Genomic DNA, 113,582 nt, shown 5'->3' with positions numbered 1-113,582 from the left:
GCATCAGCACCAGTTCCTCGGCCATAGAGGGATGCAGTGCTACGGTATCGTCGAACTGGGCCTTGGTGAGCCTCGCCTTCACCGCGATCGCGGCGGCCTGCAGGATTTCAGGCGCGTCGGGGCCGATCATGTGGATGCCGACCACCACGTCGGTCTCAGGATGGACGACCAGCTTGTAGAGCGCGCGCTCGTGGCGGTCGGCGAGCACATTCTTCATCGCCCGGAAGTCGGAGGTGTAGACCTTGACCTCACCGAGCTTGTTGCGCGCCTCGGCCTCGGTCATGCCCACGCCCGCCATCGGCGGATGGCTGAATACGGCGGACGGGATGCAGCCATAATCGACCCGGCGGGGATTATTGCCGAACACAGTGTCGGCAAAGGCCTGGCCCTCGCGGATCGCGACCGGCGTCAGCTGCACCCGGTTGGTGACGTCGCCCACCGCATAGATGCTGGCGCAGCTCGAGCGGTTGTCGTCGTCCACCTTGATCGCGCCCTTGGCGTCGAGTGCGACGTCGGCCGTCTCCAGCCCGAGATTTTCGGTATGCGGGCGTCGGCCGGTGGCGAATAGCAGCATGTCGGCCGGGATCGGCTCATGGCCGGTCATGTGCACCAGCAGCGAGCCGTCCGGTTGCTTGTCGACCTTCTCGAAGGCGACGTGGAATTTGAACTCGATCCCCTTGGTCATCGAGATCTGGAGCAGCCGGTCGCGGATCTGCTCGTCATAGCCGCGCAGGATCACGTCGGTGCGGTTGACCAGCGTCACATGCGCACCAAACTGGTGGAAGATGCCGGCAAATTCATTGGCGATATAGCCCGCCCCTGCGATCACCACGCGCTTGGGGAAGGTATCGAGATGGAACACTTCATTCGAGGTGATGCCATGCTCGGCCCCCGGAAAATGGGGTACGATCGGCCAAGCGCCGGTTGCGATCAGGATTTTGCCGGCGGTGATCGTCTGGCCCGAGCCGAGCAGCACCTCATGCGGCCCGGCGACGGTCGCCCGCTCGCGGATGATCTCGACCTTATTGTTGCCGAGCGTCTCGGTGTAGAGACCTTCGAGCCGCGAGACCTCGGCGAGCACATTGTCGCGCAGCGCCGACCAGTCAAATTCGCAATCGGGCACCTTCCAGCCAAAGCGCCGTGCATCCTGCAGATCCTCGGCGAAATGCGAGCCATAGACGAGCAGCTTCTTGGGCACGCAGCCCCGGATCACGCAGGTGCCGCCCACCCGATGCTCCTCGGCGACCGCCACCCGCGCGCCATAGGCTGCCGAAACCCGCGCCGCGCGCACTCCGCCCGAGCCCGCCCCAATGACGAACAGATCATAGTCGTAGGTCAACATCCAATAATCCCAACCAAGTAAGTGTTGTTTTTCTACAGCTAGAGGGCGCGCGCATCGAGTCGTCCGCCTCCATCCCCGAGCAGACCGCCGACTCCCATGCCGGCGATCACATCGCTATCCACGCCGAACCCAGCGAAGAGCCGCTCCAATATCAGATCAACTCCATTACGCAGGGGGCTACGTGCACAACCCGGCAACCCAATGACAGCCCGCCTGCGCAACCAACCGAGGCACAGGAGATTGCCGGGATCGACCGGCATTCCCACCCGCTCCACGCGCCCGCCCGCTTGTCGAATGGCCGCGGGGACCACATCTTCGCGGTCGGCCGTCGCCGATGCCGCCATGATCAGCACAAGATCCGCCTCCGAAGAGTCCGCGAGCAAATTGGTTAGAGCCGCTTCATCATGATCGCAGATCCACACATGATTCAAATGTCCGCCAAGCCTCTCGACTCGCTGCCTTATAACGGTTTCGGTCTTGGCGAGAAGCTTGAGGCTTACGCTGCCTAGACTGGTTTGCACGAGATTGACCGAGAGGGGCCCGAATGCAGCTATACGGACCTTGCAACCATCCGCGACTTGCCCCGCTGAGACAAGTTCGGCTCGGGGCACCGCATAGGGAATTATCTTGACGGTGCCTACCACGTCGCCCGCGCGCACCGGCGTCATCGGCGCGACGGCGGCGAATGTGATCGCCTCCGTTGCCCGATTGAGCTTGCCTATGCCGTCGGGTGCATAAACGAGAAGGCCGTTCGTCTCGGCGATCAGATCAGCCCGCCCATGGACGGGAGGTTCGGCGCGGACATGATCTCCGGCCAGCCTCTGCGCAATCGCCATCGCGACATCATTTTCACCAATATCGTCCGTATCGAGCCGAGCAACGGTGAGCGCTTCCAATCCCGCATGCCGGACCGCCGCCAGATCATCGCAATCGAGCACGCGCCCTTTTGGCAAGCGGCGTCCCGGAATCGAGAGGCTATGGGCCAGGATCGCACCCTCGGCCTCTTCCAGCGATACCCGTCCAAACCTCACTTCGAGCTCCGCAAGACTGTCGTCATCTCGGCCAGGATGGAAACGGCGATCTCGGCTGGTCCCGCCGCACCGATTGGGAGCCCTGCCGGCCCATGGATGCGGGCGAGCTCCTTATCCGTGAAGCCGGCGGCGCCGAGCCGCTCGAGCCGGGCAGCATGTGTTTTTCGTGATCCCAATGCGCCGATATAGAAGGCCGGCGAGTTCAGAGCGCGCGCCAGCGCCGGATCATCAAGCTTTGGATCATGCGTCAAACTGACTACCGCGGAGCCGCCGTCCGGGCGCCAACGATCAAGCGCTTCGTCGGGCCAATTCTCGTCTACAGGTTGATCAAATCGGGCAGCCGCCGCGAACATGCCGCGCGGATCGATAACGGTTGTCTCATAGCCCGCAAGGCGCGCCATCGGGACGAGCAGCTGGGCGATATGAACCGCCCCCACGATCGCGAGACGACGGCGCGGAGGATAGAGATTGAAGAACCATTCCTTCAGAGGGGCCGCATTCTCGCGGGTCGCACCGCTTGTCAGATCCGTCGCCAGACCCAGCGGCAAACCCTGCGCCCGTGCATCAACGATACGCTCGATCAGCGCAGGCGGAAAATGTGCCCCATCGACGGTCTGTAACAGGATGGAGATTCGGCCGCCGCAAGCAAGTCCCACCTCCCAGGCCTGCGCGTCAGCCACGCCATAATCCAGGCGACGAAAGCCGCCCCCTGCCGCAATCAATTCGAGAGCCTGAACGATGACGTCGCCTTCGACACAACCGCCGCTGACGGAGCCTTCGAAAATTCCGTCGTCGCGGATCACCAGATGGGATCCCGCCCGCCGAGGCGCCGACCCCCAGGTCTCGATCACTGTGGCAAGCGCGACATGACGGCCCGCCGCAAGCCATAGCGCCGCGGCATCTATCACGACATCCAGGTCATCCGCTGCCTCAGCCATGATCCCATTCTGATCCAAAAAATGCTGAACTTAAAGGATTACGGCCGGAGCGTCCGAAAAATCGGATGCTCCGGCCGTATCCATTCAATGCACCACCGGCTTCATGCCGGCAGAGGAGGGGAGATCCCAGGCCAATCTCGACAGACCAACCCAAGATCCTCCGATCAGCTTTAGAAACGGAAGCTGGTCTTTACTCCGTAGGTGCGTGGCATGGCCGCATACCGAACCGCCGTATCGTACAGGAACGCTACGTTGTTCCAGTAATATTCGTTGGTCAGATTCTTCACCCAGAACTGGACCTGCCATGCATTGTCCGCATCCTGAAGTGCAATGCGAGCATCAACGGTGGTAAACGGCTTGATGTAGGTTACCGCCTTCGTCACCGCATCATGACCGATCGCAGCCTGCGTGCTGCTGTTATAGGTCAGGCTGGCACCCAAATTCACTGCCAGGCTGGCGCCAAGCGGAACGGTATAGTCGGCGTTTGCACTCGCATTCCATTTCGGAGCGAATGGCACCCGGTCGCCGGCAAAGTCAGTAAATACCCCGTCGGAATTCAGACCGGAGTATTTTTTGATCTTCGCGTCGACATAGGTCACCGCGCCACTGAGGTTGAGGCCATCGACCGGCCGCCATACGATGGCCAGCTCACCGCCCTTGACGGTGGACTTAGGCACGTTGTCGAGTGCGAACACGGTGCCGAAAGGCGGCTGATCGAAGAAGCCCCTCAGCTGCTTGTTGCGGTAGTCATAGTAGAAGCCAGCACCGGTGAGCAGCACCGAGCGGTCGAACAGCTCCTGCTTGAAACCCGCTTCGTAGGTAATGACCGATTCCTGAACGACCGGACGATATTGACTGACAGTCGCCGCCCCAATCGTTGGGAAGCTGCCTGCCTTATAGCCCTTGGTCACGTTCGCGTAAAATAGCGAACCAGCCACCGGCTTGAAGTCGACGCCAACCTTCCAGGACAGATTATCCTCATTGAGGTTGGTATCGCCGAGGATGCTCTCAAAGGCATCCGGCCGTTGCCCATTCTCTACACCGATAAGTGGATTGCCGTTGGCATCCGTCAGCGGGTCGATCGCACTGGTGCAGTCACCCGGCTGCAGGGGGGTCGATGCTCCCAGGCCCACCAGGGATCTGGCGAACGTGTGGAGAATGTCGAACAGCCTGCGCTGGGCGTCGTCGCCATGTATCGGGTCGAAATTATTATCAAAGGTACAGCCGACGAAATGGCGCTTGCTGTTCGTATAGCGAAGGCCACCCTTCACCGTGATGGTGTCTGTCACATCGAAATCGACGTTTCCAAAGAACGCATAATTTTCGATCGTCTGCCGGCTGAAATCCGATCCTCTGGAAAATGGCACCGGCAGCAAAGTGCTCGTCCCGTCTATCTGAGAGAAATTCGAGACGATGCTATCTCCATAGGAAGCCTTGCTTAGCTCATAGACTTTGCTGTGCTGATAATTAGCACCGACGGTGACCCGCATGCGCGATGCGGCGTCGTTCGACAGGCGCAATTCCTGGTTGAAGTCACGAATATATCCGTCGTTGGCGACATAATCATAGTCTTGCACCGCAGTGCCGTCATCCGCCGCCCGGCTATTACGCTTATAGTCCGAATAAGAAGTGATCGAGGTCAGGGTCAGATTATCGGTCACGTCATAGTCGGTACGCAGCGCGGCATTATACATTCTGTCGTCACGGAAAGGTTCAGCATCCGCGGACCAATGCCGGCTGAAATCCGATCCTCTGGAAAATGGCACCGGCAGCAAAGTGCTCGTCCCGTCTATCTGAGAGAAATTCGAGACGATGCTATCTCCATAGGAAGCCTTGCTTAGCTCATAGACTTTGCTGTGCTGATAATTAGCACCGACGGTGACCCGCATGCGCGATGCGGCGTCGTTCGACAGGCGCAATTCCTGGTTGAAGTCACGAATATATCCGTCGTTGGCGACATAATCATAGTCTTGCACCGCAGTGCCGTCATCCGCCGCCCGGCTATTACGCTTATAGTCCGAATAAGAAGTGATCGAGGTCAGGGTCAGATTATCGGTCACGTCATAGTCGGTACGCAGCGCGGCATTATACATTCTGTCGTCACGGAAAGGTTCAGCATCCGCGGACCAATCGGCGGCGCGCGCCTTGCGCGGCGCATATGGCGTCACCAATGTACCCGTTTCGAAATTATAAAGCTGAGGGCTCAAAAATTGCTCCTGCCCCGCCGTGGCAGGACGCAGGAAGATGTACTGCCCGATCTGCGGCTCGCTGCCGTCATGCCAACCACTCAGGCTGGCCATGAAACTGAGTCTATCGGTGGGCTTCCAGTCTAGAGTGATACGGCCAGCGAATTCCCGCCGCTTCCCGAACTCGTCACCTGGACGAGAGAAGTAATTTTTCTGCCACGATCCCGCATAAGTGCTGCGGCCAGCGAGCCGTATATTGAGCGTATCGGTCACAGGTCCACTGATGAAAGCTTCGCCTTCAACCGTGCTAAATCGTCCATAGCCAAGGCTGAACCCGCTCGTCAGAGTGTCGGTCGGCTTGTTGGCGATGTAGTTGATCGCGCCGCCGGTGGAATTCTGGCCGAACAGAATGCCCTGCGGACCTTTCAGTACCTCAACACGCTCCATGTCCAAACCGACCCCGATGCCGGGCAGCGCGGAGAAGCTGAGAGGCGCCTGGTCGACATAAACGCTAACCGCAGGCGATGCCGCCAGAGCGGTATCGAAATAGCCGACGCCACGCAGCGTGAACACCGGGGTGCCGAATGCCGACCGCGCATAGGTCAGACCCGGGACGGCCTTGGTCAAATCCTGGACGCTGCTGATACCCTGCTTGACGAGCTGATCGCCACTGACCGCCGCAATCGTGAGGCCGACCTTGTTGATCGATTCAGCGCGCTTGCTGGCGGTGACGATGATCTCGCCGGCACCCAGACTTTCACTCTGCGGCGCTTCGGCGGCTGCGGATTGGGCAGCAGGCTGCTCCGCCGGAGCCTCGCTCTGGGCGAATGCGGGCGAACAGAAGCAAAGAAGCGCGACGCCCGATGCGTATAAGTTAATGCCGTGCCGTTTCGTTGTGCTTTCTGGTCTGACAATCATAACCATCCCTCCCTAGATATGACCGAAGTATCGTTTCGCGTTCTTAAACATTTTTTCTTCGGTCGCGTTGAAAAACTATCCGTGTCTCCTGCCCACTTCACTCCGGTGTCAGGACAATTATTTCGTTTCTATTCGGCAGACTGCCGCTCCAACAGCAGCATCATCACCTTCAGAAACCAATATTTCAATGAGAGTTCCATCGCACGGGGCTTCCACCTCGGACGTCACCTTTTCGGTTTCCACCTCATAAAGGATGTCACCGAGAGCAAAGTCTGCGCCCAGCTGTACGTGCCAGCGAGCGATCGTGCCTTCTTCCATGTTCATGCCAAACATCGGCAACTTAAGCGACATCTTCATGCAACGTCTCCATCGCGTACAGCCGCGCGGATCGCAGCCTCAACCATAGCCTCATCAGGGATCACCGCATTTTCGAGATGGGGCGCGAACGGGATCGCCACATCCTGCACGGTGTCCCGGCGCACGGGACCACGCAACGAAGCAAAACCCTGTTCGGCGACGATAGCGGCAATTTCACTTGCGGCGCTGCATGTAGCACGCGCCTCATCGAGGATTACTAGGCGCCCGGTCTTGCGAACCGAGGCCAGGATCAGCTCCTTATCGAGCGGGAAGAGCGTCATCGGATCGACAACTTCGACCTCGATCCCCTCTTCGGACAATGTCGCCGCTGCGCGCATTGCATGACGCACCATCACACCGATCGCGACCACCGTGACATCGCGACCCTCGCGCTTCACCGATCCCTTGCCGAGCGGCACGACATGATCGCCATCGGGCACTTCTCCTTGCTCGCCGCCGCGGCGGGTGGGCAGCAGGAAGAGGACCGGATTATCCTCACGGATGCTGGCCTTCATCAAACCCTTGGCGTCGGCTGGCGTGCTGGGGATCACGACCTTGATGCCGCCAAGGTTCATAACGCCTGGATAGGGTGCATCGGAATGCTGGGCGCCAGATGAGCGGCCGGCACCTGTAGATGCCAGGTAAACGAGCGGCAGCTTGAGCTGGCCCGCCGTCATATAGCGAAGCTTGGCGGCCTGGTTCGCGATGGAGTCAAAGCCGGTATAAAGGAAGTTGCCATACATCATGTGGCAGATCGGGCGATAGCCGGCCGCTGCCATCCCAACCGCCATACCGGTCATGACAACCTCGGAGATTGGCGTGTTGATCACCCGCTTGCCCCCGAACTTGTCGAAGAGGCCGCGTGTATCGCCGAACAAGCCGATCCTGACATCCTCGCCATAGAGGATCACACGATCGTCGCGCTCCATTTCTTCATGAAGCGCTTCGTTGACAGCATGGATGAGGCGCCGCTTAGCCATTGGCGAACATATCCTCAAAAGCACGGGAGACAGGGGGAAGAGGATCATTCAAAGCATCGGTGATGGCGCTTTCGGTAACGCCCTCGACCCTGGCCCGGATAGCGGCCACGTCCTTTTCCAGATCCTCGGAGACGAGAAATTCTTCCAGCCGGCTAATCGGATCGCGCTGCTTCCAGCTCTCGACTTCTTCCTGGGTGCGATAAGGCGCTGCAAGGAAGCTTTCTTCGGATTCGACATGAGTCCGCCAGCGATAGGTACGAGCCTCGATGAGCGTGGCCCCTTCGCCTGAGCGCGCCCGCGCAACCGCCTCGCCAACGACCCGCCATACGGCGTGGACGTCATTGCCGTCGACCAGCGCGCCGGGCATGCCAAACGGTTCGGCGCGGCGCCAGATATCGCCAGCGTTCACCGTCTCATAAGGGGAGAATTGAGAAAATCCGTTATTCTCGCAGACCAGCAACAGTGGAAGCTTCCACAGGGCGGCGATGTTCAGCGCCTCGGAAATGACGCCCTGGCTGGACGCACCGTCACCGAAAAACACCACGGCAACCCGGCCCTCGCCGTCAAGCTGCGCGCCGAGTGCCGCACCGACCGCGAGCCCTACGCCACCGCCGACAATGCCGTTGGCGCCCAATATGCCCTTCGAGACGTCGGCAACATGCATCGAGCCGCCCTTGCCGTGGCAAATGCCGGTCTCTTTGCCCATGAGCTCCGCCGCCATAGCGCGCGGATCTCCGCCCTTCGCCAGGAAGTGACCGTGCCCGCGATGAGTGCTGGCAACCCAGTCGCTGTCGTCAAGATGTGCGCAGACGCCGGTGGCCACCGCTTCCTGGCCAATATAAAGATGCACATTGCCAGGAAGTTCGCCGGCTTTCCCGAGGTCACCAAGCCGCTCCTCCATCCTGCGGATAAGCAGCATGCGCTCAAAAAGCTGTAATGACCGTTGAAGGTCCGGACCATTCATAAGGACGCCTCCGTGGGCTGAGCCTGCGCAACCAGGCGATCACGCAGGATATTCTTCTGGACTTTGCCCGAAGCCGTGCGCGGAAACGCGTCGACCATCTCCACGCGCTCCGGCCATTTCTGTCGCGCTAGCCCTTGCTCCCCGAGGAAGCTGCCAATGTCGGCGACGGAAACGGGCGCATCCGCAATCACATAGGCGCAGACCCCTTCACCCAGCCTTTCATGCGGCATCGCCACCACTGCGACGTCGGTGATTGCAGGATAGCGATGCAGCGCATCTTCGATTTCCTGAGGGCTGATATTCTCGCCCCCGCGCACGATAACATCCTTTTTACGGCCGCTCACCGCCAGGAAATCGCCAAATTCGATCCGTCCGAGATCACCCGTGCGGAAGAAGCCGTCCTGATCGAACGCATCGTCCGTCAGCGCTTGATCGGTATAGCCCAGCATCACCTCCGGGCCGCGAACAAGGATCTCTCCTTCCGCCCCCTCGCCCAGCAACGCTCCCGTCGCTTCGTCGATGATCCGCACTTCATTGTTGACGATGCGCCCGTCCGTGGTCGCGCCAAGCTCAAGCTCTTCGACGCCCCGGACACCCAGCGTGACCGTTGGCGCCTCGCTGCTTCCGAAGGCGCGCGATATGGCGCACCCCGGGATCGCCTGCGCCGCCCGGCGCACAAGTTCCGGCGCAACCGGCGCCCCGCCGCAGATAAACAAACGCATCGTGGGGAGCAGAGCCCCGGCCGACACGACCGTATCCGTAAGTTCCCTGAGGAAGGGAGTTGCGCCAACGCTCATCGTTACGCCGTGCCGCTTGATCAGCTCGACCGCCTCAGAGGCGTCCCATCGCTCCATCAACACCGCGGCACAGCCGGTGACGAAACCCATTTCGAGCGCGTAAAGATAGCCGGTTATATGCGTAACCGGCGAGGGCATCAGCACCACATCGCTCGCACCAAGGCCCCAATAGTCCCGAGCGGCAAGGAGCTCGGCCATTAAGCTATTGTGGCTGTGCAGAACGCCCTTGGGATGGCTTGTCGTGCCCGATGTATAGAGCAGCAGCTTGACGGCATTGGGATCGGGATGGCCGCTTGCCACGTCAGGCGCGTTTGAAGCGAGAAGCTCCTCATAACCAAGACAGCCCTCCGCCTCACCCCGGACGGTAACGATGGTGGCAAGATCGGGAAGGCCCGCCTGAAGCGCGCGCGCCATATTGACATAATCGAAGCCACGGAAGCTCGTCGGCACGAACAGAATCTTAGCACGGCCGTCGCGCAGGATGTAGCCGACCTCCGCCTCGCGATAGATTGGGATGATGGGATTGCAGACAAAGCCGCCGATACAACAAGCCAGGTTGATTACCGCGGTTTCGAGCCAGTTGGGAAGCTGGAAGCTTACCACATCGCCCGGAACTAGGCCACGCGTGGCAAGTACCGCAGCAATCTTTCTTGCCTTGGTAACAAGATTACCCAGATAAAGCGAGCGATCGCCCTCAATAAATGCGAGCATGTCAGGCTTTTCGATCACCAGACGCGCAGCGATATCGGCGATCGACTCATTCCGCCATGCGCCTGAAGCTGTGTAGTTGTCGATCATCGCGTCGTTCAGACGGGTGATCCAACCGCTCACGTCCTTTCGCACGTCTATCCCCTCACTCGCGAAACACACCGACCACGAGCTTTCCCGATTCGTCTTCCGTACATGGGAAACTAGCCTGCCAACCCGCTCACGCAGGCCCCTGGCAGCATCCGATCCATCCGTTCAGCATTTCCGGCCGGATGGCCCCAACTTGCACGGCGCTTATCGTCTCTGCGTCTGTTTGAAACTTTAGGTTACCGTTTGGGCATTTGTCAATAGCCCTATGCGCCACAAACATCGCCAAAAAGAAGCTACGTAACGACCAATTCCCAACTCCTGCCCGCCGGCCACAATGCTGCAAGCGCACATGCAACAACTCACAGAGTAAGGACCTCTTCCAGCGGCGGCGCGTATTCAGCGCGCACCGCCGTCAGCTGGAGCGAAGCATCCGCCTATGCACTTGACCAGCCGGTCATTTTTTAGCATTCACGACCATTGGCATCGGCGCCAAGGCGCTTGGTTATGAAAGAAGGGAATGAGGTGACGACCCCGCGTAAGAAAACGCAGACCGACACTCCGCGGTTGCCGCGCGCCGAACGCGAGCGGCTTATCGTGGAAGGCGCCGTGCAATTCTTCGCGGAAGTAGGGTTTGGTGGTGACACACGCGAGCTAGCGAAGCGGCTGAACATCACGCACCCTTTGTTATTTCGCTATTTTGCCAGCAAGAACGCACTGATTGAACGCGTGTATCAGGAAGTATTCATCGGCCGGTGGAATCCATACTGGGAAATTGTAATCAGCAACCGCAATGTTCCGTTGCGAGAGCGGCTGGTAAATGTATACCAGGCGCTCGCCCAGACAGTGCTTAATTATGACTGGGTCCGCCTATTCATGTTCGCAGGTCTTAAGGGATCCGACATAAACGGTCGCTGGTATTCTTTCATGCAAGAACATCTCGTCAGGCCGGTTTGCGCCGAATTTCGTCACGATCTTGGCCTGCCTACGATTGAAGAGATGCCTCTCACACAGAACGAATCCGAACTCGTGCTTGGCGTCAATTCGCGCATCTTTTATCTCGGCGTCCGGAAATTCATATATGGGGTCGACACGCCTGAAAACGTCGATGCCTGGGTAGAGATGGAAATTATTCTGTTTCTGGATGGGGTCGTCAACATTTATCCCGGGCTGGTGGCTCCTCCCCAGCGCCGCGTCCGCAAGCCACGACTGGCCAGGGCCACCAAAAAAAGGCCTTCTCCCCTTGATGTAGCGTCGATAGGCTGAACCCGGCAAAACTTCCTGCTTTCAAATAAGTTAACGGCACGGCCTCGGCCCCATTGGGCCGAGGCCCATGCATATCGGGTGCCAAGCTCTGGAGGCGCAGAGAAGCTATCTTGACACGTTACCAGTTGGTCACTTAGTTAGGGCAATGATAGCGATGAGGATGGGCGCCACGGCGCGACCGTCCGGCCGCGGCTCTAATTAAGCGAGGGAGGGCAAGGGTAATGGTGCAGAGGCTCGACGTAGAGTTCCAGTCCGAAGGTGATACTGTTCGGGGTTGGCTCTACACACCCGACGAAGGCGGGCGTCGGCCCACTGTCGTGCTCGCTGGCGGCTGGTGCTATGTGCGTGAGGTCACGATGCCGACCTATGCGCAGAAGTTCGCTGAAAATGGCTTTAACGCGCTCATCATCGACTATCGCAACCTCGGGGTCAGTGGCGGCGACAATCGCCAGCATCTGGATCCCTGGGCGCAGATCCGGGATTATCAGAACGCCATCAGCTTCCTCGAGCGCCACCCTGCGGTCGACCCCGACAAGATCGGGGCCTGGGGCATTTCCTATTCCGGCGGCCATGTCATCATCCTTGCAGCGATCGACGAGCGGGTGAAAACGGTCATCAGCCATGTTCCCGTTATCGACGGATATGAGAATATGCGTCGTATCCATGGCGTAAACGGCTGGCGCCAACTTCTGAAGCTGATCGCCGATGATCGCGCGCTACGTTATGAAAAGCCCGGTGAGCAACTCTATTTGCCGCACGCCACCATTGATTACGTCAATGACATTCCTTGCTGGCCGGTGCCGGAAGCGGAAATTGTCTTTAACGAGATCAAGAAAAATGACGCGCCGCTCTATCAGAACAAGAGCACTGTCGAATCGGTCGAATTGCTCCTAAATTACAATGTGAACAGCTTTGTTGGTCGCGTCATCAACACACCTGTCATGATGGTGGTTGCCGAAGGGGACGATATTACCCTATGGGATCTTGAAATCGATACGTTCAATGCCATTCCTTGCCCCCGCAAGGAACTTGTGGTGTTGCCGCACACGACCCACATAACGCTCTATTCCGACAAGGCGAGAGGCATGATGGCCGCCGAGGCGGGACTGAGGTGGCTCAACGAGACGCTCCGCTAAGGCGAACGCTTTTCACGGCCGCCTGCGGGGTAGCCAAAGAGATATCCTCTGCGGAAAACAGGACCGGTGATCATGTCCGAAGTATATCCTCTCCAGGACCGTATCGCATTGGTGACCGGCGCATCGAGCGGTCTTGGGCGCCATTTCGGACTGCTGCTCGCGGCGAACGGCGCACATGTCGCCCTCGCGGCGCGCAGCATCGACCGGGTCGCGGACACGGCAAAGGCGATTACCGACCAAGGCGGCAAAGCACTTGCCGTAGCGCTCGATGTTACCGATCGGGCCAGCGTTGATGCGGCCGTCGCACGGATCGAGGACGAGCTCGGCCCGATCCAGATCCTTGTCAACAATGCCGGCGTCGCGGCGACCGCGCCTTTTCTCGATATGACGGAACAAGATTGGGCACAGGTTCTCGATACCAACCTGACCGGCGTCTGGCGCGTCGGCCAGGCCGTTGCCCGCCGCATGGCCCCTCTTGGGCGAGGCAGCATTATCAACATAAGCTCAATGGCTCTGTTGCAAAGATTGGCGGCAGTCAGAGGTAGGCTGTCGCTCTGCGCCGATCAGGCGGCTGCTGCGAAATGGTGGTTGAGCATGCCCATGGCCTCCGTCAGCGCCGAGGGCCCAATGCCAAAAGCTCTCTCCACAAGGCGCACCTCGCCCCTGATGCCGGGCTGCAGGCACCAGGGGCGAGCCTGTCCTTTGCGCAGGGCTCGCATGACTTCGAATCCCTTGATCGTGGCATAGGCCGTGGGGATCGATTTGAAACCGCGCACCGGCTTGATCAGTATCTTGAGCTTTCCGTGATCGGCCTCGATCACGTTATTGAGATACTTCACCTGCCGGTGGGCCGTCTCCCGGTCCAGCTTTCCTTCGCGCTTCAATTCGGTGATCGCTGCACCATAGCTCGGCGCTTTGTCGGTATTGAGCGTGGCAGGCTTTTCCCAGTGCTTCAGGCCTCGCAGGGCCTTGCCCAGGAACCGCTTCGCTGCCTTGGCGCTGCGGGTCGGCGACAGGTAGAAATCGATCGTGTCGCCCCGCTTGTCGACTGCCCGGTACAGGTAGGTCCACTTGCCCCGCACCTTGACGTAGGTTTCATCCAGGCGCCAGCTCGGATCAAAGCCACGCCGCCAGAACCAGCGCAGCCGCTTCTCCATCTCCGGGGCGTAGCACTGGACCCAGCGATAGATCGTCGTATGGTCGACCGAAATGCCGCGTTCCGCCAGCATTTCCTCAAGGTCGCGATAGCTGATCGGATAGCGACAATACCAGCGCACCGCCCACAGGATCACATCACCCTGGAAATGGCGCCACTTGAAATCCGTCATCGTTCCGTCCGTCCAATCTCCGCCAAGCATGCTCAAGCTTCACGATTTTTGCAACAGAGCCGGCGGACATTCCGCCGGCCCTCAAACCGCACTGGATTTCCATCGGTCAGGCAAGACCCTCTTGCGCCAGGGCGGCACTGATCGACGGACGGGCCCTCATCCGTTCCGCGAAGGCATCCAGATTCGGAAGCGGGTCGAGCTTGCCTTCGAGGATCGGGCGACGCGCCCAAAAGACGAAGACGAAAAGATAGGGGTCGCACAGGCTGAACTTGTCGCCCAGCACATAAGGCCCCTTGCCGAGGCGTTCGTCCAGCAGGGCAAGCACGCTTTTCAGGCTGTTCAGCCCCGTGGCGGCGACATCCTTCTGGCCCTCCGCGGTTTCTGCGAGGCGACCGGGCCGGAAGATCGGGCGGAAGGCGACATGGACGGTGCTGGACAGCAGCGCGAGCCATTCCAGGGCCCGGGCGCGGGCAAGGCCTTCCGTGGGCAGCAAGGCCTTTTCGGGCACGAGTTCCGCGATATGGTTGAGGATGGCGATATTTTCGGTCAGGACATCATCGCCGATCTGGAGCGCGGGCACCCGCGCCCACGGGTTTTTCTGACGATAGGCGTCTGAAAACTGGGCGTTTTGCGTCAGGTCGATCAGCTCCGCCTCATAAGGAAGGCCGGCTTCCTCCAATGCGGCATGGGACGCCAATGAGCATGAACCTGGATTGTAGTAGAGCTTCAACATGTCCCTGCAATTCTCCTGCGGACTGGGCAAAAAATGGCTTAATGCATATGTTCGGCACCGGAGCGTCGCCCCGAACGGAAGCAATCATCCGCCCGGTCGGAAAACGCTCCGAAACGACAGGCCGGAGCATTCCATCCGATGCGATCAGGCCGAAATGTTCAAAAATCCATCGGCTTCGAAAACCTTTCTGGCACGTTCCTCAATCCGATCCGCAAGTGACCTGCGAAGCGGCATGCCGTTCGAGACTTTTCTCAGCGTGTTATAGCTGAAGCCGAATGTTTCGAATATCTCCTCATTATTTCTCATCGTCGACAATGATGTGATCCGATCGGCGATCGAGGGATCCAAACAGCGCATTCCATTAGGCATTCGATCTTCCCCTACTGACGAATTCCAGCCGGTGCACGGTCGCAACTTGCCTGCCCGCGCAGTTCATCGGGCCATTCCCGCCGTTCCGGAAAACAGGCGGCGGGGTTTCCCCCTGGACCATGTTGCGCATGGGCCGGACACGCAGCGAGCGGGCCAGCGGACGTCGAGGCCGGGAGCGGATTGCGACGGACGCGCCGCGCATTGCCCGGAGATCGAAGCATAGGAATATCCTCTCCATGCGCTGTTATGGATCAGCGCCTGTCTTATCCGGCACGTCGGTGATTATTATGCTTATCGGGCCGTCCGGAAAGGATCGCAGCTTTCGCCTGCGGAGGAAATTGCTGCAAATGAATTAGGAATATTCGCGATACGGATTTGATCGAAACGGGGCCAACTGCCCACAAATCGTCATGGGGATTGAGCGACCGCGCTTTGAAAGCAGCCATCGCATGCTATGGTCGCCTTGAGCATTTCCCGGCAGGCGGAATATCCGCCGACCGGAAAGCCCGCTAAAACAGGAAGCCGGAGCAGCCGGGCCGACGCCGTCGGACCGGACGCCGCTTCGGCTTCGCATCGCCAGGAATTGGAAGCGAACATGTCTCGAGACAATGCCATCGTCATGCGATACGACAATCCCGACATTCCGTCCGGCCGCGACATCGTATATCTTCACGGCCGCGGCAGCACCGAAAGGGAAGCGGGGTTCGCGCTGCCCCTTTTCGGCCGCGCGAATGTTCGCTCCTATCGCGGGCCGCTTCCCCAGGGGCCGGGGTTCGCCTGGTTCGAAAATGCCGGGATCGGCGTCGCCCTGCCCTCCAGCCTGTCGGGCGAAACGTCGAAGGTCGGCGACTGGATCGCCGCAGATACCGGCCGCCAACGGCCCTGGCTATGCGGTTTCAGCAACGGCGCCGCGATGGCCGCCAGTCTTCTGCTCAGCAATCCGGGGGCCTATAGCGGCCTCATCATGATCGGCGGCTGCTTCGCGGTGGAGGACGGCGACCTGCCGGACAACGGCCTGCTCGACAAGCCGGTCCTCTTCTGCCGGGGCCAATTCGACGATGTGATCCCGCGCCACAAGTTCGAGCAGGCGGAAGCCTATCTCTCCGGCCCCAGCGGCGCGCGGGCGACTTTCATCCCTTATGAAGGCGGGCATGAACTGCCGTTGCCGATCAAGGCGGCGGTGCAGGGCTGGCTCGGCGCGGAAAGCCGCTGAATTTCGCCCCGTCCTTGGCCTTGGCCGAACGGGAGCGCCGGATGATCGAGAACCGGCCGCATCCGGAAATGATCGGATGCGGCCGGCACTGTTCCAGGATCAGGCCTTGGCTTATGCGGTGATCGGCGGAAGCCCCTCCACCGCGCGGCTCAGAAGCTGCACGATGCCCTCCTCCGTGATCGGACGGGGGTTGGGATAGGGGTTGGCGACCGCCAGCGCGGCGGCCTTCGCGATGCCGTCCTTGGGCATGCCGAGCTTCGCCAGCGACATTTCCGCGCCCAGGCCCACCGCCAGTTCGTACAGCTTGGTCGCGGGGTCGCCGCCGCCCAGTGCGCGGCTGGCCCGTTCCATCGCCTCCGGCACCGACGGCGCATTATAAGCGATCGCGTGGGGCAGCACGGCGGTGTGGGTCTGCGCATGCGGCATGTCGAAGGTGCCGCCCAGCGTGTGGCAGAGCTTGTGGTGCAGCGCGACGCTCGCCGCGCCCAGGACGCTGCCGGCGAGCCAGCAGCCATAGAGCGCGTCGCCCCGCGCCTTCGCATCGGTGGGATCGGCCTTGATCAGCGGCAGGCTCCTGGCGAGCGCCCTGATGCTTTCCTCCGCCATCAAGGAGACGATGGGATTGCCGTCGAAGGCATAAAGCCCCTCCATCGCATGGGCGATGGCGTTGAGGCCGCTTGCGATCGACATTTCGGCGGGCAGCGACAGGGTGAGATCGGGGTCGTAAACGACCACCTTGGGCAGCACCTTCTTGTCGCGACCCGTGGTCTTGATCCCATCTTCGGTCAGGCCCCAGATCGGGGTGACTTCCGAACCCGCATAGGTGGTCGGAACGACGAGCGAAGGCAGGTCGAGCCGAAGCGAGAGCGCCTTGGCCAGCCCGACGGTGGACCCGCCGCCGATGGCGACCGTGCAATCGGCGTCAAGTTCCCTGGCGACGGCAGCCGCCGCGTCGACCGTCGCGACCGGGACGTGCATGACCGCCTTGCTGAACAGGCCCACGGCCTTGTCGCCCAGGGTGGCGGCAAGCTCCTGCGCGCTGCCGGCCTGCTCCGGCGTCGAAAGCACCAGCGCGCGGCTGCCGACATGCGAAAGCTCGTCAGCCACCCGCCGCACCGAACCCGCGCCGAAAATGACCCTATAGGGTAGGGGATCATAAACGAATTGCATCACGCTTCCTCTCTATCTCATTAGAATTGGCGAATATCCAGGGCAGAGGATCTTTGCCTGCTGCCAGCGCTTCGCCATGAGCCAAGTCGACCGATAAAAGGGGAAATCGGGCAGACGCACAAGGGGCCAGGCCCGCCCATGCCGGTGCGGGAACCGCCCGCCCCCTGTTCGGCAGGGCTGTCGCAACGACCGGAACGGGCCGGTCCGGACATGAAGAAAATTCCCGCAAGCATATGTATTTTATAGTGTTTTTCCTTTTCCCGACCCGCCCCATCCTTGGCTCGCCGGCCGCATGGCTCGCCTTCCGGCGGGGCGCGGCGCGGCACTTATTCATAGAGCGAATTGCGAATATCCGGATTCGAAGCGCCATCGCCCTCTGCCGCGCCGCCGGCGAATTCGGGCAAGGACGGGCCTTCGCCCTCCTCCGAAAGGCCGCGCATGCGGGACAGAATTCCGCGCAGCCAGCGATTGCCGGGATCGTCATGGAATCTCTCATGCCAATATTGCTTCACGGTGAAGCCTGGAAGGGCGACGGGCGGCTTGAGAATGCGGACGCTCTTGGTGTTCAGCAAGCCGGTAAGGCGGGAGGGCGTGGTCAGGATCAGTTCCGACTGCTCGGCTATATGGGCGCTCAGGAGGAAGCTCTCCGCCATGACGGTGATGTTCGATGGACCCACGATCTTGCGAAGCAGCTTTTCCACATCCTCATGGATGTGGCCAAGGTGGCGGCCGTCGACCAGGACGTGCCGGGCGGCCTTAAACCTGTTCATGGTCAGGCGCCCGGCGGGCAGATAGCTTCGCGGCACGACGCAGACATATTCCTCCGGGAAAAGCGTCTGTTCGACGACGCCGGCATAGAGCGCCGGGAAACTGCCGATCGCGATGTCGACCTCGCCGGTCTCGAGCCGGGCGATCAGCTTTTCCCCTCCCAGGGGAATGGCCTTGAACCGCACGCCCGGCGCCAGATCGCGCACCCATTGCAGGACGCGGGGAAGGACGAGCAGATGCCCGACGTCCGAAGCCGCGATGTGGAAATCGCGGTTCGAAGTCGCGGGATCGAATGTCGGCTCGCCGCTCAGGCGGGAATGATAGAGTTCCAATGTCTGCGACACGGCGGGCGCGGCGGTGATGGCCAGGGACGTGGGCTCCAGGCCCCGGCTGGTCCGCACGAAAAGCTGGTTCCCGAAATGCTCCCTGAGCTGTTTGAGATGACGGCTGAGCGTGGGCTGCGGCATATCCAGCATCTCCGCCGCCACCCCCACGCTTTTCGCCCGCATCAGGGCCTGAAACACAGTCAAATGCATGAAGGAAATCATTGCGCCATTTCCGGTTTCCGAATGAGAAAGCACCGGAAACCCTGCTATTGCGTAAAGCGCTGCATGGCCAGGAACATTCGCTTTTCGAATGCCGGATATTCGTGAACCCGCGTGGAGTAAACGGCTTTGGAGTGCTATTTCAATGGAGGTCCCGCTCCTCGCCGCCAGGCGAAAAGCAGAGGCGCGATTTTCGGACTATATTTTGATCTTGGAGAGTGATCGTGGATACGAACCATATCACCAGCCTGCATCATATCACCATCTGCACCGGCACAGCCCAGGGCGACATCGACTTTTTCGTGAAGGTCTTGGGCCAGCGCTTCGTGAAGCGGACCCTGTTCTATGATGGCAGCATTCCCATCTATCACCTTTACTTCGCGGACGAACTGGGCACGCCCGGCACCGTCATGACGACCTTCCCCACCCGTCGCACGGGCCTGAAGGGCCGCAAGGGTTCCAACCAGTTCACCGTCTGCACCTATTCGATCCCCAAGGGGTCGCTGGAATGGTGGATCGGCCACCTCAACAAGCATGGCATCGAGACCAGCGCGCCGGGCACCCGCTTCGGTCAGCGCTTCGTGAGCTTCCAGCATCCCGACTGCGGCATCGAATTCGAGGTGCTGGAGGACGAGACCGACACGCGGGCGCCCTATGATTCGCCCTATGTGCCGCTCGAATATGCCCAGCGCGGTTTCCATAGCTGGACGGCCTCCGTGCGCGAGCTGGAGGACATGGACTTCTTCATGGAGAATTGCTGGAATTTCGAGAAGATCGGCGAGGAAGGCAATCGTCACCGCTACCGCGTGAAGGGTTCGACGGAAGCAGGCACGATCATCGACCTGCTTCATGAACCCGACGTGCGCCAGGGTAGCTGGACGATCGCGGAAGGCATCATCCACCACGGCGCCTTCGCCGTGCCCGACATGGACGTCCAGGCCCGGATCAAGTTCGACACCGAGGGCGTCGGCTTCACCGACTTCTCGGACCGCAAGAACCGCGGCTATTTCGAATCCACCTATGTCCGTACCCCGGGCGGCGTGATGTTCGAAGCGACCCACAGCCTGGGCTTCACCCATGACGAGGACGAAAACACCCTCGGCATGGACCTGAAGGTTTCGCCGCAGTTCGACGACAAGAAGCACCTCATCCAGCAGGCGATGGAAGACGATCCGATCGTCGTCTGATCGCTGACGCAGGAAAGAAAGGGAGGCCCGGCAAATGTCGGGCCTCTTTTTTTGCGTCCTGGAACCTTGAAGTCCTGGGAAAGGAGAGGACGGCTATTGCCGGAATGTCCTTGCAGCATCGAGCAATAACTCGCCGAGCAGGAACCGAGCGAAGTCGAAGGCCCATATCGAAGCATCAGTCCTTCGATACGCCTCTTCGACAGGCCCTAAGAGCCCGTTTCGAAAGGTCGAAGGGTAGTCAGCGCCAAACGGCACGACCCTTTCCATATCCGGGAAAGCGGGCCTCGAATTCGTCCATAAATTTGAGCCGGACAATGTTCAGTTCGCCGATCAGTTCAGCGGGAAAGTCGGCCATACCGGCTTCGTCCATGAGATCGTAGAGACCCAGCATCACTTGCTGCATTCGCTCCGCCGGATCGACGGGCAAGCCATATTCATCGCGCTCTTCGCTCATCTTCACGTCTCGCGGTGGGACAGAGGTTGAGCATCGCGGCATGGTCTGATTCAAGGGGGTTGCTTACACCATCCTTGGACAGATCATGTGGACCCGCGACACTCGGCGGCAGCATAGCCGCGATCATCTTCGATATCCAACCAGCCTAACGGACGCCGAATGGCAGATTATCGCCTGTCATCCGCAGGATACCCCGACAAACGGACGGCCACGGCGCTGGTCGTGGCGCGCGTTGCTCGATGGCATATTGTTTATCCTACGCACGGGCGCTCCGTGGCGCTGCTTGCCTCCCGGTTTTCCGCCATGGCAAACCGTCTACAGATGGTTTGCGTCTCTACGTGACCGAGGCTTTTTTCAGGCGCTTAATCATGCCCTCGTCATCGCTGACCGTAGCAGTCAAGGACGAGAGGAGGCACCGTCTGCTGCCGTGATCGACAGCCAGTCTGTGAAAACCACGGAGGCAGGCGGACCACGCGGTTACGATGCCGGGAAGAAAGTCATGGGGCGAAAACGGCATGCCATGGTCGATACCGATGGCCGCGCCCTAGAACTGTTGATCCATGCTGGAGATGTTCAGGATCGCGACGGAGCCATCCCTTTGTTGCAGCAATCTCGACACCGACACCCCTTTGTCTCCAAAGCGTTCGCGGACAGTGCATACAGCGCCGCTCGTGTCATCAACGCCACATCCATCAGCATTGAGATCGTTAGAAAAATAGCCGGTCAGGTCGGCTTTACCGTTCATCCTCGTCGATGGGTGGTCGAGCGCACCTTCGCTTGGCTCGGACGAAACAGGCGGTTGGCGAAGGACTTTGAAGCCACCCTCAGTTCCGCCACCGCCTTCCTCTACGCGGCTGCGGCAATGGTCTTGGTCCGCCGCATGGCCCGCGCATCATGACTTTCGAAACGGACTCTAAGCATGTCGAATGACTCGACGGCTACTCCGGTGATTTAACGCAGGGGTTCTTTGGAGCGATTTCCAAGCAATCGAAACCGCTCCAAGAGGAGGATGACGTTGCCCAAGCGCAGGGGCTTCGATGCCGATAAGCCGCCTGATCCGGGCAACATCTGCCCGCACGGGACAGCAACTCCGGCGAAAATTTGGCGACTGCTCTCCGGCCCTCCGGTGATGGATGGGATGGCCCCCCTGGAACGAACCCGCGCCGGGCCGGTCTCAGGGCGCCCGCCTGTCCGGCAGGGGGGATAGGGGGGGCACTTGCCCCTGCCCCTTACGCTTCGGCATTCGCCAATATGGGCGCTTTCCGATCGACCAATATGTTGAACAGAAGGGGCGCCAGGGCTGCGCTGATGATGGCAACCAGCACCATGGCCGCATTGGTCGCCGTATCGAGCACGCCGATCCGCGTCGCAATGTCGGACGCGGCGACGATCAGGCTGAGGCGGGCGCTCAGCAGCAGGCCGGCCGCGACGGCCATCTTCCGACCATGCGCCGGAACCAGCAGCAATGCGGGAATGATCTTGTTGGCGAAGGCGACCGCCACGAAGCCCGGCACCAGCAGCAAGGCCTTGGGCGAGGCGAAGAGGGCGGGAATGTCGAATTTCAGGCCGACATTGATGAAGAAGAAGGGAACGATGAAGCCGTAGCCGATCGCTTCCAGCGTCTCGCGCCGATGGCTGTTGCGGGGGATGATCTGCCCCAGCAGCAATCCGGCGAGGAAGGCCGCCAGCACCAGTTCGGATTCCAGCCGCTCCGCGAGCCAGGCGACCATGAACAGCAGCGCCAGGCTGAGCCTGACCAACGGCAGGCTGGTCCGGCTGTCCAACTGCGCGGCCGGCACCCGCGCCAGCAGCTTGGGCAGCAGCCAGATCGCCAGCCCGGCGATGCCGACGAGCGCCAGGCTGCCCAATGCGCCCTCGGCGCGGCCGCTGACGACGATGCCGGCCAGGGACGAGATGGCGATCATCGTGAAAAAATCCGCGAGCAACGCGGTGGAGAGGATGGTCTGGCCATAGGCGCCGTCGGCCAGGCGTCGTTCCTGTATGGTCGGCACGACGATCCCGACCGACGTCGTCGACAGGATCACGGCATAGATCGCCAGATGCAGCAGCGGCGTCGAGGAGTCGAGCAACAGCCAGGCGCCGAACGCGGCCATGACCACGGTCATCAGCGACATCATCACCGCGAGCATGAGCGGACTCGCCTGCTTCGCCTTCTGCCCGCGCGCGAGCAGCATGCCGAGATCGATTTCCAGTCCGGCGATCAGCATCAGCACGCCGAATCCCAGCTTGGCGAGCATTTCCATGGCCGGTCCCGGCGCCAGCAGCGCCATGCCGTTGGGACCGATCAGGATGCCGAAGGCGATTTCCAGCACCAGGGCCGGCAACAATGCCCTGGGCATCCATCGGGCGAGGATGGCAGCTATCGCGCTGCCGGCACATGCCAAGGCTATTACGGAAATGATCACTCGCCCGCCTGCTTTCAGATCGCGATGTCGACACCGCTCAACAGTGAATATGGGGAAATTCCCCTACTGGCTCCCAATCCCGTCGAGTATCTCTCAGGATGAATAATCATTATTCGGATTATGTCGGGTCGGCGAATCCGGCCGTTACTGTCCGCTCCTCAATATTGGTCCAGGTCGCGGCCATGGGCGACTTCGCCGTGGAAATGCCGGGATATTCCCGCGGCATAGGATTCGACATCGGTTTCCCCGTCATTGCCAGGCGCGAAATGCGTGAGGATGACCTTCTTGACGCCCGCGGCGGCGGCGATTTCGCCGATCTGCTCCCCGGTCAGGTGGTCTTCGCGCATATGTTCCATCAGCGGCGGAATCTGATCGGCGGAGAAGCCCGGATAGCTTCGCAGCAATTTTTCCATGCGGGCAATGTCGATCACCTCGCAGACAAGATAATCGGCATCCTTCGCCAGGATCTTCAGGCGTTCGGACGGTCCGGTGTCGCCGCTGAAGACATAGACCTTGCCTCCCGCCTCCACGCGATAGGCATAGGAACGGGACGACCGCGCCTCGATCGATCCGGCCGGATAATGATAGTGATCGACGCCGATGGCGAACACCCGCACCCGATCGTCCTTGTAGACCAGCCGCGGTTCATTGAGGTCAAGCGGCAGGTCATGGCCGACCGCCGATCCGGCGAGGGGCGGCTTGACCGGGCCGCCGACCGTCACCGGGGCCAGCTCCACCGGCCGAAAGGCGGCGAGCGTCCCGGCGACGAGCTGCGCCGATCCCGGCGGTCCGTATATCTCCAGCGGAGGCGCGTTGGCGAGAAGCCAGCGGTCGATCATCAGCACGGGAACATCGGCGACGTGATCGATATGATGGTGGGTTAGGAACAGGGCCTTGACCGACCCCAGCCCCAGCTTGCTGGCCGCCATCTGCCTCAAAAGGCCGTCGCCCGCATCGATGAGATAGGTTTGCCCGCCGACGACGATCGCATTGGCGGGCTGGGAGCGTTCCAGCCGCGCTATCGGCCCGCCGGCCGTGCCCAGCAGGATGAGGCGCGGCGGCTGCGCAGGCGGCGTTTCCGCCCGCGCAGCCACGGTTCCGGCTAGTGCGAATATCAATATTGGGAGCAGATGCTTCATCGGGACGACCCCTGTTCGACTATTGGCGCTTTTGCGGCCGGGCCGCTGCCTTGGGCGGACCGGCAGGATCAAGCCGGAAGAGGCTGGATTCCGGTCAGCGAATGGCCCGGCCCCAATGGTTCGGCCGGGCCGACGGGCACGATGCCCGTGGGATTAACGCTGGTGTGGCTGCGGTAATAATGCGCCTTGGCATGGCGCAGATCGATGGTCGGCGCCACGCGCTCATGGGACGCCAGCTTCCAGGTCAGCCGCGAAAGATTGGGATAGTCGGCGATGCGGCGCAGATTGCATTTGAAATGCCCGTGGTAGATCGCATCGAAGCGGACCAGCGTGGTGAACAGGCGGATGTCCGCTTCCGTCAGCCTGTCTCCGACAAGCCATTCCCTGCCCGTCAGATGCTCCTCCAGCCAGTCGAGCGTTTCGAACAGCGGATGGACCGCCTCCTCATAGGCTTCCTGCGTCGTCGCGAAACCCGAACGGTACACGCCGTTGTTGAGCGTTTCGTAGACGCGCGCGTTGATCGCGTCGATTTCGGCGCGCAATTCCTGCGGATAATAATCGCCGGGAAGCGCCCCCACATGATCGAACGCCGAGTTCAGGATCCGGATGATCTCCGACGATTCATTGTTGACGATCCTCTTCTCGAACTTGTCCCACAGGATCGGGATGGTCACGCGGCCGGTATAGGTCGGATCGCCCGCCAGATAGACCTGATAGAGATATTGCGCGCCGTTGACGCTGTCCGGCACGACGCCCTCGCCCGGCAGGAACGTCCAGCCCTTCTCGCCCATGAACGCATTGACCATGGAGACGGAGATCAACCCCTCCAGCCCCTTGAGCGCGCGCATGATGAGGACGCGGTGCGCCCAGGGACAGGCGAAGCCGGCATAGATATGATAGCGGCCCGGCTCGGCCTGGAAACGGCCGTCCAGCCCGTCGCGATATTGCGATTCCTTGCGCACGAATCTGCCGCCGCTCGATTTCGTGTCATACCAGGCGTCGCGCCAGACGCCGTCAACCAACAGGCCCATATATCGGTATCTCCATCTTCGGCCCGGCCGATCCGCTTCGCATGATGCCGGGCAGGTTCGCGCATGATCGGCGAGAGACGGCGCTCATCCCGCGCATCCGGGATGCTGCGCCGGCGCGTCATGGGATCGAAATCCGTCAGAACGAGGAAGGACGACAGGGCCACAGGATTCCGGCAGGACGGACGATGAGGCCATTCTCTCTCTCTCCACGCGCATATTATGCGGAACCACAAAGGATGTGGCGCCCCCGCTTTCAAGCGCGGATTATGAAAACCCCTTATCCATTTTCTGGATGTAGACAGGCCGCGGCATTGCGGCGCCGCCCGAACGCATGCGCGGTGGCCATGTCGGCCCGATCGGTCGGGAATGCCTCAGGCCGCTTGGGCAGTGCGATCGCAGGCGATGCCGCCAAGCTCGATCAACGTCCGGGCTTCGCGCAGGATATTGTTCCACAATTCGTCGCCCAGCGCATTTTTCAGCTCATCCTGGGCCTTGCGCCATTTGGGGATCGACACCTCCAGCGCCTCATGCCCGCGCTCCGTCAAGCGCACCAGCCGCTGGCGCCTGTCCTTGCCCTCCCCGATCTCCAGGAATCCGTCCCGCACCAGCACATCGACGTTGCGCGTCGTCGTGGTGCGATCGGTCTCCATATGCTGGGCAAGCGTCTGCATGGTCGCGTTGCGCAGATAATAGACGCGCATGAGCAGCGACATCTGCACCGGATTGACCGGCGATCCCGCCATGCTGTCGACATAATGCTTCATGACGGCGCGATTGGCCGCCCGCAGACCTTCCGCGAGGCAGATGTGGGGCGTGTTCCTGACTTCCTCCAGGAAGGCGATGGGTCGTAGCGCGCTCATTGTGTGAGCATACACTTATGGCGCACGCCTGTCGACCCCCCAGGCGCATTGCCGCGCCGGGGAAGCCGGCCGTACGGTGCCGGCCGGGGGTCGCAATAGGGATTCCGCCGGCGTTTTCCCCCGGATGGAGCGCCTGCGCGCCGGTTCAGCGTCCTTTCGCGACGAGGATAAGGCTGTCCGCCCCGGCATGGCGATGGGCCGCGATCTCGCGATAGCTTTCGCTGTCGGCGAACGCGTTGAAGGCGTCCAGATCGGCGAATTCCAGGATCACGATCTTCTCATAAGACCATTGGCCTTCCTGGACGACCGGATTGTCGTCGGCGGCGACGAGCCGGCCATCATATTGCTGGAGCACCGCGCCGAAGCGCTCCCGATATTTCTCATATCTCTCGCCGTCGTTGATCTTGACCTGAGCCACTGTGTAGACCGCCATTCCTGCATCCTTCCCGAATTCTCTGACGTCTCTTCAAGGGGGCCGCCTTCCGCGGGCGAAGGCGGCCCGGTCCGACCTTCGTTCAGGCCGCTGCGTTCAGCGTTTCCAGCGTCGGATAATCGGTATAGCCCTTGGCATCGCCGCCGTAGAAGGTCGGACGGTCCCAGGGGTTGAGCGGAGCGCCCAGGCGGATTCGTTCGACCAGGTCGGGATTGGCGATGAACGGACGCCCAAAGGCGATCGCGTCCGCCAGCCCCTTGCCCACTTCCTCCTGGGCGGAAGCCCCCTCATAACCGCCGGCGGCGATCAGGACGCCGGGCCAGGAGTCGCGGAAGAGTTCAGCGGCGGAGGGCGCGCTATCATTGAGGACGTCCGCCTTGCCGGTCCCGGCTATCCGCGGTTCGATCAGGTGCAGATAGGCCAGTTGGAAGCCGGAAAGCGCGGCGATCGCATGCCGGTACAGCGGCAGCGGATCGTCCTCGCCGGAATCGTTGGTGGTGCCGAAGGGCGACAGGCGCACGGCGACGCGGTCGGCCCCCGCCTCCTCCACCACGGCGCGCGTGACGTCGAGCAGGAAGCGGGTGCGGTTCGCGATCGATCCGCCGTAAATATCCTGCCGCCTGTTGGAGCGGGACTGGAGGAACTGCTCGATCAGATAGCCGTTCGCGCCATGGATCTCGACCCCGTCGAATCCTGCGGCGAGCGCGTTGCGGGCGCCGGTGCGATAGGCCTCGACGATCGCGGCGATGTCCTCAAGCTCAAGGGCGCGGGGCGTCTGGAACGGCTCCAGCTTCCAGCTCGCGGTGAAATGATCGCCCGCGGCGGCGACGGCGGACGGCGCGACCGGCGTTTCGCCATGGTAGGATGAATGGGAAATGCGCCCCACATGCCAGAGCTGGAGGAAGATGTGGCCACCCGCTTCATGCACCGCGTCGGTGACCCTTTTCCAGCCGGCGATCTGTTCCGCCGTATGGATGCCGGGGGTTTGCGGATAGCCCTGGCCGGTCGGCATCACCTGGGATGCTTCCGCGACGATGAGGCCGCCCGGCGTCGCCCGCTGGCGATAATATTCGACGGCGATGTCGCGCGGCACCATGCCCGGACCGGCGCGCATCCGCGTCAGCGGAGCCATCACCACGCGGTGGGACAGTTCGAGCCGACCGATCCTGAGCGGCTGGAACAAGGCGGATTGGGTCATTGGCAACTCCTGGCAATGCTGGCTGAGGAAAGGGGGCGAGGGTCGCGGGACTTCATCCCTGTCGTTCGGCTCTCTCCGCAAGGGAGCCGGGCGCGGACGATCCGAAGGGGCCGGGCCATGGCTGACGTGCTTGTCCGCGCAAATCGATCATCCGACACCCTACTCCAGGACGGCATGGCCGCTTCTTTCGACCAGGCGCGCCCGGCGCCTCGTTACGGTTTAATTTTGCAACCATGCGGATAGTGCCGCCTATGGTTTAAAATTGCAACCATAATATTTTCAAGGATGACGACTGCCGCCGCCGGCTCCCGACGGCATGGGAATGGCGCGGGCAGGCCGGCGCCCCCGCCTTATAGCTCGTCCTGTCCAGGCCGAACCGCAGCGCTGCGCGGGCGGCTATCGGTCCTCGACGGACCCGGCGGAAAGGGAATGCGACGGATCAGAGGTCGGTGGCGGGGACGGGCGCGTCCTGGGGCGGGAACGCCCTGAAGAACATGCTGACCAGATCGGGAATCAACCCCTCCATATCCGCCTGGCAGGGCGGTTCTTCGGCGTGCAGCATCCGAAGGGTGGAGGCCCCGGTCAGCAGCGCGGCCAGCATCAGCACATGCCGCGATCCGGCCGCGCCGGCGTCCAGTTGCCGCCGCGCCACGGCCTGGTCCAGCGACTGGCGGAAAATGCCCAATATCCGGATGCTGGGGTCCAGCGCGTCGGGAGCGGGAATATAGCCGGGGATCGGCCGGCCGATGAGCAGCTGGGCCATTTCCGGGTTCACCGTCGCCCATCGGTCCACGGCCAGCATCGCGTCCCTTATCGCCGCCATGCCTGGTTCGGCGCTCGCGACGGCATTTTCGACTTCATGCAGGACATCGTTTTCGGCGCGGCGGTAGAGCGCGTCATAGACCGCCATCAAGGACGGGAAATATTTGTACAGCGCGGTCGGCTGCACGCCCAGAAGCCGCGCCACCGTCGTGAGATTCAGTCCGGCGACGCCTTGCTGCCTTATGACCTCGATCGACAGATCGAGAATCTCGTTCATCGTTTCCTGCCGGCGACGCTCCCGCAACGGGATGACAGGGGACTCGCTCATGGGGAAGGCTCTTATCTGGGTCATCTCCTCTCCCGACATTTTCTTTTGGCGCTCGGCCTTATGGCGCTTGGGCCCTGTTCCGGCATTCGGCGGCGCTGGGGCGTTTGCTGTCCTCCAAGCGCGTTCGATCTGTTGCCGACCATCGGCCAAGCGTGGATTCAACCGCATATCAGATCGCCATGGCCCTGTCGATGTCGCGGCGCGCCGACCGGCAAATTGGCTTCGGCGTCCAGCGAACATCCATGGCGAAAGTTACAGGTCATAACCAAAGACAGGGCGTATCACGCCGGGCATATGCGCCAACTTTGCAAATCCTCCGGAACTGAAGAGACAATAGGTGATAATTATTATTCTTTATTTTAAAATTTGAAGATTTAGCTTGTTCATTGTCGATTCTATTCGGCCATAAATAACAAAAAACAAGGCGTGGATGATGCAAGTAAAAACCTTGCCGGAGAGGTGCGTTTCGTCGGGCCAATGCGTGATGCTGGCGCCCGGGGTTTTCGATCAGGACGATGATGGCGTCGTCCTCCTGCTGCGCGACACGGTGGACGATGGCGACGAAGCCAGCGTAGCCGCGGTCCGATCCTCCGCCAATGTCTGCCCGGCGGCGGCGATCCGACTTTCGGCGACCCCGAAGGCCTGACCTCCAGGTCCGCTTTCCGCTTCCAGGAGGAGTGTCGAAGACATGCACGCCAGCGCCGCGATCCTGCGCCATGCGCAAGCCCCTTTCGCCATCGAGCCATTGGACCTGCCCGAACCCGGCGGGAACGAGATCCTCGTCCGCGTCGCCGGTGTCGGCATGTGCCACACCGACCTGGTGGTCAGGCATATCCCCGCCGAATGGGCGCCCCTGCCCGCCGTGCTGGGCCATGAAGGATCCGGCATCGTCGAGGCGGTCGGCCCCTCCGTCACGCGCTTCGCCGTCGGGGACCATGTGGTCCTGACCTATGATTCATGCGGCTGGTGCGACAATTGCCATGGCGGCACGCCATCCTTCTGCTCCGAATTCAGCGAGCGGAACGAACTGGGGCTGCGGCCCGGATCGCATCGGTCGGGCCGGGATTCGGACGGGGTCGAATTGCAGACGCGCTGGTTCGGCCAGTCGTCCTTCGCCACCCATTCGCTGGCGACCGAGCGCAATGCGGTCAAGGTGTCGCCGGACCTGCCCATAGAATTGCTGGGGCCGCTGGGCTGCGGCATCCAGACCGGGGCGGGCGCTGTCCTCAACGCCCTGCAGGTCCGTTTCGACAGCAGCGTCGTCATATTCGGGACAGGCGCGGTCGGCATGGCGGCGATCATGGCGGCGCGCATCGCCGGGGCGCGGAAGGTGATCGCGGTCGACCTGCACGAAAACCGCCTGCAACTCGCGCAGGAACTGGGGGCGACGCATCGCATCTCCGGCCGCGATCCCGAACTGGTCGAGCAGATCATGTCCATCACCGGGGGCGGCGCGACCCATGCGCTGGACACGACCGCCGCGCCCGCCGTCATCGCCGGCGCCCTGGCGGCCCTGCGCGCGCGGGGGAAGCTGGGGCTGGTGGGCGGCGGCGGCGCGCCGCTGGACCTGCCGCAGGAGGCGCTGATGAAGGGGCAGCAAATTTCCTTCATCATCGAGGGCAATTCGGTGCCCCAATTGCTGATCCCGCAACTGATCGAACTCTGGTCGGAGGGGCTTTTTCCCTTCGACCGGCTGATCGCCCGATATCCGCTGGAGAAGATCAACGATGCCGAGCGCGACCTTGCATCCGGTTCGGTCATCAAGCCGGTCCTGCTGCCGGGCCGATGACGCGACGAACCGCTGACACCCACTACGAAGAAGGCACGAGCCAGTGACGACAGAGACCCAAATCCAGGAAAAGCCCGTTCCCGAAACCACCTTCCCCTGGGAGCGCGGCACTTATGATCCGCCGCCGGCCTATGCCTGGCTGCGCGAGCACGAGCCGGTCCGGCGCGTCGTCCTGCACGACGGCACGCCGGCCTGGCTCGTCACCCGCTATAACGACGTCCGGAGCATCCTGGCCGATCCCAGGGTCAGTTCGAACCAGAATCTGCCCGGCTTCCCCCAGATCGAACTGTTGCCGCGCCCCAGCGAGGAGGAAAGCACCTTCCTCAACATGGACGCGCCGCGCCACACGCTGTTCCGGCGGCTCATCTCCAAGCATTTCATCGTGAAGAAGCTGGAGGTCATGCGGCCGCGCATCCAGGCGCTGGTCGACGAGCATATCGACCATATCATCGATCGTTCGGAGCCGTTCGATTTCGTGGAGGAGATCGCCCTGCCCGTCCCCTCCACGGTGATCGCCTGGCTGCTGGGCGTGCCGCCGTCGGACCATCCCTTCTTCAACCGGGAGACGGAGGCGCTGCTGGCCGCCAGCCTGGGGACGGAGGAAGCCATAGAGCGCGCCACGGAGGCCTATGCGAACATCAACGACTATGTCGACCGGCTGATCGCCGAGCGGGAGAAGCTGGACGATCCGGGCGACGACATATTGGGCGACCTGGTGCGCGCCAGCCGGGAGGGCCAGATCGAGCGGCGGGACGTGCTGAACACCGCATGGCTGCTGCTGGTCGCGGGTCATGACACGACCGCGAACATGATCGGCCTGGGCATGCTGACGCTGCTGGAGCATCCGGATCAACTGGCGCAGCTTCAGGCGGAACCGGCCCTGATCCCGGACGCCATAGAGGAACTGCTGCGCTATCTGACGGTCGTGCACCTCATCATCCTGCGCATCGCGACGGAGGATATAGAGATTGGCGGGGTGACGATCCCTGCGGGCGAAGGGATCATCCCGCTCAACTTCGCGGCGAACCGCGACGACGGGCATTTCCCGGATGCGGCGAAGTTCGACATACGCCGCCGCCCGCGCGACCATGTCGCCTTCGGCTATGGCGTGCACCAGTGCATCGGTCAGGCGCTGGCCCGCATCGAATTGCAGATCGTGTTCGAAACGCTGCTGCGGCGCATTCCGAACGTGCGGCTGGCGACCGATCCGGCCGACATCCAGTTCAAGAGCCATGCGAGCATCAACGGCATCGCCCGGCTGCCGGTGGCGCTCTAGGACCGATGGGAGGACCGACCATGGAAGAGGCGACCACCCTCGTCACGCCGCAGATGGAGGCGTCGAAAGGCGTCTGGCATTCGTTCGAGACCAGCTTTCCGATCACGGCCACCGACATACGCCGCTGGGCGATAGCGACCTATTGGGGGCAGATGCCGCCGCGTCTCTTCTGGGACGAGGAATATGCCCGGACGACCCGCTGGGGCGGGATCGTCGCGCCGGAGGATTTCAACCCCTTCGCCTGGCAGTTGCCCCGCGAACTGACCGAGGAGGAATTGCGGCTTCAGGGCGCGATCCCCGGCCAGGAAACGAAGAAGGGCGACAATATCCTGAACGGCGGCCAGGTCGACAGGTTCGGGGCGCGCATGCGGCCGGGCGACGTCATCTCCAGCCGTTCCCGCCTGACCCATTGGGAGGAGCGGGAGGGCCGCAACGGCCTGACGCTCTACACCTATAACGAGACCGAATGGACGAACCAGCGCGGCGAATGGGTGAAGTCCCGCGTCATGACCCTCATTCATTATTAGGAGCTTCGCCTTGTCCATTTTCTTCGAAGACATCGCCGTGGGCGACCAGATTCCGGCCTTCACCCGCAAGACGACCATGATGGAATGGAGCCGCTTCGCCGCGGTGAACGAGGAGTTCGTCTATGTCCATATGGACGATGAGGCGGGACAGGCGGCGGGACAGCCGGGCGCGTTCGGCATGGGCAATCTGCGCTGGGCCTATATGCTGAACGCCCTGCGCGACTGGGCGGGCGACGAGAGCGAGATCAGGGAACTGGCCATGCAGTTCCGCGCCATCAACCAGAAGAACGACATATTGTCGACCAGGGCGGTGGTCGTGGAAAAGTCCGTCGCGGATGACGGCGCGGCCCTCATCCACCTTCAGATCGACGTGGAAAATCAGGACGGCAAGGGCACTTCGCCGGGGCGCGCCATCGTGGCGGTTCCGTCCCGCGCCTGACCATGGCCGCAAGAACGATAATTTTTCGGGAGCTTTGACGACCAATGGATGCTCTTGGCGATATTCGGGTGATCGAACTCGCGACCGGCGTCGCCGGCCCCATAGTCGGCATGTTCTGCGCCGACTTCGGCGCCGACGTGGTGAAGGTCGAGACGCCGGACGGCGACCCGGAACGCGGCCGTCCCGGCTTTCCGATGTGGAATCGCGGCAAGCGCAGCGTGGTGATCGATCCCGGATCGGCCGAGGGGCGCGCATGGCTGCGGAACCGGATCGGCGGGGCCGACATGCTGATCACCAGGGACGGCGAGGAACTGGCGGCCTTCGGGCTGGACGGCGACGAACTGCTGGCCAGCCATCCCCGGCTGATCCTGCTGGAGATGCCCGTCTATCTGCCCGGCCATGTCCCCTGGGCGGGCGGGGTCGAATCCGCCGCGCTGCTGGGGGCCTATGGCGGCCAGTTCGCCCGCCAGTCCTCCGTATCGGGGGAGCCGGTCGAGTCCGTCTATCAGACTTTGCTCTATGCGCATGGCCTGTGGGCGTCGGTCTGCGCGGTGGCGGCCTTGATCGAGCGCGAGGGTTCGGGTTTCGGGCAGCGCGTCACCGTGTCCGGCATCAACGCGCTTCAGCAGCTTACCATGATATCGCTGGTGGTCGATCCCAACGCGCCGGACCCCAGCACCGCCGTGGGGGGCGCGGGCCGCCATCCGACCTATTCCCGGATGATCGCGGGCGACGGCAAATGGTTCACCAGCGGCGCGCTCGGTCCCCGGTTCGAGGCGATGTTCATGGAGGTGATCGGGCTAGGTTCGATTGTCGAGGATGAGCGGCTGGGCGGCAGCCTGGCGAACATGGTCGCGCCGGAGAATATCGGCTGGGTGCAGAAGGCGGTCGAGGAAGCGGTGCTGAAGCAGCCCCGCCAATATTGGCTGGACCGCCTCGACGCCGTCGGCATCCCCTCCGGACCGATCGACGGGCGCGAGGGGTGGCTGGACCATCCCCAGGTCGCCGCCATGGGCATGCGGGTGGAGGTTGACGATCCCGACCGTGGTCCTGTCGTCATGCCGGGCGTCCCGATCAACCTGACCGCGACGCCGGGCGCCGTTCGCGGCCCCGCCCCTGCCCTTGGCGAGCATAGCGGCAAGGTCGCGCCATGGCCCGCGCAGCCCCGTCCGGCCGCCGATGCGCGCCCGCTCGTGCGATCCGGCCCGCTGTCGGGCATCAGGGTCGTCAACAGCGGGCCGTTCCTCGCCAGCCCCTATGCCGGATGCCTGCTTTCGGCGCTGGGCGCGGACGTGATCAAGGTGGAACCGCGAGAGGGCGACCCCTTCCGCAAGCCCGCCTATGGCGCGAACCGGGGCATGCGCAGCATCGCCATCGACCTGAAACATCCCGACAGCATCCGGGCCTTCCACAAGATCATCGAGGGCGCGGACGTCTTCATCGACGGCCTGAGGCCCGGCGTGACGAAAAGCCTGGGCATCGACTATGATTCCCTTAAGGCGATCAACCCCGGCATCGTCACCATGTCGCTTTCCGCCTTCGGCCAGACCGGCCCGCTGGGCGGGCGCGGCGGCGTGGACATGGTGTTGCAGGGCATGGCCGGGATGATGGCGGCGGAGGGCGGCGACGGCGAACCCATCGTCAACACCATATCCGTCTGCGACATCAGCACGGCCTCCATGTCCTCGCTCACCATCGCGCTTGCCCTGTTCCACCGGCTGCGCACCGGGGAAGGCCAGCGGACATGGGACACGCTGCTGGGCACCGCAACCTACCTCCAGTCGGCGGAGATCATCCGGTTCGAAGGCCGCCCGCCCGCCATCGTCGGCGGCGTCGACTTCCAGGGGGACGGCGCGTTCGACCGCATGTATCGGGCGGCGGACGGCTGGGTCCGGATCGCCGCGCCCGACGCCCCGGCGAAGATCGCCAGCGCCCTGGAAATTCCTGAGGAAAAGCTGGCGGACAAGGATGGGGCCATTGCCGCCATCGGGGCCGCCATCATCGATCTCAGCCGCGAGGAGGCGACGCGCCGCCTCAACCGGGCGGGCGTGCCGTCGGCATCCGTCAGGAAGGTGACGGAGGTGCTGCGCGATCCCCGGCTGTGCGAGGCTGGCTTCGCCCATGTCTATCCTTCCGACAATGGCGGCTTCATCGCCACGCCGGGCCGCATCGCATCCTTCAGCAGGACCGAATGGCGCGGCGTGCTGAAGCCGCCGGGGATCGGCGAGCACAGCGTCCGGATATTGGAGGATGCGGGGATCGATCCTGCGACCATCGACCAGTTGATCGAACGCCGCGCCGTCGCGGTCGGCGGACCCATGCCGCAGATATTGCCGCACGCCTATCGTTGAGCCCCGGATCGCAAGCATAAGGAAAAAAACAGCCGTGAACGCCATCGCAATGACCATCAACGGTCGATCCGTCGGGACAGGGGCCACCTTCCCGGTGATCGATCCATCGACGGGCGAAGCCTTTGCCGAGGCCCCTGCCGCCAGCCCCGAACAGTTGGAGGAGGCGATGGCGACCGCGCAGGACGCCTTCGCTTCGTGGAGCCGCGACGAGGGGTTGCGCCGCAGGGCGCTGAAGGAGGCCGCCGGGCTGGTGATGGAGATGGCCGCCGATCTGGGACCGACACTGGCCCAGGAACAGGGCAAGCCGCTGGCGGACACCGGCATAGAGTTTGAGGCGTCGGCGGAATGGCTCCGCTATTATGCCGATCTCGAACTGCCGCGGGAGGTGGTGCAGGACGATGCGGCGGCCTATGCGGAAATCGTCCGCAGGCCGCTGGGCGTGGTGGCGGGCATTACGCCGTGGAATTATCCCATCGCCCTCGCCTTCTGGAAGATCGCGCCCGCCCTGCGCGCCGGGAACACGCTGGTGCTGAAGCCATCGCCCTATACGCCGCTTTCGACGCTGGCGGTCGGGCAGGCGCTGCAATCGGTCCTGCCGCCCGGCGTGCTGAACGTCATTTCCGGCCCGGACCCGCTGGGCGCGGCGATGACCGCCCATGCCATACCGCGCAAGCTGACCTTCACCGGGTCGACCGCGACCGGCAGGAAGGTGATGGCGTCGGGGGCCAACGACCTGAAGCGGGTGACGCTGGAACTGGGCGGCAACGATCCGGCGGTGATATTGGACGATGCCGACATATCCGCCATCGCGGACGAGCTGTTCTGGGGCGCCTTCGCCAATAATGGGCAGGTCTGCGTCGCGATCAAGCGCATCTATGTCCATGAAAGCCGCCATGACGAACTGGTCGAGGCGCTGGCGGAGCGCGCCCGTTCCGTGGCGGTCGGCGCCTGGAACGAGGAAGGCGCGCTGCTGGGGCCGCTCTGCAACCGGCCGCAGTTCGAGCGCGTGAAGGAACTGGTCGCGGAAGCCATCGGCATGGGAGCGCGGGTGGCGGCGGGCGGCGCGCCGATGGACCGGCCCGGCTTCTTCTTCCAGCCGACCATCCTCGCCGATCTGGACGAAAGGGCGCGGATCGTGAGCGAGGAGCAGTTCGGCCCGGCGCTGCCGATCCTGTCCTACAGCGATGTCGACGATGCGGTCGCCCGCGCCAATGCGGGTCCGTTCGGCCTGACCGCGTCGGTCTGGTCGTCCGACCCGATCCGCGCCGCCAATGTCGGGCTGGGGATCGAGGCGGGGCAGGTGCAGGTCAACGGCCATGCCATGGGCCTGCAACCCCATCTGCCCTTCGGCGGGCTGAAGTCGAGCGGCATCGGCGTCGAAAACGGACCATGGGGCCTGCACGGCTTCACCGACATCCAGCTTCTCTACGCGCCCCCCAGGCGGGCGGCGGCCTGAGGAAAGCGGAACAACGAAACCACAAGCAACAAGTCGAGGATATGTCATGGGTGCATTGGAAGGACGGGTCGCCATCATCACCGGGGCCGGGCGCGGCATCGGGGCGGCGATAGCGCGGCGCTACGCGGCGGAGGGCGCGAAGGTCGTCATCAACGACCTGGGCGGCGACACGACGGGCGAAGGCAGCGACCTGGGACCGGCCGCCGCCGTCGCCAGCGACATCATCGCCGCCGGGGGGCAGGCCATTGCCGACGGCGGCGACATCGCCGACGTCGCGACCGGCGAACGGCTGGTCGGCCTGGCCATAGAGAAGTTCGGCGGGCTGGACATCGTCGTCAATGTGGCGGGCATATTGCGCGACCGGATGATCTTCAACCTGGACGAGAAGGATTGGGATGCGGTCATCCGCGTCCACCTGAAGGGGCATTATTCGACCATCAAGCCCGCCGCCGCCTATTGGCGTTCGCTGCGCAATCCGCAGGGCGATTTCCGGATCGTCAACTTCACCTCCGCTTCGGGCCTGCACGGGTCGCCCGGCCAGCCCAATTACGCCGCCGCCAAGATGGGCGTCGTCGGCCTGACCATGTCGCTGGCGAACGGCCTTGCCCGTTACGGCGTCACGGTCAACGCCATCGCGCCGGGCGCGACGACGCGGCTCACCGAAACCGCGCCCGAAGACAAGAATGTGGACGGCCCGGCGCGGGCGGACGACCCCTATACGCCCGACCGCGTCGCGCCCATCGCGGTGTTCCTGGGTTCGAAGCAATCGGGCTGGATGTCCGGGCGGACCATCGGCGCGGCGGGGGGCGAGCTGATGCTCTACAATGTGCCGGAGATGATCAAGACCCTGAACGGCATGGCCGATCTGGATGCAGCGACCTTCGCCGCCACGGTGGAAAGGGAGTTCCGCCCGCTCGCGGACGGGCTGGCGCCCAGCATCTATTTCGATTCGCAGATGTGAACCGGGCCATGACTGACGGAGATTCATGATGTCGATCGGGCCCATTCCCGAACCTACCCCGGAAACCGCGCCCTTCTGGCAGGGCGCGGCCGAAGGAGAGTTGCGCATCCAGCGCTGCGTCCGTTGCGAAAGCTTCTATTTCTATCCGCGTCCCTTCTGCCCGAAATGCAATTCGGACGAGGTCGAATGGAAGCCGGTGTCGGGGCGGGCGCGGCTGGCCTCCTACATCATCAACTATCGCCCTTCGCCGGAATTCGAGAGCAAGGACCCGCAGATCATCGCGCTGGTGACGCTGGAGGAAGGCCCGCGCCTCTGCACCAATATCGTCGGGGTCGAACCGGAACCGGACAATCTGCCGCTGGGGATGGAATTGCAGGTCGCGTTCGAACCGCGCGGCGACCAGTTCCTGCCCGTCTTCAAGCCCGTCAGGATATGAGCATGCCCCTATCTTCCCCCAATGGCGGCAATATCGCCATCGTCGGCGCGTCGGAGACGGAACGCGTCGGCGTCGTTCCCGATATGTCGATGATCCAGTTGCATGCCGACGCCGCCCGGCGGGCGCTGAAGGATGCCGGGCTGACGCCCGCCGACGTGGACGGCATCGCCACGGCGGAGACGCAGGTCATCGAAGTCGCCGCCATGCTGGGCATCCGCCCGCGCTGGATGGACGGCACGACCATCGGCGGATGCAGCTTCATGGCCCATGTCCGCCACGCCGCCGCCGCGATCGCCACGGGTCAGGCGAGCGTCGTGCTGATCACCCATGGCGAATCCGGCCGGTCGTGGGTGGGCATGCCCAACTATTCGATGAACCCCAGGGGGCCGGACGGGCAGTTCGAGCAGCCCTATGGCGCCATCGCCCCCTATTCCCTGTTCACCCTGCCCGCGCTGGCCTTCCTGGAGGCGCGGGGCATGGGGCAGCGCGACCTGGCCGAAGTGGTGGTGGCGCAGCGCGAATGGGCGATCCCCAACGAACGCGCCCAGCGCCGGACGCCGGTGACGGTCGAGGATGTTCTGGCAGGACCGCGCGTGGCCTATCCCTTCACCCGCGACATGTGCTGCGTCGTGACCGACGGCGGCGGTGCGCTCGTCCTCGTCAGCGCGGAGCGGGCGCGCGACCTGCCGAGCGCGAAGCGCGCCGTCTATCTGATGGGGTCCGGGGAATCCTGCGAGAGCGTGCTGGTGTCGCAGATGGACGACCTCACCTCCTTCGGCTCCTTCCGCAGGGCCAGCGCGGAGGCGTTCGAAACGGCCGGCGTCACCCATGCCGACATCGACCATGCCATGTTCTACGACGCGTTCGCGCACCTGCCGCTCTACATGCTGGAGGATACGGGCTTCGTCGGTTTCGGCGAATCCGGCGCCTTCCATGCCGAAGGGCACACGCGGCCGGGCGGCCGCCTGCCGATCAACACAAATGGCGGCGGTATGTCCTACACCCATTCCGGCATGTACGGGATGTACGCCATCCAGGAAGCCGTGCGCCAGTTGCGCGGCGAAGCCGTGGTGCAGGTGCCCGACATGAAACTCAGCTTCGTCCAGGGGGTCGGCGGGCTTTTCTGGTCGGCGGCCTCCCTGATCCTGTCCAACCAGGCGCCCTAGGGAGGCAATGACGGTTTCGATCCATCAAAAGCGCTGCGGCTCTGTTGCAAAGATTGGCGGCAGTCAGAGGTAGGCTGTCGCTCTGCGCCGATCAGGCGGCTGCTGCGAAATGGTGGTTGAGCATGCCCATGGCCTCCGTCAGCGCCGAGGGCCCAATGCCAAAAGCTCTCTCCACAAGGCGCACCTCGCCCCTGATGCCGGGCTGCAGGCACCAGGGGCGAGCCTGTCCTTTGCGCAGGGCTCGCATGACTTCGAATCCCTTGATCGTGGCATAGGCCGTGGGGATCGATTTGAAACCGCGCACCGGCTTGATCAGTATCTTGAGCTTTCCGTGATCGGCCTCGATCACGTTATTGAGATACTTCACCTGCCGGTGGGCCGTCTCCCGGTCCAGCTTTCCTTCGCGCTTCAATTCGGTGATCGCTGCACCATAGCTCGGCGCTTTGTCGGTATTGAGCGTGGCAGGCTTTTCCCAGTGCTTCAGGCCTCGCAGGGCCTTGCCCAGGAACCGCTTCGCTGCCTTGGCGCTGCGGGTCGGCGACAGGTAGAAATCGATCGTGTCGCCCCGCTTGTCGACTGCCCGGTACAGGTAGGTCCACTTGCCCCGCACCTTGACGTAGGTTTCATCCAGGCGCCAGCTCGGATCAAAGCCACGCCGCCAGAACCAGCGCAGCCGCTTCTCCATCTCCGGGGCGTAGCACTGGACCCAGCGATAGATCGTCGTATGGTCGACCGAAATGCCGCGTTCCGCCAGCATTTCCTCAAGGTCGCGATAGCTGATCGGATAGCGACAATACCAGCGCACCGCCCACAGGATCACATCACCCTGGAAATGGCGCCACTTGAAATCCGTCATCGTTCCGTCCGTCCAATCTCCGCCAAGCATGCTCAAGCTTCACGATTTTTGCAACAGAGCCCGCTGGTCTATGTGTTCGGGCATGGGCAGTTCATCCAGGCCGCGCACGCGATCGTCGCCGACGCCCATCTGGACGATCGAGGCAAGATGCTTGGGTTCTGGCGCAAAGGCGAGCCGCCCGCGATCGGCAACGCGCAACGGGTCGGGTTTCAATGGCGGGGGGGGCCGCTGGGAATGTGCGCCGCCGGTCGCCGCCTAGATCAACACCCGCTCTACCTCGTCGAGTGTCACGTCATCGGGCCGGCGATCGTAGAGCTGGGTAGTGCGGGTCGAACTGTGGTTCGCCATCGTCGCGGCTGTCTCCAGCGTGCCGCCGTTCTTCAAATAGGTGGTGATCCCCGTAGCGCGGAACGAATGGTTGCCGATCGCCGTCTCGATCTCGGCCGCGACGGCGCGACGGCGCACCATCGCGAAGGCATTGGCCTGGGGCAGGGGGGTGTCGCTTAAGCGCTTGGTCCCGCGCGCGATCGTACGGAACAGCGGCCCTTTGCGGTCCTCGCGCAAGTCGCAGCCATCGAGATATTCGGCCAAATAATGCTCAAGGTTGTGATGACAGGGCATTTCGTGGCGCTTGCCGCCCTTTTCGTGCAGCCGCACCCATAGTCGCCGATTCTGCACGAACACATCCTCCACGCGCATCGCCAGCGCCGCGCCGATCCGGGCAAACGAATAGACCATCAACCCGATCAGCGCCCGATCGCGCAAACCTGCCGGCGTCGTCGCATCGATCACATCCAGCAGTCGCCGCGCTTCGTCGGCGGCCAGCACCGGCGTCTTGCCGCGCCGGACGCTGTGCGCCGGCCCGCGCACCGACGCGGCCGGGTTCGTCGGCATGACCTGGCCTGTCACCAGCCAGTCGAACAGGTGGCGCACGGCCGCGAGCTGCTGCTTGACGGTGGGCGCGCTCACCTCGCGTCCCAGCGCCTCGATCCAGGCCGCGACATGAAGCGGCTGCAAGCCGGCGAGCGATGTGATGCCGCGCGCCGCTACCCAAGCCAAAAACTCGCCCGCTGCGCGCGCATAGGCACGGCGCGTATGGGGATTGCGGATGGTGACGGCGAAGAACTCGAGGAAGCGCAGCCGCGCCCGCTCATCGGCCGACGCGATGAGCGCGGGCAGCGCTAAGCTGGGTGACGGGAGAGGGGCGAGCTGGTTCATCGCCGACCGCGAACATGGGCGGCGGTGTCGATGACCGTTACGGCGTCCGGGGAAAGGTCTTCGACGCCATCAACAAAGCCGAATATCTCGGCTCGCCCGCCCTCGTTGCAAATACGCCCGGCGACTGTGCCGTGGATGATGGCGCGCGCTCCTGGCTCAAGGATCAGGTCGCCGGCGATTGTGCCATGCAGGATCAGCTTGATGCCGCTGCGCAGCGTCGCACTGCCGATCACCATGCCGTACAGAGCTAGATCCTCCTCGATCGCGAATGGGCCTTCTATCTTGTCGTGAACCGCCTTCATGTCCGCCCCGCATTAGTATGTGATAAAGGACATTATCATATATAGGTCAGGGAATTTATCGGCGGACCGATCTGTAGGTTGTCATGATCAATAGCCAAGGCCCGTCGGTGGAACATTACCACCATTACCCTTGCTGGCCGCCGCCCAGAGCGACATACAGAGAGACGAGAGCATCCAGCTCGGCGCGACGCAGCTGTATCAGTGTCTGTTCCGCGATGAACAGATTCCGTTCGGCATCGAGCACTTCAAGGTAATTTGCGACGCCCTCGCGGTAGCGAGTGCGGGCAAGATCGGCGATCGCTCGCTGTGCCGCAGTGGCACGAACCTGCGCGGCGACCTGTTCAGCAAGCCAGCGGCGCCCGGCAAGGGCGTCCGCAACTTCGCGGAAAGCTCCCTGAATGGTGCGTTCGTATTCGGCGATGGCAATATCCTCACGTGCCTCAGCCACGCTCAGATTGCCCTTCCTCGCACCCCAATCGAAGATGGGTAGGCTGATCGAAGGTCCAAAGCTCCAGCTCAGTCCTTCGTTTCCGATCAAATTCCCAAGATCAGTTGAAGCGAAACCGATACTACCGGTTAGTGAGATGGATGGAAAGAAGGCTGCCCGAGCAGCACCGATATTGGCACGCGCTGCCCGCAGTTTCTCTTCTGCCGCCAATATGTCCGGTCGAGTCACCATCAGCTCGGAGGGTAATCCGGCGGCAATCACCGTTCCGTTTTTCTGGTCAGCCAGCGTCAGCGGCACCGTGAGCCCGACAGGAACGGGTCCGCCCAAGAGTACGGCCAGGAAGTTCTCACTCTGCGCCTCGGCCAAGCGCAGGCTGGCCAACTCCGTTTCGGCTTGAGTCAGTAGCGACTCCGCCTGTCGAAAATCAAGAGCTGAAGTCACCCCGGCTTCAAGGCGACGCTCGGCTATGCGGAGGCCTTCCTGCCGGCTGCGTACCGTAGCTTCGGCAAGGGCGATCCGCTCGTCGGCTTCCCGGGAAGCAAAATAGGTCGAGGCCACATCCCGGATCAACGCGAGGCGGAACGCCCGTTCAGCCTGCACGGTTGCTAGATATTGCGAGCGCGCTGCGTCAGAAAGGTTGCGCACCCGGCCCCAGAAATCGAGCTCGAATCCTGTGACGCCAACGCCGATCGAGTAGCGGGCTCTGTTGCAAAAATCGTGAAGCTTGAGCATGCTTGGCGGAGATTGGACGGACGGAACGATGACGGATTTCAAGTGGCGCCATTTCCAGGGTGATGTGATCCTGTGGGCGGTGCGCTGGTATTGTCGCTATCCGATCAGCTATCGCGACCTTGAGGAAATGCTGGCGGAACGCGGCATTTCGGTCGACCATACGACGATCTATCGCTGGGTCCAGTGCTACGCCCCGGAGATGGAGAAGCGGCTGCGCTGGTTCTGGCGGCGTGGCTTTGATCCGAGCTGGCGCCTGGATGAAACCTACGTCAAGGTGCGGGGCAAGTGGACCTACCTGTACCGGGCAGTCGACAAGCGGGGCGACACGATCGATTTCTACCTGTCGCCGACCCGCAGCGCCAAGGCAGCGAAGCGGTTCCTGGGCAAGGCCCTGCGAGGCCTGAAGCACTGGGAAAAGCCTGCCACGCTCAATACCGACAAAGCGCCGAGCTATGGTGCAGCGATCACCGAATTGAAGCGCGAAGGAAAGCTGGACCGGGAGACGGCCCACCGGCAGGTGAAGTATCTCAATAACGTGATCGAGGCCGATCACGGAAAGCTCAAGATACTGATCAAGCCGGTGCGCGGTTTCAAATCGATCCCCACGGCCTATGCCACGATCAAGGGATTCGAAGTCATGCGAGCCCTGCGCAAAGGACAGGCTCGCCCCTGGTGCCTGCAGCCCGGCATCAGGGGCGAGGTGCGCCTTGTGGAGAGAGCTTTTGGCATTGGGCCCTCGGCGCTGACGGAGGCCATGGGCATGCTCAACCACCATTTCGCAGCAGCCGCCTGATCGGCGCAGAGCGACAGCCTACCTCTGACTGCCGCCAATCTTTGCAACAGAGCCCGGTTCGACAATTGCGGCGTGCCCGCGTCGGTGGGCGGCGGCAGCATGGACTGCGCGGGTAACGACCTGGTGCTGGCGCCGCATTTTTCAGGCTATGGCGCGGTCAGTTACGAGGTTCCCGTGGCTTTCGGAACGATTTTCGCCCGGGCCGACATGGATCACCGCTCCACCGTCTATTTCGAACCGACCAATTCCGACGGTTTCAAATCCGGTCCGCGGACCCTGGTCAACCTGCGTCTCGGCCTGCGCCGCGGCAAATGGGACATCGCCGCCTGGGTCAGGAACCTGACCGACGAGATTTACAGGACCTATGCCGACGATCGATCCGGATTGGGCGTATTCCGCACGGCGGCCTACGGCGCCCCGCGCACCTATGGCGTCAGCCTTTCGTCGACATTTTGAGCATGCTGGGCGGTGGTCCCCCAGGGCGGGCCATTAATCAAATCTTAGCCAGCGGATGGTGAATCATTCGTAGCGCGATCGGCGTCGGAATTGCGGGAGTAGAATGGCGGACCAGATTTCATCGCGGTCACCTGATGAGTGGGAAGACAGGCAGGACCCGATGGATGGCGACCAGCAGATACTGGCGTCGGCTGGCGTTTTGCGGTGCGCGGTGGACGGCGATGGCCGGCTCCACCCCGATCCTGCCGCCGCGCATCGCTTTGGCCTTCGGGAATCGCAGCAATTTTTCCGCTGGCTGCGCGGGGTGTGCGGCATATTCCGCAAGCCGATCTTTCAGTTCGTCCGCGCCGTTCGCAAGGAGCGGGAAGCCGAAACGACGCTGACGCTGAAAGGCGATTTCGGCGAGCTGAGGAATGTTCGCATTCTTGCGCGGGCACGGTCCGCGCCGCTGGACCGGACGGTTTTCGAACTGGTGGCGATCGACGTCACCAGCGAGCATGCGGAAATCGAGCTGCTCCGGCGCAGCATGGAAAATCTGCGGCTGATCGTCGAATATAATCCGCAACTTCCCTGGATTGCCGATGCGGAAGGCCGGATCATCGACTTCACCGATCGGTGGCTGGAAAGTTCCGGCCTTGAACGCGACGAGGCGGAAGGGTCGGGCTGGCTTTCGGCCACCCATCCCGACGACATCGAGCCGGTGACCCGGCGCGTCGCCCAGTCCCATGCCACCGGCGAACCCTTCGACGTGCGGGTGCGGCTGATGGTCAACGACCAGTATCGCTGGATGCGGGCGCAGGCCTATCCCCGGCGGGACGAGGAAGGCCGGATCATCCGCTGGTACGGCTATACCGAGGACATCCATGAAAGCGTGCTGATCGAGGAGCAGATGCGCTGGAACGCCGAGCATGACTCGCTGACCGAGCTGCCCAACCGGGCGATGTTCAACGCCTGCCTGGACAAGGCGCTGGCCAAGGCGCTGACCGAATTCAGGAAGGTCGGCGTGTTCCTGCTGGACATCGACAATTTCAAGGACGTCAACGACCTGATGGGCCATCATGCCGGCGACGATCTGCTGAAAAGCTTTGCCTCTCGCCTGAAGGACATCTTCGCCGGAGACGGCGTGGTGGCGCGGCTGGGCGGCGACGAATTCGCCATATTGATCGAGAATGTCGAAAGCCGGCAGCAGCTTGCCGACCTGGCCAATCGCGTCCTCACCATCAGGGAGACGCTGTTCGCCGCCGGGCGATCGCTCGAATGCGGGGTCAGCATCGGCGTGGCGGCCTTCCCCGAAGACGGGCGCGTGGCGACGGAACTGCTGCGCCATGCCGACCTGGCGCTCTATCGCGCCAAGTCGCTGGGGCGCGGGCGGATGCAGATGTTCGAGCAGTCGCTGCTGGAGGACATGCAGGAACGCGTGGCCATGATCAACCGGGCGCGGACCGCCGTGCGCGACGGCACGATCATCAGCTATTACCAGCCCAAGGTGTCGTTGCAGACCGGCGAGCTGGTCGGGTTCGAGGCGCTGCTGCGGTGGCGCGACAGTTGCGGCACCATCCGATCGCCGGCGGAGATCTATGCCGCGTTCGACGATCATGACGTGGCCGACATGATCGGGCAGACCATGACCAGCCAGGTGTTCGCCGACATGGCCGCCTGGCGCGCGCGCGGCTTGCCGGTGGGGCATGTCGCCATCAACGTGTCGTCGGCCGAATTGCGGCGGGAGCGCTTCGCCGGCCGGCTGATCGAGACGATGGACCGCTATTCGATCGCGCCCGATTCGATCGAGATCGAGATCACAGAGGGCGTGTTCCTGGGCGCGGCGTCGGATACGGTGCGCCGTTCCATCGACGAACTGCACATGTGCAACATCCCGCTGGCCCTGGACGATTTCGGGACGGGCTTCGCCTCTCTTTCCCATTTGCGGTCGCTGCCGGTCAGCACGCTGAAGATCGACCGATCCTTCGTCAGCGGGGTGACGGCGCGCGAAAGCGACGGCGCCATCGTTTCCGCGCTGGTCACGCTGGGCCGGGCGCTCAACATGAAGGTCGTGGCCGAAGGGGTGGAGGAAGCCGACCAGTCGATCAGGCTGCGGGAGATGGGCTGCGACTATGCCCAGGGCTTCTATTTCGGCCGGCCCGCCCCGTCGGAGAATATCCCCGCGCTGATCCAGTCCTGGGGCGAGAACAGCGCCATCGTCACCCTGAACCGGCGGGCCGCGGCCTGGCCCCCGCCCGGCATTCGCGGCGAAAGCCGGACGGGGTCGCGGAGCGCCTGAAGAGGCTCTTCGACGCCGCTTCGCGCTGCCACCTCCCCATCTATCGATGGGGAGGATCAGAAACGTCCGCTCCCCACCCAAATCACTCAGTCTGGCGAGGCTTGATTTGTCCGCGCTGCCTAGCCGTTGACGATGGTGCCGCCATTGGGATGCAGCACCTGGCCCGACATGTAGCTGGCGTCGTCGCAGGCCAGGAAGAGGAAGGAGGGGGCGACCTCATTGGGCTGGCCGGGCCTGCCCATGGGCGTGCTCTCCCCGAAATGTTCCAGCTTCTCCGGGCTTGCCCCGCCGCTGGGGTTGAGCGGCGTCCAGATCGGCCCCGGCGCGACGGCGTTCACCCGGATGCCGTCCCCCACCAGATTTTCCGACAGCGACCGGGTGAAGGCGGTGATCGCGCCCTTCGTGCTGGAATAGTCGAGCAGTTCCTTCGACCCCTGGTACATGGTGACGGAAGTGCAGTTGACGATGGCCGCCCCGCGCTTCAGATGCGGGCGCACCGCCTGGGTCAGGAAGAACATGGCGAAGATGTTGGTCTGGAAGGTGCGGCGCAGCTGTTCCTCGCTGATGTCGGTGATGTCGCTGTCGGGATGCTGCTCCCCCGCATTGTTGACGAGTATGTCGATCCGCCCGAATTCCTCCACCACCCGCGCCACGGCGCGATGGCAGAAGTCCCGGTCGCCCAGGTCGCCCGCGATGGTCAGCGCCCGCCGCCCTTCCGCCCGGACGATGTCCGCGGTCTTTTCCGCATCGTCATGTTCGCACAGGTAGAATATCGCGATGTCGGCCCCTTCGCGGGCATAGAGCGCCGCCACCGCCCGCCCGATCCCGCTGTCGGCGCCGGTGACGATGGCCATCTTTCCCGCCAGCCTGCCTGAGCCGGGATAGTGCGGTTCCCATTCGGGCTTGGGCTCCAGCCGGCTTTCATGGCCGGGCAGGCCATCCTCATGGATCATCTCTTCGGTGTCGGGCATCGCACATCTCCTTTCCCGAAGAACTCGCCGCCTGCCGGGGAGTTCATTGGCCAAGGCCCGGTTCGGCGCGCGAATGGGGCGGGTGGAGACATGCGATGGGCCTCACTGCGCTGGGTCGCGTGGACAAGTTCGAACATGTCGGGAAGTGGCCGGTCCAAGACATTCCCCTCCCGCAGGCGGGAGGGGCCAGGGGTGGGCGCGACCCCGGACTTGATCCGGGGGAGCTTCTGACTTGGCCGTTGCAAAACAACGCGGATGTTGCGCCAGCTCACCCCCTAACCCCCTCCCGCTTGCGGGAGGGGGAATGACGCTTCCCATCCTAATCAACTCAGTCCGGCGGGTCTTGAATTTGTCCCGCTGCCTGGGCTGTATCGACATCAGTCCAGCGCGAGCCGAATGTCGGGACAGCCGGGCGCCCGCCCATCCATGTCCATATTGCGCCAACTGGCCCCTTGACCCTGCGATGACGATCGTCATTTAACGCCGGTCGATCCATCGGGAACGGGGCCTTCATGCTGTCAGCGACTCTCGCCCGCCAAATGGGCGCGTGCCACATCCATTATGGCTGGGCCGTGCTGGCCGCGACCTTCCTCACCATGCTGGTCGTCGCGGGGGCCGTGGGCGCGCCCGGCGTGTTCATCATCCCCCTGCAAAGGGAGTTCGGCTGGAGCGCGGCCGACATTTCCGGGGCGCTGGCCATACGCTTCCTCCTCTTCGGCGGGATGGGGCCGTTCGCCGCCGCCTTCATGAACCGTTTTGGCGTGCGGCGGATGATGCTGGTCTCGCTGGCGATCATCGTCGTCGGGTTGCTGCTGTCCATGGGCATGACCCGGTTGTGGCAGCTCGTCCTGCTGTGGGGCGTCGTCATCGGCATCGGCACGGGCCTGACCGCCATGGTGCTGGGCGCCACCGTCGCCACGCGCTGGTTCACGCACAGGCGGGGCCTGGTCATGGGGTTGCTGTCGGCCAGCACCGCCACGGGCCAACTGGCCTTCCTGCCGCTGCTCGCCGCCTTGACCGAGCGGTTCGGCTGGCGCGCATCCGTCCTGCTGGTGTGCGGCGCGGTCCTGCTGGCGGCGCTGGTCGTGCTGCTGCTGATGCGCGACCGTCCCGCCGACCTCGGCCTGCCGCCCTATGGCGAGAGCGCGGTGCATCCCGCCCCGCCGCAGCCGGCCGGCTTGGGCGCCCTGCTGATGAGCCCGCTGCGCATATTGGCCGATGCGGCGCGGGTGCCCAGCTTCTGGATATTGTTCTTCTCCTTCTACATCTGCGGGGCCAGCACCAACGGGCTGGTCCAGACGCATTTCATCGCCCTGTGCGGCGATTACGGGCTGGCGGCGGTGGGCGCGGCGTCGATGCTGGCGATGATGGGGCTGTTCGATTTCGCGGGCACGCTGGGGTCGGGCTGGCTGTCGGATCGGTTCGACAATCGCTGGCTGCTGTTCTGCTATTATGGCCTGCGCGGGCTGTCGCTGCTCTACCTGCCGTTCAGCGACTTCTCTCTCTACAGCCTGACGGTCTTCGCGATGTTCTATGGCCTGGACTGGGTCGCGACCGTGCCGCCGACGGTCAAGCTGACGGCGCAGCGCTTCGGGCCGGAGCGGGCCAATGTGGTGTTCGGCTGGATCTTCGCCGGGCATCAGCTCGGCGCGGCGAGCGCGGCGCTGGCGGGCGGCCTTTCCCGCACCGTCTGGCAAAGCTATATGCCCGCCTTCGTCGCGGCGGGGATATTGTGCCTGATCGGGGCGGGAATGGTGCTGCTGATCAATCGCGGGCGGAGCAAAACCTTCGCCCTCGCCTGAGCGGCCGGGTGGAGGAGGCATGGATGCTGCAAGGGAAGATCGCCCTCGTCACCGGAGCCGGGCGCGGCCTGGGACGCGAAATCGCGCTGGGCCTTGCCGGGGCGGGGGCGCATGTGCTGCTCCATGGGCGAAGGGCGGAGCCGCTCCAGGCGACGGCCGCCGCCATCGCCGCGCTGGGCGGGACGAGCGCGCCGTTGATCTTCGACCTGGAGGATGGCGAGGCGCTTCGGGCGGCGCTCGGCGCATGCGGGCCGGTCGACATATTGGTCAACAATGCCGGCCATCGCGACCGCAGGCCGATCGGAGAGCTGGACCGGCCGGCGGCGCGGCGGATGTTGGAGATCAATCTGGTCGCGCCCTTCGACCTGGCCCGGACGGTCGCGGCCGGCATGGGGGCGGGCGGGCGGATCGTCAACATCACCTCCATCGCCGGGCAGATCGCCCGGTCGGGCGATGCGGCCTACACCATGGCGAAGGGGGGGCTGGACGCGCTGACGCGGGCGCTGGCGGCGGAACTGGGCGGCCGGGGGATCACCGTCAATGCCGTCGCGCCCGGCTATTTCGCGACCGAGGCCAATGAGGAGATGACCGCGGACCCCGCCGTCGCCGATCATCTGGCCCGGCGCACCTCGCTGGGGCGATGGGGACGGCCGGAGGAGATTGTCGGGCCGGTCCTGTTCCTGGCTTCGGACGCGGCGTCCTATGTGACGGGGCAGGTGCTGGCGGTGGACGGCGGCTACACCGCCCACTTTTAATCCAAGCCGTTCCCGCGAAAGCAAGAACCAAAATTCCTCCCTACGCGCAGCGCGGGGAGGGTCGAAGAGAGGCACGCGACTCTCTTCGACGCCGCCGAAGGCGGCGGTGGAGGGGAAATGGCGTGACCTGCGCATCTTCCCCTCCACCACGCTTCGCGCGGTCCCCCTCCATCTCCCGATGGGGAGAACAGGATAGGTCCGCTCTCGACCCACCCGCCACTCAGGCCGCCAATCCCCGCATCCGCAACAGCGCGTCGACCTCCGGCGCGCGCCCGGCGAAGGCGCGGAAATTCTCTGCGGCGGGGCGGCTGGCCCCCGCCGCGAGGATCTCGCGCCGGAAGGCGGTCGCGCCCCCGCCCGGAATGTCGGCATGCGCGAAGATCTCGAAGGCGTCGGCCGACAGCAGTTCGGCCCAGAGATAGGAATAATAGCCCGCCGCATAGCCGCCCGCGAAGATATGGCTGAACGCATGGGCAAAGCGGTTCCATTCCGGCGGATGGACCACGGCCACCGCCTTGCGCACCTGGTCCAGCATGGCGTTCACCCGCGCGCCCCGCGCCGGGTCGTAGTCGCGGTGGAGCAGCAGGTCGAAGGTCGCGAACTCGATCTGGCGCAAAATGGCCAGGCCCGCCTGGAACTGCCGCGCCGCCAGCAGCCGGTCGAACATCGCCCGCGGCAGCGGCTCGCCGCTGTCGACATGGCCTGACAGGCCGATCAGCGTGTCCCGGTCCCAGGCGAAATTCTCCATGAACTGGCTGGGCAGTTCCACCGCGTCCCACTCCACGCCGCTGATGCCGCCGATGGAGGGCAGGTCCACCTCGGTCAGCAGGTGATGCAGCACATGGCCGAATTCGTGGAACAGCGTCACCACGTCATTATGCGTCACCAGCGAGGGCCGGTCGCCGGCGGGCGGCGCGAAATTGGTGGTGAGATAGGCGATGGGCAGATGCAGCCGGTCGGCATCGCGGAAGCGCGAGCGGCAGACGTCCATCCACGCCCCGCCCCGCTTGCCCGCCCGCGCGAACAGGTCCAGATAGACGCCCGCCACCACGGCGCCGTCCGCGTCCAGCAGGTCGTAGAACAGCACGTCGGGATGCCAGGTCGACACGCCCTGCCGGGCGACGAGGCGAAGGTTGAACAGGCGCTCTATCAACGCCTGCGTCCCGGCAAGCACGCGGGGCAGGGGGAAATAGGCCTTCAGCGCCTCCTGATCGACGCCGTGCAGCGTGCGGCGCATCGCTTCGGCGACATAGGAAAGATCCCAGGGCCGCACATCGTCCAGCCCCAGATGCTCGGCGGCGAAGGCGCGGGCTTCGGCCAGTTCGCGCTCCCCCACCGGCCGCGCCCGCCGGGCGAGGTCGGCGAGGAATGCCAGCGCCTCGTCAGCGTCGGCCGCCATCTTGGTTTCCAGCGAATGGGCGGCGGAATCGGCAAAGCCCAAAATCTGCGCGGCCTCATGGCGCAGCGCCATGATCGCGTCGATCCTCTCGCTGTTGTCGTGGCTCTTGTCGTCCGCCTGGTCGGAGGCGCGGGTGTTGTAGGCGCGATAGACCCGCTCCCGCAGCGCCCGATCCCTGGCGTGATAGAGGATCGCCAGCACGCTGGGCTGGCGCAGGGTGATCAGCCAGCCCGGCAGCCCCTTTTCCCGCGCATAGGCGGCCAGGATCGCCCTGTCGCTGTCCGGCACTCCTTCCAGCGCCGCTTCGTCGGTGACATGCTCGCTCCAGGCTTCGGTCGCGTCGAGCACCGCATTGCCGAATTTGGTGCTGAGGTCGCTCAACTCCACCCCGATGTCGAGGAAGCGTTGCCGCGCCTCCCCCTCCAGCGCGACGCCCGCCAGGCGGAAGCCGCGCAGGGCGAGATCGACGGCGCGCCGGGCGGCGGGCGGCAGGCTGGCGAAATCGGGGCGGGCGGCCAGCCGGGCGACGGCGTCGTGATGGGCGCGGTTCTGCCCCGCCTCCATCAGATAGGCGGTCATCAGCGCCTGGGCGGCGGCATGCGCCTCCCGCAATTCGGGCGTGTCGGCGACGGAGGCGAGATGCCCGACCGGCGACCAGACCCGCGACAGCAGGAAATCGGCGCGCTCGGCGGCGAGGATGACCGCGTCGAAATCGTCCTTCCCGCCGGCGGCGATCCCTTCGACGGCGGCGCGGTGGGCCGCGATCGCCGTCTCCATGGCGGGGACGACATGGGCGGGCCGGATGGCGGCGAAATCGGGCAGGTCGCTATCGGCAAGGAGGGGATTGTCGGCGGTCATGGCTACTCGCGGCTGGCTGGCCTCTGCGGGATGAGGAACAGCCTTTAATTGGGCGCTGGCTGGCGGCGGTTCAAGCGTTTCCGGTCAGGCGAGCGTCAGGTATATTTCCGCTTCGATGACCCAATCCGCGCCGACCTGCCGCCATTTGGCGCTGTAGCTTCCCGATGCCTTGGGCTGGGCGCTGGTTTACAAGAAAAGCGGGACCCCGGGTCAAGCCCGGGGTGACGAACGGAGAATGACGGGAAACCACCTGGAAAGCCGGTCAAATCCGCATCTGGTTCATCAGTCCCAGCGTTGCGGCATAATAGTCCTGATCGACGCCGCCGGCCGGCAGGTTGCGGTTCAGCAGGCGTCCGGCGATGGCGGTGGCGCCGGCGGAAAGCGCATAGGGCGCGGTTTCGCCCGTGACCACATTCACCCAGGCGGGCAGCGGCTTGCCGGCGCGGACGAGGGCGAGCCAATAGCGCGCGATCGCGTCGCATGCGCCGCGCCGTCCGCTCATCAGGCAGTAGAGCGGGACGCGGATGCCCTCGAAGCCGAAGACGGGATCGCGTCCCTCCGCCGGTTCGACCACGCCCTTGCCCTTGATGTCGAGCCAGTCGGCGGGCAGGCCCGATGGGCCGAAGCGCGCCGCCTTCAGGATCTTCATCCCGTCGGTTGCCAGCGGACCCCAGATGCGCGGTTCCAGCCGGGCGAAGGCGTCTATCGCCGGCCAGACATAATAGGATGGGTTGACGATCACCCGGTCCGCCTTGGCGAAGCCGACGAGGCCCGGCAGCAGCAGGGTGAAGCCGTGGCGCTGCACGATCAGCTTCTGCGCGACAGCGCCCCGGATCGCCGCCGATTGCTGGAGATAGTCCGGCTTGCCCCAGCGGCGGCCCGCCATCAGCAGCGCCCAGGCGATCAGCAGGTCGCCGTCGGTCGCATTATTGGGATCGGCCACCGGATCGGCGCGGCCGGGCGTGTAGCGCCAGCTATGCAGCGCCACGTCCTTGCGCAACAGGGTCTGGGCGGTCCAGCGCGCCATGCCCTCGAAGGCCGCGCCGTCGCCCGCCGCCTGCGCCAGCGCCATGCCATATCCCTGGCCCTCGCTATGGCTGACGCCGCCATTGCCATTGTCGACGATCCTGCCCTCCGGCGTCAGGAAGCGGGTCTTGTAGCCCTGCCAGAGCGTGGGATCGAGCATCAGGCCGTCCGAGGGTCTGGCGCGGGCGCAGCCGGTCGTGAGAGCAAAGGCGAGGGCGGTCAGGATCGCCCGCCGTTCAAATCCCATGACGCAGTTCGACATGCCCGCCCTGGCTGCGCGAAATCCGGGTGCTGAGCCGTTCGCCGCTGCCCATCTGCCGGAACCAGGCGTCATAGGCGCCCTCAAGGATGAAGGGCGCGACCCCGGCCCATATGCCGTCGGCATCGCCCTCCAGCCTTTCGGGCAGGCCGTCATGGAAGATGTCGATGCCTTCATCGTCCAGTTCGAATCGGACGCTGCCCCAATGCAGCCTGTCCCAGACCAGATTGCCGTGCTGGGTCAGCCTGTCCATATCCTTGGCATTGACGATCGGATGGCTTTTGGCAAGCCGCGCGCCGACCGCCCGGAAAAAGCCCTGCATCTGTTCCGCCGTGGCGGCGGAGGCGATTTCGGCCAGGATCAGGCTGACGAAGCGCTGCGCGGCCTCCGCGCCGGATGCGAGCATGGCGATGTCCTGATCGCCCGCCACCGGGAAATCCTTTACGAACAACATCAATTGCCTCCGATATTCTGCTTGAGTCCGATCAGCGTCTTGAACTCCTTATATTCACCGAAAGTGTTGATATTCAGTTCCCCGCCCAGCCGCGTATTCGGGCTGACCCGATAGGAAATCGCGCCGCTCGCCGACAGGCCGAAGCCGGTCTTGCTGATGCTGTCATAGCTGGAACGCACGTCGCTGTTCTGGCTCTTGAGGAAATCCAGCACGCCCTGCGCGCCCGGCTCCGTCGGATAGACCGGCTCGCCCTGCTGATCATAGCTTTGATAGCCGGGCGCGACGCTGGCCTGGATGCTCATCGGGCCGTCATTCGTCCAGTAGCGGATCGGGAAATTGACGCTGAGGAAGCTCTGCGGGCTGAAATAGCCGCCATGGCCATAGGTAAAATAGTTCTGGTTGTTGTCGTAATTCTGGTAATTGACGTTGAAGCCGACCGAAACGCCGGAACGCGCATTCTGCCACGCCCGCAAATAGCCGCCGGCATTGATTTCCACGCTGTCATTGTCGCGCACCGCCGTGCCGTCATAATGATAGAAGGAACCGTCGGCATAGACGCCGTTGCCGTTGCGGTCATAGGACAGGGACAGGCCGCCGCCGCTTTTCATCACCGCGCCCCAGAAGGCGCCGCTGCGCGGATCGTCGGTGCCCGCATAGGCGATGATGCTGTCGGTCACCGGCTTCCGGTCGGCCCAGATGCGGGCGGTCGCGTTGGTCGACAGGCGGGGCGTCAGTTCGATCCTGCCGGTGACATGCTCCTTGGGGAAGCCCAGCGGCGTGACGCCCGCCTCCAGCTTCAGCAGCTTGCTGACATAGCTGGCGGTGACGGCGACGCCGGACTGGTGCTGGGTTTCGGCATTGGCGAGCTGGGACGGCTGCTCGTCCACGATCCCCTGCGCTTCGGGCGTGGCGTTGGTGCCGAAGCGGGCGAGCCCCGATCCGGTCGGGCGGCCGGAATCCAGCACGACCGCCGTCGCCTTGATGCCCGCCCGGCCGCCCGCGACAGGAGCGGAGAGGGAGGCGCCGCCGGTCATTTCGCGCAATTTGCTGAGGCCCGTTTCACCGGAGCGGGAGCGGTATCCGGTGTCGACGTCCACGCGGGGGCCGCTTTCCTCGGCGGATTGCTGCAATTGCCGGTCGATCTCCGCCAGCACCGGATCGGCGGGGAGGTTCGCCATGCCGATGGCCGGATCGCCATAATAGGGCGCAGGGGCCGCCATGCCGGGAAGACCGGCGGCGGCATAGCCCGGCGCGGGCGGGTAGGCGGGCATGGCAGCCGGGGCGGGCGGGGCATAGGCTGATCCCGCCGGCTGCTGCGGGGCGAAGCCCATGGGCGGCGCGTAGGGCGCCGGCAGGGCCGTGGGATTGCTGCCGAGCGCGAAGGGATTGACCGGCTGCGGCGCGGCCATGGCGCGGAAGGGATTGGCCGATTGGGGCGCCGCCGCGAACGGGTTGCCGTTCGCCATGACCGCTCCGGGCGCCATGCCGGTTTCGCGCATGTAGAGCGCCCTGGCGGTCTTGAGGTAACGCGCCGCGTCGCCGTCGCTGCCGCGGGTCTGGGCCATGCGGGCCGCCGCCATATAGACGCGGTAATCGGCCGGGTGCGTCTGGATCGCCTGCTGGGCGACGGCGCGCGCCGTGTCCATGTCGCCCGACGCGCTGGCCGTGTCGATCAGGCCCACCATGGCGTCGCGATCCGCCGGCTTCTGCGCCAGCAGCATGCGGAAGGTCTGCGCCGCCTGCGCGTTGAGGCCGCCCGACTGGTACAGCCGCGCCAGGGCCGAAAGGATTTCCTCATTGCCCGGCGCATCGTTCCATGCCGCCTGCAGAAGGTCGAAGGCGGGGGCGAACTGGCCCGCCTGCCGCATCCGGTCCGCCTGCGCGGCGGCCAGCGTCGCCTTCAGATTGCCGAGGCTGCGTTGGCCCTGGAGCGAGGGGCCGGCCAGCGCCGAGGCCTTCTGCACGGCGCTCATGGCCAGGCCATCCTGCCCGGTCTGCGCCAGCACGCGCACCGCCGCGTCATAGGCGCCCGCGTCATTGGCGGGGGCGTCCAGCGCCTGCGCCGCCAGCTGACCCGCGCCGCGCGCATCGCCCAGTTCCAGCATGCCCTGCGCCAGCGCGCCCATGCGGTCGGCGGACAGGCCGCGCATCTCCGACGCCTGGCGCAACATGGCGAGCCCCTGGCCCTGCGCGCCCCGCGCCCCTGCGGCCTTCGCCTGCGCGATGGTGGCGGATATGCCGAGGCCGGCAATGAAATTGCGCATCTCCGCCGTGCGCTGCCCTTCCGGGATGCGCGCTGCGACGGCTTGCGCATCGCCGGTGCGGCCCGCCCGGTCGAGGATCAGCGAGGCGGCGTAGAGCGGTTCGGCCTTTTCCGAATAGGAAAGCTGGCGGACGAGCGCGTCCTGCTCCGCCACGCGGCCCTGCTGCTGGAGCAGCCCGGCAAGGTCGTAGGCGACCCAGGGGTCGTCGGGCGCATTGCCCATGGCGGCGCGCAGCAACTGTTCGGCGCGGGCGGCGTCGCCCGCGTCCAGGGCGGCGCGCGCCTCGTTGCGGGTGGCGCTGGCCTGGGCGGTGGCGGCTCCAGCGCCGGCCTTGCCCAATTGGCGATAGAGTTCGGCCGCCTCATTATAGCGGCCCTGCCGTTCATAGACGCTGGCCAGCACCGACACGGCAGGCCCCTTGTCGCGGAAGTCCGACTGGGTGAGCGCCGTGGCGATCCGCTCCGCCTGCGCCAGATCGCCCTTGTCGAGTGCCGTCCGGGCAGAGTCGAGATCGGCATAGAAGCGGGCCGACTGCAACGCCTCCGCCCATTTGCCCGCGCCGCCGATGCGCGAGGCGCGGGTCAGCAGGTCGCGGGCCTGCGCGAATTCGGACTTGCGCAGCCGCACGATCCCCATGCCGCCCAACGCGTCCGCGTCGTTGGGATTGGCGGAAAGCGCTGCGCGGAATCGGGCGGCCGCGCTGTCGAGTTGTCCGGCCTCCAGCGCGCGGAAGCCGGCGGCGCGGGCATCGCCGCCCCGGTCGGCGCGGGCCGGGCGCGCGGACGCGGTGCGTGCCGGGGCGGATGCCGCCTGGGCGGGCGCGGGTGGCGCCTTGGGCGCGGCTTTCGGCTGAGGCGCGGGCCTGGCCTGGGGGGCGGGCCTGGCCTGGGGCGCATTGCCGGCAAGGCTGCGCCGCGCCTCCGCATTGGAAGGGTCGATGGCCAGCACCCGGTTATAGGCCTGCCGCGCCAGGTCGCCGCGTCCCTTGGACTGCCAGTAGCGCGCCTGCTTGAGCAGCGGGGCGACGCCCTGCACCTCCGCCTGCGCCAGGGGCATCGTCGCGATGGCCAGCAGGGGCAGGCCGAGGAGGGAGATCGTCTTCTTCATGTTCATTTCACCGCTTCGAGGCGCTGGGTTTCCTGCCGCTTGAACAGCAGATAGACCGGGGCGGAGATGAGGAAGGCGACCAGCAGGCCGCCGAGCGCGATCAGGAACGGCCGCTGGCTCATCCAATAGGCGATCTTCATCCAGATCGGCAGCGATCCGACCCAATAGCCGTCGCCCACCGCAAAGCTCGCCATGCCTTCGCCGTCCACCACCGAAAGGTCGCCCTGGACCTGCGCGTTGATCCGGGTGTCGTTGAGGCCGTTGACCAGCGTGGGCAGCGCTTCGGGATCGCTGGCCAGCAGCGCGACGACGCTGCGCTCCGCGTCGAAGGGCGACTGGAAGCCGACGATGCCGCTGAAACTGTCGGACCCGGAAAAGAAGCCGTCGACGGTGGCGCTGTCGCTGCGCTCATAGGGGGAGAAGAGGTCGAAGGCGCGCTCCACCGGCGTGCGTTCGGTGACGCGCAGCCGGCCGTCCTGGTAGAAGACGGGCGCGCCGGAAAAGAGCGATTCCGACTGGGCGATCTGTATGGGGCCAATGACCAATATGTCCTTGCCCGCCATCCGCGCGGCGTCGACCGACCGGGTGACGCTGGCCCGGATCGCGGGCGCGCCGGTGGCGTCCCCGAAGCGGCCCATGACGTTCAGGAACGCCTCGACCACGGCGGGCGTCGGGTCGCCGGGCAGCAGGACGACCGTCTCCGCCATGTCGGGGCGCACGGTGAAGGGATAGCCGCCGCCCGCGAAGCTCGCCAGGTCGGGCATGTGCAGCGCGTGATAGGCGTGGCTGAGGTCGATCGAGCTTTCCGGCAGGATGCTCACCCGCACATTGTCGGGCAGCATCCCCTCGCAGCGCTGCTTGGACTGGACCAGCAGATTATAGTCGAACACCAGGGAGTTCTGGCCGAACAGGTCGTAGCGCGGCAGCACGACGTCGGCGCGGGACGTATAGGCCGCGGGCCGTCCGCCGCCGAACCATTTGTCCCACCAATGCTCGCCGGTCAGCGGCAGGGTGGTCAGATATTGGCCGTTCATCGACAGGTCGAGGCGCGAGCGGGACTTGTCGAGCCAGGGGGCGGAGGGATAGCGGTAGCGCAGGTCGAGCTTGGCGCCCTGGCGCGGCCAGAAGAACAGGTCGGGCGCGACATGGAAACCGGCGCTGAGCGGGCCGGGCGGCAGGCCGATGCCCTGAAGGGCGTAGCGCGGCACGATCTCGCCCAGGCGCACCGGCCGGTCGGTCCGCAGCCAGCGCGGCGCGGAATAGCGGGGGAAGGAGGGCAGGCGCACGCCGTCCAGCGACGCGCTCGCCCCGCCCAGCATGCCCCGTCCGATGGCGAGCGCCGCGGCGGCCTGCTTCAACTGCTTCTCGTCGCTGCCGCTGACGACCAGCAACTGGCCATCGCTGTCCACGGGATTGGCGATGACCGTGGCGGCGGGGCCGGCGGGCAGATCGATGCCGGGGATGCGGCGGCCCGGCGTCACGAACAGCACGGCGTTGCCGGCGGGGATCTGGCCGAAGCTGGGCTTGAAGGAATAGCCGCGATAGCTGGCCATGCCGCCGAACCAGGATGCGGTGCTGGCGGCCGCCTCCAGCTCGCCATTGGTGGGCTTGCCCGCGAAGACGAAGGGCAGTTTCAGCGCCACATTGTCGTTGCGGTCGAAAAAGGGCGCGGGCAGGCGCGCGAGGTCAGGCTTCAGCGGCAGCGACTGGGTGGTGATGTTCAGCACCGACCGCGTGTTGCTGACATTGGCCCATAGCGAGCTGTGGAAGGGGTCTTCGCAGTCGCGGGTGTAATGGCCGATGAAGCGCAGGTTGAGCGAATTGTCGCCCGGCAGGAACAGCGCCGGGTTGATCGGCACGTTGACCGTCTGCGTCGTGCCGTCCGAAGGCCGAAGCGGCAGGGCGTTGACCACTTCTCCGTTCAGCAGGACGACAATCTGGCTGAGGTCGCCCAGCAGCGAGGGCGAGAAGTTGAAGGCCAGGGTCAGCGAGGCGGCGGTCACGACCTGGTTGCTGCGCAGGCCGAAGGGAATGCCATATTCGCCCCGCGTTCCGGCGAGGCGGATGGGATTCCTGACCTGCAGGTCCCTGAGCGGCAGCCGCTGCGGCCTGCCCGTCGAAGCCGGGACCGGCGCGGCCGCCACGGGGCTGATCGCCGGCACGGCCGGAACCGCGTTGGCGGAGGTGGTGGCGAGCGCCCCGGCGGCCGCGGCGGCGGCCATGGCGCGCATCGCCTTCTTCCGGCGGCGCGGCAGGCGCCATATGTCGATGATCGTGTCGATGCCCACGCTGAAAATATCCCTGATGGATTTGAGGCCGGCGACCGGCGCCAGCGGCTTGTCCGATTGCCACGCGTCGGCGCGGCCCATGACGGCGCGCACCAGATGACGGGCGCGCACCATGTCGAGCGGCTGGAAGCGCAGCTTCGCCCGGCCATTGTCCAGCCGGACCGTGTCGACCGGAATGGTCAGCGTCTCGTCGCCCATCGGCAGCGAGATGTCCGTGACCTTGCGCCCCTGCAGCGCGAAACCGTCCGGCAGCTCCGCCGCCAGCCCGCCCAATGAAATGTCCACGGTCGTCCCGTCGACGACATAGCCGTCGTCGAAATAGAGCGTGACCGGCATTTGCGCGGTGATGCGGATATTCTCGCGCACCTGGCGCTGTTCCCGTGCGACCGAAATCGCCGCGATCAGGATCAGCAGGCTGAAGCTCGCCCATGCGGTGTTCAGCAGCACCGTGTCCCACTGCGCGTCGAACAGCAGGGGGAAGTTCAGCTTTATGAAGCCGAAGACGACGCCGAACACCAGCAGCAGCGCGGTGATGACATGCGGCCGCACCGTGGTGCCGTCGAAATAGGTCTGGTCCAGCAGGCCGCCCTTGTCGGTCACGTTGAACTTGCCCTTGCGCGGGTTCAGCAGCGTGAACAGCGTCGGCTTCACCAGATGGAAGGCGAGCAGCGTTTCGTAGATCTCGCCCCAGAAGGGCCGCCGGTCGCCGCCCTGGATGCGCTCGCTCGACATGGTGGAGATGAACAGGTGCGGCAGCGCATAGGCGAAGATCAGCGCGGCCGACGCATGGATGATGTTCTGTCCGCCGATCAGATAGGCGAGCGGCGATGTCAGGAACACGATGCGCGGCAGCGGAAACTGGAAATGCAGCATCGCGTTCAGGTAGCAAAGCCGCTGGTGCCAGTTCAGGCCCGGCCCGAACAGCGGATTGTCGATCCGCATGATCTGCGTCATGCCGCGCGCCCAGCGGATGCGCTGGCCGACATGCAGCACCAGCCGCTCGGTCGCGAGGCCCGCCGACAGGCGGATGCCGATATAGGCGGTGTTCCAGCCCATGCGCTGCAGTTTCAGCGCGGTATGCGCGTCCTCCGTCACCGTCTCGCCGGCAAAGCCATTGGTCTGCTCCAGCGCGGATCGGCGGATGACCGCGCACGACCCGCAGAAGAAGGTCGCGTTCCACAGGTCGTTGCCCTTCTGCACCGCGCCGTAGAACAGGTCGCCTTCGCCCGGCAGTTCCTTCACATTGCCCAGGTTGCGCTGCACCGGGTCGGGCGAATAGAAATGGTGCGGCGTCTGCATCAGCGCCAGCCGCGCGTCCTTCTGGAACCAGCCGACCGTCATCTGCAGGAAGGCGCGGGTGGGGACATGGTCGCAGTCGAAGATCGCGATCAGTTCGCCGTCGGTCTTCTTCATCGCGGCGTTCAGGTTGCCCGCCTTGGCGTGCAGATTGTCGGCCCGCGTCAGGTAGCCGCAGCCCGCCTGCCGCGCGAAGGCCCGGAATTCGGGGCGGCGGCCGTCGTCCAGGATATAGACGTGGAAGCGGTCGCGCGGATAATCCATGTCCATCGCCGCGAAGACCGTGTTCTGGACGATCGCCAGGCTCTCATTATAGGTCGGGATATAGACGTCGATGACCGGCCACTGGTCCGGTTCGCCCTCGATCTCCACCACCGGGCGGTCCAGCGGCCAGCTGGTCTGCAACAGGCCCAGGACCAGGATGACCCAGGCGTAGAGTTCCGCCAGATAGAGGCCCGTGCCCAGCAGCGCCGCGGGCAGGCTGTCGAAGTCCAGCGTGTGGGTCGTGCGCCAGAACAGGTAGCGGGTGGACACCAGCAGCGACAGCAGGCCGATGGCGATGGTCGACCGCTTGCCGGGCGAACGGTTGAACAGGATCACGCCCGCCATGGTGGTCAGCGCGAAGATCCATTGCGATTCCAGGTCGAGCGGCACCGTGACGACGACGATGACCACGGCCGCCACCAGGAGCCCTGCCGCAAGCCTGAGCAGGGCCTGCGGCGCGAAACGGGAAGGAAGGGACATCAGGCGTCCCCCGTGACCTGTATGCTCGCGTCTTCCGGGGCGGGTCGCAGCCCGATGCGCTCCTCCACGGCGTCGGCGAACAGGCGCAGATCCTGCAACGCGGCGCTGGTCGGCGCATATTTGCCGATGAGTTCGAACCGGGCGAGCGCTTCATTGACCGCCTCGTCGCGGCGGATGGTGGCCAGCAACTGGTCCCCGAACAGGTCGCGGACGAAGCTGTGGCTGTGGCGGGACAGCTTCTGCCGGTCGTCAAGCTGGTTGAGGACGAAGACGGTGCGGTCGAGCTTCATCGCCGGGGCCGTCTCGCTGAGGCGGTTGAGCGTGGCGAGCGAGGCGGCGGTGGGCAGCAGCGGGCAGATGTGCAGCGCGCAGCGCGGCATCAGCAGCTCCAGCAGGCGCCGGTCCTCCGACGCGACGTCGACGACCCAGATATGGCCGGGGTCGAACATCCGCTCATATTCCCGGTCGGCCCGCGCCGCGAAGGCGGCGGAGCGGCTCTGGCCATGGCCCTGCATGACGCTGACGCCGAAGGCCACCAGCGGCTCCCCGCCGGCCGCGCCCCATTCCGGCACGGCCTGCGCCGGCATGAAGCCGAAATGCATCTTCAGCGAATCCTGGAAGGTGCAGTCGAGCGCGTTGACCTCATAGCCCTTGCCCGCCAGGTGCAGGGCAAGCTGGGCCGCCAGAAACGTCGCGCCGGTGCCCCCCTTGGGCGATTGAACCAGGACGACCGCCATCAATCCAGCTCCGAGAAGCGGTTGAAGAATTCCTTGAGGTCGACATTGGCCTTCGGCGCGGCCCGGCGCGGTTGCGCGTCATATCGGGCGAAGATCTGGCCGGGCGCGGCCGGGGGTTGCGGCGCCCTGGGGGCGGGCCGTTCGTCCTGTTGCCGCACCTGCGGGACGGGAAGCCGCGCCGCGTCGTCGCCCACCACCTTCTGGTCGCCCAGAACAGCCGCGAAAATGGGCCATAATTCCGTTTCCGAAAACCTGTCCTCGAATTCGCGATAGGCGAAATCCCTGCGGTTCAGCTTCTCCAGCAATTTGCGAGCGTCGCGGCGCATTGGCCCCCCATATGCGTGAACGAATGGTATATTGTTGATTACAGCTAATTTACTATATCTTTCTTAATAGAAAGACAGGTCAATGCGACAAAAATCTGAATGTTGATGTAGATCAGGATAAGACGGAATTTGTTTCGCTAGGCGATTGATTCGAAAAGATTGTGTCCTGTGATATGTGCATGCGAACCCTTTTCGTCATTCCCAATACGGAACAATATGCGGGCGACCAGAGGATAGGTCGGTCGATGCAGGGATGCGGATGGAAAGCGGTGGAAAGGCCTTCGAAATCTTGATCCAGGTAAATTCCAGGCAAGGATTTCAATGCATTGGCCAATAATGAATGGATAATAGCGGCCACTATTCGATCCGATCCGGCGAGAATCGTCGCCTGGGCGGCGCGCCCAGCCGGAATCGCGCGGCGAAGTCGTTTCGGTTCCGCAGAAGAAGATGGATTTTATTGGGCGGTATCGACTTCAGCCCTGACGAGGCTGTCTAGGGTGTGTGGGGATTCAGTTCAGGGCGCGGCGAAAATAGTGGATTTCGAGAACCTCGAAACGAGGCAGGTGACTCGTTTCGACGCAGCGTACTTCAGTACGTGAGCACCGGAAGCGGAGAAAGCCGCTATTTGCAGCCCGCCATGGGCTGAATCCCCACACACCCTAGGCCACTTCCCGGCTGCGGCGGCGTACGGAACATGATGGCGCAGGCTTTTGACGCAGGGGCGGGCGGCCGCTACGGAGGCTGCGATGATCGTGCTGCTATCCCCCGCCAAGACGCTGGATTTCGAAAGCGCGCCGCCGCCCCTACCGGTCACGGCGCCGCATTTCCTTGAAGAGGCGCATAGCCTGGCGAGATCGGCGGCGAACCTGTCGCAGAAGCGGCTGTCGGAGCTGATGCATATCTCGCCGCGCCTGGCGAAGCTCAATGCGGACCGCTTTCGCGATTTTCCCCACCTGCCGGAGCGGCAGGCCCTGTTCGCCTTCGCCGGCGACGTCTATGCCGGTTTCGAAGCGCAGACGCTGGACGAAGCGGGCATCGCCTTCGCCCAGGACCATGTCCGGATGCTGTCGGGCCTTTATGGCCTGTTGCGGCCGCTGGATGCGATCCGGCCCTATCGGCTGGAGATGGGAACGCGCTGGGCGCCGCGCCACAGCAAGCTGACCGACTGGTGGGGCGATCGCATCGCCGCCCTGTTGCGCGGGCAGGTCGCGCAGGAAGGGTCGGGCGTGATCCTCAACCTTGCCAGCCAGGAATATTTCGCGGCGGTGGAAGGCAAGCTGGCGGGCATCCGCGTCATCGACGTCGATTTTCGCGAACCCGGCCCCGACGGACCGCGTTTCGTCAGCTTCAACGCCAAGCGGGCGCGCGGCATGATGGCCCGATGGATGTGCGAACATCACATAACCGATGTCGAGGCGATGCGCGGTTTCGACAGCGACGGTTATCGCTTCGACGCCGGGGAGAGCGAGCCGGACCGCTGGCGCTTCACCCGCGCCTGATCGAATCCGGCGCCGGGACCGCCGGGATGGGAAGCGGGGCCGCGGTCGCTCGCTTCCCGCCCATGATCAGGATTTGGCGGTCGCGGCTTCGGGGGCCTTTTCCTGCGCGGGCGCCTTTTTGGCGGAGGCCGACGTCGCGGCGCGATTGCCGCGGTTCGATATGATGGGGGTGGGCGCGTCCTTTGCCTTGTCCTTCTTAGGAGCCGCGGCCTTTGCGGGCGCGTCGGCCTTTGCCGGGGCATCGGAACGGGAGGCGGGAGCGGCCTTTTCGGGTGCCTTGGGCGCCGCCGCCTTGGCCTGCGGCGCGGCGGTCGGGCTTGCGGCGGCGACCGGCTTCTTGCCCAGTCCCGCCTTTTCCGCCACGGCGCGGCGCGCCTCCGAATAGCTTTGCGCCACCAGCGGATAGCTGCTGGGCAGCTTGTAGCGTTCCCGATATTGTTCCGGCGTCAGGCCGTGAGCGGCCAGATGGCGCTTCAGGGTCTTGTAGGGCCTGCCGTCGATCAGGCTGAGGATGCGATCGGGCGAGGCGAGGCTCCTGCGCACCGAAACCGCCGGCGTGAAGGTTTCGGCGGCGGGTTCCGCAACAGCCGCGGCGGCATTTTCCGTCAGCGCCGCGCGGGTCGTCCTGATCAGGTCGGCCAGGCTGTCGCTCGGCACGCTGTTCCTGGAAACATAGGCGCTGAGCAACTGGACGGTGAGGGCGGTGATGTCGTTCTTGTCTTCGTCGGCCATGTCAGCGAACCCGTTTCAGGAGGATGTTAGCGCTATTTGCGCAAAGGAATGCGGATTGTAAACGGCGGATTGCCCCGCCGGGATGATCAGTCGCGCTCCACGGCATCGGTCCGGGGCAGGAGGCGGCAGTCGCGCCAGTTCCGGTCGCCCCTGGGCACGAAAGAAACATAGTCGCCGTCGATGATGAGCGCCGCCCTGGGGCTGCGATAATATAGGCCCAGCGGCAATGCCCCGCGTTCCAGCGTGAGTTGTCCGTCCTTCCAGACGATCGTGGCGCGGTCTGCATCGGCGCGGAGAAAAAAGCGCCGTCCGGCGGCGCACCGCACCTCCATGTCGGTGGCCGGTCCCTGCGCGCCGGCTGGCGCCGGGGTCGCGGCGGCCGCCCATAGGGCCGCCGCCGGCATGAGGGCGCCGAAAAAGGAGCGGCATGTCATTGCTGGAGCCTTGCCTGAAGGAACTCGGTCCCTAACTCGCCGTGGACTCGTCGGTTCCCGTGGCGAGGGCATTGGCGATCATGGCGGCCAGCGTTTCCTCCGCCCGTTGCTTGACGCTCGCATCCTTCGACAGCAGGTCGTGCCTGATCCATTGCGGCGCCCGGCTGAGAATGGTCATGATCAGAGTCGTCGTGTTCGCGTCCATGCCATCGCTATGCGGACCGCGCCCGTTCCGGGCAACGGCAAAAGGAATCACCCAGATCAAGCCGCGCCCCGGCCAATCCTGTGCGGCGGTCCTGCGCGCCATATCTTCATGCGTCGCGCCATTGCCCCTGGGGGATGCCGTCCAGCGTCCAGTCGCCGATCCGCCAGCGCACCAGCCGCAGGGTCGGATGGCCGATGGCGGCCGTCATGCGCCTGACCTGCCGGTTGCGTCCTTCGCGGATCGTCAGCCGCAGCCAGCGGTCCGGCACGCTCTTGCGGAACCGGACCGGCGGGTCGCGGGGCCAGAGCGCGGGCGCCTCGATGCGTTCGACCTGCGCGGGCAGGGTCGGACCGTCCTTCAGCCGCACGCCATGCCGCAGCGCCGCCAGCGCGGCCTCGTCCGGATCGCCCTCCACCTGGACAAGATAGGTCTTGGGCATCTTGAAGCGGGGGTCGGCTATCCGCGCCTGCAGGCGGCCATCGTCGGTCAGCAGCAGCAATCCCTCGCTGTCGAGGTCGAGCCGGCCCGCCGGATAGAAGCCGGGACGGTCGATATAGGCGGCCAGCGTCGGCCGGGGCCGCCCCGTCCGTTCATCGCTGAACTGGCAGAGCACGCCATAAGGCTTGTTGAACAGGATGAGCGCCATGACGGATCAGTCCGCGTCGAACGCCAGGCTGCCCTGGTCGATCAACGCCGCCACCAGCGCGACCACGGCCGGGGAAGCGGCGAGTTTCGCGTCCACGACCGTCATCGGTTCCCTGCACAGCGCTTCGGCCAGCAGGGCGGCGTCGCCGTCGCAATCGAAGCCATGGCCGTCCACGAACAGCAGCAGTTCCGGTTCGCCCGGCCGGATGAAGGCAAAGCGGCTGGCCGGATTGCGGCCGAGCGGAACGCCCTGGGCCAGCATGGCGCGCACCGTCCGCCGGTCCGCCGGTTCATCCGGCCGCCAGTCCATGTCCGCATATTTGGGCAGGCTGTTGTGCAGGCCGAACCAGCGGGCGAAGGCGTTGCGGTCGGACAGGGCCTCCATCGCCATGGCATGCATCCGGTCGATGGCCGACGCCGAGATCTCGCCGGCATTGGACTGGCGGATGAGGTCGGGATCGGCATAGCGATCCTCGTCCGCCATGGCGTCGGCCTGATGGCGGCACCAGTTTTCGACCAGTTCGGCGCGGGACGGCGCGCGGAAGCCGATGGAATAGGTCATGCAGTCGCCGCCCACCGCCACGCCGTCATGGGCGAAGCAGGGCGGGACATAGAGAATGTCGCCGGGTTCGAGGATATGATCCTCCGTCGCCTCGAAATCCGGGATCAGGCGCAGGTCGTCATGCGGCAGCAGCGGCGTCGCGGAATCGCATCGCGGGCCGACGCGCCAGCGCCTTCTGCCCAGGCCCTGCACCAGGAACACGTCATATTGGTCGAAATGCGGCCCGACGCCGCCTCCGTCGGTCGCATAGCTGACCATCACGTCGTCGATGCGCCAGTCGGGTATGAAGCGGAAGGGTTGGATCAGCGCCGCGACATCGGGCGCATGATGGTCGACCGCCTGCACCAGCAGCGTCCAGGCGTCGCGAAGTTCGGTGAAGCGATCCTCCGGCAGCGGGCCGCTTTCCATGGCGAGCCGATCCGCCTGCCGGGTAATGAGGCGCGATTCGACGCCCTCCTCGCAGGCGAGGCCGGCCAGCTCGTCGGGCGCCAGCGGATTGCGCCATGCGCTCCACGGGTTGCGGATCAGCAGCGGGCGCTTCTGCCAATGGTCGCGCAGGAACAGGTCGATGTCGAAACGGGCGAGGTGCATGCCCCGCCCATGCGCCGTCCCGCGCCCGCTGTCAAAAGATCGGTCGAACCCTTCGGCCCGCCCGGTCAGACGGCCCAGTTGAGATAGAAGTCCTTGAGCGCATGGGCGTCATGCAGGGCGTTGTGCGGCATCCGGCTGTTGGACGCGGCGCTGAACCCCGCGCCGTTGATGAGTTCCAGGCGCAGCCCGTCCAGCCTGATCATCTCGGCCGGGCCGGTCACGAGCAGGGCGCAGAAATGGGCCAGGTCGTCGGGCCAGTCGGCGATGATCAGCGGATCGCGGTCATGCGCCAGATAGGCCTCCAGATGCTGGGCGGCCTCCACCCGGTTCAACTGATGGTCGACGCCCGGCGGCACGAAGCGCAGATAGGGGATCACATTCTTCTCCACCCAGGGGTGGATTTCGGCCGGCAGGGGGAGGGAGACGTAGAAATCCTGGTCCCCGATTTCGGGGACGAGCGCCAGGCTGATGAGGTCGCCGCCGAAGCCGTTGAATTCTGTATCGAGGAAATATCGCATCTCGCTCCTTTGACGCCGCGCTGCATTGCCGTAAAGCCCCCCGGCGGCGGACCCCGCCGGGAGAAAGTGGCATGCAGGCACGCGAATTCATCGGATCGGCGCAGGTTCCCGGCGGAGAGGAACTGACCCTCTATCGGCGGGGCGGGGATTTCATGATCGTGCTCGACCGCAACGAGTTGATGAGCAGCCGGATGAGCGGATCGGAGGAGGCGCTCGCCAATCTCAGTTGCGAAAGGCTGCGCGGCCGGGCGCGCCCGCATCTGCTGATCGGCGGTTACGGCATGGGTTTCACGCTGCGGGCGGCTCTGGCCGCGCTCGACGGCACGGCAACCGTCACCGTGGCGGAACTGGTGCCGGAGATCATCCAATGGGCGCGGGGACCGATGGCGGAACTGGCCGCGGAGTGCCTGGACGATCCGCGCGTGCGCCTGGTCCAGGCGGACGTGGCCGATGTGATCGGCGCGGCGCGGGGGCTGTACGACGCCATATTGCTGGACGTCGACAACGGGCCGGACGGGCTGGTGCGCCAGGCGAACGACCGCCTCTATTCGGCGCAGGGGATCGCGGCGGCCATCGCCGCGCTCAGGCCCGGCGGCATATTGGCGATCTGGTCCGCCGCGCCCGACGCGAGCTTCGCCCGCCGCCTGTCCCGCGCCGGCCTGGCCGTGGAGGAGGTCGCCGTGCGCGCCCGCAGCAACGGCAAGGGGCCAAGGCACGTCATCTGGTTCGCCGCGAAAAGGGCGTCCCGATAGCGGGCGCGGCGTCCGGATTGCGGCTCCAACGGACGTTCGGCTTCGGCCATCCCGCCCCGTCGGTGGTTCATGGGGAATTGTTCGCGGCGGGCGCATTGGGCGGCACGGCGCCCGATCCGCTGGTCGGCGGCGGAACGGCCGCGCCATTGCCCGGCGCGTCGTCCGCCCGGTTGATGGCTGCGCCGCCGAGGGCGTTCCGGTCGGAAGCCGGCTCGCCCGAACAGGCCGCGGCGAGCAGGCTGCCCGCCACCAGGAACATGCGGATCATCTTTTCCTCCTCCACAAGCATGCACTACCTTATCGCACGACCGGCCTTCGCGAGATGGCGAGCCGCAATGCCGCCTAATCCGCGGGGCGCATCGGTTCCCCCTCCGGCGGCATGGCGCCCTTGGGCGTGCGCGATGCGGGGTCGGGCGCCTCGATGCTGGAATGGACCATCAGGCCGACGATGGCGGCAAGGATCAACAGCATCGCCGCCAGCAGCAGGCAAAGGCCGAGCCTTCTTGGCCGCCCCTTCACCGCTTGCCATCGGCGCGCGGGTCCGGCCGTGCCGGCAGCTCGTCCAGCTTAGCCAGCAGATCCTTGAACAGGTCGTCATCCCTGATGGGAAAGTGCCGGCGGAATCCCTGGCCCAGAAGCTCAAGATCCCTCGCGGTCAGCAGGCCAATGGAAACGATCTTGTCCGACACGGCATCCTCCTTGCGGCAGGGAACTGCGGGGGAGCGCGCAAGTGCCAAGGATTCCGCCTCCGACATGAAATCTCTCGCCTGGGGCTACTTCCGACGCGGCGGCCATGACGGAGCGGACGTCCCGGCTATAGAAGCGGCGCGACCGGGGACGCGCGCCCGCCGGCGCTTTGCCGCAAGGCCTGGAGGTGGGCCTCGATCACCTTCGCGGCCAGTTGGTCGAGCGACCGGCCCAGCATCAGCCGGCCGGAAAGATGCAGCATCGTCATTCCGTGCAGGCTCGCCCAGATCCAGTGCGCCTGCTCCAGAACCTCGTCCCGATCCGCGTCGGGCATCAGTTGCCTGACCAGACCGGTCAGCAGGGTCCAGGACGCGGCGTCGCTCGACCCCTCCGGCCTGGCGGCCGTTTCCTGCTTGTCGGTTTCGAACAGCAGGCGGAATTCATGTTCCCGGTCGAGCGCGAAGCGCACATAGGCGTCGCAGGCGCGCCGGAACCGATCCTCCGCGCCGGAAATGCCGGCCGTCGCACGGTCGAGACAGGCCGCGAATTGCCGCCACACCTCCTCGCGCACATCGGCGATCAGGGCATGCTTGTCGGGATAGTAGCGATAGGCGGTCATGGCGCTGGCCCCGACCGCCGCCGCAAGGCCGCGCATGGACAGGGTCGACAGGCTGCCGGCCCGGATCATGGCATGGGCGGCGTTTCGAAAGATCGCCTGGGAGGAGGCGAACGCCTCCCCCCCCTGCCAGCGCGGGTGGCGCCCGTCCCCGGCGGTCATGCCGCGACCGTGCCGTGGGTCGGACCCCAGAGCCTTTTCGCAAGCGCGAGATAGGGTTGCGACACCGGCACGGTCAGGCCGTTGCGCAATTGCAGCCGCGCCGTGCGGCCGAAACGGTCGATCCGGACGACCGCGCTGCGCGACACCCACCAGGACCGATGGACCCGCTGGCCCTCCATGGCCGAGAGGCTGTCGAGCGCGTCGGCGAAGCGCATGAGGATGAGGGCGTTGCCCAGGGTCGTGTGCACGCGGACATAATGATCCTCATTGCCCAGGCATATGACGTCCCGCCCCAGTTCGGGCGGCAACCGTTCGAACAGCAGGCCGTCCGTCGCGGGGGCGTGCCGGGACGCGGCCTCTGCCGGCGGGTTCGGGATCGGCGGCGTCGCCGCTTCGACGGACCGTCCCGCCGGGAAGGGCGCGGAAGACAGTTTTTCCCAGAGGAACAGATAGGCCCCGCCGATGATCCATATCGCCAGGATCAGTTCGAACACTTCGCTGGGAACCGGGGTCCACGTCCCCTCCGACATAGAGGCGGCGGCGGTGACGAAGAACATCGGCACGGAGGTGATCGCCGTTCCCAGCGCCACGCGATGGACCATGGAACCGGCGGCGAGCGGGGGCCAGGCCCGCAGAAGAGGCATCGTCACGGCGGCCAGCCCATATTGGACGAGGAAGATGACGGTCCAATAGCCGACCCGCGCGAACGGTTCGAAATCATGGGAACCGAAGGCGCCGAGCCAGGCGAGCGTGGCCGCGAACAACAGCGCGATTCCCGCCAGCAGGCCGTGCCGCTTCGCCCAATCCTCGACATGCAATTTCGCGAAATCATGCATCGTGAATGTCCATTTGCCGTGCGTACAGTGTAAATTTACGAAGTAAATTGTGCAAGTGCGAATATCGCTTTGCCCGCAAATCCCTTCCCCCATTAGCCGGGTGGGGCACCGGCGGCATCGTGCCGTCGCCCTGGAGATTGCGCATGAAACGACTTGTCATCGGGCCCCTCCTGGCCCTGTTCACCATCGCCTCCGCCCCCGCGGCCGCGCAGGAGGCGCTCGGCGATACGGCGGAGAGCGGCCGCAAGATGGAGGACGGGCGTGAAGGGAAGGGGCCTACGGGCTTCATCGCGCTCGGCCCCGGCGCCACGCCCGCCTATGACGGCGCCAAAAGCTATCAGCTCATTCCCTTCGGCATAGCCGACCTGCGCTGGAAGGGGATGGAGTTCGAACTGCGCGGGCTGCGCGCCCGCCTCGACCTGCTGGGCGACAGCCCGGTGCAGTTCGGCCCGGCGATCAACCTGCGGTTCAAGCGCAACAGTTCGAGCGACGGCGACGGACGAGTGAAGCTGCTGGACGATGTAGGACAGGCTGTCGAGCTGGGCGGGTTCGTCGGCTATCGCTTCGGCGGCGATGAAAAGGGGCAGGGGGAGGTCGCCGTCGACCTGACCGTGCTCAAGGACGTCAATGACGGCCATGACGGCCTGGTGGCGACCGCGCAGCTTTCCTACGCGGCCTATCGCGGCGGTCGGGTTTTCGTGAATGTCGACGCGCAGGCCAATTATGGCGACGGCAAATATATGCGCAGCTATTTCGGCGTCACGGCGGAGGAGTCGCTACGGTCCGGCCTTGCCGCCTATCGGCCCGGCGGCGGCCTTCGCGACGTCGGCGCGGGCGCGACCCTGGGTTATCGGCTCAGTCGGCGGTGGGGGCTGATCGCGCGGGCCGGCGCCAACCGTTATCTTGGAGACGCCGGCGACAGCCCGATCGTCGAGGAGGGATCGAAGGTGCAGGCCATTGCCGGCCTCGCCCTCTCCTTCAGCTTCTGATCCCTGGGATCGCAAGCGCCGCCTTCATTCCTGCCGAAGTGGCCCGATGACCGATCATTCCCCCGCAGGCCTGCCCGCCATGGATGTGCGGGCGGGCCGTCTCATGGCCGTCGCGGCGGCCCTCGCCGCCTTGCTGCTGCCCGGCTGCGGCGCGGCGCGGCGCGACGAGGCGGAACCGGCCCCCACGGCCGTCCGCGTCGCTCTCGCCGCGCCGGCTTCCGCGCGACAGGGGGTCAGCGCCTCCGGCACGGCGGCCTATGAGCGGCAATCCACCCTGTCCTTTCGCGTCGGCGGCGTGATTTCCCGCCTGACGGTCGACATGGGGAGCCGCATCCGCGTGGGTCAGCCGCTGGCCCGGATCGCCGGCACCGACATCCAGCAACAGCTCGCTTCGCGGGATGCGGAGCTGGCCCGCGCCACGCGCACCCTGGCGCGGCTGGAGGCGCTCGCGCAGAGCGGGTCGGTCGCGTCGGCGGCGGTTCAGGACCAGCGCGACACGGTGGAACAGGCGAGGGCGGCGGCGGCGGCGGCGCGTTACGACCAGCAATCGGCAACGCTCGTCTCGCCCTTTTCCGGCGTGGTGCTGGAACGCCTGTCGCAGCTTGGCGAAACGGTCGGCGCGGGACAGGCGATCCTGCGGGTCGCGGACTATGACAGCCCGCTCGTCATCAGGGTGCCGCTGGCGGAACGGGATGCCGAGGGCATCGCCATCGGCACGCCTGCCGAAGTCCGTTTCGAAGGGCGGCAGGCGCTGCCCGGACGGGTCGCGAAAAGCCAGCCGCTGGTCGACGGCGCGACGGGCACGCGCATGGTCGAGGTCCGGTTGCCGTCGGGCGGCCATGGGCAAAGCGGCGCCATCGCCTCCGTCCGTTTCCCGTCCTCCGCCGCCCCCGCGCAACCTTCGCTGGCGGCCGTCCCCGCCGAAGCCTTCGTCCCCCGATCGGGCCGGGAGGGGGGCGTCTTCACCGTCGGCGCGAACGGCCGGGCCAGGTTCGTCCGCCTGCGGCTGGTCCGGTTCGAGGCCGACGATGCGGTCGTGGCCGGCCTGTCCCCCGGCACGCGCGTCGTCACGGCGGGAGCGGGCTATCTGAAAGACGGCGATCCTGTCCTTGTGGCGGGCGGGAACTGAGAGATGGGCTTCAACCCCGCCGCCTTCCTCATCCGGCGCAGCCGCCTGACCCTGGTCCTGACAGGCTTGGCGCTGGCGGTCGGGATTGCCTCCTGGATCAGCGTCGCGCGGTCCGAAGACCCGCAATTCCCGGTTCCGGGCATGAGCATCCGCATCGCGATGCCGGGGGCCACGCCCGCCGATCTGGAGCAGCTGGTGATCAAGCCGGTCGAAAATGCCCTCTACGGCATTGACGACCTGAAGGACGTGCAGGCCAGCGCGACCGACGGCGCGGCGACGATCCAGGCCGAATTCGACTGGTCCAGCAGCGCCGAGCGCAAATATGAGGAGGTCGTCCGCGAGGTCACGGCCCTGCGGCCGACGCTGCCCGACGGCGTCACGCGGCTGGACGTCGTCCGCAACCGGACCAGCGAGACGGCGATTTTCCAGGCCGCCCTGGTCAGCGACCGGCTGCCGATGCGGCGGCTGGAGAAATTCGCCGACGACATGGGGGAGGATATTGCCCGCATTCCCGGCGTGCGCCGGGCGGAATATTGGGGCGCGCCGCCGATGGAGGTGCGCGTCGCGATCGATCCGGGCCGCCTCGCCGAACTGCGCCTGCCCGCCTCGCTGGTCGTCGACGCGCTGAAGCGGGCCAGCGACGAGGCGCCCGTCGGATCGGTCAATGCGGGGCAGCGCCGCCTGATCGTCCGGACCGGCGGCGCCTTTCGCTCGCTCGACGATGTGCGGCGGGTTCCGGTCCTTTCCCGCGAGGGGGCGGTGGCGCGCATAGGCGACCTGGCGCGGGTCGAATGGGCGAGCGGGGAGCCGGAGCATGTCGTCCGCTTCAACGGCCGGCGTGCCCTGCTGCTTACCGCCACGGCCAAGGAGGGCGTGGACATCGGCGTCCTGACCCAGGCGATCCGGACGGAACTGGCCCGTTTCGAGCGGATGGTCCCCGGCGGCGTCAAGCTCGAATATGGCTTCTTCCAGGCCAGCAATGTGGAGCGGCGGCTGAACGGCCTCTACCGGGATTTCCTGCTGGCGCTGGCCATCGTCTCCATCACGCTGCTTCCGCTGGGGCTGCGCGCCGCCGGGGTGGTGATGTTCGCCATCCCGCTGTCGCTGCTTGCCGGCCTTGCCATCCTGCAGGCGCTGGGGTTCGGGCTGAACCAGCTTTCGATCAGCGGTTTCGTGCTTTCGCTGGGGCTGCTCGTCGACGACAGCGTCGTGGTGGTCGAGAACATCACGCGCCGCCAGCGATCCGGCGAGGACCGCGTCACCGCCGCCATGGAGGGTTCGCGGCAGATATTGCTGGCGGTCGCGGGGTGCACGGCCTGCCTGCTGCTCGCCTTCCTGCCGCTGCTGGCGCTGCCGGAAGGGTCTGGCGCGTTCATCCGCTCCCTTCCCGTCAGCGTGATCGCCACGGTTTCCGCATCCTTCGTCATCGCGCTCACGATCATTCCCTTCGTCGCCAGCCGGGTGCTGCCCGCGCGCGAGGATGAGAAGGGCAATCGCATGCTGGCGATGATCGAGCGGGGCATCCATCGCTTCTACGCGCCCGTGCTGCATCGCGCGCTCGACCGGCCCGGGCTGGCGCTGGCGCTGCTGGGCGGGCTCTGCCTGTTCATCGCGCCGCTGATCGCGGCCATCGGGACCAGCCTTTTCCCGCCGGCCGACACGCCGCAATTCCTGGTCCGCATCGAACTGCCGCAGGGGGCTTCGCTGCCCGCGACCGACGCGGTCCTGCGCCAGGTCGAACGGCGGCTCGCGCGGGCGCCGGAGGTGGAATGGTTCGCCGCCAATCTGGGCCGGGGCAATCCCCAGATCTATTATAATGTCCGCCAGCATGATCCCGACCCTGCCTTCGCGGAGGTCGCGGTGTCGTTGCGCGACGGCCGGCCCGCCCATTCCGCCCGGCTTCTTTCGGACCTGCGGCGGGAGTTCGCCGCCTTTCCCGGGGCGCGCATCACCGTCCTGGGCTTCGTTCAGGGTCCGCCGATCGCCGCCCCCATAGAAATCCGCATCGCCGGCGAGGATCTCGCTACCCTGAGCGCCCTTGCCCGGCGGGCGGAGGCGGCCATGGCCGGCACGCCGGGCATCCGCGACGTCGACAATCCGGTCCGCCAGGACCGCGCCGACCTGGCGCTGGGGATCGACGAGGCGAAGGCGGCTGCGCTGGGCGTCCCGGCGGGCGCCGCCCGACAGGCCGCCCGGCTGGCGCTGGACGGCGAATTTTCCGGCCGCCTTCGCGATGCGGAAGGGGACGACTATCCCGTCCGCGTCAGGCTGCCCATGGCGCAGCGCAACAGGGTCGAGGCGCTCGACCGGATCCATGTTCCGTCCGTCGACGGCCGGGCGGTGCCGCTTCGCGCCCTTGCCGATCCCGGCATGGAAACGGGACCGGCGCGCATCGAACGCCATGATCGCGAACGATCCGTCACCCTGACGGCCTATGTCGGGGCAGGCCATCTGACGGGGGCGGTGACGCAAGCCGCGCTCGACCGGGTGCGCGGGGCCGTGCGCCTGCCGGCGGGCTACACCATCGCGCTTGGCGGCGAAGCGGAGGAGCAGGAAAGCGGCAATGCGGGGATGACGGCGGCGGCGATCGTCGCCTGCCTCGGCATATTGGCCGTGCTGGTCATGGAATTCGGGCGCTTCAGGCTCGTCGCGGTGGTGGCCAGCATCATACCGCTCGGCCTGCTCGGCGCCGTCCTGGCGCTGTGGCTGACGGGCAATTCGCTGAGCTTCACGGCGATGATCGGCCTGATCGCGCTGATCGGCATAGAGATAAAGAATTCGATCCTTCTCGTCGATTTCACCGAACAGTTGCGGGGGCAGGGGATCGCCATGCGCGAAGCGATCGAGCAGGCGGGCGAGATGCGCTTCCTGCCCGTGCTGCTCACCTCCGTCACGGCGATCGGCGGGCTGCTGCCGCTGGCCATGGGCGGATCGGGGCTGTACGGCCCGATGGCGGTCGCGATCATCGGCGGCCTGATCGCCTCCACCCTGCTGTCGCGGGTGGCGACGCCGGTCGTCTATCTCCTGCTCGCCCGGACGGGAGAAGCGTCGTGACGACGAATCGGTCGCTGGCCGCCCTGATCGGCCTTGCCCTGCTGGGCGGCTGCGCCGCGGGCACGGAGTATCGACGGCCGGCCTTGCCGCTGCCGGCCGCCTTTCACAATGCTCCCCTGATCGTGGAGCCGGGCGGCAGGCCCTGGTGGCGGGATTTTGCCGACCCCATGCTGGACGGTCTGGTCGCGCGCGGCCTCAAGGGCGGCTTCGACGTGGAGGCGGCGATGGCGCGGGTCGACCAGGCAAGGGCGGCCGCCGGGTCGGCGCGGGCGGCGCGGATGCCGTCGGGATCGCTGGACGGTTCCGCGGTCCGGACGCGCCAGTCGCTGAGGGCCGGGCTGGGGCAGATCGCCGATTATGTCCCGGATTTCGACCGGACGCAGGACAGTTTCGAACTGGTCGGCGGGGCAAGCTGGGAACTGGACCTTGCCGGCGGGCTGAAGCGCGGGCGGGAAGCGGCCGTCGCGGAACTGGAGGCGGCCGTCGCCGACAGCCAGGCCGTCCGCCTCACCGTGGCGGCGGAGATTGGCGACGCCTATATCCTCCTTCGTTCTGCGCAGCGCAGGCGCTCCATCGCCGTCGATCAGGCGGCGGCGGCGCAGAAGCTGGAAAATATCGTCCGCGCCCGCTTCGTCCATGGCGCGGCTGCCCGTTTCGAACTGGACCAGTCCCGCGCCTCCACCGCCGCGATCAGCGCCGGGATCGCCGAGTTCGACCAGGCGGCGCAGGCGCAGTTGGCGCGGCTGGCGGTGCTGGCCGGCGGCCTGCCGGATTCGGTTGTCCAGGCGCTGGAGAGGCCGGAGCCGGTGCCGGTCGCCGGTTTCGCGGCCATGGGGCTGCCCGCCGATCTGATGCGGCGCAGGCCGGATCTGGTCGCTGCCGAGCGGCGCGTTGCTGCCGGCCATGCGCGGCTGGGCGTCGCCCTTGCCGAATATTATCCCAAATTCACCCTGTCGGGCCTGCTGGGTTTTCAGGGCAATGACGCGGGCAGGCTCTTTTCCGGCCCGGCGAGCGTGGTGCAGGGCGGGTTGGGCCTGCGCTGGCGGCTTTTCGACTTCGGCCGGGTCGATGCGGAGGTCGCACGGGCGAAGGGCGCGGAGCGGGAGGCCATCGCCCAGTTCCGCAATGCCGCGCTGCGCGCCGCCGAGGATGTCGAACGCGCCGTCGTCGCCTGGCGGACCGCCAGAGAGCGCGAAGCCGTCCATGCCGAAGAGGTCCGGGCCGCGACCGCGGCCTGCGACGCGCTGGATCGCGCCTATCGGGCGGGCCATGTTTCGCTGGCCGAACTGGTCGAGGCGCAGCGCCGGGTTCTCCAGGCGGCCGACGCGCTTGCGCTGGCGCAGGGAGACGCCGCGCGCGCGACGGTTGCCGGATGGCGGGCGTTCGGCGGCTGACGCGGCGGGTCCGGCGGACATCGGGGTCGGCTTCCCCGCAACTCGTCCCATCCGTCCGGAACCAACGGTTGAGTGCCGGTCGTTCATGGGATAAGGGCTGGCCGTCCGCGCACCAACGGATCGACCCTCAGGCGCCGCCGGAGAAAAGGTCGGCAATCAGGAAGCGGGCATCCGCCGCCGCGCCATGATGAGGACATAGAGGGACAAGTGATAGTTTCCATATTGGCCCTGGCTTGCGCCGGCAGCGCACTGGCCGCCGTCGTCGCCCAATGGATGCCCAAGGCCCTCTTGCCCGCGCTGGTGCTGGAAATCGCGTTCGGGATCCTGGTCGGCCCGCATGGCCTGGGATTCCTGTCGCCCGGTCCCTCGATGGAGCTGTTCGCCCAGATCGGGCTTGCCATACCCATGGTGATCGCGGGGCTGGAGGTCGATTTCGGCGCGTTGCTGGCCCGGCCGCAGGGGGCGCAGCGGGTGAGGCCGCTCATCCTGGCCATCCTCATATCGCTGCTGACCCTTGCCATGGCCGGCCTTGGCGCCTGGCTGCTGCTCGACCCGGGGACGCCCCTGGTGCACCTGGCGATCTATGCCGCGATCCTTTCCACCAGCTCGGTCGGCATCGTCGTGCCGATGATACAGGAAAAGGGCATCGCCAGCGACATATACGGGCAGACGATCCTCTCGGCCGCGCTGCTCGTCGACTTCTTCGCGATGATCGCCATTTCCGCCCTGGCCGGGATCGTCGTCAGCGGCAGCGCGCAGGGCGCCTTGGGCAGCCTGGCGCTTGTCGCCATCGCCGTCCCGGCGATCCGACTGCTGCCCAGGCTGCTGGCGCGGGTGCCCGCGGCGCGGCTGGACAACCGGACCAGCCTGCCCTTCGTCAGGCTCAGCCTGGCGCTGCTGTTCCTGACGGCCTGGCTGGCGGAGATGCTGAATTCGCAACTGGTGCTGGCGGCGTTCCTCGCGGGATTGCTGCTGGGGCAGATCGTTCCGCGCGGCAGCCACCGGCGCGAGCGGCTGGAGGTCATCGGCTATGGCTTCATCGTGCCCTTCTTCTTCATCAATGTCGGCCTGAAATTCGATATTCCCGCGCTGTTGGGATCGCCCAAGACCCTGTGGCTGGTGCCGGGCTTCGTGGCGGTCGCCTTCGCCAACAAGATCATCCCGTCGCTGCTGCTGGTCCCGATCCACGGCCGCAGAAAGGCGATGGCCGCCGGCATATTGCTGAGCGCGCGCATCAGCCTGATCGTCGCGGCGTCGGACATCGCGACCCGGATCGGCGTGCTCGACACCGCGACCAACGCGGCCATGGTGCTGGTCGCGATCATCAGCGCGGCGCTCGCCCCCATCCTGTTCAACATCCTCGCCGCGCCGCACAGGCAGCCGCCGATGCGCGTCCAGGCCTGAACGGGCCTTTTCCCCTTCGGCGCGGACGGGGCAGAGGCAAAAGAAAAGAGAGCGTCTCCGCTTCCTGCGAAAACGCTCTCCCCCCCGCCGTTTGGCGGCGCCTGTCTGATTTCGGATCAGGCCGACCGGATCGGGATTCCCGTCCGGGCGCGAACGAAATCGATGTCGAGATCCGACGCCAGTTCCTGCACGATCAATTCGCCGCGATCCCGATCCAGCACGAACCGGCCGAAGTCGGAAATGATGGCGTCGACGACGCCCGTGCCGGTGAGCGGCAGGGTGCAGCGTTCGACGATCTTGGAATTGCCCGCCTTGTCGCTGTGGCTCATCACCACGACGACGCGCTTCACGCCCGCGACCAGGTCCATCGCGCCGCCCATGCCCTTGATCATCTTGCCCGGCACGGTCCAGTTGGCCAGGTCGCCATTGCCGGCAACCTCCATGGCGCCCAATATGGCAAGGTCGATATGCCCGCCGCGGATCATGGCGAAGCTGTCGGCCGAGCTGAAGAAGCTCGACGTGGGCAAAGTGGTCACCGTCTGCTTGCCCGCGTTGATGAGGTCCGGGTCGACTTCATCCTCATAGGGAAAGGGACCGATGCCCAGCAGGCCGTTCTCCGACTGGAGAACGACCTCTATGTCGGCGGGCACATAATTGGCGACCAGCGTCGGAATGCCGATGCCCAGGTTCACATAAAAGCCGTCCTGCAGCTCGCCGGCGGCGCGGGCCGCCATTTCCTCACGTGTCCAGGGCATCAGGCCTTCTCCTCCGTGCGGGGACGCGTGGTCCGGAATTCGATTCGCTTCTCATAGGACGGTCCCTGGATCACGCGATCGACATAGATGCCAGGCGTGTGGACCTGGTCGGGGTCGAGCGCGCCGGCCGGGACGATCTCCTCCACCTCGGCGATGGTGATCTTGCCGGCGGTCGCCATGTTCGGATTGAAGTTCCGCGCCGTCTTGCGATAGACGAGATTGCCCTCCGGATCGGCTTTCCAGGCCTTCACGATGGAAACGTCGGCCCGCAGCCACGTTTCGCGCACATAGAGCGACCCTTCGAATTCCTCGACGGGCTTGCCCTCCGCGACGACGGTTCCCACGCCGGTCTTCGTGTAGAAGGCCGGAATGCCCGCGCCGCCCGCGCGTATGCGTTCCGCCAGCGTGCCCTGCGGATTGAGCTCCAGTTCGAGCTGGCCCGACAGATAGAGTTCCGCGAACAGCTTGTTCTCCCCGATATAGGAGGAGACCATCTTGCGGATCTGGCCGTTGTTGAGCAGCGTCCAGAGGCCGAAGCCGTCCGCGCCGCAATTGTTGGAGATGACGGTGAGTTCCTTGACGCCGTTCCGCAGCAGGCCGGCGATCAGATGTTCCGGATTGCCCGAAAGCCCGAACCCGCCGGACATGATGGTCATCCCGTCGAAGAGAACGCCCTCAAGCGCTGCATCAGCGTCGGGAAATATCTTGCGCTTTGCCATAATAATCCCTATTTGTCCGATTATCGGATAAAAACGCCAATATTCGTTTAAGCGCAAAAGGTCAATGCCCATGGCTGACGACAGCCAAGCCGCCGATCCCAACTTCATGCTTTCGCTGGCGCGGGGCCTTGGCGTGCTGCGCGCTTTCGAGGGGCAGTCCTCGCTCAGCATCACGGAAGCGGCGCGGCTGAGCGGGCTGAACCGGCCCAGCGCCGGCCGCTGCCTGCACACGCTGACATGCCTTGGCTATGTTCGCGAGCGGGACGGGCGCTATTCGCTCACGCCCAAATTGCTGCCGCTGGCCGCCGGGTTCCTGACGTCGACCCCCCTGGCCAGCGCCAGCCAGGCGGTCGCCAACGCCTTGCGCGACAGCCTTCAGGAAACGGTGTCGGTCGGCGCGCTCGATCCGTCGGACCCGGGCCGCATCATCTACATCGCCCGCGCCGAGCGGAACCAGGTGATCGCCGCGCCGCTGATGGTCGGCAGCACCCTGCCCAGCCATTGCACGTCGATGGGCCGCGTCCTCCTCGCCTCGCTCGCGCCGTGCGAGACCGAACGGTGGCTGGCGCGCGCCGCCCTGGAGCCGAGGACCGAACGCACCATCGTTTCCCCCGATGCGCTCCGCACCGAACTGGTCGCCGTGGGCGAGCGGCGCTGGAGCCTGGTCGAGGAGGAACTGGAGGTCGGGCTGCGATCCCTGGCCGTTCCCGTCCGCGACCGCGAGGGGCAGGTCCTGGCGGCGCTCAATGTCGCCACCTTCTCCGACGCCCACAGCCGCGAGGATCTGATCGAGCGCTATCTTCCCGACCTGAGGGCCGCCGCCGGTCAGCTGGAGCGCGCCATCCAGAGCCATCGCCCCAATCCATAAACCCGCAATCCGTTGAATCTACAGGAGTTGACATCATGACATTGCGTCGAGCCGCCATCGTTTCGCCTCTTCGGACCGCCGTCGGGAAATTCGGCGGCGGCCTTTCCGCGCTGACGGCGGGGCAATTGGGCGCCACGATCATCAAGGCGCTGGTCGAACGCAGCGGGATCGATCCCGAACGCGTCGACGACGTCGTCTTCGGACATGGCTATCCCAGCGGGGAGGCGCCCAGCATCGGCCGCTGGTCCTGGCTGGCCGCCGGCATGCCCCAGAATGTGCCGGGCTTCCAGCTCGACCGCCGCTGCGGCTCCGGCCTTCAGGCGATCATCGAAGCGGCCATGATGGTTCAGACCGGCGCCGCCGACGTCGTGGTCGCGGGCGGCGCGGAAAGCATGTCCAATGTCGAACATTATTCGACCGCGCTGCGCAAGGGCGCGCGCATGGGCAGCCTCGAACTGCACGACCGGCTGACCCGCGCCCGCCTGATGTCGCAGCCGATCGAACGCTATGGCGTGATCACGGGCATGATCGAGACCGCCGAAAATCTCGCCCGCGACTATGGCATCACGCGGGAGCAGTCGGACGCCTATGCCGTCCGATCGCACCAGCGCGCCGCCGCCGCCTGGCGCGAGGGCAAGTTCGCTGACGAGATCGTGCCCGTCGCCGTGCCGCAGAAGCGCGGCGAACCCGTGATCTTCGATCGGGACGAGGGGTTCCGCGAGGATGCCTCGCTGGAGACGCTCGGCGGGTTGAAGCCGATCGAGGGCGGCGTGGTGACCGCCGGCAACGCCAGCCAGCAGAATGACGCCGCCGCGGCCTGCCTGGTCGTTGCCGAAGACCAGCTCGCGAAGCTCGGCCTGGAGCCGAGCGGCTGGTTCGTCGGCTGGGCGGCGGCGGGTTGCGATCCCTCCCGCATGGGCATCGGCCCGGTGGGCGCCGTCCAGCGGCTGTTCGCGCGCACGGGCCTGGGCTGGGACGACATGGACCTCATCGAAATCAACGAGGCTTTTGCGGCCCAGGTGCTCGCGCTGCTCAAGGCGTGGGAATGGGGCGAGGACGACAGCCGCCTGGACAAGCTCAACGTCAACGGCTCGGGCATTTCCCTGGGGCACCCGATCGGCGTCACCGGGGCGCGAATCGCCGCGACGATGCTGAACGAGATGCGCCGCCGCGATGCGCGCTACGGTCTGGAGACCATGTGCATCGGCGGCGGCCAGGGTCTCGCCGCCATCTTCGAGCGGTCCTAAGCGGGTTTCAAGCGGCAGGCTGGCTCCCGCCCCTTCGACAGGCGCGGGACAGGCCTTTCCGCGCGATGCTCCAGGCTGTGAACCGACGCGGCCGGCGAAACCCACCGGCCGCGGCTCGGGAATGGATGATCTGAAGGCGCGGCCTTGGGCGCCCTGCGCCGGCCGCCCCACCGCGCCGCATCCTGTCCCGCCGCGCTTTTCCGCGCCCGCCGACGCTCCCATCCCCTTAGCGAACGCCCTGCCGGCGACCTCTCCGGGAATCCATCGCACGAATTTAGGTTGCAAAGTTAAACCATAAGGGCCTATGGGCTGCATGGTTGCAAAGTTAAACCTATCCGGCATTGGCCGGGGAGCGATGGAGAATAGGTGTGAGCGAATTGTTGGACCTGGCGATCGCGGCGCATGGCGGTTGGGACCGCTGGGAGCAGATCAATGAACTGAAAGCCCATTTCCATGCGGAGGGCACGGTCTGGCATGTGAAGCAGTGGCCCGGCGCCTATGCGGACATGCATTGCTCGATCTCCACGCGGAAGCCGCACACCGAATTCACGCCCTTCCTCAAGGAAGGGCAGCATTGCGTCTGGGAGCCGGACAGCACCGCCATCGTCGCCGACAGCGGCGAACTGATCGATAAGCGGGAAAATCCGCGCTCCTTCTTCGAAGGGCACAGCATTCCGACGCCGTGGGACGAACAGCATCTCGTCTATTTCACCGGCTATGCGATGTGGACCTATCTGACCACGCCGTTCCTGTTCAGGCTGCCCGGCTTCACGTCGGAAGAGGTCGAACCCTGGGACGAGAATGGCGAAACCTGGCGTCGCCTGAAGGTGACATTCCCCGAAGGCGTGCCCAGCCATTCCACCCAGCAGACCTTCTATTTCGATCAATCGGGCCTGCTGCGGCGCCACGACTACAGCGTGGAGATCATGGGCGGCACGACCAGCGCCAACTATGCGACCGATCACAAGGCGTTCGACGGCCTCATCTTCCCGACGAAGCGGCGCGTCTATGCCGCCGACGCGGACAACCGCCCGATCCTCGACCGGATCGCCATCGCCATCGACATATGGGACGTCCAGGCGGCCTGACCCGCATTCGAACCGGCCGCGTCCTCGCGGCCGGCAGAGCGGAACCGGGCCGAGCGCAGCGCAGGCCCATGCCGCCACGCAATCGCGTTCGGAACGCCGATCCATTCGCAACGGCGCGCGGACCGAACAGAAGAAAAAGGAAATATGCCATGGTGACCACCCATCGGATCGTCCTTGCCGAACGTCCGCAGGGCGCGGTGACGCCCGCCAATTTCAGGGCAGAGGACGCGCCCCTGCCGCCCATCGGGGACGGACAGTTCCTGGTCGGGGCGAATTATCTGTCGCTCGACCCCTATATGCGCGGCCGCATGGACGACCGGAAATCCTATGCCGCGCCGACGCCGGTCGGCGGGGTGATGGAAGGCGAGATCATCGGGACCGTGCTGGAATCCCGCCATCCGGGCTTTTCGGTCGGGGAACGCGTGGCCGGACGGCTGGGATGGCAGACGCACGCCATTTCGGACGGCACTGGCCTTGTGAAGCTGGACGACCGCTTCAAGCCGATCACCACCGCCGTGGGCGTGCTCGGCATGCCCGGTCTTACCGCTTATTCGGGGCTGCTGACCCTGGGCAAACCCCAGCCCGGCGAAACGGTCGTCGTCGCGGCGGCGACCGGCCCGGTCGGATCGCTGGTCGGCCAGATCGCCAGGCTCTATGGCGCCAGGGCCGTCGGAATCGCGGGCGGCGCGGAAAAATGCGCCTATGCCAAGCAGGAACTGGGCTTCGATGCGGTGGTCGACCATCGGTCCCCGACCTTCGCCGACGATCTGGCCGCGGCGTGCCCGGACGGCATCGACATCAATTTCGAACTGGTCGGCGGCGCCGTCTGGCAGGCCGTGCTGCCGCTGCTCAACAATTTCGCCAGGGTGCCGGTCTGCGGCCTGATCGCCCAGTATAACGGATCGTCCGGCGAACAGGTCGATCATCTGCCCGCCGCGATGCGGATCATCCTGTCGCGCAGCGTCATGATGCGGGGTTTCATCGTCGGCGAATTCTGGGACCAGCGCCCGAAGTTCCTGGACGAGGTCAGCCAGTGGATTTCCGAAGGGAAGATCCGGTTCCGCGAAGACATTGTCGAAGGACTGGACAACGCTCCGGCGGCGTTCATGGGCCTGTTGGAGGGACGGAATTTCGGCAAGCTCGTCGTGAAGATCGATTGACGCCGTCCCCTGCGGTTCGGGAAGGCGGCGACGACCAGGGCCTTCCCCGCCGATGTCTCCCCGGCGGCGTCGCGGGGAGGAACGCTCGACAAATCGGCGGAGTTGGTTTAACTTCAAAACCTTCCTGTGATGTTGGAGATGGCGATGAAGGGAAAGCGGACCAATCTCGGCAACGCCGATTGCGGCATTGCCCGTTCCCTTGAAGTGGTCGGCGACTGGTGGTCGTTGCTGATCGTGCGCGAAGCCTTCAAGGGAAGGGAGCGCTTCGGCGAGTTCCAGAAGGCGATCGGGCTGGCCAAGAACATATTGTCCGCGCGGCTGAAGAAGCTGGTCGAACATGACATCTTCCGGATCGAGCCGGACGCGGACAACGGCGTTGGCCACCGCTATGTCCTCACCGCAAAGGGAGAGGGGTTGTACGTCGTTCTCATGGCGCTGTGGCAGTGGGGCGAAAGCACATGCTTCAAGCCGGACGAGGCCCGATATGCGATGGTCGACCGCCAGAATGGCGAACCGCTGGCCAGGATCGAGCTGAAGGCCAGAGACGGGCGGGTCCTGGGGCCGCGCGACTTCGTGGCCTCGCGCATGGACGACAAGGCGGCCGCCTGACGCGGTTGCTGACGCCGGTCAGGAGGGGATCAGGCCGCTTCCCTGGAGGAAGAGTTCGCTCGTCCTGTCATACAGATCGCCGGCATCCGTCTTTTCGCCGAGCAGGCCCCTGAGTTCCAGACTGACGACGCCGTGCAGCGTCGCCCAGAGCATCTGGGAGAGTTGCCGGGCTTCGTCCCGCCGATCTTCCGGAAGGCAGGCCGCGACCGCCTCCCGCATGGCGCGGAATGTCGACCAGGCGCGCCGCCGGCTTTCCAGCGGCGCTTCATAGGCCCGGCCGAGGTCGCCGAACATGACATTGTAGAATGCCGGTTCCGCCAGCGCATAGGCGCGATAGGCCTTGCATATCGCCCGCAATCGGGCGACCGGCGCAGGTTCTGCCAGGCATTTTCCGAATTCGCGGCCCAAGCCGTCGAAACTGTGGATATACAGCGCGTCCAGCAGCCCCGCCTTGCCCGAAAAGCAGGTATAGATCATCTTGGTCGAGGCGTTGACGACCTCCGCGACGCGCCGGACCGTCAGCGCGGCTGGCCCTTCCTCGCTCAAAATGCGCGCGGCGGCGGCAAGGATGGCGGACCGCGTCTCGTCCCGATAGGTGGCGCGGACCTGTTGCAGGTCGACGCCACCTTCCCATCGGGCCGTGCCGGACGGCATGCGCCTATGCCGTTTCGAGCGCGTTCTGGACCGTTGCGCCCAGGGAGCGGCCCAGCCGGTCGGTGATGATCTGCTCGGCTTCGTTCATGATGCGGTCGACAAGTTCCTTCACGGTCGGCACGTCCCGGATCAATCCGACGACCAGCCCGCAACTCCATGCACCGACATCGACCTCGCCTTCAACCATTACCTTGGGATAGACGCCCGCGACCTGCTCGAAAATATCGTCGATCTTGATCGCGTCGCCCTTTTCCCGTTCGATCTGGCGGATCTTCTCCACGCCGGGATTGTTGAGCACGCGTTCGGTATTGCGCAGCGGCCGCATCACCAGCCGCGTATCGAGTTCCGTCGCCTCGACCAGCGCCCGTTTCACATTTTCATGGACCGGCGCGTCCTGGGTCGCGACGAAACGGGTTCCCATGTTGACGCCGTCGGCGCCCAGCGCCAGCGCCGCCACCAGGCTGCGGCCGTCGGCCATGCCGCCCGACGCGACGAACGGCACGGAAAGCGCCTCCGCCGCCAGCGGCAGCAGGATCATGTTGGGAATGTCGTCTTCGCCCGGATGGCCGCCGCATTCGAAGCCGTCGACGCTGACCGCGTCGCAGCCGATCCGTTCGGCCTTCAGGGCGTGGCGCACGGAGGTGCATTTGTGGATGACCTTGATGCCGGCCTGCTTGAACAGCGGCATATATTCTTCCGGGCTGCGCCCCGCCGTTTCCACGATCCGGATGCCGTTTTCGGCGATGACCTGGATATATTCGGCATAGGGCGGCGCGTTGAAGGTCGGCAGGAAGGTCAGGTTCACGCCGAACGGCTTGTCGGTCAGTTCCCGTGCCTTCGCGATTTCCTGCCCCAGCAGTTCAGGGGTGCGCTGGGTCAGGCCGGTGATCAGGCCCAGGCCGCCCGCATTGGAAACCGCGGCGGCGAGGGAGGCGAAGCCGACATAGTGCATCCCGCCCTGTATGATCGGATGTTCGATCCCGAACAGTTCCGTGATCCGCGTGCGCATTCCTAAGCTCCTTCGTCGTCTGCCCAATCCGGTAACAGTGTTACCAATGAAAACATCGTTGTTCAAGCGCGGACGGCAGGATTTAAAATTGGCTGAAAACAGTGCCTTGCGAGGAATCGATATGTCTGGCGGCGGCGGGGCGGTTCTGGTGGCCGCAACGCTGCGCATCGCCGATTCGGCCTGCCCAGGGCTTTTCCGCGCCTTGGCAGGAGTGCGGCGGAACATGATTGACATTGTAGAATGTGTAGATACACATAACGCAACGAGTCGGGATGCCGGAGTGGATCGAGTCCGGTTGCGTCGCTTCGTGAAAGGCAGTCAGCGGGAACCCCGTCGCTCCCTGCCGGGCCGTGTCGCCCGGCGGCGGTCGACGGGCCGTGCCGTTCAAGCCTGTGATTTCAAGGCAACCCATCGGTCGAATGGGCCCAGGAGGGGGATTGATGATGAAAATGCTCAAGACGGCGCTTTATCTGGCTGGGGCGGCTATTCTGCCCCATGCCGCCCATGGCCAGGCGGCCCCCGCCGACCAGGGCAATGGCCTGAACAGCGTCAGCGACATCGTCGTGACGGCGCAGAAGCGCGCCCAGAGCCTCAGCACCGTGCCGATGTCGGTGACGGCGCTGACCGGGGAGCAGCTTGCGGCGCGGGGGATCAACGATGTCCAGGATCTGGCGAAGGTCACGCCCGGCCTCAATTTCGTGCAGAGCGGCAGCGGCGTGCCGGTCTATTCGCTGCGCGGCGTGGGCTTCTACGACACGGCGGTGGGTGCGCGCCCGACCGTCAGCGTCTATGTCGACGAGGCGCCGCTGCCCTTTTCCGTGATGACGACCGGCGCCGCCTTCGACCTGGAGCGGGTGGAGGTGCTCAAGGGGCCGCAGGGAACCCTGTTCGGCCAGAACGCCACGGGCGGCGCGATCAACTATATCGCCGCGAAGCCCAGGGATGATCTGGGCGCGGGCGTGATGGCGAGTTTTGCGCGCTTCAACACGCTGGACGCGCAGGGCTATGTCACCGGCCCGCTCGCGCCGGGCCTCAACGCCCGCCTGGCGGTTCGCGGGGTGCGGGGCGACGGCTGGCAGCAAAGCTATACCCGCAACGACAGCCTGGGCCGCCAGCGCATGCTCCAGGGCCGGTTCCTTCTGGACTGGCAGGCGTCCGACCGCCTCAGGCTCTCGCTCAATCTCAACGGTTTCATCGACGATGGGGATATGCAGGCGGGCCAGCTCCTCGCCGTGGTTCCCTTGTTCGGCGCATTTGCCGGCACCATTCCGCTCGTCACCAACTATCCGCGCGCGCCCCAGACGCCGCGCGCCGCCGACTGGAACGCCAACACGCCCTACCGCAAGGACAACAGCTTCTACCAGGCGGTGCTGCGCGGGGATTACGAACTGACCGACGACATCACGCTGGTCTCGCTCAATTCCTACGCGCATATGAGCATGGACCAGCGGATCGACCTGGACGGAACGTCGCTGACGAACGGCGACCAGAGCATTCGCGGCCGCATCTCGTCCTTTTCGACCGAGGAGCGGCTGACCGGCAATTTCGGGCCAGCGACCGTCATACTGGGCGTCAACTATGCGCATGACAAGACGCGGGAGAATGCGATCTGGGCGACCTACTATTCCACCCAGAACAGCTTTTTCACGCCCCTGACCAACGACGTCGCCGCCGCGCCCTACGGCTATCAGGACTTCAACACCTATGCCGCGTTCGGCAATGTCGACTATGACATCGGCCGCCTGGTCACGCTGCACGCCGGCGCCCGCTATACCAAGGCGGACCTGGACTATGAGGGGTGCGGGCTTCCGGCCAACCAGAATTCGGCGGTCGGGCTGACACGGCTGTTCAACAATATCCGCGCCGCGGCCGGGCTGGGGCCGATACCCGTCATTCCGATGGACGGTTGCTCGACGCTGGACGCCAATCTCAACTATGCCAGCCATATCGAAGGGACGTTCAACGAGGACAGCCTGTCCTGGCGGGTGGGCGTCGACGTGAAGCCGGCCGAGCGCGTCCTGCTCTATGCGAATGCCAGCCGGGGCTACAAGGCGGGCAGCGTGCCCGTCCTTTCGGGCACCAGCGTCGACCAATATGTTCCGGTGAAGCAGGAAAGCGTGGTCGCGCTGGAGGCGGGGTTCAAGGCGTCGCTTTTCGGGCGGCTGGTCGACGTGACCGGCGCGGCCTTCAACTATGACTATTCGGACAAGCAGCTTCAGGGGCGCATCATCACGCTGATGGGGCCGCTGATCGCGCTGGTCAACGTGCCCAAGTCCCGCGTTCGCGGCTTTGAGGGGCAGGTCACGGTCTATCCGACCAACGGCCTGTCGCTGACCGCCGCGGCGACGTATCTGGACTCGAAGGTCACGTCCGACTTCATCAACTACACGATCATCGGCACGCGCCAGAACTTCAAGGGGAATGATTTTCCCTATACGCCCAAATGGCAGGTCAATCTGGACGGCGCATACCGCTTTCCGATTTCATCGCGGCTGGATGCCAATCTGGGCGTCAACTACAGCTACCGGACCAAGACCAATGCGGGCTTCGGCAACGAACCGCTGCTCTACATGAAGGATTATGGCGTGCTCGACCTGCGCGCCGGCTTCGGCGGCAGCGACGGCAATTGGCAGGTCAGCGTCTTCGGCCGCAACGTGACCAACAGCTATTACTGGACCAACGTCGCCAAGCTCTATGACGTCGTCCGCAGGCTGGCGGGGCAGCCCGCGACCTACGGCATCCAGATGAACTGGCGCTTCTAGGCCATGCGGAGCGGAACAGGCGTGCAGGCTTGCAAGGCCGCTCCGACCAAGGCGGGAGACGGGCGCGCCCGTTTCCCCGCCGCCATTTCCGGCACGCGGTCGGCGACCGCGTGCCGTCCGTTTTCAGCCAAGGGTCTTCGAGGGTTCGATGCAGGATAAATCCGTTCTCGTAACCGGCGCCGCTGGGGGCGTCGGAAAAGCCATTGCCAGGCGCTTCGCGGAGCAGGGCGCGTCCGTCCTCGTCACCGACATCGATGCGCGGGCCGCCGGCCAGGTCGCCGAGGCGATTGGCGGACAGGGCAGGGCGCGGGCGGCCACCCTGGACGTCGGCGACGCCGCCTCGATCGAATTCGCCGTCGCCTCCATCGTCGGATGGACCGGGCGGCTGGACGTGGTCGTGCATGCGGCGGGCATGTGGGCGGGCGGCACCGTGCTCGACATCGACGAAGCGCGGTGGACGCGGGTGCTGGAAGTGAACACGACCAGCGCCTATCTGATCGCCCGGCATTGCGTGCCCCATCTCCGGCAGACCAGGGGATCGATCATCAACATCGCCTCCGTCGCGGGGCTGAAGGGCACGCCGGGCGCGGTCGCCTACAACAGTTCCAAGAGCGCGGTCGTCGGAATGACGAAGTGCATGGCGCTCGATTTCGCGGCATCGGGAGTCCGGGTGAACTGCATCTGCCCGGGCGTGATCGACACGCCGATGGTGGATGCGGTGCTGGCGCATCATGGCGAGACGTTCACGCGGGAGGATCTCGCCCGGCGTCATCCGCTCGGTCGGCTGGGCACGCCGGAGGACATTGCCGGCGCGGCCAGTTTCCTGGCGTCCGACGACGCGTCCTGGATCACCGGAACCGCCCTTGTCGTGGACGGCGGCTCCATGGCCGGGGTCTGATCGCATGAGCGCAGCATCCCCCGCCATGGATGGACGGAGCGACGGGTCGATGACGATCCGGGGCGCGATCCTGGAAACGTCGGACGCGCCGCGGCCCTATGCCGACAGCCGGCCGATCCGGATCGGCACGCTGGACCTGACGCCGCCCGGCCCTGGCGAGATATTGGTCAAGGTCGAGGCGGCCAGCCTCTGCCATTCGGACCTGTCCGTCATCAACGGAAACCGCAGGCGCCCGCTGCCCATGCTGCTGGGACATGAATCCAGCGGGCGCGTCGTCGCCCTGGGGCCGGATGTCGACGACCTCGCCCTGGGACAGCGCGTCGTCCTCACCTTCATGCCCCGCTGCGGCGCCTGCGACGCATGCCGGACAGAAGGGCGCATTCCCTGCACCCGCGGCACCGCCGCCAACGGGGCGGGGACGCTGCTCGACGGCGACGTGCACCTCAGCGAATGCGGCCACCCCGTCCTCCACCATCTGGGGGTCTCCGCCTTCGCGGATCACCTGGTCGCGCATCGCAGTTCCGCCGTGCCGGTGGGCGACGACGTTCCGCCGGACGTGGCGGCGCTGCTGGGCTGCGCCGTGCTCACCGGCGGCGGCGCGCTCCTCAACGAGGCGCGGCCTACCGAGGCGGACGTGGTGGCGGTCATCGGCCTGGGCGGCGTCGGCATGGCCGCGCTCATCACCGCGAAGGCGCTGCGTCCGCGCCGGATCGTCGCGATCGACGCGCTTCCGGACAAGCTCGCCCTAGCCCGTTCGCTGGGCGCCGATGAGGCGCTGTCGCCGCAGGACGCCGTCGACCGGGGGATCAGGGCCGACATCGTCATGGAATGCGCCGGCCATCCCAAGGCGTTCGAAACCGCCTTCGCCATCACCGCGCCCGGCGGCACGACCGTGACGGTCGGCCTGCCCGCGCCCGGCGCCATGGCGCAGATATCGCCCTTGCAGGTGACCGCCGAGGCGCGCCGCATCGTCGGCAGCTATCTTGGTTCGTCGGTTCCCCGGCGTGACATTCCGTTCCTGGAAAGGCTGTGGCGCGAAGGCCGGCTGCCGGTCGAGCGGCTGATTTCGCGCCGCATCGGGCTGGAGGACATCAACGCCGCCTTCGACGCCCTGGCATCGGGCGACCAGCTTCGCCAGGTCATCATGTTCGATGCCTAGTTCACGGCCCGGTTCACGCGCCGCCACGCATATGCCGCAGGTTCGCGGCCAGAGAGGAAAGACCATGTCCGCCAACCCCATCGACCATGCAGATGCGTTCGACACCTATCTTCCGATCGACATCGACGATGCCGAACTGGAGCGTATATTGGAGAAGGCGGAACTGCCCGCCCTGCTGGCCGCGCTGGCGAAGCTGACGGGCGACACGTCGCTGGTTCCCCCATCGCTCAAGCCGCCGCATACGCGCAAATCCTTCATCCCGATGCCGCAGGGCGGCCTTGACGAAGCACAGCAGAAGGAAGCGAGGCGGCTCGCCTTCGACGCGATCAGGCGGTATCGCGACGGCGAGATCCAGACGCCCGGCCACACCGACGATGCGGAGCTGCGGGCGATCGTCAGCTTCCTCATCACCCGCGATTTCGACGATTACCGGGATCTTCTGATCCATGAGGTGGCCGACCATGACGTGGGCGCGCCCCAGTGGACCCTGTCCGAACTCGATCCCGACCGGCCGTTCAAGGTGCTGATCATCGGCGCGGGCATCACCGGCGTCGTCGCCGCCTATCGCCTCAAGCAGGCCGGGGTGGAGCATGTCGTGCTGGAAAAGAATCCAGAGATCGGCGGGACATGGTGGGAAAACACCTATCCGGGCTGCCGTCTCGACACGTCGAACTATGCCTATAGCTTCAGCTTCGCGCAGAAGACCGACTGGCCGCAGAAATTCTCGCGCCAGTCGGAGATCCAGGACTATGTCCTGAAAGTGGCGCATGACTATGGCGTGCGCGACCGCATCGTCTTCAATACCCTCGTCCGATCGGTGATCTATGACGAGGAAGCGGGCGAGTGGGAGGTGACGGCCATCACCGACGGGGAGGTCAGGGTCCACCGCGCCAATGTCGTCATCAGCGGCACCGGCCAGCTCAACTCGCCCAAGCTGCCCAATATCGAGGGCATGGACAGCTTCGCGGGCGCAAGCATGCATTCCGCCCGTTGGAACCATGACGTAAGCCTGAAGGGCAAGCGGGTGGCGATCATCGGGACCGGCGCCAGCGCCTATCAGATCGCGCCGGCGATCGCCGACGAGGTCGGCAAGCTGGAGGTGTTCCAGCGCAGCGCGCCCTGGCTGTTGCCCACGGCCGACTATCTGGACGACATCAGCCCGGAACTGATGTGGCTGTTCCGGCACATTCCGGGCTATGCGCGCTGGTATCGCTTCTGGCAGTTCTGGCTGGCGACGGAAGGCCGGATGCCCACCGTCACCGCCGATGAAGGCTGGAACGAAGAGGGTTCCATCGGCGCCATCAACCATGCCTTCCGCCAGGAACTGGAGGCCGAATTCCGCCGCCAGCTCGCCGACAGGCCGGACCTGATCGACAAGGTCATTCCCACCTATCCGGCGGGGGCCAAGCGCCTGTTGCGCGACAATGGCCAATGGTCGGCCACGCTGCGCAAGCCGCACGTCGACCTGGTGACCGAAGGAATAGAGCGGATCGTGCCCGAAGGCGTCGTCACGGCGGACGGCGTGCTGCATGAGGTGGACGTCATCGCCTATGCCACCGGCTTCCGCGCGGACGAGTTCCTGGCCGACATGGAGGTGCGCGGGCGCGACGGCGTGGAGGTGCACGAATATTGGGACGGCGATCCGCGGGCCTATGCCACCATGACGGTGCCGGGCTTCCCCAATTTCTTCATCTGCGGCGGTCCCAATTCGGCCGTGGCGGCGAACGGCAGCGCGATCTTCATAGTCGAATGCAGCATCGAATATATATTGGAGTGCATCCGCACCCTGGTCGTGAAGCGGCTGAAGGACATGGAGCCTACCGACGCCGCGACCGATGCCTTCGTGGGGAAGATCGACCGCGCCAACCGGGCGCGGGCATGGGGCGCGGAAGGCGTCACGAGCTGGTACAGGAACAAGACCGGCCGCGTTTCCGCCGTCTGGCCGTTCGAACTGCTGGAGTTCTGGAACATGACGCGCGGGCCGGCCGAGGGCGATTATCGCTTCACCCCCTTGGGCGAGCTGACGACGCAGGCGGCGGAATGAGCCGCCTGACGGGGAAGACCGCGCTGATCACGGGCGCCGCCCGGGGCCTGGGCGCGGCCTATGTCCGCCGCTTCGTCGCCGAGGGCGCCAGGGTTCTGGTCACCGACGTGATCGACGAGGAGGGCCGGCTGCTGGCCGAGGAGATGGGCGCCGATGCCGCCGACTATCTCCGCCTGGACGTGTCCTGCGGCGAAAGCTGGGGGGCGGCGGTTGACCGATGCGTCGAACGGTTCGGCAGGATCGACATATTGGTGAACAATGCGGGCGTGGGCGGGGGTGGCGCGCTGGAAACCACGTCCGACGACCAATGGGAAAGGCAGATCGCCGTCAATCTGGGCGGCGTCTTCTACGGCATGCGCGCCTGCATTCCGCGCATGGCGGCGGCCGGCGGGGGATCGGTGATCAACATCTCCTCGATCAACGGCGTCAGGGGCAATCGCGAACGTTACGGCTATGTCGCCTCCAAATTCGGGGTCATCGGCCTCACCAAGGCGGCCGCCCTCGACTTCGCGGCGGCGGGCGTCCGGGTGAACGCGGTGCTGCCCGGCATGATCAGCACGCCCATGACCGCGGGATTGAAGGTCGACACGTCGCTTATCCCGCTGGGACGGCCGGGGGGCATGGACGAAGTGGCCCAGGTCGTCGCGTTCCTCGCTTCGGATGAAGCATCCTATGTCACCGGCGCCGAATTCCTGGTCGATGGCGGCGTCGTGCAGAAAGTGGTTGGACAATGACAGAGGCAATCGAACTTCGCGTCCCCCTGGAACCGGGGGCGCAGGGCGTCGTCGATCAATATCGCGCGGCGGCCCTGCCTCCGCTCGAACAGGGCACGGCGCAACAGGCGCGGGAAGGCTATCGCGCCACGTCGCTGCGCGCAGGCTTCGAACCGGAACGCGATGTCCGCGCCAGGGATCTGACGATCGGGGCGGGCGGCAATCCGCTGCGGACGCGGATATACGAGCCGGAGGGGGCGATCGGGCCGCGCCCGCTGATCGTCTACCTGCATGGCGGCGGCTGGGTCATGGGGGATCTGGACACCCATGATTCCACCTGCCGGCTGCTGGCCAGGCAGGCGGGCGCGATCCTGGTCGCGGTCGACTACCGGCTGGCGCCCGAACATCCCTTTCCCGCGGCGGTGGAGGACGCCGTCGCCGCGCTGCGCCATGTGCCTGAGGCGGTGGCCGGGCTGAGCATCGAAACGGCGGGGCTGGCCGTTGCGGGCGACAGCGCGGGCGCGACGCTGGCATTGGTCGCGGCGCTCGCGCTGAGGGACGAAGCGACGCCGTCCGCGCTGGCCCTCTTCTATCCCGCGGGCGACATGGGCCGCAGAACCGCGTCGATGGACGAATTCAGCAGCGGCTATCCGCTTACATCCTCGACGCTTCGCTGGTTCCGCGACCTTTATCTGGACGATGTGGCGCTGGCGGGCGACTGGCGCGCATCGCCGGCGCGTCATCCGGATTTCGGCGCCCTGCCGCCCACGCTCATCCTGTCGGTCGGCCACGATCCGTTGCGCGACGACACGATCGCGCTGGCCGGGCGGCTGAAGCGCGAGGTGCGGGGCAGCGAGCATCGACACCTGCCTGACCAGATGCACGGCTTCCTGACGCTGGGCGGGGTCATCGCTCCGGCGCGGGGCGAACTGGACCATGCGGCGCGCTTCCTTCGCCAGGCTATGGGCCTTGGCCCCCTGCTGGAGCGGGAGGGAGAAAGCGCATGATGGCCGCGACCATGCAGCAGCAGGCTCTGACGGAGGCGGCCGACATGGTTTCGTCCGTCCCCACGGGACTTTTCATCGACGGCGCCTGGCGCGCGGCGGCCGACGGGCAGCAATTTAGCGTCCACGATCCGGCGACCGGGGATGTCGTCGCCCGGCTGGCGAATGCGACGCCGTCGGACGCCATGGATGCGCTCGACGCCGCCGACCGCGCCTTTCCGTCATGGTCGCGCACGCCGCCGCGCGAACGCGCCGAGTTGCTGCGCCGGACGTTCGACCTCGTCATGCGCGACAGGGAACGGATCGCCCGCATCATCACGCTCGAAATGGGAAAGCCGCTGCGGGAATCCCATGCCGAGGTGAGCTATGGCGCGGAATTCCTCCGCTGGTTCGGTGAGGAGGCGGTTCGCATATCCGGACGCTTCGGCTCGTCGCCGGAGGGCACCGGGGACATGATCGTCTCGCGCCATGCGCTTGGCCCGGCGCTGCTCATCACGCCCTGGAACTTTCCCCTCGCCATGGCGACGCGCAAGATCGCGCCCGCGCTGGCCGCCGGATGCACCGTCGTGATCAAGCCCGCCGCGCTGACGCCGCTCACCACCCTGTATCTCGTGAAATTGCTTGAAGAGGCGGGCCTGCCGGCGGGCGTCGTCAACGTCATTCCCACGACGAATTCGGGCGGCGCCACCGGACCGATCATCGCGGACAGCCGCTTGCGCAAGATCAGCTTCACCGGGTCGACGCAAGTGGGGCGGGTGCTGCTGGAGAAGGCCTCCGCCAACATCCTGCGATCCTCCATGGAACTGGGCGGAAACGCGCCCTTCCTGGTCTTCGACGATGCCGATCTCTCCCGCGCCGTGGAAGGCGCGCTCGTCGCGAAGTTCAGGAATATCGGCCAGGCCTGCACGGCGGCCAACAGGTTCATCGTTCATGCAAGCGTGGCCCAGGAATTCAGCCGGCGGGTGGCGGAGAAGGTGGCGCAGTTCAAGCTCGGCTCAGGCTTCGATCCGGACGTCGCGATCGGCCCTCTGATCGACGAGGCGGCGGTCGCGGGGGTGGACGAGCTGGTCCAGGATGCCCTGTCCCGCGGCGCGACCCTCGTCACGGGCGGCAAGCGGCGGGGCGGCGCGGGCACCTTCTTCGAACCCACGGTGCTCACCGATGTCGCAAGGGACAGCCGAATCCTGCGGGAGGAGATTTTCGGCCCCGTCCTGCCGATCGTCACTTTCGACACGGACGACGAAGCCATCGCCATTGCGAACGACACCGAATATGGCCTGGTCGGCTATGCCTTCACCGCCAGCATCGAGCGGGGGCAGCGGCTGATCAATGAACTCCAGACCGGCATGATGGGATGGAATGTCGGCGTCCTTTCCAATGCCGCCGCACCCTTTGGCGGGGTGAAGATGTCGGGCCTGGGGCGCGAGGGCGGCGCTGAAGGGATCGATGAATATCTGACCACCAAATATACGCTGCTGCCGTCCGTTTCCCGCCCGTGAAGCATTTTCCCGGCGGGCGGCGCCGCCTGCAAAAGGGATCGGCAGGGATGTGGGGATGCCATTGCCGGACGTTCTGCCCATCTCGTCCGGCAAAGGGAGCGTGCCGCGCCTGATGGACGCGGCACGCTTCCGAATTGGGCCGCTGGCAGGAACCCCGGTTCGCCGTCCGAACTGGGCGCCTGCCTGCGCAGGAAGGGATAAAAGGTAGAGCAGTCGGATCCGAATCTGCTTTAGAATTTCGCGTCGAAGCTGATCCCGTAGGTGCGCGGGTCGGCGAGATGGGTGTAATCGAACCCGTTGCCGGACAGGTCCAGCGAATAACGCGCATAATATTTGTTGAAGATATTTTTGCCCCACAGGCTGACGCCGTAGCGATCGTCGGCAAATCGATAGCTGAGCTGGCTGTTGACCAGCGCATATCCCTTCTGCGCGGTGCGTTCCGTGTTGAACAGGTCGAAATATTGCTTGGACGTGAAACTGCCGTTCACGCCCCAGCTCAGCTTTCCGCCGCCGGTCTCCACTATATCCCAATCGAAACCCGCCGATGCGCTGAGCTTCGGCGCGTTGGGCAACTGGTTCCCCCGCAGGGACGTGCCGTTGAGCGATCCTTCCTTGATCTTCGTGTCCAATATGCCGACCCCGACATTGATCCGAAGCGCCTGGACCGGGCGCACCGTCAGTTCGAATTCCGCGCCCAGGATGCGGGACTTGGGAATATTGATCAGCGTCTGGATATGGGTGACCGAATTGACGCTGATCGCCTGCTGGTCGCGATAATCATAATAGAATGCCGCCCCGTTGAAGGTCACGGCGCGGTCCAGGAACTGGCTCTTGAAACCCAGTTCATAGGCGTTGACGGTTTCCGGTTCCGCCACGTTCAATTCGGCCGGGGAAAAATAGGCCTGCGCGTTGAAGGCGTTGGCGCGATAGCCGCGACTGAAGCTGGCGTAGATCAGGTCGTTGTCGGCGGTCTTGAAATCGACGCCGACCTTGCCGGTGACCGTGCCTTTCTTGAAACGGGCGCTGGTCGACGCATCGAAATCGAACGGATCGTCGCCTGGGATGGTGTTGACGATGGGAACGCCGTCCGGCCCCTCTATCTGGGCGCGGTAGCCGACGACCTTGCCCCGATCCTGCGTATAGCGGATGCCGCCGCGCAGGATGAGCCGGTCCGACAGCTTGTAATTCATGTCGGTATAGACGGCGGCGCTTTTCCTGACCTGCTTATAATTGTTGCGGTAGATGCAGGAGACCGCGAAGCCGCTGTCGACGCAATCTTCCCAGGTGAGCGCGCCGTCTCCGTTCACGTCGATGTCGCTGTAGAATCCCGCCGACGTCTCGTTCCACAATTTCTCGATATTATAATAGGCGCCGAAGATGAAGTTGAACGGTCCGTCGAAGTCCGAAGACAGGCGAAGATCCTGCGACAACTGCTTGCCCCGTCCTTTCAGGTCGGCCTCCAGCACCCGCAGCGGCGTGCCGTCCGCCTCGTCGATGACGCGCAGGCGCCCATAGTCGTAGGACGTCACCGACGTGACGGTCAGTGCGTCCGCGACATGCCAGTTTCCGGTCAGGGACGCGCCATAGGTGCGGTGGCGATGGCGGCCGATATTGTCCGCCTCCATCTCCCGCCGTCCAAGCCCGGTCCTGAAATAGCTCGACGCGCCGAACATCTCATAGACCCCGTTCCCTATGCCCAGAGACCCGACCGGCTCGCCCAGGACGCCATATTCGATCGGATTTTGCAGGCTGGTCGTCAGCCGCAGGATGAAGTCCAGCTTGTCGTTCGGTTCGAACAGCAGGGACGCCCGGATGCCATATTGGCGCACGGCGCTGCCGTCGGGCCTGCCCGGCATCAGATTCTTGAACCAGCCGTCGGCGCGGGAGAATGTGAAGGCGATGCGCGCCGCCAGCGTGTCGCCCAGGCCCGCCTGCACCGCTCCGTCGGCGTCGTATCGGTTGTAATTGCCGTAGCCCAGTTTCAGATAGGCTTCGGAATCATGCCCCGGTCTCTTGCTGATGAAATTGATGGCGCCGCCGGTCGTATTCTTTCCATATAGGGTTCCCTGCGGTCCCCGCAGCACTTCGACCCGTTCCAGATCGAACATGCCCAGTCCCAGCAGGGGAAAGCTGCCCTTGTAGACTTCGTCGAAATAGGTCGCGACCGGACCCTGCTGGTTGAAGCTGAAGTCCGACATGGAAACGCCGCGCAGCGAGAAGATCGGCAGCCCGTCCCCGGCGACGGTCGACGCCTGAAGATTGGGAACCGACCCGGCGAGATCGCTGACCTGCTGAAGCCGCTGCTGCGACAGCGCCGCGCTGCCCAGCGCCGTCACCGACACGGGCACGTCCTGCAACCTTTCGGACCGGCGGAGCGCGGTCACGACGATGTCGCTGGTGCTGACCGATCCCGACGCGCTTCTTTCCGCCGCGGCCTGATCCGGACCGCTATCCTGCGCCAGGGCGGGTTGCGCAAATGCGAAGGCGCAGACGCCACATAATAGCTGATACCCCAATCCGTTCATTTTCTCTCTCCTTGATTGGCCATCGAGGAGTTTGCCTCCTTCTTGGCAGCGCTGGCTCTGTTGCAAAAATCGTGAAGCTTGAGCATGCTTGGCGGAGATTGGACGGACGGAACGATGACGGATTTCAAGTGGCGCCATTTCCAGGGTGATGTGATCCTGTGGGCGGTGCGCTGGTATTGTCGCTATCCGATCAGCTATCGCGACCTTGAGGAAATGCTGGCGGAACGCGGCATTTCGGTCGACCATACGACGATCTATCGCTGGGTCCAGTGCTACGCCCCGGAGATGGAGAAGCGGCTGCGCTGGTTCTGGCGGCGTGGCTTTGATCCGAGCTGGCGCCTGGATGAAACCTACGTCAAGGTGCGGGGCAAGTGGACCTACCTGTACCGGGCAGTCGACAAGCGGGGCGACACGATCGATTTCTACCTGTCGCCGACCCGCAGCGCCAAGGCAGCGAAGCGGTTCCTGGGCAAGGCCCTGCGAGGCCTGAAGCACTGGGAAAAGCCTGCCACGCTCAATACCGACAAAGCGCCGAGCTATGGTGCAGCGATCACCGAATTGAAGCGCGAAGGAAAGCTGGACCGGGAGACGGCCCACCGGCAGGTGAAGTATCTCAATAACGTGATCGAGGCCGATCACGGAAAGCTCAAGATACTGATCAAGCCGGTGCGCGGTTTCAAATCGATCCCCACGGCCTATGCCACGATCAAGGGATTCGAAGTCATGCGAGCCCTGCGCAAAGGACAGGCTCGCCCCTGGTGCCTGCAGCCCGGCATCAGGGGCGAGGTGCGCCTTGTGGAGAGAGCTTTTGGCATTGGGCCCTCGGCGCTGACGGAGGCCATGGGCATGCTCAACCACCATTTCGCAGCAGCCGCCTGATCGGCGCAGAGCGACAGCCTACCTCTGACTGCCGCCAATCTTTGCAACAGAGCCCCTCATCGTGCGCCACGACGCCAATGCCTTTCGCCTGCTATGGTTATGGACTTTGACCAAGGCGCGCTGCCGGAACCGCGGCTGGTGGGGCGGCAGTTCCTATTCGCCGCTGCCGGTCGCGGGGATGAAGCGCAAGGGTTTCGCGCGTGGCTAGCGCCGCCGCCCAGCTGCCGCCGCGCAAGACGCCCTGGCGGGTTCTGGCCCGAGAAGCGGAGCCCGGGCGCTATCTTCCCTATGCCCGCCATGTGACGCCCGATGTGATTGCGCTCGATAGCGGCGATCTCATGATGATGTTCCGTCTCGAAGGGCTGGCTTTCGAGACGGCTGATCCGATCCACCTCAATGATTGGCACGAGAAGCTCAACGGCACCTGGCGCAACATCGCCGACGATCGGCTTGCGATCTGGACCCACATCGTCCGCTCAGCCGTAGGGGACTATCCCGAAGGACAGTTCCGCTCAAAGTTCGCCGCCGAGCTCGACGGTAAATATCGGGCGCGCGTCACCGCCAAGCGGATGTTCGTCAATGAGCATTATCTGACGCTGCTCATGCGTCCGGCCGTCGGATCGGCCGACCGGACCGGGCTGCTGCTCAAGCGGATCGCGAAAGCCAAGGCCGCGGAGGAGGAAGTCGATCCCGACGAACTGGCGCGCTTCGAGGAGAAGGCGCGCGACATCGAGAAGCTGCTCCGCCGCTGCAGCCCGGCGCGCCTCGCCCTCTACGAGCATAATGGCCTGATCTTCTCCGCCCCGCTTGAGGTGCTCGAGCAAGTGATGATGGGGGCGCGATCCAGGGTTCCGCTCGTCCGCGGTCATCTGGGATCGGCGCTTTACGGTGAGCGTGTGATTTTCGGACGCGAGACGGTCGAGATCCGCGCTCATGACGCGAGCCGCTGGCAGGGGATCTTCGGCATCAGGGAATATCCCGCGCTGACGCGCCCGGGACAGATGAATGCCTTGCTCGGCCAGGATTTCGCCTTTGTCGTCTCGCAATCCTTCACCTTCATGGGTAAGGCGCGGGCAGCCGAACGGCTGCGCCGCCGGCAAAACCAGATGGCCTCGACCGAGGATGCCGCAGCGAGCCAGGCGCTCGATCTCGCCGATGCCGCCGACGATCTGCAAAGCAACCGGTTCGTGCTCGGGGAGCATCATTTCTCGTTGGCGGTCTTCGCCGACAGCCAAAGGCGACTTGCCGACAATCTCTCGGCCGCGCGTGCGGCGCTGGCCGATGCTGGTTTGGTGGCGGCGCGCGAAGGACCAGCGCTCGAAGCAGCGTTCTGGGCGCAGCTGCCCGGAAATTTCGCATGGCGGGCGCGGCCGGCGGCGATCACCTCGCGCAATTTTGCTGCCTTGGCGCCGTTCCATACCTATCCCGCAGGCCGGCCCAAGGGGAACCATTGGGGGCCTGCGATCGCCATGATGAAGACGGCCGCGCAATCGCCCTATTATTTCAACTTCCATGTCGGCGATTTGGGTCACACACTGATTATCGGTCCTTCCGGCGCGGGCAAGACCGTCGTCCAGAATTTTCTGATGGCGCAGCTCGAGAAAACGGGCGCGCAGCAGATCTTCATCGACAAGGACCGTGGCGCGGAGATTTATGTCCGGTCTGCGGGCGGGATCTATCTGACGTTGAAGAATGGGGAGCCTACAGGTTTCGCGCCCCTGCGGGCACTCGACTATGGTCCGCGCAATCTTGTCTTTCTGGGGCGCTTGATCCGCCAACTGGTGACGCCGGTCGGAGGCCAGCTCGGCGTCACACAGGAGCGTATGATCGACGAGGGGCTGGCCTCGCTTGGACGCCTCGCGCCGGAGGACCGGTCCATTCTCGCGCTGCGCCAGCTGCTCGGTCAGCGCGACCCGGAAGGCATTGGTGCCCGGCTGGAGAAATGGGCGCGGGGCGGTTCGCTCGGCTGGGTGTTCGACAATGAGATCGACGCTTTGTCGCTGGAGGCGCCGTTCGTCGGTTTCGACATGACCGATTTTCTCGACAACCCCGAAGTTCGCACGCCGCTCATGATGTACATGTTCCACCGGATCGACGGTCTCCTCGACGGCCGGCGGCTTGTGATCGACATCGACGAATTCTGGAAAGCCTTGGGGGACGATGCGTTCCGCGCCTTCGCGCAGGACGGCCTCAAGACCTACCGCAAGCAGAATGCCTTTCTTGTCTTCGGCACGCAAAGCCCTGCGGATGCGCTGCGTTCGGACATTTCGCACAGCATCATGGAGCAGGTTGCGACCAAGATACTGCTTCCCAACCCCTACGGCCGCGAAACGGACTATGTCGATGGACTGGGTCTGACCCAGGCGGAATTCAAGCTCATCCGCCACGATCTGAATCCGGAATCCCGCCGGTTTCTGGTCAAGCAAGGCCATGACTCAATCGTCGTCGAGCTCGATCTTGGCGGTCTCTCCGACGAGCTGGCAGTTCTCTCGGGCACCACGGAAACGGTGACGCTGCTCGATGCCATCCGCGCCGAGGTCGGCGACGATCCCGAAAACTGGCTGCCTGTCTTTCACCGGCAGCGTCGGTCTCCATCGAGCAGGAAAGGATGAGCTATGCGTAAAGGCGGATTCGCAGCGATCGGTGCGATTATCCTGGGAACGGCGGGTCCAGCTGCCGCCCAAGGTATACCGGTCTATGACAGCTCCGGCTATTTGCAGGCGCTCGCCACGGTCAAGAACACCCTGTCGATGATCGAGCAGGGCAAGGAGCAGATCGCCGAGGCCAAGCAGCTCTACGGTAGCTTCAATCAGGTCACCGACGTCAACGGCATTGCCCCGTCGCTATCCACCGACGCGATGCGCCATCTTCTGCCGCCTGAGGCCCGCGACCTCGGCAGGCTGATGTCGTCGGACAATGCCAGCCTGGGATCGCTTGGTACGGTGACGACCCGCATTCGCGATGCCAATCGCGTTGCTCTGCCGGACCTGCGGCCTGGCGCGTCCGCCTATGAGCGGGCGTCGCGCGACACTCTGTTGCGAAATGGCGATCTGGCCGCACGTGATGCTGCGATAGCGGAGTCGGCCTATGGCGTCTCGGCCCAACGCACGGCGGGTTTGGAAGAACTGCGCACCTCGCTCGATACGGCTTCGGACGCGAAACAGGTCATGGATATCCAGGCAAGGGTAGGGGTCGAGAACGCCCACATCCAGAATGATGCCCTGCAGTTGGAGGCGCTGCGGATGCGGCAGGAAGCCGACGTTCGGCTACGGTCGCAGCGCGAGAGTGAGACAATATTGGCTTCAAAGCTCGGGAGCCTATCACAATGACGGGCAAGGCTTTCTTGCTGGCGGCATTGGCGACAGCTGTCTTAACCGGGTGTGAGCGAGCGCCGCGCGGGAAGGACTATCTGAATTCCCATCCCGAGGAACTGAGCGAGCTTACCAAGGCTTGCGCCGATGGCTCGCACCCGAACAAGCAGGAGTGCTCGAACGCCGAAAGTCTTCGAACACTCAACAACAAAATGCAGTCGCTCTCACGGTAGCGCGTTGGAATTCGACATGGCTACGGACTTGTTCAGCTCACTTTACGCGAACATTGATGGAAAGCTGGACCTTTTCCTAAATGAGCGTCTTCAAAATGTGGTCGACGTTGTGCGTGGGCCGCTGGCACTCGGCCTCGTAATCTATATCGCCCTTTTTGGTTACATGGTGATGCGTGGGATCATCAGCGAGCCTTGGGGCGAGCTGTTTTACCGGATGGTCAAGCTCTGCCTGCTGTATATTGCCGCAACGACGGTCGCCTATTCTGAGTGGATCACCACGCCGCTTTTTCATGGGATGCCGGACGCGATCTCGCAGGCTCTCGCGGGGAAGACGATCGGGACAGCTGGCCAAGCTTTTGACGATTACTACGCCCAAAGCGATGTCATTATAGTGCGCATTGAGACTGAGGCGGCGACTTACAGCGATATCAACCCTTATAAATTGGTACTTTATGCGTTGAGCTTGGGGCTTAAGGCGCTCGCGGGTCTCTCGGCGGCTATCGGCTTCGCAATTACGATATTTGCCAAAGTTGCACTCGCGATCATTATAGCCCTAGGACCCATTTTCATCGCCCTTGCATTGTTCGAACCGACAAGGCGTTTCTTTCATGGATGGCTTGGCCAAACCATAAACTACATTGTCTTGCTTGCTGTAATCATTGCGGTCACGACTCTGATTACCGATCTCGGAGCAGCTGCAACGGCAGCATCTGAAGGAGTCGTGGATACGGCATTCGGCGCCGTTCTGTTTGCTGCATACATATTTCTTGGCACAATCTTCTTCTTCCAGGCTCCTGCGATTGCCACCGGCATTGCGGGCGGGGCCGCCGCCGGGGTCGGCGCCTTCGCCGGGACCGCCTGGGGGACGATGGCATCTCCCTTCCGACAACGCCGCATTGCGCGCAACAGCCGCAATCTGGAGCGCGCCGCTCGTCGGGGCGGCTCCATCGAAGCGGCATAGTGAGACATCACCATGACCTTGCCCTGTCCTCAAAAATCGACGTTCACCATCCGCCAGGTTACTGTCTGCCTGATCGGCAGCCTTCCACTGCTGGGCCTTGCGGCATGCGCTTCCGGACCCAAGAAGCTGGCCGTTTGCAACGGGCACCATCTGCGTGACGTGAATATCTATGGGAGCGTTCTGCCCGGATCGCCGGTGCCGGCGACCACAATGCCGCGCCCTGCGCCGCCCATTCCTCCCTTGTCTCATCCGCAGGTGGGCGATCCACCGCCTCCGCCCGCAGTGCCAGCGCCTCCGGACGACAAAGTTTCCTTTGCGCCAAGGGACATTCGTTATGCGAGTTGCTGACAATGGCGCGGAGGCGGTGCCTGCTTCCGGGCTCAAACGCTATTTCCAGGAAGCGCGGAGCTGGGACCAGGACAGGGTTCGATCGGCATTGCGATCGACACGTATTGCTTGGACCGTGGCGGCGGTAACCTCAGTCCTTGCGGCCGCATCCATTTTTGCTGTCGCCGCGCTGGCCCCGCTCAAGACCGTCGTGCCCTATGTCATTCGGGTCAATCAGACGACGGGCGCGGTGGATGTCCAGACGGCGCTGACCCAGCGGCCGATGCGCTATGATGAGGCGGTCACAAAATACTTTCTCGCGCAATATGTCCGGACGCGTGAAAGCTGGATACCGGCGGCTGCGGAGGAGAATTTCCGCTTCGTGACAATCCTGTCGCAGCCGGCGGAGCAGCAGCGCTGGGCACGCTTCTTCAGCAACAACAATGCTGCCAGTCCCCAGAACGCCTGGGGGAAAAACGCAGTCGTCCAGGCGCGGGTGCGCAACATCGCCTTCATCAATGATCGGGTTGCCAATGTGCGATTCACACGGATCGTCCAGACCGAGGCGGATACGCAGAGCAGCGATTGGATCGCCACGGTCACTTTCGCCTATGCCAACGCGCCGATGGCCGAAGGTGATCGCTATCGGAACCCGCTCGGCTTCCAGGTCGAGAATTACCGCTCCGACCCGGAGGTAGTCCGATGAAAACATTGGTCGCTGCGGTTTTCATCGCGTTTGCATCCCTTTCTGCTGCCCATGCGGTTGAGGTCCCGCGTGGCGCTGCGTCTGACCCACGCGTCAAGTTCGTCGATTATGAGGAAGCGCAGGTCTATCGCATCGTCGGGACCTTCCGGACAGCAACCCAGATTGTCCTCAGCGAGGACGAAACGATTCAGCACGTAGCGCTGGGCGACACCGTCTCCTGGGAGGTGGCGGTGGCCGGCCACATCTTGTTCCTCAAGCCGCGCGAACGCGCTGGACCGACCAACCTTATCGTCACCACGTCTCGCGGCGGAACCTTAAGAAGCTATGCCTTTGAACTCACGGCTCGTAGTGGTCCGATCACCGGCCGCAACGGCCAGGCCTATTTCCAGGTCCGCTTCCGCTATCCGCGGGACGAGGCGGCGCGGGCCGAACGCCTGAGAGCGGCACAGATCGCGATGCAAGCGGCGGCGCTGGAGGCCCAGGCTGTTCGCGGTGCCCTCGACCATGCGGTGATCGAGGGTCCGCGCAACATGAATTATAAGGTTCAGGGTTCGAGCGATTTGCAGCCGTCGGAGGTCTCCGACAATGGCCAATTCACGGTGCTGCGGTTTCCGGCGAACCGGGAAGTTCCTGCCATTTATCTGGTGAGGCCAGACGGGTCCGAAACGCTGGTTCCGTTCGACGTTCGCGACGAATTCGTCGTCGTTCATTTGGTGGCGCGCCAACTGCGCCTGCGCCGGGGCGGCGAGGTGCTGTGCATCTATAACCAGGCGCCCGAACCTTATGGCGTCGATCATGGAACGAATACCGGATCGCCTCACGTCGAGCGCACCATCACCCATCCGCAGGAATGAACCATGGCCGATGAACCGTCCCCTGTCGTGCGCCCGCTGCCCGGTGCCGATCCAACGCCCGAAAGGCACGAAATTCTTCACGAGCGTGGAATCGAGCCGATCGGCGGCACGACGCCCGCGCGGCACAACACCGCGCTGATCTTCGCCGGCACGGCAATGGTCTTGGGTATTCTCTGGGTGAATTCCGGCACGGGCCAGCAATCCTCGTCTCGTGACCTCACCGCGCCGGCAGGTGCAGCCCGGGAACGACCCGATATCGTCGCTCGGGAAACCGTCGATTATGCTGCGGTCGCGCCTCAACGCCGGCCGCTCGGGGCAGCCGACGCGGATCCCAATGCGCCGGTGCTCAATCCTGCAGCTGGCGTTCCCGGACCTGAAGGCCAAATTGTGCCCGCCATGCAGCCGGGCGCGGCACTGAGCGGGACCAGTGCCGCTCGGCCAACGCTTGCCGAGCAGGCGCGGCGGTCCACGCTGATCGCCTATGGAGGTCGCGATCTTGGCCGCGAGGCTGGCGCGCCCACAGCTGCAGGGGCTGCCGGCGAAGCGCCCGACAACGCTGCCGGAGCGCCAGAGAGCGGCGAGGGCAGGGCGCCCAACGCGCTCGATCTTTTGCGGCAAAGCTCGTCGATCGGGGAAGCGCGGGCCTCGATGCTGCCGAACCGCAACTTTCTGATTACCGCGGGCACGTTGATCCCCTGTATCCTGCAAACCGCCATCAATTCCGGGCAGCCCGGTTACACGTCCTGCCTGATCCCGCGAGACGTCTATTCCGAGAATGGCCGGGTCGTACTCATGGAAAAGGGCACGCGCGTTCTCGGCGAATATCGCGGCGGCATCCAGCAAGGGCAAAATCGCCTGTTCGTCCTCTGGACGCGGGCGGTCACTCCCCAGGGCGTGCGGATCGATCTTGCCTCGCCTGGCGCCGATGCACTCGGCCGAGCCGGGCTTGCAGGCGCGGTCGACAGCTTTTTCTGGGCGCGCTTTGGCGGCGCTCTGCTCCTCTCGCTCGTCGATGATGCCGCCTATATCGCTGGGCAAGCCGCCTCGAGCGGCAATGGCAATTTCAACAATGTGACGCGGGCGCCCAGCGAAGGCGCTGCGATCGCCTTGCAGAACAATATCAATATCCGGCCGGTGCTGAAGAAGAACCAGGGCGAGGAGGTCGGCATTTTCGTCGCCAAGGATTTCAACTTTGCCGATGTCTACAATCTGGAACTGCGGCGGTAAGTCATGCGCGATACCGCCGTCCTGCGCCACTATCTCGCGCCGCTCCTCCCGCTTCTGGAACCGGAGGATGTCACGGAGCTGGTGGTCAACCGTCCGGGGGAAGCGGGGATCGAGGACCGCCAAGGGTGGCGCTGGCAGGAGATGCCGGAGCTGGACAGCGACTGGCTTTCTACCCTGGCTGTTGCCGCGGCGAGCTTCACGCACCAGGATATCGATGGTCAGTCTCCGATCTGTTCGACGGTCCTGCCGGGCGGCGAGCGCTGCCAGATCGTCATACCGTCGGTCACCCCAAGCGGTTGCCCTTCCTTCACGATCCGCAAACCGTCGACCGTGACCCTGCCGATCGACCAACTGGCTGGGGCCGGGCTGTTCCGGATGACGCGCGCCAGCGCCAAGGGTCTCACCGATGTCGATGCGCGGTTAGTGGCGCTGCGCGACGCGGGCGACTGGCCGGAATTCTTCAAGGTTGCCGTTCCGGCACGCAAGAACATTCTGGTCAGTGGCGCCACGGGTTCGGGAAAGACGACCCTCGCGAAAGCGCTCATCCAGCTTATCCCACCGGAGGAGCGGTTGCTTACCATCGAAGACACCCGTGAGCTGGTCGTGCCTCATCGCAATGTCGTCCATATGGTCTATTCGAGCGAGGGGCAGGGCCTGGCCAAGGTTGGCGCCAAGCAGCTGCTCGAAAGCGCGCTGCGCATGCGGCCCGACCGCATCCTGCTCCAGGAGCTGCGTGACGGCACCGCCTTCTTCTATCTGCGGAACGTCAATTCCGGGCATCCCGGATCGATCACGACCGTCCACGCCGGTTCACCCGCCGGCGCGTTCGAACAGCTGACGCTGCTCGTCAAGGAATCGGAAGGCGGCCGCGATCTCGCCCGCGACGATATTCGCGGACTCCTTCGCATGCTCGTCGACGTCGTTGTGCAGACACGCCGTCACGGCGGGCGGTTTGAGGTCGACGAGATCTATTTCGAGCCGAGGATGGGCGATGCTGGCGCAGCGTAGTCCCTGGGCGATTGGCCTGTGCGTGATCGGCGCAATTCTGTTGTGGGCTGTCATTACCCTGTTCGTTGCCTTGTTCGGACTCGGGCAGATCGGACCTAATATCGATCTCGGCACTCTGCCGGCCTGGCTCTGGTATTATCGTGGTGATCCGCTGCTCGGGGATTGGATCAAGCGGGGTGCGATGGCCGGCGCAGCCGTGGTCGCGCTTCTTGTCCTCACGATCCTGCGGCGAGGCCCATCCTTGCACGGCAGGGCTCGGTTTGCACGCGAGGGCGAAATCCGACGCGAGGGGCTGCGTGCCCCGTCTGGCATTGTCGTTGGACGCAAAGCAGGGCGTTTCCTCATCTTCGGCGGAAACGAGCATGTCCTGCTCGAAGCGCCGACGCGCGCCGGGAAGGGCGTCGGTGTTGTCATCCCCAATCTGCTGACCTGGCCGGATTCGGTCGTCGTGCTCGATGTGAAGCGGGAGAATTGGAGTACCAGCGCCGGGTATCGCCAACGTGCCGGTCAATCGGTTTACCTCTTCGATCCGTTGGACCCTGAAGGGCGGACGGCACGGTACAATCCCCTGGCGCATATCCGGCGAGCCGATGACACCGAAGTCGTCAACGAGCTTCAGAAAATCGCAGTCATGCTCTTCCCCGCGCCGGAACGATCGGACCCGTTTTGGGCCGAAGCGGCGCGGGCGGCCTTCATCGGCGTCGGCGCGCTCGTTGCTGCCAATCCTGGCATGCCCTTCACGATCGGCGAGATCTATCGACGGCTGACCACTGGGGATCCCAAGAGCGATCTTCCCAAGGCCCTGGAAGAGGCGAGGGGGGCAGGACAGCGCCTCAGTCAGGCATGCGTCTCGGCAATCCAGGATTTCGCCTCGGCTTCGGACAACACCTTTTCGGGGATCAAGCAGACGATCACGGCGCGGCTCAATCTCTGGCTCAACCCCGTGGTCGATGCCGCGACCTCGGCAAGCGATTTCGACCTGCGCGAAGTCCGGGCGCGGCACATGTCGATCTATCTCGGTGTCTCGCCCGACAATATCGACCGGATCGCGCCGGTTTACAGCCTCTTCCTGCAGCAGCTGGTGGATCTCAACACGCGCGATTTGCCCGACGCTGCCAGCAATGTCCCAGTCCTGATCCTGCTCGATGAATTCGCAAGGCTCGGGAAGGCCTCGGTCATCGCGGGCGGCTTTTCCTATGTCGCCGGATACGGCTTGCGCCTGCTGCCAGTGATCCAGAGCCGGGCGCAGCTGCGGGCCATTTATGGTCCCGATGTTACCGACGAAATCATCGCCAATTGCGGCCTTGAGGTGGTGTTCACGCCCAAGGAGCTGAAGGTCGCGAACGAGCTTTCGGAGCGGCTCGGCTTCTTCACGATGAATGTGAAATCGCGCAGCCGAACGATTCATGGGCTGCTGGCCAATCGCAGCGTGTCGGAATCCGATCAGCGCCGCGCCCTCCTGCTGCCGCAGGAACTGATGCAAATGCCTAAGACCGAGCTCCTGTTGCTGCGCGGCGGGATCGCGCCAGTTCGTGGCAGGAAGATCGCCTTTTATCGAATGCCGCGCTTCACAAGGCGCGTGTTGGCGCCGCCCATTCTGCCGTCGCGGCCTATCCCCGCTGCTCAGCCCCCAACTGTTCTGCCGCCAGGCAAGCATCAGGTGGTGTCCCCTTACAATGACGCGGAGAAATCAACGGCGAAGAGCACGGGCGGGGCCTTGCTGGAGGAGACCAAGATGCGGGAAATGACCGATGGTGAACTGGCGGGCGCGGCCGAGATTACCGATGATATGTTGGTCCTGGGCAACCTGACCGACTTGCCGCCGCCCGGCGATGAGGCAGCGGCCATCGCTTTTGTGTCATCGATGATTGAGCGGGCGCTGGTGCAGCCGGCAGAGCCGTCATCTTCATCCCTCATCCAGGAAAGAGCAGATCATGGCCGCTGAAAAACCTGTGGCGCCACGTGGCGCGAGCAAGCGTAGCAATACGATCGGGCAGGACGCGGGAACCAGGCCGAGGAATGCGGCGCAATCGGCGCCCGAAGCAACCAAGAAGGTGAAGTCGATTGATCCGTCCGTCCTTCAAGCAGCGTCGCCCGGTGACATTCCCGATGCCTTGCGAAAGCGCTATTTCTCCACGACGAGCAAATGGTCGGGCGAGCCCGCATATTTCACGAGTGCGCAAGCTAAGGAACCGGCGTTCCGCGACCAGGGCAGACGGCTCATCACCTCCAGCGAGAGCGACGAGGTTGTGCGCGATCTCGTTGCCATCGCTCGCCATCGCGGGTGGTCGCACGTCCATGTTACCGGCAGTGAGACGTTCCGAAGGGCAGCGTGGCTCGAAGCCAGTCGCCAAGGTTTGGAAGTACGGGGATATCGGCCGAGCGAACGGGATTTGCAGGAGCTGGACCGAGTGCGGCGCGATGCTAGTCGCAACAGCATCGCCCCTGCCGTCACCGCGCCGGCGTCGCGCGAACCTGAGCGGGATCGACGCCAGGCTGATGAGGCGTCTAGGCAAACGCCGTCCGAACAAAGCCGGGTGAAGAATGCGCGGGCGGCACAGAGCCAGCTCCGTGTGATCGAAACGGTGGTGCGCGCGGCGTTGTTCGACAATCCCGATGCCGTTGCCAGGGTAATGAAGGTGGCAAATGACAAGGTGCGAACGCATCTGCAGGCGGGTCGGCAGTTTCAGGCGGCCAAGGTGCGGGACACCTCGGTCCGGGCCGTTGAGCCGTCAGGCCGGAACCGGCAGGAACCCGGCAAGGAACGAGCGCCGCTGCAACGATCTCGAGGCCGTTGATCGAGAGGGATTGAGCCTGACCAGCAAGGCTTTACCATATCGGTCATGGCCTATCGCTATCCGCCCGGCAGCCCGCTGCACCATGAGAACTTGAAGGCCAAGCAGCGCGAGCTGCGTGGCAATTTTCCAGAGCCGCTGACGCTCAGGGTGCATCGCGCGCTGTCGTGGCTGCGCCGTGCCGAGGCCGAGCAGACCGATGAGGATGTGCGTTTCATCCTGCTCTGGATCGGCTTTAACGCGGCCTATGCTGGCGACGTTGAAGCATCACGGGTGATTGCTATCCCCGAGGGCGAGCGGGGATTGTTCCAAGCCTTCTTCGCAACCCTTGTGGGCTTTGATGGCAAACATCGCATCTACGACATGGTCTGGCAGCGCTTCCCTCAGGAAATCCGGGTGCTGCTCGCAAACCGCTATGTCTTCCATCCCTTTTGGCAGCATCACAATGGTGCGTCCGGCTATGCCGACTGGGCTGACAGGCTCGAGCGGTCGCGGACAGCGATAGGCGCCGCACTGCGCGATCATGACACGGCCAGGATACTCTCGATCCTGTTCGACCGGCTTTATGTGCTGCGCAACCAACTGGTGCATGGTGGCTCGACATGGAACAGCGATGTCAATCGCGCCCAGGTCAGGGATGGCGCCGCGCTGCTCGGTTGCTTGCTGCCGATCTTCATCGATCTCATGATGGACAATGCCGGGCATGAATGGCCGATGCCGAACTACCCGGTGGTGGAGTAGGGCGTGGCGGAAGTCTGGTCCGATCAGGAAATTGATCACATCGTCGCCGACTATTTCGCCATGCTCACCGACGAGCTGGTTGGTCGCTCCTTCAATAAAGCGGCGCGAAACCGCGATCTTCAAGCCGTGATCGACCGTAGCAAGGGCTCAATCGAGTTCAAGCATCAGAACATCAGCGCGGTCTTGCTCGGCCTTGGTCAGCCTTGGATCGAGGGCTATAAGCCGGCCGCCAATTTCCAAAATGCGCTGGTCGATGGCGTCCTGCGGTGGTTGGAGGCGCGGACCGAATGGCTGGCTCCCGACAGGCTCTCACGAGCTGCCCTGAACGTACCGGAAGCGCAAGGATCACTGCGGATCGGGCCGCCGCCCACGGTGCGCAACGAACCGTCGCCGATCGATCCAGCGTTCATGGCCGCGATCGGCCGCAAATATGATGTCGCCGAGCGCGACGCGCGCAACCGGGCGCTTGGCAAGGCGGGTGAAGAATGTGTGCTGCATCACGAGCGCCGTCATTTATCTGCCGCGGGCCGCGACGATCTCGCGGACAAAGTCCGCTGGACATCTGTGCAGGATGGCGATGGTTTTGGCTTCGATATCCGGAGCTTTGAGGCGGACGGGCGCGAGAAGCTGATCGAGGTCAAGACCACCAACGGATGGGAGCGCACGCCTTTTCATATCTCTCGCAATGAGTTGGCCGTCGCCGATACGAGGCGCGAGGAATGGTGCCTCATGCGGCTGTGGAATTTCGCCCGTGCGCCAAGCGCCTTCACGCTGCGCTCGCCCCTGAGCGATCACGCACAATTGACGGCGACCAGCTTCCTCGCCGAGCTCAATTGAAAACCGCCGCCACGAAGGGCGATACAAATCGGTCAATCAGGGCAGGGCCGGGAAGTCGGGACGCGCGTGGCCTTCGACCAGCGCCCGCAACCCCGCCGGTTCCAGCACCTCGACCTTGTCGCCCCATTGATAGAGATGCCAGGCCATTTCCAGCCAACCTGCGGCCTTGAAACGGACAATCAGACTCCCATCGTCCCGATATTCGGCCGATTGGTTGGGATGGAACTGGAATTCCGCTGCGCGCGAGGCTGCTTCGGGAAGAAAACGCCAGACGATCTCGCCATATTGGGTGGGGTCCTGATAAGCGCCGAAGGCCTGCGCCGCATGATCGTTCAAGGAAAAGCCGGACTGGATGGG

General features: G+C 64.8%; 101 protein-coding genes and 4 pseudogenes (2 of these 105 running past the window's edge). 55 read left to right on the top strand and 50 right to left on the bottom strand.

Annotated elements, in window-relative coordinates; all coding sequences use genetic code 11:
• The 8 genes from gorA to SIDU_RS11490 form a co-directional block, all read right to left on the bottom strand.
• A protein-coding gene (gene gorA / locus SIDU_RS11530) for a glutathione-disulfide reductase (protein ID WP_007682024.1) crosses the window boundary here: on the bottom strand, window positions 1-1,342 show its 5' portion. The gene continues 5 nt to the left of window position 1, outside the view; the window shows 1,342 of its 1,347 coding nt (coding positions 1-1,342); it begins with the start codon at window positions 1,340-1,342; the stop codon falls past the left edge of the window.
• A 38-nt stretch (window positions 1,343-1,380) separates the two neighbouring features.
• Window positions 1,381-2,373 carry a molybdopterin-binding protein gene (locus SIDU_RS11525; RefSeq protein ID WP_007682023.1) on the bottom strand — a complete coding sequence of 331 codons (993 nt, stop codon included), beginning with the start codon at window positions 2,371-2,373 and terminating at the stop codon, window positions 1,381-1,383.
• Complete coding sequence (locus SIDU_RS11520; protein ID WP_007682022.1) at window positions 2,370-3,311, bottom strand: XdhC family protein; 942 nt, start codon at window positions 3,309-3,311, stop codon at window positions 2,370-2,372. The genes SIDU_RS11525 and SIDU_RS11520 overlap by 4 nt, the downstream gene beginning before the upstream one ends.
• A 170-nt stretch (window positions 3,312-3,481) precedes the next feature.
• Entirely contained in the window at window positions 3,482-6,415 is a 2,934-nt protein-coding gene (locus tag SIDU_RS19065) for a TonB-dependent receptor (protein WP_158514628.1), read from the bottom strand.
• A gap of 117 nt (window positions 6,416-6,532) precedes the next feature.
• Window positions 6,533-6,772 carry a lipoyl domain-containing protein gene (locus SIDU_RS11505; protein ID WP_007682525.1) on the bottom strand — a complete coding sequence of 80 codons (240 nt, stop codon included), beginning with the start codon at window positions 6,770-6,772 and terminating at the stop codon, window positions 6,533-6,535.
• Window positions 6,769-7,752 carry an alpha-ketoacid dehydrogenase subunit beta gene (locus tag SIDU_RS11500; RefSeq protein WP_020818090.1) on the bottom strand — a complete coding sequence of 328 codons (984 nt, stop codon included), beginning with the start codon at window positions 7,750-7,752 and terminating at the stop codon, window positions 6,769-6,771. Before SIDU_RS11500 ends, SIDU_RS11505 begins: the two co-directional genes overlap by 4 nt.
• Entirely contained in the window at window positions 7,745-8,716 is a 972-nt protein-coding gene (locus tag SIDU_RS11495; protein WP_021244803.1) for a thiamine pyrophosphate-dependent dehydrogenase E1 component subunit alpha, read from the bottom strand. Before SIDU_RS11495 ends, SIDU_RS11500 begins: the two co-directional genes overlap by 8 nt.
• Window positions 8,713-10,356, bottom strand: coding sequence for an AMP-binding protein (locus tag SIDU_RS11490; protein ID WP_007686272.1), 1,644 nt, complete (start codon window positions 10,354-10,356; stop codon window positions 8,713-8,715). Before SIDU_RS11490 ends, SIDU_RS11495 begins: the two co-directional genes overlap by 4 nt.
• Window positions 10,357-10,815: 459 nt before the next feature.
• Here SIDU_RS11490 and SIDU_RS11485 point away from each other — a divergent pair, with 459 nt between their 5' ends.
• From SIDU_RS11485 to SIDU_RS11475, 3 genes and pseudogenes are all read left to right on the top strand, one after another.
• Window positions 10,816-11,574: a TetR/AcrR family transcriptional regulator gene (locus tag SIDU_RS11485; RefSeq protein ID WP_007686274.1), complete on the top strand. Its 759-nt coding sequence runs from the start codon at window positions 10,816-10,818 to the stop codon at window positions 11,572-11,574.
• Window positions 11,575-11,795: 221 nt separating this feature from the next.
• Window positions 11,796-12,710: an alpha/beta hydrolase gene (locus tag SIDU_RS11480; RefSeq protein WP_013040178.1), complete on the top strand. Its 915-nt coding sequence runs from the start codon at window positions 11,796-11,798 to the stop codon at window positions 12,708-12,710.
• Between the two features lie 72 nt (window positions 12,711-12,782).
• Window positions 12,783-13,178 (top strand): annotated as a pseudogene (locus tag SIDU_RS11475) (SDR family NAD(P)-dependent oxidoreductase); the annotation flags it as partial.
• 95 nt (window positions 13,179-13,273) lie between these two features.
• Here SIDU_RS11475 and SIDU_RS11470 read toward each other — a convergent pair.
• Together SIDU_RS11470 and SIDU_RS11465 are read right to left on the bottom strand one after the other, a co-directional pair.
• Window positions 13,274-14,038, bottom strand: a complete 765-nt coding sequence (locus SIDU_RS11470; protein WP_001389365.1) for an IS6-like element IS6100 family transposase — start codon at window positions 14,036-14,038, stop codon at window positions 13,274-13,276.
• A gap of 106 nt (window positions 14,039-14,144) precedes the next feature.
• Complete coding sequence (locus SIDU_RS11465) at window positions 14,145-14,771, bottom strand: glutathione S-transferase family protein (protein ID WP_007687865.1); 627 nt, start codon at window positions 14,769-14,771, stop codon at window positions 14,145-14,147.
• A 964-nt stretch (window positions 14,772-15,735) separates the two neighbouring features.
• Here SIDU_RS11465 and SIDU_RS11455 point away from each other — a divergent pair.
• On the top strand, window positions 15,736-16,353 hold the full coding sequence (locus tag SIDU_RS11455; protein ID WP_013054035.1) for an alpha/beta hydrolase: 618 nt from the start codon (window positions 15,736-15,738) through the stop codon (window positions 16,351-16,353).
• Between the two features lie 111 nt (window positions 16,354-16,464).
• Here the strand turns inward: SIDU_RS11455 and SIDU_RS11450 are convergent, their stop codons facing one another.
• Both SIDU_RS11450 and SIDU_RS11445 read right to left on the bottom strand, forming a co-directional pair.
• Window positions 16,465-17,523 (bottom strand): maleylacetate reductase, encoded by a 1,059-nt coding sequence (locus SIDU_RS11450; protein ID WP_007687859.1) that lies wholly within the window; start codon window positions 17,521-17,523, stop codon window positions 16,465-16,467.
• A 326-nt stretch (window positions 17,524-17,849) separates the two neighbouring features.
• Window positions 17,850-18,827: a LysR family transcriptional regulator gene (locus tag SIDU_RS11445; RefSeq protein WP_233431819.1), complete on the bottom strand. Its 978-nt coding sequence runs from the start codon at window positions 18,825-18,827 to the stop codon at window positions 17,850-17,852.
• Window positions 18,828-19,060: 233 nt separating this feature from the next.
• Here SIDU_RS11445 and SIDU_RS11440 point away from each other — a divergent pair, with 233 nt between their 5' ends.
• The gene (locus tag SIDU_RS11440; RefSeq protein WP_020820199.1) at window positions 19,061-20,023 is read left to right on the top strand and encodes a ring-cleaving dioxygenase; all 963 of its coding nucleotides are present in this window, start codon (window positions 19,061-19,063) and stop codon (window positions 20,021-20,023) included.
• 238 nt (window positions 20,024-20,261) lie between these two features.
• On the opposite strand, the gene SIDU_RS11435 is transcribed toward SIDU_RS11440, so the two are convergent.
• Window positions 20,262-20,477: a hypothetical protein gene (locus tag SIDU_RS11435; RefSeq protein WP_007687848.1), complete on the bottom strand. Its 216-nt coding sequence runs from the start codon at window positions 20,475-20,477 to the stop codon at window positions 20,262-20,264.
• 85 nt (window positions 20,478-20,562) lie between these two features.
• On the opposite strand from SIDU_RS11435, the gene SIDU_RS11430 reads away from it, so the two are divergent.
• The gene (locus SIDU_RS11430) at window positions 20,563-21,375 is read left to right on the top strand and encodes an IS5 family transposase (RefSeq protein WP_031291306.1); all 813 of its coding nucleotides are present in this window, start codon (window positions 20,563-20,565) and stop codon (window positions 21,373-21,375) included.
• A 331-nt stretch (window positions 21,376-21,706) separates the two neighbouring features.
• Here SIDU_RS11430 and SIDU_RS11425 read toward each other — a convergent pair whose 3' ends face one another.
• The 7 genes from SIDU_RS11425 to SIDU_RS11395 form a co-directional block, all read right to left on the bottom strand.
• A complete protein-coding gene (locus tag SIDU_RS11425) occupies window positions 21,707-22,903 on the bottom strand; it encodes a cation:proton antiporter (RefSeq protein WP_013054040.1) in 1,197 nt (398 codons plus the stop codon).
• 158 nt (window positions 22,904-23,061) lie between these two features.
• Complete coding sequence (locus SIDU_RS11420; RefSeq protein WP_007687842.1) at window positions 23,062-24,042, bottom strand: MBL fold metallo-hydrolase; 981 nt, start codon at window positions 24,040-24,042, stop codon at window positions 23,062-23,064.
• 68 nt (window positions 24,043-24,110) lie between these two features.
• Entirely contained in the window at window positions 24,111-25,073 is a 963-nt protein-coding gene (locus SIDU_RS11415) for a glutathione S-transferase family protein (RefSeq protein WP_007687840.1), read from the bottom strand.
• 371 nt (window positions 25,074-25,444) lie between these two features.
• A complete protein-coding gene (locus SIDU_RS11410; protein WP_007687838.1) occupies window positions 25,445-25,933 on the bottom strand; it encodes a MarR family winged helix-turn-helix transcriptional regulator in 489 nt (162 codons plus the stop codon).
• A 145-nt stretch (window positions 25,934-26,078) separates the two neighbouring features.
• The gene (locus SIDU_RS11405) at window positions 26,079-26,366 is read right to left on the bottom strand and encodes a DUF1330 domain-containing protein (protein WP_007687835.1); all 288 of its coding nucleotides are present in this window, start codon (window positions 26,364-26,366) and stop codon (window positions 26,079-26,081) included.
• A gap of 82 nt (window positions 26,367-26,448) precedes the next feature.
• Window positions 26,449-27,564 (bottom strand): alkene reductase, encoded by a 1,116-nt coding sequence (locus SIDU_RS11400; RefSeq protein ID WP_007687833.1) that lies wholly within the window; start codon window positions 27,562-27,564, stop codon window positions 26,449-26,451.
• 439 nt (window positions 27,565-28,003) lie between these two features.
• The gene (locus SIDU_RS11395) at window positions 28,004-28,654 is read right to left on the bottom strand and encodes a TetR/AcrR family transcriptional regulator (protein ID WP_013054044.1); all 651 of its coding nucleotides are present in this window, start codon (window positions 28,652-28,654) and stop codon (window positions 28,004-28,006) included.
• Window positions 28,655-29,084: 430 nt separating this feature from the next.
• Between SIDU_RS11395 and SIDU_RS11390 the strand changes: the two genes are divergently transcribed.
• Genes SIDU_RS11390 through SIDU_RS11345 form a run of 10 tightly spaced genes read left to right on the top strand, consistent with a single transcriptional unit; the run spans window position 29,085 to window position 39,055 of the window.
• Window positions 29,085-29,300 carry a ferredoxin gene (locus SIDU_RS11390; protein ID WP_013054045.1) on the top strand — a complete coding sequence of 72 codons (216 nt, stop codon included), beginning with the start codon at window positions 29,085-29,087 and terminating at the stop codon, window positions 29,298-29,300.
• Window positions 29,301-29,342: 42 nt separating this feature from the next.
• Window positions 29,343-30,443, top strand: coding sequence for an NAD(P)-dependent alcohol dehydrogenase (locus SIDU_RS11385; protein WP_007687828.1), 1,101 nt, complete (start codon window positions 29,343-29,345; stop codon window positions 30,441-30,443).
• Window positions 30,444-30,486: 43 nt separating this feature from the next.
• Entirely contained in the window at window positions 30,487-31,719 is a 1,233-nt protein-coding gene (locus SIDU_RS11380) for a cytochrome P450 (RefSeq protein WP_007687826.1), read from the top strand.
• Between the two features lie 20 nt (window positions 31,720-31,739).
• The gene (locus tag SIDU_RS11375; RefSeq protein ID WP_007687824.1) at window positions 31,740-32,246 is read left to right on the top strand and encodes an FAS1-like dehydratase domain-containing protein; all 507 of its coding nucleotides are present in this window, start codon (window positions 31,740-31,742) and stop codon (window positions 32,244-32,246) included.
• Between the two features lie 10 nt (window positions 32,247-32,256).
• Window positions 32,257-32,685: a MaoC/PaaZ C-terminal domain-containing protein gene (locus SIDU_RS11370; protein ID WP_007687822.1), complete on the top strand. Its 429-nt coding sequence runs from the start codon at window positions 32,257-32,259 to the stop codon at window positions 32,683-32,685.
• A 44-nt stretch (window positions 32,686-32,729) separates the two neighbouring features.
• Window positions 32,730-35,036: a CaiB/BaiF CoA-transferase family protein gene (locus tag SIDU_RS11365; protein WP_007687820.1), complete on the top strand. Its 2,307-nt coding sequence runs from the start codon at window positions 32,730-32,732 to the stop codon at window positions 35,034-35,036.
• Between the two features lie 34 nt (window positions 35,037-35,070).
• Window positions 35,071-36,492: an aldehyde dehydrogenase family protein gene (locus SIDU_RS11360; protein ID WP_007687818.1), complete on the top strand. Its 1,422-nt coding sequence runs from the start codon at window positions 35,071-35,073 to the stop codon at window positions 36,490-36,492.
• Between the two features lie 46 nt (window positions 36,493-36,538).
• Window positions 36,539-37,453 (top strand): SDR family NAD(P)-dependent oxidoreductase, encoded by a 915-nt coding sequence (locus SIDU_RS11355; RefSeq protein WP_007687816.1) that lies wholly within the window; start codon window positions 36,539-36,541, stop codon window positions 37,451-37,453.
• Window positions 37,454-37,478: 25 nt separating this feature from the next.
• Window positions 37,479-37,889, top strand: a complete 411-nt coding sequence (locus SIDU_RS11350) for a Zn-ribbon domain-containing OB-fold protein (protein WP_015449277.1) — start codon at window positions 37,479-37,481, stop codon at window positions 37,887-37,889.
• Between the two features lie 2 nt (window positions 37,890-37,891).
• Entirely contained in the window at window positions 37,892-39,055 is a 1,164-nt protein-coding gene (locus SIDU_RS11345; protein ID WP_007687812.1) for a thiolase C-terminal domain-containing protein, read from the top strand.
• A gap of 91 nt (window positions 39,056-39,146) precedes the next feature.
• On the opposite strand, the gene SIDU_RS11335 is transcribed toward SIDU_RS11345, so the two are convergent.
• The gene (locus SIDU_RS11335; RefSeq protein ID WP_001389365.1) at window positions 39,147-39,911 is read right to left on the bottom strand and encodes an IS6-like element IS6100 family transposase; all 765 of its coding nucleotides are present in this window, start codon (window positions 39,909-39,911) and stop codon (window positions 39,147-39,149) included.
• A gap of 63 nt (window positions 39,912-39,974) precedes the next feature.
• Here SIDU_RS11335 and SIDU_RS20035 point away from each other — a divergent pair.
• Window positions 39,975-40,170 (top strand): annotated as a pseudogene (locus SIDU_RS20035) (histidine phosphatase family protein); the annotation flags it as partial.
• On the opposite strand, the gene SIDU_RS11325 reads toward SIDU_RS20035, so the two are convergent.
• The 3 genes from SIDU_RS11325 to SIDU_RS11315 all read right to left on the bottom strand — a co-directional run bounded on the left by SIDU_RS11325 (window position 40,167) and on the right by SIDU_RS11315 (window position 42,611).
• The gene (locus tag SIDU_RS11325; protein WP_007681981.1) at window positions 40,167-41,129 is read right to left on the bottom strand and encodes a tyrosine-type recombinase/integrase; all 963 of its coding nucleotides are present in this window, start codon (window positions 41,127-41,129) and stop codon (window positions 40,167-40,169) included. The pseudogene SIDU_RS20035 and the gene SIDU_RS11325 sit on opposite strands and share 4 nt — an antisense overlap.
• Window positions 41,126-41,431 carry a hypothetical protein gene (locus tag SIDU_RS11320; protein WP_007681980.1) on the bottom strand — a complete coding sequence of 102 codons (306 nt, stop codon included), beginning with the start codon at window positions 41,429-41,431 and terminating at the stop codon, window positions 41,126-41,128. The genes SIDU_RS11325 and SIDU_RS11320 overlap by 4 nt, the downstream gene beginning before the upstream one ends.
• Window positions 41,432-41,555: 124 nt before the next feature.
• Window positions 41,556-42,611, bottom strand: a complete 1,056-nt coding sequence (locus SIDU_RS11315; RefSeq protein WP_013041570.1) for an efflux transporter outer membrane subunit — start codon at window positions 42,609-42,611, stop codon at window positions 41,556-41,558.
• A 28-nt stretch (window positions 42,612-42,639) separates the two neighbouring features.
• On the opposite strand from SIDU_RS11315, the gene SIDU_RS11305 reads away from it, so the two are divergent.
• The 3 genes from SIDU_RS11305 to SIDU_RS11295 all read left to right on the top strand — a co-directional run bounded on the left by SIDU_RS11305 (window position 42,640) and on the right by SIDU_RS11295 (window position 46,138).
• Complete coding sequence (locus SIDU_RS11305) at window positions 42,640-43,404, top strand: IS6-like element IS6100 family transposase (protein ID WP_001389365.1); 765 nt, start codon at window positions 42,640-42,642, stop codon at window positions 43,402-43,404.
• 72 nt (window positions 43,405-43,476) lie between these two features.
• A complete protein-coding gene (locus tag SIDU_RS11300) occupies window positions 43,477-43,860 on the top strand; it encodes a TonB-dependent receptor (protein ID WP_233431818.1) in 384 nt (127 codons plus the stop codon).
• Window positions 43,861-44,020: 160 nt separating this feature from the next.
• Window positions 44,021-46,138 carry a putative bifunctional diguanylate cyclase/phosphodiesterase gene (locus SIDU_RS11295; RefSeq protein ID WP_007686394.1) on the top strand — a complete coding sequence of 706 codons (2,118 nt, stop codon included), beginning with the start codon at window positions 44,021-44,023 and terminating at the stop codon, window positions 46,136-46,138.
• A 119-nt stretch (window positions 46,139-46,257) separates the two neighbouring features.
• Here the strand turns inward: SIDU_RS11295 and SIDU_RS11290 are convergent, their stop codons facing one another.
• Window positions 46,258-47,109: an SDR family oxidoreductase gene (locus SIDU_RS11290; RefSeq protein WP_007686396.1), complete on the bottom strand. Its 852-nt coding sequence runs from the start codon at window positions 47,107-47,109 to the stop codon at window positions 46,258-46,260.
• 512 nt (window positions 47,110-47,621) lie between these two features.
• On the opposite strand from SIDU_RS11290, the gene SIDU_RS11285 reads away from it, so the two are divergent.
• A complete protein-coding gene (locus tag SIDU_RS11285; RefSeq protein WP_007686399.1) occupies window positions 47,622-48,911 on the top strand; it encodes an MFS transporter in 1,290 nt (429 codons plus the stop codon).
• Window positions 48,912-48,934: 23 nt separating this feature from the next.
• Window positions 48,935-49,666 carry an SDR family oxidoreductase gene (locus SIDU_RS11280; RefSeq protein ID WP_007686400.1) on the top strand — a complete coding sequence of 244 codons (732 nt, stop codon included), beginning with the start codon at window positions 48,935-48,937 and terminating at the stop codon, window positions 49,664-49,666.
• Between the two features lie 220 nt (window positions 49,667-49,886).
• Here the strand turns inward: SIDU_RS11280 and SIDU_RS11275 are convergent, their stop codons facing one another.
• The 8 genes and pseudogenes from SIDU_RS11275 to SIDU_RS11240 form a co-directional block, all read right to left on the bottom strand.
• Window positions 49,887-51,923 carry a M3 family metallopeptidase gene (locus SIDU_RS11275; protein WP_007686402.1) on the bottom strand — a complete coding sequence of 679 codons (2,037 nt, stop codon included), beginning with the start codon at window positions 51,921-51,923 and terminating at the stop codon, window positions 49,887-49,889.
• 84 nt (window positions 51,924-52,007) lie between these two features.
• Window positions 52,008-52,097 (bottom strand): annotated as a pseudogene (locus SIDU_RS20030) (DUF4440 domain-containing protein); the annotation flags it as partial.
• A gap of 88 nt (window positions 52,098-52,185) precedes the next feature.
• On the bottom strand, window positions 52,186-53,196 hold the full coding sequence (locus SIDU_RS11265; protein ID WP_007686405.1) for a glycosyl hydrolase family 8: 1,011 nt from the start codon (window positions 53,194-53,196) through the stop codon (window positions 52,186-52,188).
• Window positions 53,186-53,662, bottom strand: a complete 477-nt coding sequence (gene bcsD, locus SIDU_RS11260; RefSeq protein WP_007686408.1) for a cellulose biosynthesis protein BcsD — start codon at window positions 53,660-53,662, stop codon at window positions 53,186-53,188. Before bcsD ends, SIDU_RS11265 begins: the two co-directional genes overlap by 11 nt.
• On the bottom strand, window positions 53,662-57,033 hold the full coding sequence (locus SIDU_RS11255; protein WP_007686410.1) for a cellulose biosynthesis protein BcsC: 3,372 nt from the start codon (window positions 57,031-57,033) through the stop codon (window positions 53,662-53,664). The genes bcsD and SIDU_RS11255 overlap by 1 nt, the downstream gene beginning before the upstream one ends.
• Window positions 57,034-57,035: 2 nt before the next feature.
• Window positions 57,036-61,361, bottom strand: coding sequence for a UDP-forming cellulose synthase catalytic subunit (gene bcsA / locus SIDU_RS11250; protein WP_007686412.1), 4,326 nt, complete (start codon window positions 61,359-61,361; stop codon window positions 57,036-57,038).
• Window positions 61,361-62,098, bottom strand: coding sequence for a cellulose synthase operon protein YhjQ/BcsQ (locus SIDU_RS11245; RefSeq protein WP_007686414.1), 738 nt, complete (start codon window positions 62,096-62,098; stop codon window positions 61,361-61,363). The genes bcsA and SIDU_RS11245 overlap by 1 nt, the downstream gene beginning before the upstream one ends.
• Complete coding sequence (locus SIDU_RS11240; RefSeq protein ID WP_007686416.1) at window positions 62,098-62,424, bottom strand: hypothetical protein; 327 nt, start codon at window positions 62,422-62,424, stop codon at window positions 62,098-62,100. Before SIDU_RS11240 ends, SIDU_RS11245 begins: the two co-directional genes overlap by 1 nt.
• A gap of 746 nt (window positions 62,425-63,170) precedes the next feature.
• Between SIDU_RS11240 and yaaA the strand changes: the two genes are divergently transcribed.
• Window positions 63,171-63,923: a peroxide stress protein YaaA gene (yaaA, locus tag SIDU_RS11235; RefSeq protein ID WP_007686418.1), complete on the top strand. Its 753-nt coding sequence runs from the start codon at window positions 63,171-63,173 to the stop codon at window positions 63,921-63,923.
• A 66-nt stretch (window positions 63,924-63,989) separates the two neighbouring features.
• Here yaaA and SIDU_RS11230 read toward each other — a convergent pair whose 3' ends face one another.
• The 6 genes from SIDU_RS11230 to SIDU_RS11205 all read right to left on the bottom strand — a co-directional run bounded on the left by SIDU_RS11230 (window position 63,990) and on the right by SIDU_RS11205 (window position 67,610).
• The gene (locus SIDU_RS11230; RefSeq protein ID WP_007686420.1) at window positions 63,990-64,655 is read right to left on the bottom strand and encodes a Ros/MucR family transcriptional regulator; all 666 of its coding nucleotides are present in this window, start codon (window positions 64,653-64,655) and stop codon (window positions 63,990-63,992) included.
• Between the two features lie 86 nt (window positions 64,656-64,741).
• The gene (locus SIDU_RS11225; protein ID WP_007686423.1) at window positions 64,742-65,089 is read right to left on the bottom strand and encodes a hypothetical protein; all 348 of its coding nucleotides are present in this window, start codon (window positions 65,087-65,089) and stop codon (window positions 64,742-64,744) included.
• Window positions 65,090-65,120: 31 nt separating this feature from the next.
• Window positions 65,121-65,294, bottom strand: a complete 174-nt coding sequence (locus SIDU_RS20025) for a hypothetical protein (RefSeq protein WP_233431817.1) — start codon at window positions 65,292-65,294, stop codon at window positions 65,121-65,123.
• Between the two features lie 106 nt (window positions 65,295-65,400).
• Window positions 65,401-65,940, bottom strand: a complete 540-nt coding sequence (locus SIDU_RS11215) for a pseudouridine synthase (protein ID WP_007686429.1) — start codon at window positions 65,938-65,940, stop codon at window positions 65,401-65,403.
• Window positions 65,941-65,946: 6 nt separating this feature from the next.
• Window positions 65,947-67,092 (bottom strand): cupin domain-containing protein, encoded by a 1,146-nt coding sequence (locus SIDU_RS11210; protein ID WP_007686430.1) that lies wholly within the window; start codon window positions 67,090-67,092, stop codon window positions 65,947-65,949.
• A 65-nt stretch (window positions 67,093-67,157) separates the two neighbouring features.
• Window positions 67,158-67,610 (bottom strand): hypothetical protein, encoded by a 453-nt coding sequence (locus SIDU_RS11205; protein WP_007686433.1) that lies wholly within the window; start codon window positions 67,608-67,610, stop codon window positions 67,158-67,160.
• A gap of 71 nt (window positions 67,611-67,681) precedes the next feature.
• Here SIDU_RS11205 and SIDU_RS11200 point away from each other — a divergent pair, with 71 nt between their 5' ends.
• The gene (locus SIDU_RS11200) at window positions 67,682-68,362 is read left to right on the top strand and encodes a spermine/spermidine synthase domain-containing protein (protein WP_007686435.1); all 681 of its coding nucleotides are present in this window, start codon (window positions 67,682-67,684) and stop codon (window positions 68,360-68,362) included.
• A gap of 67 nt (window positions 68,363-68,429) precedes the next feature.
• On the opposite strand, the gene SIDU_RS11195 is transcribed toward SIDU_RS11200, so the two are convergent.
• From SIDU_RS11195 to SIDU_RS11180, 5 genes are all read right to left on the bottom strand, one after another.
• Entirely contained in the window at window positions 68,430-68,630 is a 201-nt protein-coding gene (locus tag SIDU_RS11195) for a hypothetical protein (RefSeq protein WP_233431816.1), read from the bottom strand.
• Window positions 68,631-68,704: 74 nt separating this feature from the next.
• Window positions 68,705-68,881 (bottom strand): hypothetical protein, encoded by a 177-nt coding sequence (locus SIDU_RS19815; RefSeq protein WP_007686440.1) that lies wholly within the window; start codon window positions 68,879-68,881, stop codon window positions 68,705-68,707.
• Window positions 68,878-69,051, bottom strand: coding sequence for a hypothetical protein (locus tag SIDU_RS11190; RefSeq protein ID WP_233431815.1), 174 nt, complete (start codon window positions 69,049-69,051; stop codon window positions 68,878-68,880). Before SIDU_RS11190 ends, SIDU_RS19815 begins: the two co-directional genes overlap by 4 nt.
• 125 nt (window positions 69,052-69,176) lie before the next feature.
• A complete protein-coding gene (locus SIDU_RS11185; RefSeq protein WP_025772807.1) occupies window positions 69,177-69,827 on the bottom strand; it encodes a TetR/AcrR family transcriptional regulator in 651 nt (216 codons plus the stop codon).
• Window positions 69,824-70,663, bottom strand: coding sequence for a LytTR family DNA-binding domain-containing protein (locus SIDU_RS11180; RefSeq protein ID WP_007686444.1), 840 nt, complete (start codon window positions 70,661-70,663; stop codon window positions 69,824-69,826). The genes SIDU_RS11185 and SIDU_RS11180 overlap by 4 nt, the downstream gene beginning before the upstream one ends.
• Window positions 70,664-70,806: 143 nt before the next feature.
• Between SIDU_RS11180 and SIDU_RS11175 the strand changes: the two genes are divergently transcribed.
• From SIDU_RS11175 to SIDU_RS11155, 5 genes are all read left to right on the top strand, one after another.
• Window positions 70,807-71,652 (top strand): MipA/OmpV family protein, encoded by an 846-nt coding sequence (locus SIDU_RS11175; RefSeq protein ID WP_007686445.1) that lies wholly within the window; start codon window positions 70,807-70,809, stop codon window positions 71,650-71,652.
• Between the two features lie 46 nt (window positions 71,653-71,698).
• Window positions 71,699-72,781, top strand: coding sequence for an efflux RND transporter periplasmic adaptor subunit (locus SIDU_RS11170; RefSeq protein WP_007686446.1), 1,083 nt, complete (start codon window positions 71,699-71,701; stop codon window positions 72,779-72,781).
• Window positions 72,782-72,784: 3 nt separating this feature from the next.
• On the top strand, window positions 72,785-75,835 hold the full coding sequence (locus SIDU_RS11165; protein ID WP_007686447.1) for an efflux RND transporter permease subunit: 3,051 nt from the start codon (window positions 72,785-72,787) through the stop codon (window positions 75,833-75,835).
• Entirely contained in the window at window positions 75,832-77,229 is a 1,398-nt protein-coding gene (locus SIDU_RS11160) for an efflux transporter outer membrane subunit (protein WP_037509263.1), read from the top strand. The genes SIDU_RS11165 and SIDU_RS11160 overlap by 4 nt, the downstream gene beginning before the upstream one ends.
• Before the next feature lie 222 nt (window positions 77,230-77,451).
• Window positions 77,452-78,633 carry a cation:proton antiporter gene (locus SIDU_RS11155; RefSeq protein ID WP_007686449.1) on the top strand — a complete coding sequence of 394 codons (1,182 nt, stop codon included), beginning with the start codon at window positions 77,452-77,454 and terminating at the stop codon, window positions 78,631-78,633.
• A gap of 116 nt (window positions 78,634-78,749) precedes the next feature.
• On the opposite strand, the gene SIDU_RS11150 is transcribed toward SIDU_RS11155, so the two are convergent.
• Complete coding sequence (locus SIDU_RS11150; protein WP_007686450.1) at window positions 78,750-79,388, bottom strand: 3-oxoacid CoA-transferase subunit B; 639 nt, start codon at window positions 79,386-79,388, stop codon at window positions 78,750-78,752.
• Window positions 79,388-80,107, bottom strand: a complete 720-nt coding sequence (locus SIDU_RS11145) for a CoA transferase subunit A (protein ID WP_007684919.1) — start codon at window positions 80,105-80,107, stop codon at window positions 79,388-79,390. The genes SIDU_RS11150 and SIDU_RS11145 overlap by 1 nt, the downstream gene beginning before the upstream one ends.
• A 70-nt stretch (window positions 80,108-80,177) precedes the next feature.
• On the opposite strand from SIDU_RS11145, the gene SIDU_RS11140 reads away from it, so the two are divergent.
• From SIDU_RS11140 to SIDU_RS11120, 5 genes are all read left to right on the top strand, one after another.
• Window positions 80,178-80,975, top strand: a complete 798-nt coding sequence (locus SIDU_RS11140) for an IclR family transcriptional regulator domain-containing protein (protein ID WP_007684916.1) — start codon at window positions 80,178-80,180, stop codon at window positions 80,973-80,975.
• A 35-nt stretch (window positions 80,976-81,010) separates the two neighbouring features.
• Window positions 81,011-82,222, top strand: coding sequence for an acetyl-CoA C-acetyltransferase (locus SIDU_RS11135; RefSeq protein WP_013054067.1), 1,212 nt, complete (start codon window positions 81,011-81,013; stop codon window positions 82,220-82,222).
• Window positions 82,223-82,590: 368 nt separating this feature from the next.
• Window positions 82,591-83,310, top strand: coding sequence for a hypothetical protein (locus SIDU_RS11130; RefSeq protein ID WP_007684913.1), 720 nt, complete (start codon window positions 82,591-82,593; stop codon window positions 83,308-83,310).
• A 149-nt stretch (window positions 83,311-83,459) separates the two neighbouring features.
• Window positions 83,460-84,470 carry an NADP-dependent oxidoreductase gene (locus SIDU_RS11125; RefSeq protein WP_007684912.1) on the top strand — a complete coding sequence of 337 codons (1,011 nt, stop codon included), beginning with the start codon at window positions 83,460-83,462 and terminating at the stop codon, window positions 84,468-84,470.
• A 144-nt stretch (window positions 84,471-84,614) separates the two neighbouring features.
• Entirely contained in the window at window positions 84,615-85,079 is a 465-nt protein-coding gene (locus tag SIDU_RS11120; RefSeq protein WP_025161107.1) for a winged helix-turn-helix transcriptional regulator, read from the top strand.
• Between the two features lie 18 nt (window positions 85,080-85,097).
• On the opposite strand, the gene SIDU_RS11115 is transcribed toward SIDU_RS11120, so the two are convergent.
• Both SIDU_RS11115 and SIDU_RS11110 read right to left on the bottom strand, forming a co-directional pair.
• On the bottom strand, window positions 85,098-85,733 hold the full coding sequence (locus tag SIDU_RS11115; RefSeq protein WP_007684910.1) for a TetR-like C-terminal domain-containing protein: 636 nt from the start codon (window positions 85,731-85,733) through the stop codon (window positions 85,098-85,100).
• A gap of 4 nt (window positions 85,734-85,737) precedes the next feature.
• Window positions 85,738-86,742, bottom strand: a complete 1,005-nt coding sequence (locus SIDU_RS11110; protein WP_007684909.1) for an NAD(P)H-dependent flavin oxidoreductase — start codon at window positions 86,740-86,742, stop codon at window positions 85,738-85,740.
• 440 nt (window positions 86,743-87,182) lie between these two features.
• Between SIDU_RS11110 and SIDU_RS11105 the strand changes: the two genes are divergently transcribed.
• From SIDU_RS11105 to SIDU_RS11075, 7 genes are all read left to right on the top strand, one after another.
• Window positions 87,183-89,504 carry a TonB-dependent receptor gene (locus SIDU_RS11105; RefSeq protein WP_073507142.1) on the top strand — a complete coding sequence of 774 codons (2,322 nt, stop codon included), beginning with the start codon at window positions 87,183-87,185 and terminating at the stop codon, window positions 89,502-89,504.
• Window positions 89,505-89,652: 148 nt separating this feature from the next.
• The gene (locus SIDU_RS11100; protein ID WP_007682295.1) at window positions 89,653-90,402 is read left to right on the top strand and encodes an SDR family NAD(P)-dependent oxidoreductase; all 750 of its coding nucleotides are present in this window, start codon (window positions 89,653-89,655) and stop codon (window positions 90,400-90,402) included.
• Window positions 90,403-90,427: 25 nt separating this feature from the next.
• A complete protein-coding gene (locus tag SIDU_RS11095) occupies window positions 90,428-91,561 on the top strand; it encodes an alcohol dehydrogenase catalytic domain-containing protein (RefSeq protein WP_084191196.1) in 1,134 nt (377 codons plus the stop codon).
• A 64-nt stretch (window positions 91,562-91,625) separates the two neighbouring features.
• Window positions 91,626-93,605, top strand: a complete 1,980-nt coding sequence (locus SIDU_RS11090) for a flavin-containing monooxygenase (protein ID WP_007682299.1) — start codon at window positions 91,626-91,628, stop codon at window positions 93,603-93,605.
• Window positions 93,602-94,339, top strand: a complete 738-nt coding sequence (locus SIDU_RS11085) for an SDR family NAD(P)-dependent oxidoreductase (RefSeq protein ID WP_007682301.1) — start codon at window positions 93,602-93,604, stop codon at window positions 94,337-94,339. Before SIDU_RS11090 ends, SIDU_RS11085 begins: the two co-directional genes overlap by 4 nt.
• Window positions 94,336-95,325, top strand: coding sequence for an alpha/beta hydrolase fold domain-containing protein (locus SIDU_RS11080; protein ID WP_007682303.1), 990 nt, complete (start codon window positions 94,336-94,338; stop codon window positions 95,323-95,325). The genes SIDU_RS11085 and SIDU_RS11080 overlap by 4 nt, the downstream gene beginning before the upstream one ends.
• On the top strand, window positions 95,322-96,821 hold the full coding sequence (locus SIDU_RS11075; protein WP_007682304.1) for an NAD-dependent succinate-semialdehyde dehydrogenase: 1,500 nt from the start codon (window positions 95,322-95,324) through the stop codon (window positions 96,819-96,821). The genes SIDU_RS11080 and SIDU_RS11075 overlap by 4 nt, the downstream gene beginning before the upstream one ends.
• Before the next feature lie 230 nt (window positions 96,822-97,051).
• On the opposite strand, the gene SIDU_RS11070 is transcribed toward SIDU_RS11075, so the two are convergent.
• On the bottom strand, window positions 97,052-99,346 hold the full coding sequence (locus SIDU_RS11070) for a TonB-dependent receptor (protein WP_007682306.1): 2,295 nt from the start codon (window positions 99,344-99,346) through the stop codon (window positions 97,052-97,054).
• 114 nt (window positions 99,347-99,460) lie between these two features.
• Here SIDU_RS11070 and SIDU_RS11065 point away from each other — a divergent pair, with 114 nt between their 5' ends.
• The 14 genes and pseudogenes from SIDU_RS11065 to SIDU_RS10990 all read left to right on the top strand — a co-directional run bounded on the left by SIDU_RS11065 (window position 99,461) and on the right by SIDU_RS10990 (window position 113,225).
• Window positions 99,461-100,225: an IS6-like element IS6100 family transposase gene (locus SIDU_RS11065; RefSeq protein WP_001389365.1), complete on the top strand. Its 765-nt coding sequence runs from the start codon at window positions 99,461-99,463 to the stop codon at window positions 100,223-100,225.
• 43 nt (window positions 100,226-100,268) lie between these two features.
• A pseudogene (locus SIDU_RS11055) lies at window positions 100,269-100,433 on the top strand (VirB3 family type IV secretion system protein); the annotation flags it as partial.
• The gene (locus SIDU_RS11050) at window positions 100,426-102,837 is read left to right on the top strand and encodes a VirB4 family type IV secretion/conjugal transfer ATPase (RefSeq protein ID WP_007681951.1); all 2,412 of its coding nucleotides are present in this window, start codon (window positions 100,426-100,428) and stop codon (window positions 102,835-102,837) included. The pseudogene SIDU_RS11055 and the gene SIDU_RS11050, both read left to right, overlap by 8 nt.
• A gap of 3 nt (window positions 102,838-102,840) precedes the next feature.
• A complete protein-coding gene (locus SIDU_RS11045) occupies window positions 102,841-103,554 on the top strand; it encodes a TrbJ/VirB5 family protein (protein ID WP_007681949.1) in 714 nt (237 codons plus the stop codon).
• A complete protein-coding gene (locus SIDU_RS20355; protein ID WP_007681948.1) occupies window positions 103,551-103,769 on the top strand; it encodes an EexN family lipoprotein in 219 nt (72 codons plus the stop codon). Before SIDU_RS11045 ends, SIDU_RS20355 begins: the two co-directional genes overlap by 4 nt.
• 16 nt (window positions 103,770-103,785) lie before the next feature.
• Complete coding sequence (locus SIDU_RS11035; RefSeq protein WP_073507141.1) at window positions 103,786-104,730, top strand: TrbL/VirB6 family protein; 945 nt, start codon at window positions 103,786-103,788, stop codon at window positions 104,728-104,730.
• A gap of 334 nt (window positions 104,731-105,064) precedes the next feature.
• Complete coding sequence (locus SIDU_RS11025) at window positions 105,065-105,763, top strand: VirB8 family type IV secretion system protein (RefSeq protein ID WP_039979856.1); 699 nt, start codon at window positions 105,065-105,067, stop codon at window positions 105,761-105,763.
• The gene (gene virB9 / locus SIDU_RS11020) at window positions 105,760-106,617 is read left to right on the top strand and encodes a P-type conjugative transfer protein VirB9 (RefSeq protein ID WP_007684609.1); all 858 of its coding nucleotides are present in this window, start codon (window positions 105,760-105,762) and stop codon (window positions 106,615-106,617) included. The genes SIDU_RS11025 and virB9 overlap by 4 nt, the downstream gene beginning before the upstream one ends.
• A 3-nt stretch (window positions 106,618-106,620) precedes the next feature.
• Window positions 106,621-107,844: a type IV secretion system protein VirB10 gene (gene virB10 / locus SIDU_RS11015; RefSeq protein WP_007684607.1), complete on the top strand. Its 1,224-nt coding sequence runs from the start codon at window positions 106,621-106,623 to the stop codon at window positions 107,842-107,844.
• 3 nt (window positions 107,845-107,847) lie between these two features.
• Complete coding sequence (virB11, locus tag SIDU_RS11010; RefSeq protein WP_007684605.1) at window positions 107,848-108,852, top strand: P-type DNA transfer ATPase VirB11; 1,005 nt, start codon at window positions 107,848-107,850, stop codon at window positions 108,850-108,852.
• Window positions 108,836-110,797 carry a type IV secretory system conjugative DNA transfer family protein gene (locus SIDU_RS11005; RefSeq protein WP_007684604.1) on the top strand — a complete coding sequence of 654 codons (1,962 nt, stop codon included), beginning with the start codon at window positions 108,836-108,838 and terminating at the stop codon, window positions 110,795-110,797. Before virB11 ends, SIDU_RS11005 begins: the two co-directional genes overlap by 17 nt.
• Window positions 110,787-111,650 carry an LPD7 domain-containing protein gene (locus SIDU_RS11000; RefSeq protein ID WP_039979854.1) on the top strand — a complete coding sequence of 288 codons (864 nt, stop codon included), beginning with the start codon at window positions 110,787-110,789 and terminating at the stop codon, window positions 111,648-111,650. Before SIDU_RS11005 ends, SIDU_RS11000 begins: the two co-directional genes overlap by 11 nt.
• Window positions 111,651-111,695: 45 nt before the next feature.
• Complete coding sequence (locus tag SIDU_RS10995) at window positions 111,696-112,388, top strand: HEPN domain-containing protein (protein ID WP_007684603.1); 693 nt, start codon at window positions 111,696-111,698, stop codon at window positions 112,386-112,388.
• Window positions 112,389-112,391: 3 nt separating this feature from the next.
• Window positions 112,392-113,225: a protein NO VEIN domain-containing protein gene (locus SIDU_RS10990; RefSeq protein ID WP_007684601.1), complete on the top strand. Its 834-nt coding sequence runs from the start codon at window positions 112,392-112,394 to the stop codon at window positions 113,223-113,225.
• Between the two features lie 36 nt (window positions 113,226-113,261).
• On the opposite strand, the gene SIDU_RS10985 is transcribed toward SIDU_RS10990, so the two are convergent.
• Window positions 113,262-113,582, bottom strand: the end of a protein-coding gene (locus SIDU_RS10985) for a helix-turn-helix transcriptional regulator (protein ID WP_007684600.1). 663 nt of this gene lie beyond the right edge of the window; 321 of the gene's 984 nt are visible here — the last part of the coding sequence; its start codon lies beyond the right edge, outside the window; its stop codon occupies window positions 113,262-113,264.

It is taken from the genome of Sphingobium indicum B90A (assembly GCF_000264945.2).
Lineage (GTDB): Bacteria > Pseudomonadota > Alphaproteobacteria > Sphingomonadales > Sphingomonadaceae > Sphingobium > Sphingobium indicum.
This window is presented reverse-complemented; position numbering and strand designations above follow the sequence as displayed.

What these genes read in the sequence shown, in the direction of transcription:
- SIDU_RS11520 (WP_007682022.1), bottom strand. Translation starts at nt 3,311, where the DNA reads ATGGCTGAGGCAGCGGATGACCTGGATGTCGTGATAGATGCCGCGGCG.
- SIDU_RS19065 (WP_158514628.1), bottom strand. Translation starts at nt 6,415, where the DNA reads ATGATTGTCAGACCAGAAAGCACAACGAAACGGCACGGCATTAACTTA.
- SIDU_RS11505 (WP_007682525.1), bottom strand. Translation starts at nt 6,772, where the DNA reads ATGAAGATGTCGCTTAAGTTGCCGATGTTTGGCATGAACATGGAAGAA.
- SIDU_RS11500 (WP_020818090.1), bottom strand. Translation starts at nt 7,752, where the DNA reads ATGGCTAAGCGGCGCCTCATCCATGCTGTCAACGAAGCGCTTCATGAA.
- SIDU_RS11495 (WP_021244803.1), bottom strand. Translation starts at nt 8,716, where the DNA reads ATGAATGGTCCGGACCTTCAACGGTCATTACAGCTTTTTGAGCGCATG.
- SIDU_RS11485 (WP_007686274.1), top strand. Translation starts at nt 10,816, where the DNA reads ATGAAAGAAGGGAATGAGGTGACGACCCCGCGTAAGAAAACGCAGACC.
- SIDU_RS11480 (WP_013040178.1), top strand. Translation starts at nt 11,796, where the DNA reads ATGGTGCAGAGGCTCGACGTAGAGTTCCAGTCCGAAGGTGATACTGTT.
- SIDU_RS11470 (WP_001389365.1), bottom strand. Translation starts at nt 14,038, where the DNA reads ATGACGGATTTCAAGTGGCGCCATTTCCAGGGTGATGTGATCCTGTGG.
- SIDU_RS11465 (WP_007687865.1), bottom strand. Translation starts at nt 14,771, where the DNA reads ATGTTGAAGCTCTACTACAATCCAGGTTCATGCTCATTGGCGTCCCAT.
- SIDU_RS11455 (WP_013054035.1), top strand. Translation starts at nt 15,736, where the DNA reads ATGTCTCGAGACAATGCCATCGTCATGCGATACGACAATCCCGACATT.
- SIDU_RS11450 (WP_007687859.1), bottom strand. Translation starts at nt 17,523, where the DNA reads ATGCAATTCGTTTATGATCCCCTACCCTATAGGGTCATTTTCGGCGCG.
- SIDU_RS11445 (WP_233431819.1), bottom strand. Translation starts at nt 18,827, where the DNA reads ATGCATTTGACTGTGTTTCAGGCCCTGATGCGGGCGAAAAGCGTGGGG.
- SIDU_RS11435 (WP_007687848.1), bottom strand. Translation starts at nt 20,477, where the DNA reads ATGAGCGAAGAGCGCGATGAATATGGCTTGCCCGTCGATCCGGCGGAG.
- SIDU_RS11430 (WP_031291306.1), top strand. Translation starts at nt 20,563, where the DNA reads ATGTGGACCCGCGACACTCGGCGGCAGCATAGCCGCGATCATCTTCGA.
- SIDU_RS11420 (WP_007687842.1), bottom strand. Translation starts at nt 24,042, where the DNA reads ATGAAGCATCTGCTCCCAATATTGATATTCGCACTAGCCGGAACCGTG.
- SIDU_RS11415 (WP_007687840.1), bottom strand. Translation starts at nt 25,073, where the DNA reads ATGGGCCTGTTGGTTGACGGCGTCTGGCGCGACGCCTGGTATGACACG.
- SIDU_RS11410 (WP_007687838.1), bottom strand. Translation starts at nt 25,933, where the DNA reads ATGAGCGCGCTACGACCCATCGCCTTCCTGGAGGAAGTCAGGAACACG.
- SIDU_RS11405 (WP_007687835.1), bottom strand. Translation starts at nt 26,366, where the DNA reads ATGGCGGTCTACACAGTGGCTCAGGTCAAGATCAACGACGGCGAGAGA.
- SIDU_RS11400 (WP_007687833.1), bottom strand. Translation starts at nt 27,564, where the DNA reads ATGACCCAATCCGCCTTGTTCCAGCCGCTCAGGATCGGTCGGCTCGAA.
- SIDU_RS11395 (WP_013054044.1), bottom strand. Translation starts at nt 28,654, where the DNA reads ATGAGCGAGTCCCCTGTCATCCCGTTGCGGGAGCGTCGCCGGCAGGAA.
- SIDU_RS11390 (WP_013054045.1), top strand. Translation starts at nt 29,085, where the DNA reads ATGATGCAAGTAAAAACCTTGCCGGAGAGGTGCGTTTCGTCGGGCCAA.
- SIDU_RS11385 (WP_007687828.1), top strand. Translation starts at nt 29,343, where the DNA reads ATGCACGCCAGCGCCGCGATCCTGCGCCATGCGCAAGCCCCTTTCGCC.
- SIDU_RS11375 (WP_007687824.1), top strand. Translation starts at nt 31,740, where the DNA reads ATGGAAGAGGCGACCACCCTCGTCACGCCGCAGATGGAGGCGTCGAAA.
- SIDU_RS11365 (WP_007687820.1), top strand. Translation starts at nt 32,730, where the DNA reads ATGGATGCTCTTGGCGATATTCGGGTGATCGAACTCGCGACCGGCGTC.
- SIDU_RS11355 (WP_007687816.1), top strand. Translation starts at nt 36,539, where the DNA reads ATGGGTGCATTGGAAGGACGGGTCGCCATCATCACCGGGGCCGGGCGC.
- SIDU_RS11350 (WP_015449277.1), top strand. Translation starts at nt 37,479, where the DNA reads ATGATGTCGATCGGGCCCATTCCCGAACCTACCCCGGAAACCGCGCCC.
- SIDU_RS11345 (WP_007687812.1), top strand. Translation starts at nt 37,892, where the DNA reads ATGCCCCTATCTTCCCCCAATGGCGGCAATATCGCCATCGTCGGCGCG.
- SIDU_RS11335 (WP_001389365.1), bottom strand. Translation starts at nt 39,911, where the DNA reads ATGACGGATTTCAAGTGGCGCCATTTCCAGGGTGATGTGATCCTGTGG.
- SIDU_RS11325 (WP_007681981.1), bottom strand. Translation starts at nt 41,129, where the DNA reads ATGAACCAGCTCGCCCCTCTCCCGTCACCCAGCTTAGCGCTGCCCGCG.
- SIDU_RS11320 (WP_007681980.1), bottom strand. Translation starts at nt 41,431, where the DNA reads ATGAAGGCGGTTCACGACAAGATAGAAGGCCCATTCGCGATCGAGGAG.
- SIDU_RS11315 (WP_013041570.1), bottom strand. Translation starts at nt 42,611, where the DNA reads ATGCTCAAGCTTCACGATTTTTGCAACAGAGCCCGCTACTCGATCGGC.
- SIDU_RS11305 (WP_001389365.1), top strand. Translation starts at nt 42,640, where the DNA reads ATGACGGATTTCAAGTGGCGCCATTTCCAGGGTGATGTGATCCTGTGG.
- SIDU_RS11295 (WP_007686394.1), top strand. Translation starts at nt 44,021, where the DNA reads ATGGATGGCGACCAGCAGATACTGGCGTCGGCTGGCGTTTTGCGGTGC.
- SIDU_RS11290 (WP_007686396.1), bottom strand. Translation starts at nt 47,109, where the DNA reads ATGCCCGACACCGAAGAGATGATCCATGAGGATGGCCTGCCCGGCCAT.
- SIDU_RS11285 (WP_007686399.1), top strand. Translation starts at nt 47,622, where the DNA reads ATGCTGTCAGCGACTCTCGCCCGCCAAATGGGCGCGTGCCACATCCAT.
- SIDU_RS11280 (WP_007686400.1), top strand. Translation starts at nt 48,935, where the DNA reads ATGCTGCAAGGGAAGATCGCCCTCGTCACCGGAGCCGGGCGCGGCCTG.
- SIDU_RS11275 (WP_007686402.1), bottom strand. Translation starts at nt 51,923, where the DNA reads ATGACCGCCGACAATCCCCTCCTTGCCGATAGCGACCTGCCCGATTTC.
- SIDU_RS11265 (WP_007686405.1), bottom strand. Translation starts at nt 53,196, where the DNA reads ATGGGATTTGAACGGCGGGCGATCCTGACCGCCCTCGCCTTTGCTCTC.
- bcsD (WP_007686408.1), bottom strand. Translation starts at nt 53,662, where the DNA reads ATGTTGTTCGTAAAGGATTTCCCGGTGGCGGGCGATCAGGACATCGCC.
- SIDU_RS11255 (WP_007686410.1), bottom strand. Translation starts at nt 57,033, where the DNA reads ATGAAGAAGACGATCTCCCTCCTCGGCCTGCCCCTGCTGGCCATCGCG.
- bcsA (WP_007686412.1), bottom strand. Translation starts at nt 61,361, where the DNA reads ATGTCCCTTCCTTCCCGTTTCGCGCCGCAGGCCCTGCTCAGGCTTGCG.
- SIDU_RS11245 (WP_007686414.1), bottom strand. Translation starts at nt 62,098, where the DNA reads ATGGCGGTCGTCCTGGTTCAATCGCCCAAGGGGGGCACCGGCGCGACG.
- SIDU_RS11240 (WP_007686416.1), bottom strand. Translation starts at nt 62,424, where the DNA reads ATGCGCCGCGACGCTCGCAAATTGCTGGAGAAGCTGAACCGCAGGGAT.
- yaaA (WP_007686418.1), top strand. Translation starts at nt 63,171, where the DNA reads ATGATCGTGCTGCTATCCCCCGCCAAGACGCTGGATTTCGAAAGCGCG.
- SIDU_RS11230 (WP_007686420.1), bottom strand. Translation starts at nt 64,655, where the DNA reads ATGGCCGACGAAGACAAGAACGACATCACCGCCCTCACCGTCCAGTTG.
- SIDU_RS11225 (WP_007686423.1), bottom strand. Translation starts at nt 65,089, where the DNA reads ATGACATGCCGCTCCTTTTTCGGCGCCCTCATGCCGGCGGCGGCCCTA.
- SIDU_RS20025 (WP_233431817.1), bottom strand. Translation starts at nt 65,294, where the DNA reads ATGGACGCGAACACGACGACTCTGATCATGACCATTCTCAGCCGGGCG.
- SIDU_RS11215 (WP_007686429.1), bottom strand. Translation starts at nt 65,940, where the DNA reads ATGGCGCTCATCCTGTTCAACAAGCCTTATGGCGTGCTCTGCCAGTTC.
- SIDU_RS11210 (WP_007686430.1), bottom strand. Translation starts at nt 67,092, where the DNA reads ATGCACCTCGCCCGTTTCGACATCGACCTGTTCCTGCGCGACCATTGG.
- SIDU_RS11205 (WP_007686433.1), bottom strand. Translation starts at nt 67,610, where the DNA reads ATGCGATATTTCCTCGATACAGAATTCAACGGCTTCGGCGGCGACCTC.
- SIDU_RS11200 (WP_007686435.1), top strand. Translation starts at nt 67,682, where the DNA reads ATGCAGGCACGCGAATTCATCGGATCGGCGCAGGTTCCCGGCGGAGAG.
- SIDU_RS11195 (WP_233431816.1), bottom strand. Translation starts at nt 68,630, where the DNA reads ATGATCCGCATGTTCCTGGTGGCGGGCAGCCTGCTCGCCGCGGCCTGT.
- SIDU_RS11185 (WP_025772807.1), bottom strand. Translation starts at nt 69,827, where the DNA reads ATGACCGCCGGGGACGGGCGCCACCCGCGCTGGCAGGGGGGGGAGGCG.
- SIDU_RS11180 (WP_007686444.1), bottom strand. Translation starts at nt 70,663, where the DNA reads ATGCATGATTTCGCGAAATTGCATGTCGAGGATTGGGCGAAGCGGCAC.
- SIDU_RS11175 (WP_007686445.1), top strand. Translation starts at nt 70,807, where the DNA reads ATGAAACGACTTGTCATCGGGCCCCTCCTGGCCCTGTTCACCATCGCC.
- SIDU_RS11170 (WP_007686446.1), top strand. Translation starts at nt 71,699, where the DNA reads ATGACCGATCATTCCCCCGCAGGCCTGCCCGCCATGGATGTGCGGGCG.
- SIDU_RS11165 (WP_007686447.1), top strand. Translation starts at nt 72,785, where the DNA reads ATGGGCTTCAACCCCGCCGCCTTCCTCATCCGGCGCAGCCGCCTGACC.
- SIDU_RS11150 (WP_007686450.1), bottom strand. Translation starts at nt 79,388, where the DNA reads ATGCCCTGGACACGTGAGGAAATGGCGGCCCGCGCCGCCGGCGAGCTG.
- SIDU_RS11145 (WP_007684919.1), bottom strand. Translation starts at nt 80,107, where the DNA reads ATGGCAAAGCGCAAGATATTTCCCGACGCTGATGCAGCGCTTGAGGGC.
- SIDU_RS11140 (WP_007684916.1), top strand. Translation starts at nt 80,178, where the DNA reads ATGGCTGACGACAGCCAAGCCGCCGATCCCAACTTCATGCTTTCGCTG.
- SIDU_RS11135 (WP_013054067.1), top strand. Translation starts at nt 81,011, where the DNA reads ATGACATTGCGTCGAGCCGCCATCGTTTCGCCTCTTCGGACCGCCGTC.
- SIDU_RS11125 (WP_007684912.1), top strand. Translation starts at nt 83,460, where the DNA reads ATGGTGACCACCCATCGGATCGTCCTTGCCGAACGTCCGCAGGGCGCG.
- SIDU_RS11120 (WP_025161107.1), top strand. Translation starts at nt 84,615, where the DNA reads ATGAAGGGAAAGCGGACCAATCTCGGCAACGCCGATTGCGGCATTGCC.
- SIDU_RS11115 (WP_007684910.1), bottom strand. Translation starts at nt 85,733, where the DNA reads ATGCCGTCCGGCACGGCCCGATGGGAAGGTGGCGTCGACCTGCAACAG.
- SIDU_RS11110 (WP_007684909.1), bottom strand. Translation starts at nt 86,742, where the DNA reads ATGCGCACGCGGATCACGGAACTGTTCGGGATCGAACATCCGATCATA.
- SIDU_RS11105 (WP_073507142.1), top strand. Translation starts at nt 87,183, where the DNA reads ATGATGAAAATGCTCAAGACGGCGCTTTATCTGGCTGGGGCGGCTATT.
- SIDU_RS11100 (WP_007682295.1), top strand. Translation starts at nt 89,653, where the DNA reads ATGCAGGATAAATCCGTTCTCGTAACCGGCGCCGCTGGGGGCGTCGGA.
- SIDU_RS11095 (WP_084191196.1), top strand. Translation starts at nt 90,428, where the DNA reads ATGGATGGACGGAGCGACGGGTCGATGACGATCCGGGGCGCGATCCTG.
- SIDU_RS11090 (WP_007682299.1), top strand. Translation starts at nt 91,626, where the DNA reads ATGTCCGCCAACCCCATCGACCATGCAGATGCGTTCGACACCTATCTT.
- SIDU_RS11085 (WP_007682301.1), top strand. Translation starts at nt 93,602, where the DNA reads ATGAGCCGCCTGACGGGGAAGACCGCGCTGATCACGGGCGCCGCCCGG.
- SIDU_RS11080 (WP_007682303.1), top strand. Translation starts at nt 94,336, where the DNA reads ATGACAGAGGCAATCGAACTTCGCGTCCCCCTGGAACCGGGGGCGCAG.
- SIDU_RS11075 (WP_007682304.1), top strand. Translation starts at nt 95,322, where the DNA reads ATGATGGCCGCGACCATGCAGCAGCAGGCTCTGACGGAGGCGGCCGAC.
- SIDU_RS11070 (WP_007682306.1), bottom strand. Translation starts at nt 99,346, where the DNA reads ATGAACGGATTGGGGTATCAGCTATTATGTGGCGTCTGCGCCTTCGCA.
- SIDU_RS11065 (WP_001389365.1), top strand. Translation starts at nt 99,461, where the DNA reads ATGACGGATTTCAAGTGGCGCCATTTCCAGGGTGATGTGATCCTGTGG.
- SIDU_RS11045 (WP_007681949.1), top strand. Translation starts at nt 102,841, where the DNA reads ATGCGTAAAGGCGGATTCGCAGCGATCGGTGCGATTATCCTGGGAACG.
- SIDU_RS20355 (WP_007681948.1), top strand. Translation starts at nt 103,551, where the DNA reads ATGACGGGCAAGGCTTTCTTGCTGGCGGCATTGGCGACAGCTGTCTTA.
- SIDU_RS11035 (WP_073507141.1), top strand. Translation starts at nt 103,786, where the DNA reads ATGGCTACGGACTTGTTCAGCTCACTTTACGCGAACATTGATGGAAAG.
- SIDU_RS11025 (WP_039979856.1), top strand. Translation starts at nt 105,065, where the DNA reads ATGCGAGTTGCTGACAATGGCGCGGAGGCGGTGCCTGCTTCCGGGCTC.
- virB9 (WP_007684609.1), top strand. Translation starts at nt 105,760, where the DNA reads ATGAAAACATTGGTCGCTGCGGTTTTCATCGCGTTTGCATCCCTTTCT.
- virB10 (WP_007684607.1), top strand. Translation starts at nt 106,621, where the DNA reads ATGGCCGATGAACCGTCCCCTGTCGTGCGCCCGCTGCCCGGTGCCGAT.
- virB11 (WP_007684605.1), top strand. Translation starts at nt 107,848, where the DNA reads ATGCGCGATACCGCCGTCCTGCGCCACTATCTCGCGCCGCTCCTCCCG.
- SIDU_RS11005 (WP_007684604.1), top strand. Translation starts at nt 108,836, where the DNA reads ATGCTGGCGCAGCGTAGTCCCTGGGCGATTGGCCTGTGCGTGATCGGC.
- SIDU_RS11000 (WP_039979854.1), top strand. Translation starts at nt 110,787, where the DNA reads ATGGCCGCTGAAAAACCTGTGGCGCCACGTGGCGCGAGCAAGCGTAGC.
- SIDU_RS10995 (WP_007684603.1), top strand. Translation starts at nt 111,696, where the DNA reads ATGGCCTATCGCTATCCGCCCGGCAGCCCGCTGCACCATGAGAACTTG.